This is a genomic window from Streptomyces sp. NPDC057271, assembly GCF_042668715.1.
Lineage (GTDB): Bacteria > Actinomycetota > Actinomycetes > Streptomycetales > Streptomycetaceae > Streptomyces.
The window spans coordinates 1-113,360 of the sequence record NZ_JBHUYJ010000008.1 but is presented as its reverse complement, the minus strand read 5'-3'; the positions used below and the strand labels follow the sequence as shown (position 1 = coordinate 113,360).

The window sequence follows — 113,360 nt, the reverse complement described above, 5'->3', positions numbered from 1 at the left end:
CGCCACCGCGAGCGCCCTCGACATGGCCGAGGCCTACGCCACCCTCGCCAACCACGGCCGCCACAACACGTACACACTCGTCGAACGCATCACCAAGGACGGCCAGGACCTCAACCTGCCGTCCCCCGACCCCCGCCAGGTGGTCAGCAGGGAAGCCGCCGACACGACGACACACGTCCTGCGCGGCGTCGTCGAGAGCGGCACGGGAACGGCCGCGCTGGCCGCCGGCCGCCCGGCCGCCGGCAAGACGGGAACCGCCGAGGACGACAAGGCCGCCTGGTTCGCGGGCTACACCCCCGACCTCGCCACCGTCGTCACCATCCTGGGCCAGGACCCCGACACCGCCGAGCAGAAACCGCTGTACGGCGCACTCGGCCAGAACCGGATCAACGGGGGCGGCACCCCCGCCGAGATCTGGGGCCACTTCACCCGGGAGGCACTCGCCGGGACACAGGCGCGGGACTTCGAACTCGAACTGGGCGAAGGAGCGGACGAGTGGCTGGAACCGCTGGATCCCCCTCAGCCGGAAGGACCGGCCCAGAAGGACCAGGAAGAACCCGAGGACGAGCGGCTGGGCCAGGCCGGCCCGAACGGACCGCGCCAACCCCGACTGCCCGACCTGCCCCAGACGCCCCAACTGCCACGCCCCGAGAAGGAACCGCTGCCACGCCGGGAGACCGAGCCGCAGCCACGGGCCGAGACGGTCCAGCCGGACCAGCAGCCACCCCCACCGGAACCAAGGACGGGGACGGGGACGGGGACGGGGACGCCGGAACAGCCGGCACCACAGCCGCCACGACCGGAGACGATCCAGCCGGACCCGCGACCACCGGGTCAGTGACCCGACGTCACCTTCAACCCCACCACGGCCACAAGCAGCAGAGACACGAAGAAGATCCGCGCGGCGGTCGCCGGCTCACCGAGCACCACCATGCCGAACACCGCCGCGCCGGCCGCGCCGATACCGACCCACACGCCGTACGCCGTACCGATCGGCAGCGTCTTCGCGGCCTGCGACAACAGCAGCATCGAGGCGACGATCCCGGCGCCCGTGAAGACGCTCGGCCAGAGACGGGTGAACCCGTCCGTGTACTTCATGCCGATGGACCAGCCGACCTCAAGCAGACCGGCGACGATGAGAAGAACCCAGGCCATGACGACGAACACCTCCGCGAGACGGAACAACAGCGGTGCGTCGTCTTTGCGTACTGCGGTGCAGCGGGCCCGGTACGGCGCGTCTCGTCGGGTGTGTCCACAGTAGCAAGAAGAAGACGAAAGGCCTGGTGACACCGGTCACCAGGCCCTTCGCGGAAAGTCCTACAGGTCCTACAGGTCCTACAGATACAGCCCGGTGGTGTCCTTCGAACCCTCGAACCGGTCCGCGGCCACCGCGTGCAGGTCGCGCTCCCGCATCAGGACGTACGCGACGCCCCGCACCTCGACCTCGGCACGGTCCTCCGGGTCGTACAGCACCCGGTCACCGGTCTCGACCGTACGGACGTTCTGGCCGACCGCGACGACCTCCGCCCAGGCCAGCCGACGGCCGACGGCTGCGGTCGCCGGAATGAGGATGCCGCCGCCCGAGCGGCGCTCCCCCTCCGGGGAGTCGGTCCGGACCAGGACACGGTCGTGAAGCATCCGGATGGGCAGCTTGTCGTGGGTGTTCTCGCTCACGGCTCGAACCTACCCGCCCGGGCCTGCCCGCCGTACTCGGGAGGGGTCATCCCTTGCGCTTGCGCGTCGACACCGCGAGCAGCCCGACGAGCGCGACGGCGACGAGAGCCACCGGAACCACGCGCTCCAGACGGGGTGCGCCGTCGTCGCCGGTGAACCGGGCCTTCACGTCCGACACCGTCCGGTTCACGGCGACGAACGCCCGCCCGGCGGTCTGGTCGACCGTGGAGGCGACCTTCGCCTTCGCGTCACCGATGATCGTCTTCGGATGCATCCGAATGCCGATCTCGTCGAGAGTCTCGGCAAGCTGCTCGCGCCGGCGGACGATGTCCGCCTCGATCTGCGCAGGGGTCCTGGCCTCCGACACCGCGCTGCCTCCGTAGTCGTAATCGGTCGTTGACGGACAGTCTCTCAGTTTCTCCGTCCGCGGTCTGTCTCAGGCCCCCATTAGGCTCGGTCGTGTACGCGCAGACACCCCGAGGAGAGCCATGAGCGAGCGACTTCAGCCCGGCGACACCGCCCCCGCCTTCACCCTGCCCGACGCGGACGGCAACGAGGTCTCGCTCGCGGACCACAAGGGCCGCAAGGTCATCGTCTACTTCTACCCTGCGGCGCTCACCCCGGGATGCACCAAGCAGGCGTGCGACTTCACGGACAACCTGGAGCTGCTGGCGGGCGCGGGCTACGACGTCATCGGCGTGTCGCCGGACAAGCCGGAGAAGCTGGCGAAGTTCCGCGAGAAGGAACACCTGAAGGTCACGCTGGTCGGCGACCCGTCGAAGGAGACCCTGGAGGCGTACGGCGCCTTCGGCGAGAAGAAGCTGTACGGCAAGACGGTGACGGGCGTGATCCGCTCGACGGTGATCGTCGACGAGGACGGCAAGGTAGAGCGAGCGCTGTACAACGTGAAGGCGACCGGCCACGTAGCCAAGATCATCAAGGACCTGGGCATCTGAGCCTGCCCGACTCGACAACGGGTCGCACCGCCTTTCGAAGCGGCGCGACCCGTTCCGCATTTCGGACGGACGGGGACGTGACTGTCCGATAATCGGCTCGTTACTCCGTGCGAGACCACGAACAGGTGGCCGGAGCGGAGGGGTGGCAAGGATGCCGGAGAGTCCGTACACGAGGGAACGGCTCGCGGAGGCGGCAGGCACGTCGCGGACGCTGTCGGAGGCGCTGGGGAAGCTGGGGGTGGACCCGAAGAGCGCGACACGGCGGTACGTGCGGGACCGCATGCGGAAGCTGGGGGTGGACACGTCGCACTTCGAGAGGGAGGGGGCCAAGTGGACGCGGGAAGCGCTTGAGCCTGTGGTGGCGGTGTCGACGAGCGTGTACGAGGTGCTGCGACGTCTGGGACTGGACCCCGTGGACGGCCATCACTCGAACATCAGCCGCCGGATCAAGGCGTACGGCATCGACACCTCGCACTTCCGGATGCCGGCCAAGGCGGGCAAGAGCATCCGACGAACGACCCCTGAGGCCCTGTTGGTCGAACAGATTCCGAGTCAAGCTCGGCGGGTCCCCAGCAGCCGCCTGAAGGGTGCGCTCAGGTCCATGGGTGTCATGGAGCGCTGCGCCCTCTGCGGGATCGAACCGACGTGGCTCGGATACCCCTCCCGCTCGAGGTCGATCACATCGACGGCAACTGGCGCAACAACCGGATCGGGAACCTGCGGCTCCTCTGCCCCAACTGCCACTCGACGACAGACACGTACCGGGGTCGAGCAAAGGGGCGCCGCGCATGAGCGAGGGGGTCCGCTACACGGGAGCGGCTCATCGAGGCCGCCGCGAAATGCGGTGACATCGAGGAGGTCATCGCCTTCTTCGGCACGCGCCCGTACGGGCGCCTGCGCCAATATCTGTGGCGCCGATTCGCGCACTACGGAATCGACGTCTCGCATCTCCATCGACGCGGCTACCGCAGAGGCGGCCCCCGTCCGTCGGCTACCGAACTCGCCGGAGCCGTGGCTGGTTCAGTTTCCCTGGCGGAGACCCTGCGCCGTCTGGGGAGACCGGAGAGCTCAAGCCAGAAGGACTCTCTGAAGCAGTGGATCGCCGAGGACAACCTCTCGACGGCGCACTTCCTGGGGCAGGGTCATCAGGCTGCCAAGCCCGGCACAAATCCACCGCGCAAGGCCGTGGACCTACTGGTGAAGCACGACGGCACGTATCGAACCAAGACAGCTCACCTGCGTCGCGCCCTCTCCGAGATCGGTGTTCCGGAGCGGTGCACGAGGTGCGGCACCGGACCTGCCTGGCTCGCCAAACCCATGACGCTGGAGGTCGACCACATCAACGGCGACTGGAGCGACGACCGCTCCGAGAACCTGCGACTCCTCTGTCCCAACTGTCACGCGATCACCAGCACCTGGTGCCGAGGAGGACGTCGACGCACCTCTCAAGCGAGCGGACGGTGACCGCTACCATGGCCGTGTACGCGGCCGTGTTGTAACTGGCAGCCAAGCGGCGCTTAGAACGCCGTGGGAGAAATCCCGTGTGGGTTCGAGTCCCACCGGCCGCACGCGCGGAGAGGGCCGCCCAACACAGGGCGGCCCTCTCGTTGTCAGCCCAGCAGCTCCCGTACCACCGGCACCAGCGCCCGGAAGGCCTTCCCCCGGTGGCTGATCGCGTTCTTCTGTTCCGGGGTCAGCTGCGCGCACGTCACGTCGTAGCCGTCCGGTTGGAGGATCGGGTCGTAGCCGAAGCCGTTCGTGCCGGTCGGGGTGTGGCGGAGGGTGCCGCGCATGCGGCCCTCGACCACGCGTTCCGTGCCGTCCGGGAGGGCCAGGGCCGCCGCGCAGGCGAAGTGGGCGGCTCGGTGGGCGTCGTCGATGTCGGAGAGCTGGGCCAGGAGCAGGTCCAGGTTGGCGCGGTCGTTGCCGTGGGCGCCGGACCAGCGGGCGGAGAAGATGCCGGGGGCGCCGTTCAGGACGTCGACGCAGAGGCCGGAGTCGTCGGCGACGGCGGGCAGGCCGGTGGCCTGGGCCAGGGCGTGGGCCTTGAGGAGGGCGTTCTCGGCGAAGGTGACGCCGGTCTCCTTGACGTCGGGGATCTCCGGGTACGCGTCCGCGCCGACGAGCTCGTGGGTGAGGCCTGCGTCGGCGAGGATCGCGTGGAGTTCGGTGATCTTCCCGGCGTTGCGGGTGGCGAGGATCAGACGGGTCATGGTCCCGATTATCCCGGGGTGCAGACCTTGCCGATCTCGGCGGCGGCGTCGGTGATCGGCTTGATGTCCGGGGTGGTGTCGCCGTTGTTGACGGCGGTCTTCACGGATTCGACGCCCTTGGTCAGGTCGTCGACGGCCTTGGAGAGGTCCGCGTTGTCGGTGGTGTCCTGGAGGTTGCCGAGCTCCGTGGATATCTCGTTCAGGGCCTCGTTGAGCTGCGTCGGGTCGTTCGAGGCGTTGGAGACCGCCTGCGAGAGCTTGTCGACGCTGGTGGCTATCGCGTCGGCGGTGGCGACGCAGTCCATGGCCTTGTCGAGTGCTGCGCAGCCGACGAGGGTGGTGGTGAGTACGGCTGCCGAGGCCATGGCGAGTGCGAGTCGGCGCTTCAAGGCGGTTCCTCCCCGGGAATATGGATGACGGGCGTACGGTCCTGCCGTACGCCCGTGTCCTTGAAGACGCCGCTGGGGGCTAGAGAGTTCCTTCGAGTGCCTGGCGCTGGATCTCGGCGAGTTCGGCGCAGCCGCCGGAGGCGAGGTCGAGGAGGGCGTTGAGTTCCTTGCGGTCGAAGGGTTCGGCCTCGGCGGTGCCCTGGACCTCGACGAAGCGGCCGTCGCCGGTGCAGACGACGTTCATGTCGGTCTCGGCGCGGACGTCTTCCTCGTAGCAGAGGTCGAGGAGGGGGGTGCCGTCGACGATGCCGACGGAGACGGCGGCGACGGTGCCGGTGAGGGGCTTGCGGCCGGCCTTGACCAGTTTCTTGCCCTGGGCCCAGGAGACGGCGTCGGCGAGGGCGACGTAGGCGCCGGTGATGGCGGCGGTGCGGGTGCCGCCGTCGGCCTGGAGGACGTCGCAGTCCAGGACGATGGTGTTCTCGCCGAGGGCCTTGTAGTCGATGACGGCGCGCAGGGAGCGGCCGATGAGGCGGGAGATCTCGTGGGTGCGGCCGCCGATCTTGCCGCGGACGGATTCGCGGTCGCCGCGGGTGTTGGTGGCGCGCGGGAGCATGGAGTACTCGCCGGTGACCCAGCCTTCGCCGCTGCCCTTGCGCCAGCGCGGGACGCCTTCAGTGACGGAGGCGGTGCAGAAGACCTTGGTGTCGCCGAAGGAGATGAGGACGGAGCCCTCGGCGTGCTTGCTCCATCCGCGTTGGATGGTGACGGGGCGGAGCTGTTCGGGGGTACGGCCGTCGATACGAGACATGTTCCGAGCGTAGCCGTACGCGGAGGGGGCCTGGTCCCCTGTGGGGCCGGGCCCCCTTCGGGCGTTGGGGCTGGTTACATCATGTCTTCGATGTCGGCGGCGATCGGGTCGGCGTCGGTGCCGATGACGACCTGGATCGCGGTGCCCATCTTGACGACGCCGTGGGCGCCGGCGGCCTTGAGGGCGGCCTCGTCGACCTTGGAGGGGTCGATGACCTCGGTGCGCAGGCGGGTGATGCAGCCCTCGACCTCTTCGATGTTGTCGAGGCCGCCGAGCCCGGCGACGATCTTCTCAGCCTTGCTGGCCATGTTCTCTCCCTGTCCGTTCCGTTTTCGGAAACGTGAGTCTCGGCGCACCGATGGTCCGCTTTGTCACGGTAACCCACGGTTGGCTCAACTTCGCTAGCGGGTGCACGGGTTCTGCCCAATTATGACGATCACCGGCAACCTGCCCTCAGTGGGCTCGGGGAGCCTATCGCAACTGGTCTACACCAGTGTGCAACGCGATTCGGGCCGGCCTCGTTCCGGGCCAGGGAGGACGCCGATGAGTACGGAAAGCGCCGCCGCGCCGCCGAGGAGATCGAGGTGGGGCGTTCTCTTCCAGGGCCTGCAGAAGATGGGGCGCAGCCTCCAGCTGCCCATCGCGGTCCTGCCGGCGGCCGGCATCATCAACCGTCTCGGGCAGCCGGACGTCTTCGGGGCGGACGGGCTCGGCTGGGACAACGTCGCGAAGGTGATGGCGGGCGCCGGCGGCGCGCTGCTCGACGGCAACCTCGGCCTGCCCCTGCTGTTCTGCATCGGTGTCGCCATCGGCATGGCGAAGAAGGCGGACGGCTCGACCGCGCTCGCGGCCACGGTCGGCTTCCTCGTCTACTACAACGTGCTGCGCCAGTTCCCCGAGGACTGTCCGACGGGTACCGCGGACATCAACGGCGGCTGCCTTGCGCCGGAGCAGGCGTTCAGCGGGTACACGTACCAGAACCCGGGTGTCTTCGGCGGCATCATCATCGGTCTTCTGTCGGCCTGGCTCTGGCAGCGCTACCACCGGAAGAAGCTCGTCGACTGGCTGGGCTTCTTCAACGGCCGCCGACTGGTACCGATCATCATGACCTTCGTGGCGATCGCCTTCGCCTCCCTGTGCCTGTGGGTCTGGCCACCGATCGGTGACGCGCTGGAGAACTTCAGCGACTGGCTGGTGGGACTGGGCGCCTGGGGTTCGGGCATCTTCGGCGTCGCGAACCGGGCGCTGCTCGTCATCGGCCTGCACCAGTTCCTGAACGTGCCCATCTGGTTCCAGTTCGGCACGTACGAGAAGCCGGACGGTACGACGGTCCACGGCGACATCCCCATGTTCCTCGCGGGCGACCCGGACGCGGGCCAGTTCCTGACGGGCTTCTTCCCGATCATGATGTTCGCGCTGCCGGCGGCGGCGCTGGCGATCACGCACTGCGCCAAGCCGCACCGGCGCAAGGAGGTGGGCGGCATGATGCTGTCGGTCGCTCTGACCTCGTTCGTCACCGGCATCACGGAGCCGATCGAGTACTCGTTCCTCTTCATCGCCCCGCTGCTCTACGCGATCCATGCCGTGCTCACGGGTGTGTCGATGGCGGTGACCTGGGCGCTCGGGGTGAAGGACGGCTTCAGCTTCTCGGCGGGGCTGATCGACTACGTCATCAACTGGAACCTGGCGACGAAGCCGTGGCTGATCATTCCGATCGGTCTGGGTTTCGCGCTCGTCTATTACGTGATCTTCCGGTTCGCGATCACGAAGTTCGATCTTCCGACGCCGGGGCGGGAGCCGGACGAGGTGGGCGAGGAGATGGAGCGGGACGCCACCAAGGCGTAGCGATCGGGGCCTTTCGGCCCGTGTGCGGAGCGCCTCAGGGCCCTCGGACCTCATGGTCCGGGGGCCTTTCGCCGTTCACACCCAGCTATGGGTCGGGCACGGAGAATTCGCAGGTTCCTTATCTAAGTCTCACGTGCTAAAACTGGTCTACACCACTCATTGGTGTAGACCACGCGGTCCAGTCCACCGCGTTCCACGAGACGCCGCCGTCACCCCCTTTCATGACCTCTGCGGCGCCTTGCCTTACTGGAGGAAGTTGATGAGTACGGCCACCGCCCAGGCCGCCGCTCCCGCGAAGAAGCGCGGATCCGGCCTGTTCCAGGGCCTGCAGAAGGTCGGTCGCAGCCTGCAGCTGCCGATCGCCGTTCTGCCGGCCGCGGGTATCTTGCTCCGTCTCGGCCAGCCTGACGTCTTCGGCAAGGACGGGCTCGGATGGGACAAGGTCGCCTCCGTGTTCGCCACGGCCGGTGACGCAGTCTTCGCCAACCTGCCGCTGCTGTTCTGCATAGGCGTGGCCATCGGCTTCGCCAAGAAGGCCGACGGCTCCACCGCCCTGGCCGCCCTCGTGGGCTTCCTGGTCTACAGCAACGTCCTCAAGGCGTTCCCGGTCACCGACGCCGTGATCAACACCACCGCCAACAAGGGTGTCGACGTCGCCGCGACGTACAACAACCCGGGCGTCCTCGGCGGCATCCTGATGGGTCTGCTCTCGGCGGTCCTGTGGCAGAAGTTCCACCGCACCAAGCTGGTCGACTGGCTCGGCTTCTTCAACGGCCGCCGCCTCGTCCCGATCATCATGGCCTTCGTCGGCACCCTCGTCGGTGTGGTCTTCGGCCTGGTCTGGGAGCCCATCGGCAACGGCATCTCCAGCTTCGGCGAGTGGATGACCGGCCTCGGTGCCGGTGGCGCCGGCCTCTTCGGCCTGATCAACCGCGCGCTGATCCCGGTCGGCATGCACCAGTTCGTGAACACCGTCTCCTGGTTCCAGATCGGTGACTTCACCAACGCGGCCGGCGAGGTCGTCCACGGTGACCTGAACCGCTTCTTCGCCGGTGACCCGAGCGCCGGAATCTTCATGTCGGGCTTCTTCCCGATCATGATGTTCGGTCTGCCGGCCGCCGCGCTCGCCATCGCGCACGCCGCCCGCCCGGAGCGCCGCAAGGCCGTCATGGGCATGATGCTCTCCCTCGCGCTGACCTCCTTCGTCACCGGTATCACCGAGCCGATCGAGTTCACCTTCATGTTCATCGCGCCGCTGCTGTACGCGATCCACGCGGTCCTCACCGCCATCTCGATGGCCGTGACCTGGGCGCTCGGCGTCCACGCGGGCTTCACGTTCTCCGCGGGCTTCATCGACTACGCGCTGAACTGGAACCTGGCGACCAAGCCCTGGATGATCATTCCGATCGGTCTGGTCTTCGCCGCGATCTACTACGCGGTCTTCCGCTTCGCGATCACCAAGTTCAACCTCCCGACCCCGGGCCGCGAGCCCGAGGAGGAGATCGAGGACCTCACCAAGGCGTGAGCCTCACCCGAACGACGAAGGACCCCGGAACCGAACGGTTCCGGGGTCCTTCCCGTACGTCTCAGATCTCGTACACCGCGCCCGCGTACGCCAGCTCCGACGGCCCGTCGTACAACGCCCGCGCGTCCGCCAGGTTCTGCCGGCCGTCCGTCCACGGCGGGATGTGCGTGAGCACCAGCCGGCCCACCGAGGAGCGGGCCGCCTCCGCGCCCGCCTCGCGGCCGTTGAGGTGGAGGGCCGGGATGTCCTCCTTGCCGTGCGTGAAGGACGCCTCGCACAGGAAGAGGTCCGCTCCCTCCGCGAGTTGGTGCAGGGACTCGCAGACCCCGGTGTCGCCGGAGTACGTGAGCGTCCGGCCGCCGTGCTCGATGCGGATGCCGTACGCCTCCACCGGGTGGCACACCTTCTCCGTACGGACGGAGAACGGGCCCAGCTCGAAGGTCCCGGACTTCAGGGTCCGGAAGTCGAAGACCTCGCTCATCGACTTGTCCGAGGGGGTGTCGGCGTAGGCCGTGGTCAGGCGCTGTTCGGCGCCCTCCGGGGCGAAGACCGGGAGCGCCTCGCAGCGCCCGCCCTCGTGGCGGTAGTAGCGGGCCACGAAGTATCCGCACATGTCGATGCAGTGGTCGGCGTGGAGGTGGCTGAGGAAGATGGCGTCGAGGTCGTACAGACCGATGTGGCGCTGCAGCTCGCCGAGGGCGCCGTTGCCCATGTCGAGGAGCAGCCGGAAGCCGTCGGCCTCTACGAGGTAGCTCGAACAGGCCGAGTCCGCGGACGGGAACGACCCGGAGCAGCCGACGACGGTGAGCTTCATGGAGCGTGAACCTCCGAGGGCGGAGAGCGGCGGGGGAGGTCTTGCGATGCGTCGAGCGTAAGGCGCGTCGCCCTCCGTCGCTCCTCCGTGGCGGCCCGTTGTGGGCGAACTCACGGGCTCTGTCACCGGTTCGGATGGACCTGGGGCGGGAGAGCGCGAGATGGGTGCGGAGGGTAACGTCGTGGGCTATGGACACGTCCTGGTGGCCGGCGCTCGTCGCGGTCGTGGTGATCGCGCTGGTCGCGGCGGTGGCGGACGGCCGGAAGCGCTCGGCCCGGCGGCACGGCGGCCGTACGGGCGCGCCTGGAGGCCGCGGCCGTACGCCGGGGGGCCGGAGCCGCGCACCGGGAGGCCGTACGCGTCCGCCCGCGAGGCCGCCCGTCCGGCCGGGCGCGCCGGCCAAGGCGCCCGCGCGGCTCCCCCGGGCGGGCGAGATCTGGTGGGCGGAGGTGCCCTACGAGGACGGGCCGGGCTCCAAGGACCGGCCCTGTCTGGTGCTGGCGTTGCGCGGGGACTCCGCGCTGGTCGCCAAGATCACGAGCAGGTACCACGACGAGCGGCAGGGGGTCATTCCGCTGCCGCCGGGGGCCGTGGGGGACGCGCAGGGGCGGCCGAGCTTCCTGGAGACGGACGAGCTGCGGGAGGTCCCGGTGGGGGAGTTCCGCCGCAGGGCGGGGAGGGCGGACCCGGTCGTATGGGACCAGGTCCGCCATCTGGCGACCTGAACGGGCGCGGGAGCCCCGTCCGGCAGGACCCCGAGGGCCCCTTCCGAAACCGCCCCGGAGCCCCGTCCGGCAGGGACCCCGAGAGCCCCTTCCGAAACCGCCCCGGAACCCCGTCCGGCAGAGACCCCGAGAGCCCCTTCCGAAACCGCCCCGGAGCCCCGTCCTGAACGGGCCCGGCGGGCCTGGGAGGGCCTATGCCCAGAGCTGGCCCTGGACCGTCTCGATCGCCTCTTCGGTCGTCGCCGCCGTGTAGAGGCCGGTGGAGAGGTACTTCCAGCCGCCGTCCGCGACGACGAAGGCGATGTCCGCGCTCTCCCCCGCCTTCAGCGCCTTCGTGCCGACGCCGATGGCCGCGTGGAGCGCCGCGCCCGTGGAGACGCCGGCGAAGATGCCCTCCTGCTGGAGGAGTTCCCGGGTGCGGGTGACCGCGTCGGCGGAGCCGACCGAGAAGCGGGTGGTGAGGACCGAGGCGTCGTACAGCTCGGGGACGAAGCCCTCGTCGAGGTTCCGCAGCCCGTACACGAGGTCGTCGTACCGCGGCTCCGCGGCGACGATCTTGACGTCGGGCTTGTGCTCGCGCAGGTAGCGCCCGACGCCCATGAGCGTGCCGGTGGTGCCGAGGCCCGCCACGAAGTGGGTGATGGAGGGCAGGTCGGCGAGGATCTCGGGACCCGTGGTGGCGTAGTGGGCGCCCGCGTTGTCGGGGTTGCCGTACTGGTAGAGCATCACCCAGGAGGGGTTCTCCGCCGCGATCTCCTTGGCGACCCGTACGGCCGTGTTCGACCCGCCGGCCGCGGGGGACGAGATGATCTCGGCGCCCCACATGGCGAGCAGCTGGCGACGCTCCTCACTGGTGTTCTCCGGCATGACGCAGACGATGCGGTAGCCCTTGAGCTTGGCCGCCATCGCGAGCGAGATCCCGGTGTTGCCGCTGGTCGGCTCCAGGATGGTGCAGCCGGGGGTGAGCCGGCCGTCCTTCTCGGCCTGCTCGATCATGTGGAGCGCGGGGCGGTCCTTGACCGAGCCGGTGGGGTTGCGGTCCTCCAGCTTGGCCCAGATGCGGACGTCGTCCGACGGAGAGAGCCGGGGCAGGCGGACCAGGGGCGTGTTGCCGACCGCCGCGAGCGGGGAGTCGTAACGCATGTGGATCAGACCATGCCGCCGGCCACGGCCGGCAGGATCGTGACGTTGTCGCCGTCGGTCAGCTTGGTGTCGATGCCGTCGAGGAAGCGGACGTCCTCGTCGTTGAGGTAGACGTTGACGAAGCGGCGCAGCTGGCCGTTGTCCACGATGCGGGCCTCGATCCCGGCGTGGCGCGTCTCCAGGTCGGCGAAGAGCTGGGCGAGCGTCTCGCCGTTGCCCTCGACGGCCTTCTCGCCGTCGGTGTAGGTGCGGAGGATGGTCGGGATGCGGACCTCGATGGCCATGGCGTGGGCTCCTGTTTCGGGAGTCGGGAGTGGCGTGGAAGGCGCGCGGCTGTCGGCCCCCGCGCGGGGTGGTGCTGCTGGGTGCGCCGTCGGCGCGCCTGCTCACATCGCGCTGGCGAAAAGGCACAGGTCGACGTGCAGTCGCGCCACGAGCAGCGCGCTGCCCGGCGTCGTCACTTCGCTCACGTCGTGGGAAACCATGCGGTCATCGTATCGATTCCCGGTCCGGGTTTCGGAATGTGATCTCACATGGCGGACGGTTCGCGCTCGACTGGCGGACCGGGCAGGTAGAAGACGGTCGGCGTGCCGGTCCGTGGATGCGGGATGACCTCGGCTTCCACCCCGTACACCGCCCTGAACAGGGCGGGGGTGAGAACGTCGGCGGGTGTGCCTTCGGCGACGACGCGGCCGCGCTCCAGGACGTAGAGGCGGTCGCAGTAGGCGGCCGCGAGGTTGAGGTCGTGCAGGGCGAGGAGGTTGGTGGTGCCCAAGTGGCTTACGAGACGCAGGACTTCGAGCTGGTAGCGGATGTCGAGGTGGTTGGTGGGCTCGTCCAGGACGAGCAGCGCCGGCTCCTGGACGAGAGCGCGGGCGACGAGCGCGCGCTGGCGTTCGCCGCCGGAGAGGGTGGGGTACGGCCGGTCGGCCAGCTCGGCGATGCCGACCCGGGCCAGGGCGGCCTCGGCCCGGGCCAGGTCGGAGGCGTCGTCTCCCTCCCAGAAGCGCTTGTGCGGGGAGCGGCCGAGGGCGACGAGTTCGCGGACGGTCAGCTCGAACTCGGTGGCGCCCTCCTGCGGGACGGTGGCGATCCGGCGGGCGCGCGCCCTGGGTCCGAGGGCGGTCAGGTCGTCGCCGTCGAGGAGGGCGCGGCCCGAGGTGGGGGTGAGGGTGCCGTAGACGCAGCGCAGGAGGGTGGTCTTGCCGCTGCCGTTGGGGCCGACGAGCCCGACGGTCTCGCCGGGGCGGGCGGTGAGGTCGGCGTCGCGCAGTCGAGTCCCGTACGAGAGTCGCTGGAGGCGCAGTTCGGTCATACCGGGCTCCCTTCCGCGCGGCGGCGCATGAGCCAGAGGAAGAACGGGCCGCCGGTCAGGGCGGTGAGGACGCCGACGGGGATGTCCTGGGGCGCGGCGACGGTTCGGGCGGCGAGGTCGGCGAGGATCAGGGCGAGTGCGCCGCCGAGCGCGGCGACCGGCAGGAGTCGGCGGTGCGGAGCGCCGACGGCCATGCGGGCGGCGTGCGGGACCATCAGGCCGACGAAGCCGACGGCTCCGCTGGCGGAGACCATGACGGCGGTGACGAGGGAGGCCAGGACGAAGACGGCGGCGCGGAAGCGGGCGGTGTCCAGGCCGAGGACGGTCGCGCCCTCCTCGCCGACGAGGAGCAGGTCGAGCGGGCGGGCGAGGGTGAGCAGGGCGGCGACGCCCAGGACGAGGACGGCGGCGGGCAGGGCGAGGGTGTCCCAGCGGGCGCTGCCGAGGCCGCCGAGGGACCAGAACATCGCCTCCTGGAAGTGTTCGGGGCGGCCCGCGAGGACGAGGAGCAGGGTGGTCAGCGCGGAGAGGATGTACGAGACGGCGACACCGGCGAGGACGAGCCGGGAGCCGGTCATCGTGGAGCCGCGGCGGGCGAGCGCGTAGACGAGGACCAGGGCGAGCAGGGCACCAGCGAAGGCCCCGGCGGGCATGGCGACGGTGGTGGTGATCCCGCCGCCGACGCCGAGCACGAGGACCAGGACGGCCCCGGTGGACGCGCCGGAGGAGATCCCGAGGAGGAAGGGGTCGGCGAGGCGGTTGCGGACCAGGGCCTGGAGGACGGCGCCGACGACGGCGAGCCCGGCGCCGACGATCGCGCCGAGCAGCACGCGCGGCAGCCGGACGTCGAGGACGATCGTGCGGTACGGGGAGGGGGCGGCGCGGCCGGTGAGGATCTCGACGACCGCGCCCACGGGTATCCGGACCGACCCGAGGGCGACCCCGGCGACGACCGCTGCCCCGAGGGCGGCGACGAGCCCACCGAGGACGAGCAGGTACCGCCCACGCCCGGCCGGCGCGTGCCGGCGGCCGCGGTCCGCCGCCGGCTCGGAGGAGCCGGCGGACGGGTCGGGACGGGCCGGAGCCGCGTCGGCTCGGGCCGGGCCGGGCGGACCGGAAGCGGCCGGCGCCGGAACGGCCGGGGCGGGAACGGCCGGCGCCGGACTGGATGTGGCCGGTGCCGGAACAGCCGGCGCCGGAACGGCCGGGGGTGGTGCCGGAACGGCCGGGGGTGGGGCCTTCGGGGGCGTGTGCTGTTCCGGTCCGGCGGCCGGGGGCGGGGTGGCCGTCATCGGGTCGGGTGGAGCTGGGTGGCGAGCTTCTCGATCGCCGCGGGGACGCGGACGCCGAGGACGGCGTCGGAGAGCGGCAGTACGGCGAAGCGGCGGTTCTTGACCGCCGGGACGTCCTTGAGGGCCGGGTCGTCCAGGAGGCGCTTCTTCTTCTGTTCGACGGTCGTGGAGCCGTAGTCGTAGATGACGATCACGTCCGGCTTACGGGCGACGACCTGCTCCCAGGTCGCGTCCCCGAACGGCTTGTCGAGGTCGGCGAAGACGTTCCGTCCGCCCGCGAGGCTGATCAGCTCGTTGCCGATGCCCTTGCCTCCGGCGGTGAACGCGGTCTTGTCGCCGCTGTCGTAGACGAAGACCGAGAGCGGGGCGACCCCGTCCAGCCTCTGCCCGGTCGCCGTGACCGTCTTCTTCGCCGCGGCCGTCCACCGCGTGCCGCGCTCGGGGACGCCGAAGGTCCGGGCCACCTCGTCGACCTCCCGGTACAGGTCGGCGAGGGAGGAGGTGCCGGAGGGGCAGTACTCCATGTTCAGGCGGGTGTTGACGCCCGCGGCCTTCAGGTCGTCCCGGGCGCGCCCGGCCTTCGCGTCGAAGGCGCTGGAGTAACCGCCGTAGACGAAGTCGGGGTTGGCGGCGAGCAGGGCCTCCTTGGAGGGGTACTCCTCGGCGAGCACCGGCACCGAGTCGTACGCCTTCTTGTACGCGGGCAGGATCCGGTCGTCGAGGTAGGCCGTGCCGACGAGGGACTTCTCCAGGCCGAGGGCGAGCATGACCTCGGTGACGTGCTGGTTCATGGTGACGGCACGCTGCGGCGGGGCCTGGTACGTCGTCTTCACACCGCAGTTGGAGACGGTGTAAGGGAACCCCGGTGCGGCCTTCGCTGCGGGGGCGTCCTTCTCCGCGGGGGCCGCGCAGGCGGCGAGCAGCGGGACGAGGGCGGCGGCGGGCAGCAGGGTACGGCGGTGCCAGGTCATGGCGGACGAGCCTCCTCCGGGGATTTCCACGTCCCCAGTCGGTGGTGAGAGGCGGCAGGTCAGTTCCTGGCTTCCGGCCCTCGCGGGGGCCGGTCACAGTGGCGGGACCGTGCCGGATTCACACCGGCTTCCTGGGTCCTGCCGCCCTGATGGTCGCGTCAGTCTCTCAGACGTCGTACTCCTCGACGACCTTCACGTCCTCCTCGGTCACGACGCCCTCGACGATCCGGTAGGAGCGGAACTGGAAGGGGCCCGCGCCGTCGGTGTCGGCGGTGGAGACGAGGACGTAGTGCGCGCCGGGCTCGTTGGCGTACGAGATGTCGGTACGCGACGGGTATGCCTCGGTGGCGGTGTGCGAGTGGTAGACGATCACGGGCTCCTCGTCCCGGTCGTCCATCTCGCGGTAGAGCTTGAGGAGGTCGGCGGAGTCGAACTCGTAGAACGTGGGCGAGCGCGCGGCGTTCAGCATCGGGATGAACCGCTCGGGGCGGCCGCTGCCGACGGGGCCCGCGACCACGCCGCAGGCCTCGTCGGGGTGGTCCGCGCGGGAGTGTTCCACGATCTGGTCGTACAGGGCCCGGGTGATGGTCAGCATGTCCGACAGGATAAGCAGAGGGGCTGCCCTGTACCGAGGAGTGGTACGGGGCAGCCCGAATGCTGGACAGGCCGGGTCACGAGCGCTTGGCGGCCAAGGCCGCGCCCTCCGGGTTCGGGATTCGAGTGTCCGCTGAGCGAACGTCGACCGGACGGCACCGGACGTCGACCGGACGGCACCGGGACGGTGGGTATCAGGTCCCGGACATCAGCGTCTCGACGAGTGACTCCTGAAGCGCGCCCAGCCAGAGGTACGCCATCACCATCGGCTTGCGCGGATCGGAGTCGGGCAGCCGGTACAGCTCGCCGCTCTCGTCCTCGTCGGTGACCTCCAGACGGGTCCCGATGGTCAGCCGGAGGTCGTTGAGCGCGCCGAGCCACGAGCGGGACTCGTCGGGGGTGAGCTTGAGGACCGCCCCGCCTTCGTCGGTCGAGGTGAGCCCGTCGAGGCTGCGGATCACCGCGAGGGCGTCCTGCCGCTTGCGGGCGCGCAGGTCGTTCTCGGTGTAGCGGCGGAAGTCGGCCGCGGCCGCGCGCAGCTCCTCGTCCTCGTCCCCGTACGCGTCGGGGAAGAGGCGCTTGAGCGCCGGGTCGCTGGGGGCCTCGCTCGGGCCCTCGGCGAAGAGCGCGGCGAGCGGGTCCTCGCCCTCGACGGGCTCGTCGCCCGGTCCGATCAGCTCCATGAGCTGGACGGCGAGGGAGCGCAGGATGGCGATCTCGACCTCGTCGAGCGCGACGGCGGCACCGCCGCCGGGCAGGACCTCGAAGTGTCCGGCCATCAGCCGCGGTCCTGGGTGAGGGTCGCCCACAGCCCGTATCCGTGCATCGCCTGCACGTCCCGCTCCATCTCCTCGCGTGTCCCGCTGGAGACCACCGCGCGGCCCTTGTTGTGCACGTCGAGCATCAGCTTGTGCGCCTTGTCCTTGGAGTAACCGAAGTACGCCTGGAAGACGTAGGTCACATAGCTCATCAGATTGACCGGATCGTTGTGGACGAGAGTGACCCACGGCACGTCGGGCTCGACGACGGCGAAGGTCTCCTCGGCCGATTCGGTGCGTTCGATCTCAATAGGCGCGACGCTCACTTACCCCATGCTGCCACCTCGGGAGGGGCGTCGCACAAACGGGTCTGCCCGCGCGCCGAGAAATCGTCAGAGTGACGATTTCTGCGCTAGCATCGCTGACATGAACGCTGCGGACCTTGAGCTCCCGGTGGACGTGCCGTCGACCGCGCTCTTCACCGATCAGTACGAGCTGACCATGCTGCAGGCGGCCCTCAGGGCCGGCACCGCCGACCGGCGCTCCGTCTTCGAGGTCTTCACCCGCCGGCTGCCCGAGGGGCGGCGCTACGGAGTGGTGGCCGGCATCGGGCGGGTCCTCGACGCCGTGGAGAACTTCCACTTCGACGCGGACGTGCTCGGCTTCCTGCGGGAGCAGGGCATCGTCGACGAGCAGACGCTGACCTGGCTGGCCGGCTACCGCTTCTCGGGCGACATCTGGGGCTACCCCGAGGGCGAGGTGTACTTCCCCGGCTCGCCGATCCTGCGGGTCGAGGGCTCCTTCGCCGAGTGCGTGCTCCTGGAGACCGTGATCCTGTCGATCCTCAACCACGACTCGGCCATCGCGGCGGCGGCCTCCCGGATGTCGGGCGCGGCCCGCGGCCGGCGGCTGATCGAGATGGGCGCCCGGCGCACCCACGAGCTGGCGGCCGTCGCCTCGGCGCGGGCGGCCTACGTCGGCGGTTTCGACTCCACCTCGGACCTCGCGGCCGGCTTCCGCTACGGCATCCCGACCGTCGGCACCTCCGCGCACGCCTTCACCCTTCTGCACGACAGCGAGCGGGACGCCTTCCAGGCACAGGTCACGTCGCTGGGCCGCGGTACGACGCTGCTCGTCGACACCTACGACGTGGCCGAGGCCGTCCGTACCGCCGTCGAGGTGGCCGGCACGGAGCTCGGAGCCGTACGGATCGACTCCGGGGACCTGCTGCTCGTGGCCCACCGGGTCCGGGCCCAGCTCGACGAGCTGGGCGCCACGGACACCAAGATCGTGGTCACCTCGGACCTGGACGAGTACGCCATCGCCTCCCTGGCGGCGGCGCCGGTGGACGCGTACGGGGTGGGCACTCAGCTGGTCACCGGCAGCGGCCACCCGACCTGCTCGATGGTCTACAAGCTGGTCGCCCGCGCCCAGTCGGCGGATCCGAAGGCCCCACTGACGGCGGTGGCGAAGAAGTCGGTCGGCGGCAAGGCGTCGGTCGGCGGCCGCAAGTGGGCGGCGCGGCGGATGGACGCGGAGGGCGTGGCCGAGGCGGAGGTCCTCGGCACCGGCCCGGTGCCCGCCGAGCTCGCCGGCCGTCAGCTGCTCGTGGAGCTGGTCAAGGGCGGCGACGTCGTGGCCCGGGAGCCGCTGGAGGCGGCCCGGGCGCGGCACATCACGGCGCGGGCCGCGCTGCCGATGTCGGCGGTCCAGCTCTCCCGGGGCGAGCCGGTGCTGCCGACCGAGTACGTGTAACACCCTGCGAGGCCCCCTCCCGAAGGGAGGGGGAAGTCTCTAGGCTCGATGCCATTCCCCGTGTCGACATCCCACCGTTCCCTCCGCCGGCCCACCGAAGGACACCCGCCATGCACCGCGCATTGATCGTCGTGGACGTTCAGAACGACTTCTGCGAGGGCGGCAGCCTCGCGGTGACGGGGGGAGCCGACGTCGCCGCCGCCATCACCGACCTGGTCGGTGAGGCGGCGGGCGCCGCGTACCAGCACGTGGTGGCCACCCGCGACCACCACGTCGCCCCGGGGGACCACTTCTCCGACACGCCCGACTACGTGACGTCCTGGCCGGTGCACTGCGTCGCCGGCACGGAGGGCGTGGGCTTCCACCCGAACTTCGCGCCCGCGGTCGCCTCGGGCGCGATCGACGCTGTCTTCGACAAGGGGGCCTACGACGCGGCGTACAGCGGCTTCGAGGGGCGCGACGAGAACGGCGTCCCGCTCGCCGAGTGGCTGCGTACGCACGACGTGACCGAGGTCGACGTGGTGGGCATCGCGACGGACCACTGCGTACGGGCCACGGCGCTGGACTCGGCGCGCGAGGGTTTCCGTACGCAGGTCCTCCTCGACCTCACGGCGGGCGTCGCGAAGGAGACGACGGAACGGGCCCTGGAGGAGCTGCGCGGCGCGGGTGTCGAGCTCACGGGCAAGCCCGTCGTCTAGGAGGCCGTGGGCAGGGTCCGTATCGAGTGCCACAGCTCCTGGGTCGCACTCGCCGTGGAGCGCCACAGGAGGCCGTCCGGGTGGTGGAGGACGGCGGTGATCTCGTCGGGCGTCGGGGGTTCCGCGTTGCCGCGGAGGTAGACCGCCCTCAGGCCCAGGTTCCGCAGCCGGGTCAGGGCGCGGGCGCGGTTGGCCGCGTGGACCAGGAAGCGGACCGTGACCCCGTCGCCCGCCGGGCTCGGCAGCCCTATCGCGACGACGACGCTCCCGCCTGGCAACTTGCAGAAACCTCCACCGGGCATGCCGGAACCACTCCCCCTGTGAGCTTGCTGTCAATAAGAACTGGTCAAGACGCACCTAAACACGATCGGCCGCCGCCCGCTAGAGGGCGACGGCCGATCATGCTCTGACCTGCGGATTTACCGTCTACTTGGTCGACGGACCAACCTGGACGGTGATCGTCTGGCCGTTCTTCGGCTCCTTGACGACCCGGATCTGCGTGTTCGTGTCAGTTACCTGGACACCGGCGCGCTCGGTCTCCTTGTACCAGTACGTGCCCTTGCGGTCGTCGAAGACCGGGTTGCCCCGCTGCGACTTCACCCACGCCGGGACGTCCGCCTTGTGCAGCCGGAAGCCGTCGGTGCGGTACAGGCCGAACGGCGCGTCGTACGACTGGATGCGGTTGCGCATCAGGGTGCCGTCGGTCCACTTCAGCGGCGTCGGGTGGGCGTCGATCGGGAGGATCAGGCCCTGGCCCGGGTGCTGGGAGGTGTTGTTGTCCTTCTGGGACAGGTCCCACTTCCAGATGAGCAGACCGTTCTGGTACGGGAAGTGCTCGACCCAGCCCGCCTTGTCACCCGTGAAACCGAAGTTGTACGGGCCGACCTTGAGCGTCGCGTCGTACGAGACGTACTGGCGGTTCTCCGCGATGTAGTACTGCTCGTACTCCTTGGTGAAGCCCTTGCCCATCCGCGAGAAGCCCTTGGCGGTCCAGCCGTTGTCGCCGTTCTCCGCGTTGTCGGAGAAGACGGTGGCGCCGTCGGCGGTCAGCGTGATGGCGTCGGCCGCGAAGCCCTTGAGGGCGAGGCCACCGTCCGTCTGGTAGCGGAAGCGGAGGTCGAACTTCTTGCCCGCGTACGCGCCCAGGTCGTAGACGAGCGTCTTGTACGCGCCCGAGACGTCGGACAGCGCCGGGGTGCCGGAGGCATCGCGCTGGATCGGCTCGCCGTCGGCGGTGCCGTCCACGGCGGTCCAGTTGGCACCGCCGTCCGTCGACACCTCGGTGTAGAGGTAGTCGTACTCCGCCTCGATGTCGTACCAGCCCTTGAGCTCCAGGGAGGCCGAGGACGTGCCGGTCAGGTCGACCGAGCGGGTGAGGGTGTTCTTGAGGTCGTCACCCATACCGCTCCACCACTGGGTGGCGCCCTCGGCGGGGGCCACGATGTCGGTGGTGACGGCCTTCTTCGGCAGCTCGACCACGAGCGCCTGCGGGTTCTTGGTGTTGTACTCCGCGACACCCAGCTTGTGCTTGGACTTCGTGGCGCGCTGCTCGTTGCTCACCTTGGTGTAGTTGAGCCAGCCGAGCTGGAGCTTGTCCCAGGCGTTCATGTCGCCGGGCATGTCTCCGATGGAGTCCTTGCCGAGACCGAGCCAGGAGCCCGAGGACATCAGCGACCAGTAGCCGGTCGAGTTCTCGCCGCCCGCGGTGTCGTACAGGTCGGGCAGACCGAGGTCGTGACCGTACTCGTGGGCGAAGACGCCGAGGCCGCCGTTCTCGGGCTGCATCGTGTAGTCGCCGACCCAGATGCCGGTGTCGCCGATCTGGGTGCCGCCGGACTTGTTGTTCGCCGGGCCGGTCTTGCCGGCGTCGGTGCCGTAGGCGTACCAGCGGTGGGCCCACAGGGCGTCGCTGCCCTGGGCTCCGCCGCCGGCCGACTCGTCCTCGCCGGCGTGGACGATCTGGAAGTGGTCGATGTAGCCGTCGGCCTCGTTGAAGTTGCCGTCGGCGTCGAAGTCGTAGCGGTCCCACTGGTCGTACTCGGCCAGCACGGACTTGATCTCGGCGTCGGTCCTGCCCTTGGCCTTCTGGTCGGCGACCCAGGCCGTCACGCCGTCGCGGACGGTGTCCCAGACGTTGCCGCAGTTGCTCTGGCCGCAGTAGTTCGAGCCGTAGCGGGCCTCGTTGTACGGGACCTTGACCCAGTCGGAGACCGCGCCCTCGACCGAGTAGCGGCCGGACGAGGTGCGCTCGTAGTAGGTCTTCAGGGAGTGCTTCGGCTTGCCCTTCTTGTCCTTGCCGGTGCCGAAGTACAGGTCCTGGAAGTGTTGCTGGTTGTAGTCCGCCTGCCAGGCCGTCGAGTTGTCCTTCTCGCGGTCCGGCTCGGCTATCTGGTTGTGCAGCGGGCCGGGCGTGCCGCCGAACTTCGGCTTCAGCTCGTCCGTGTCGTCGTCCTTGCGGTCGACCAGGGTGGTGTTGTCCACCTGGTCGCCGAACTCGACGAGGATGGTGAAGATCTTGTCGGTCTTCTCGCGGCCGAGCTCGACGTACTTCTTGGCGTCGAGCTTGACGACCTTCGAGCCGCCTCGGTTCTCGACCTTGGCCTCGCCCTTCAGCACCTGCTCCAGGGCGGCCTTGCGCTGCTGCGCCTGCTGCTCGCTGAACGGGCCCTCGAGGTCGTGGTCGACCGCCGTCTTGTCGACACCGACACCCGGAGCCGGGTCCTGGCGCTCGATCGAGGCCGGTGCGCCCGGCCCCCTGTCGTCGGCGAATGCGAAGGTCGAGGCGCTGGCGGCGGTGGCCGCGAGCGCCACGACGACTGCGGACGCTCTGATCGCCCGTCGTCTGTTGGTCACTTGATGATTCCTCCCCGGCGCCCGCGACCGCGCGGACCGAGGGTGGGGTGTCCGCGGGCGGGGTCGCGCGTCACAAGTGACGACATTCGACCGGAGTTACGAGAGAAAAGACAGATCTTGACTTGCACAGGCCAACTGCACTATGTAGAAGTCGCTTTCCGCTATCCGGACGGCAACCAGGCGCACCGGAAGAGGTCGTTGGGGGAATCGGTGACTCCATGCGCCCCCCGTGCATCCACACCGTGGGTTAGGTCACGCTTACTACCCGTTTCGCTCGGGCATCCACCGTCGTAGAGTCGCTCGGGTGGGGGTCCTCCGGCCCCAGACAGGGAGAGCGACCCGCCGATGCCTCGAGGGACGGTACCCGTCATGCCGCGTCCGAACGCCGCACAGCTCGCCTATGGTTCGGCCACCGTCGTCTTCTCGACCGTCGCCCTGCTGCTGCTGTCCCGCACCACGAACGCGCTGGGGATCGTCGTCATCAGCACCGCCGGGCTGCTGCTCGGGCTGCTGGTCGCGGTGACGATGCCCGCGCACCGCAAGCCCGTCGCCCCGGCACCCGTGCCACCGCTCCCCCGGACGGACGAGATCCGGGTACCGGCCGTCCGCGTCGGTGCGGGGGCCGATTCCCGGATCGGTACGTGACGCCGGCGCCGTAGCTACTGCGGGACCGACACCACCACGGTCTTGGCCGCCTTGTCGTGCAGGCCCTGCTTGTAGGGCTTGTCGACCAGGATCAGGATGAGCAGGAGCAGCGGCCACAGGCAGGCGCAGCAGATCAGCGCGGGCAGCCAGAGCACGATCGCGCGGATCAGCGAGGCGTTCGTCGGCGGTGTGGAGCCGTCGTTGAGCATCGCGACGCGCAGCTTCAACCACTTCTTGCCGAGCGTCTGGCCGCTGTTCGCCACCATCAGGGTGTCGTAGGCGACGTACGCCACGATGGTGATGAGCTGGAAGACGAGACCGCTGCCCGTGCCGGTCGCCGTGATGGTGTCGCCGAAGTCGTCGCCGTCGGTGGCCCGGTCGTAGACGTTGAACGGGATGCCGATGACGGCGAGCGGGATGGCGACGATCAGCCAGTCGATGATCCGGGCGAGGATGCGCTTGCCGGAGTCGGCGAGCGGCGGCATCCCGGCCAGCGGATCCACACCCCCGTAACCGCCTCCGCCGCCGTAGGGCTGGGAGCCGTACGGCGGGGGCGGGGGCGGCATGTTGTCGTACGGAGAACCGGGCGGCGGACCCCCCGGAGGCGGACCCTCGGGAGGAGGGCCGCCCGGCGGCGTTCCTTCGGAGGGTGGCGGCTGACTCCCGCTCCCGTGCGGAGAGCCCGCCGACGGCGGCGTGGGCTCCTGCGGCTTCTTGACGAACGGGTCGTCATCGGGCGGCTGGCCGGGCGTCGGCTGGTCGTTGCTCATGGGGGCAGTGCATCCCGCGTGACGGGGCCCCGCAATCGATCGCCGACCGTTCGGGCGACCGCCGTACGGGTCCCCCGGGGGACGCTCCCAGGCCCTGTCGTCGAAGTGGCGTCGGCCAGGCGAGACTTCGACGACAGGGACTAGCCGGCCACGAAGGTGTGGGCCGCCTTGTCGTGCCAGCACTGACGCCAGGGGCGGTCGAAGAGGCACCACAGGACGTTCAGGACCCCGAGGACGAGGAGTCCGAGGACGCTGTACACGAGCCAGCGGCGCAGCGCCGCGCCGAACGTCGGCGGCTCGTGGGCCTCGATGTCCCTCACCTGGAGACCGCAGAGCTTCTTGCCGAGCGTGCGGCCCCACTTGGCCGTGGGCAGCGCCTCGTACAGCACGCCGAGGACGAGGAGTGCGCCGAGCGCGATCCCGAAGTTGAGGGAGGTGGTGCCGTCCAGGAGCCAGACCTGGACGGTGACACCGGACTGCTTGGCCGTCTCGATCTTGGCGTCGATGTGGTCGAGCGCCGCCATGACGAAGGGGAAGGACGCGCCGCCGACGAGCGCGCCGAGGACGAGGGTGTCGATGAACCGCGCCACCAGGCGCTTGCCGAGGCCGGCCGGGCGGGCGGCTGCCTGGGCGCGGGCGGCCTGGAGGAACGGGTCCTCGACGGGCGGCTTCCACGGCAGGACCGGCTGCTCCTGGTCGGCGGCCTGGGGTGAGTGCTGCGCCTGCGGCGCCTGCCGGTGCGCCGCCGGGGCCGCGGCCGGCGAGGGCTGGGCGAGCTGGTGGACCTGCTGGGGCCACGAGGGCGCGCCGCCGCCGGGACCGGCGGTGACGGGTGCGGGGGCCGCCGAGGAGGGGGTGGGGGCCGCCGGGGAAGGGGCGGAAGCCGCCGGAGAGGGGGCCGGGTTCTGCGCCTGGGGCTGGGGCTGGCCGGGCACGTGCGGGAGGGGCGCCGGGGAAGGCTGCGCGGGCTGCGCCCCGCCTCCCTGCGGTGCCCTGAGGGCCTGGGGGCCCTGCGGCCCGAGCGCGTCACGCGTGCCCTGCGGGTTCCGGGCGTTCTGCGAGGAGGCCGGTGCGCCCTGCGGAGGAAGGGCGCGGATCGTCATCGTGCCCTCCGGAACAGGGGCCTGACCCCCCGCCTTCGCCTGCCGAACGCCGGGCAGCGCGCCGCCCGTCGGGTCGGCGGCGGACGCCGGAGTCACCGGCATCCCGCCCAGTCGGGCCTGCGGACCGGCCGGCTTCGGCTCGGGGTCCGTGGTGCGGGCGGCGGCGACCCGGGGGTCCTGCGCGGCGGCCGGGGTGCCGGTCGCCGCGGGTTCGGCCTCGGGCGCGCCCCAGGAGACCTTCCGGTCCCGGTCGCCGCCGAAGCCGGTCTGCCGCGAGACGTCCGCCTGCCATGCCGAGGCCGGTTCGGGCTCGGGTGCGGCGGCCGGCTCCTCGTCGAGGAAGACGGGTCCCGTCTCCTCCACGACGGGCACGGGGGCCGGCGCGGAGACCACGGGCGCGGGCGAGGAGACCGCGGGCGCGGGCGAGGGGTTCGGAGCCAGGGCCGGACCCGGCGGCATCGCCGAGGCCGGGGCCGCCGGCGGGAGTTCACCCTCACGGGGGGCCGGCCTGCTAGTCCCGGGCACCCAGGCGCCCCCGTTCCAGTACCGGATGTATCCGGGAATGGAGGGGTCCGGGTAGTACCCGGCCTGCGGTACCTCCCCGCCGGCTCCAGGAGGAGTAGCCACTGCCCCGACTCCGATCCGTGACGACGCTTCTACGACCTCGGACCCACGGGTCCAAGGAGGACAGTAACGAAGAACGGCGCCACAGGGAGAAAGAGGCCGCGAGAAACCCGCCTTCGAGCGACATACCCACAGAACCCGCCACTCACCGTCACGCTCAGGCCGACGGTCCCCTCCGGAGGACTCCCGAAAAAACTTCTCCGAAGTCGCGTAATGGCGAGCCGCCGTCGCGCTCTCTCCCTGTGCGGGCCCGCCCGGGGCCCCGTACCGGAGAGGACGTCAGCCATGCAGAACACCGAGAACACCGTGGTCGAGCGCGAGCTGGAGCTGAAGCTGGTGCTGTCGCCCGAGCGCTCCATCCCCGTCCCCGCGCGGCTCGCCTACCGCACCGACGACCCGTACGCCGTGCACATCACGTTCCACGTGGGTTCGGAGTATCCCGTCAACTGGACGTTCGCCCGTGAGCTGCTCGTCGAGGGCGTCTTCCGGCCCTGCGGTCACGGCGACGTCCGGATCTGGCCCACGAAGGTCGACGGCCGCAACGTCGTCCTGATGGCGCTCTCCTCCCCCGACGGGGACGCGCTCCTCGAGGCGCCCTCCGTGCAGGTCTCGGCGTGGCTGGAGCGGACCCTGCGCGCCGTCCCGCCGGGCACCGAGTCCGAGCAGCTCGGCATCGACGACGGGCTCGCCGAACTGCTGGCCACCACCTCGGTCGCCGACGACCTCTGGCTGCGCGACCCCTGGCCGTCGGACGAGTCGCAGGACGACGAGGCGTGAAGGGAGCGGTGACGAGGTCAGAAGAGCTTTCCGGGGTTCAGGATTCCGAGGGGGTCGAAGGTCCGCTTGATGCCCTGCTGCAACTCCACGCCCACCGGCCCCAACTCCTGCGCCAGCCAGTCCTTCTTCAGTGTGCCCACGCCGTGCTCGCCGGTGATCGTGCCGCCCAGTTCGAGCCCGAGCGCCATGATCTCGTCGAAGGACTCCCGCGCCCGCCGCGACTCGTCCTCGTCCGCGTGGTCGAAGCAGACGACGGGATGGGTGTTGCCGTCGCCCGCGTGCGCGCAGACTCCGATGGTCAGGTCGTACTTCTCGGCGATGGCGGCCGTCCCGTCGAGCATGGCGGCCAGCTTCGTACGCGGTACGCAGACGTCGTCGATCATCGTCGCGGACTTGATCGTCTCCAGGGCGGTCAGGGAGAGCCGGCGCGCCTGGAGGAGGAGTGCGGACTCGGCCGCGGACTCGGCCGGTACGACCTCGGTGGCCCCGGCCGCCGCGCACAGCTCGCCGACGGCGGCCAGATCGGCCGCCGGGTCCGGGGTGTCGAAGGCACACAGGAGCAGCGCCTCGGTGGTGTTCGGCAGCCCCATGTTCGCCAACTTGTTGACGGCGCGGATGGTGGTGCCGTCCATCAGCTCCAGCAGAGACGGCGTATGGCCACGCTCCATGATCGCGCAGACGGCCTCGCAGGCGGCCGCCGACGAGGGGAACTCGGCGGCGAGCGTGAGCTGTTGGGGCGGCTGCGGGCGGAGCGCGAGGGTCGCGCCGACGATGATGCCGAGGCTGCCCTCCGAGCCGACGAAGAGCCGGGTCAGGTCATATCCGGCGACGCCCTTGGCGGTGCGCCGGCCGGTGGAGAGCAGCCGCCCGTCGGCGAGGACGACGTCGAGACCGAGGACGTACTCCGCCGTGACCCCGTACTTCACACAGCACAGGCCGCCGGACGCGGTGCCGATGTTCCCGCCGATGGTGCACGTCTCCCAGCTGGAGGGGTCCGGCGGGTAGGAGAGACCGTACTCGTTGACCGCGCGGGACAGGACGGCGTTGACCACGCCGGGTTCCACGACCGCGATCCGGTCGACCGGGTTGATCTCCAGGATCCGGTCCATCCTGACCAGGGACAGCACGATGCAGCCTTCGGAGGCGTTGGCGGCACCGGACAGGCCGGTGCGCGCGCCCTGGGGGACGACCGGGACGCGCAGCGCGGTCGCGGTGCGCATGACGTGCTGGACCTGCTCGACGGTGCGTGGGAGCACGACGGCCGCGGGGGTGCCGGCCGTGCAGAAGCTCGCCATGTCGTGGGTGTAGGAGGCGGTGACGTCCGGGTCGGTGATCAGCGCCTCCGCGGGCAGACCCGCGCGCAGGTCCGCGTGGAGCCGCGTCAGAAGATCGTCCATGCGTCCAGCCTGGCACCCGGGGCCATCGGTGTGAACCCGCCGTCGTGGTCCTTCGTGTGCTCTTCGTACAGGCGCACAGTGAGCGGCATGAGGACGGAGAACGTGTCGAGAGCGGTCCTGACCGCGGGGGTGGGTGCGGTGCTCGCGGCGACGGCGCTGCTGTACGCCCCCGATCTCGCACCCGGTCTGTTCGGCGACGGGAAGCCGCCCGCACCCGGTCCCGCCGAGCGCGCGGTGCTCGCGGCGAACGCGGGGGCGCAGGCCTCGCTGCCCGACCTGGGAGCGCTGATCGGCGACCGAGAGAAGTGGCTGAAGGACCATCCGACGGACGAGACGTCCTGGGCCGTGCTCGGGGCGGCGTACACCGAGCGGGGCACGCGGCTCGGCGACGCGTCGTACTACCCGCGTGCCGAGCGCGCCCTGAAGCGCTCCCTGGAGGTACGGCCCGCCTCGCGCGGGAACCTCGACGCGCAGCTGGGGCTCGGCGCCCTGGCCAACGCGCGGGGCGACTGGGAGACGGCCAGGACCTGGGGGGAGGCGGTCCGCGCGAAGTCGCCGAAGCGCTGGCCGGTGTACCCGGTGCTGATCGACGCGTACAACGGGCTCGGTGACTACAAGGCCGCCCGGCAGGCCCTTTCGGCCCTGGAGGAGCTGCACTCGGGTGCGGCGGTGAGCACGCGGGTCGCGCAGGGGTACCGCAACCGGGGCTGGCGCGAGGACGCGGCGGTGGCGGCGCTCGACGCGGTGGCGCGGGCGGAGACCGGCGCGGAGAAGGCGGCGGCGTACGCCCGGCTCGGGGATCTGGCGTGGGAGCGGGGCGAGCCGGAGGAGGCGGTGACCGAGTACGGGTCGGCCCTGCGCCTCGTACGGGACCACGGTCCGTCGCTCGCGGGGCGGGCCCGGGCGCTCGCGGCGCTGGACCGCACGGACGAGGCGATTCTCGACTACCGGGCGGCGCTCGCGCGGCTCCCCCGGCCGGAGTACGTCCTGGAGGCCGGCGAGCTGTACGAGTCGCTCGGCCTGGACGGCGAGGCGCGGGCGCAGTACGAGGTGCTGCGGTCGGGGTCCTGGGCCGGCGGGGAGGTCGTCCTCGGTCTGTTCGAGGCGGACCACGGGGACGCGGCGGCGGCGGTGCGGATGCTGAAGGCGGAGTGGGCGCGCGGGCACCGGTCGGTGCAGATGGCGGACGCGCTGGGCTGGGCGCTCTTCCGGGCCGGGGAGCCGAAGGAGGCGCTGGGCTACGCGAGGAGGGCGACGGAGGAGGGGCTGCGCAGCGCGCTCTTCTCGTACCACCGGGGCGAGATCGAGCGGGCGGTGGAGGAGTACGGTCCGGCTCGCCGGCATCTGGCGGAGGCGCTGCGGATCAACCCGGACTTCTCGCCGCTGCTGGCGCCGAGGGCGCGGCAGTCGGTCCGTGAACTGGGCGACCCCCCGGACACGCTCCCGGAGGAACTCCGCGAGGCCCCTCCGACGCCCCCGAAGTCCTCGGAGGCCCCGAAGTCCCCGAAGTCCTCGGAGGCCCCGGAGGCCCCGGAGGCCCCGGAGGCCCCGGGGACGCCGGAGTCCTCGGAGACCCCGGTGGCCGCGGGGACGCCGGTGGCCCCGCGGAACCCCGTCGGGGGCAACGGTTCCGCGGGGCGGCGGAGTTCCGGCGCCACCCCCGCGGGCGCCGGAGCATGAAGACGGGCCCGGGGCAGACACCCGCCCGGGCCCGCCGGTCTTCGCGGACTACAGGTTCCCGCGCTTCTCCTGCTCGCGCTCGATCGCCTCGAACAGGGCCTTGAAGTTGCCCTTGCCGAAGCCCATGGAGCCGTGACGCTCGATCATCTCGAAGAAGACGGTCGGACGGTCCTGGACCGGCTTCGTGAAGATCTGCAGCAGGTAGCCGTCCTCGTCGCGGTCGACGAGGATCTTCAGCTCGCGCAGGGTCTCGACGGGCACCCGCGTCTCGCCGGCCCACTCGCCGAGCGTGTCGTAGTACGAGTCGGGGGTGTCGAGGAACTGGACACCGGCGGCGCGCATGGAACGGACCGTCGCGACGATGTCGTTGGTGGCCAGCGCGATGTGCTGGACGCCCGCGCCGCCGTAGAACTCCAGGTACTCGTCGATCTGCGACTTCTTCTTCGCGATCGCCGGCTCGTTGATCGGGAACTTCACCTTGAGGGTGCCGTCCGCGACGACCTTCGACATCAGGGCCGAGTACTCGGTCGCGATGTCGTCGCCCACGAACTCCTTCATGTTCGTGAAGCCCATGACGTTGTTGTAGAAGCCGACCCAGTCGTTCATCTTGCCGAGCTCGACGTTGCCGACGCAGTGGTCGATGGCCTGGAAGGTGCGCTTGGCCGGCGGCTCGACGATCGGGGCGGCGGCGACGAAGCCCGGCAGGTAGGGGCCGTCGTAGCCGGAGCGCTCGACGAGGGTGTGACGGGTCTGGCCATACGTCGCGATGGCGGCGAGGACGACGGTGCCGTTCTCGTCCTTCACCTCGTACGGCTCGGTGATGCCGGTGGCGCCGTGCTCGACGGCGTAGGCGTACGCGGCGCGCGCGTCGGGCACCTCGATCGCCAGGTCGACGACACCGTCACCGTGCTCGGCGACGTGCTCGGCGAGGAAGCGGCCCCAGTCGGTGGAGGCCTTGATGACGGAGGTGAACACGAAGCGGGCGGCGCCGTTCGTCAGGACGTAGCTGGCGGTCTCGCGGCTGCCGTTCTCCGGTCCGGAGTACGCGACGAGCTTCATACCGAAGGCCGTGGAGTAGTAGTGCGCGGCCTGCTTGGCATTGCCGACGGCGAAGACGACCGCGTCCATTCCCTTCACGGGGAAGGGATCGGCCTGCCGCGCCGTGGAAGGGGAGGGATCGATGATCATCGAGTTGTCTGCCATGACGGCAGAGTCCCGCCGATCGGCAAGCTGCGCAATAGTTCGCCGAGTGGCTGGGCAATCTGTACAGCAGCGGGTCAGTATGGCCGGGAGACTTGTACAGGATGACCATGAGGAGACCTCTGTGGCGATCGATCATCTGGACGGCCGGCTGATCGTGCTGCTCGCGCGCGAGCCGCGGATCGGGGTGCTCGAGGCGTCGCGCCGGCTGGGCGTGGCGCGCGGCACGGTGCAGGCGCGCCTGGACCGCCTTCAGGCGCACGGGGTGATCCGCGGCTTCGGCCCCCAGGTCGACCCGGCGGCGCTCGGCTATCCGGTGACCGCGTTCGCGACGCTGGAGATCAAGCAGGGGCAGGGGCCGGACGTCCGGGAGCACCTGGCGACCGTGCCCGAGGTGCTGGAGCTGCACACGACGACGGGTCACGGCGACATGCTCTGCCGACTGGTGGCCCGCTCCAACGCGGACCTCCAGCGGGTGATCGACCGGGTCGTCGGCTTCGAGGGGATCGTGCGGGCCTCCACGGCGATCGTGATGGAGAACCCCGTACCGCTGCGGATCATCCCGCTGGTGGAACAGGCGGCGGAGGACGAGCCGCTGTAGCCCCGCCCTCTCCTCCCCCTACTTCCGGAGATACTTCCGGAGAAGTGGTCGGAGGTCGTGGCCGGACGGACGGGTCAGCAGCTCGGGACCTTCCCTTCCTGGCCCTGGTCCAGCGCCCGGAGCGACGCCACGGCGTCGGTGAGCGTCGAGACGGGGATCAGCCGCATCCCCTTCGGCAGCTCGGCCTGGGCGTCGGAGCACTCCGCCTCGGGCACGAGGAAGACGCTCGCCCCGTCCCGCGCGGCGGCCTGGGTCTTCAGCGACACCCCGCCGACGGCGCCGACCGTGCCGTCGGGCTCGATCGTGCCCGTACCGGCGACGGTCCTGCCGCCGGTGAGGTCGCCGTCGGCGCCGTCGCCGTCGAGCTTGTCGACGATCCCGAGGGAGAAGAGGAAACCGGCGCTCGGCCCACCGATGTCGGCGAGATGGAGCGTGACCTTCACGTCCTTCGGGTCGAGCTTCAGATAGCCGAGTGCGGCGAGGGTGGCGGCGTCCTGCGACTCCTTCATCTCGCCCAGGTTGTGCTCCTCCACCTCGGCGTCCGACTTGCCCGGCGGGTAGACGGAGTCGCGCGGCAGCACGGCCTGGTCGGTACGGAACCAGGCGTCGGCGATGTCGGCGAAGTCGTTGTCGACGCTCGGCCCGGTGGCCACGATCGTGGTCATCAGCAGCTTGCCCTCGGTGTCCCGGACGGGCGCCCCGCTGATCGTGATCACCTGGCGCCCGTCGACCGCCCCGAGTACGTCGGCGGTCGTTCCGGGCGAGGCGATGGCGTACGGCAGCGGCGCGAGCCCGACGGCGGCGAAGAGCGCGGCGACGGGCAGGGCGCAGAGGGCGAGCGCACGGGTACGCGTGAGACTGGTGAGCACGCCCCCAATCTACTGGGCGCCCGCCGGCACCCGACGGTCGAAGAACCCCCGCAGCTGGTGACGCACGGCACGCACGGCGTCCCACGCCCCGATCGCCCCGATCGCGCCGACGAGCCGGACCCGGTCGGCGGCGCTGATCAGACCGGCGGCCTGGAGCTGGGGCACGAGGGCCGCGTAGTCGGTGAACACCGCGTGCGCCGCGTCGTCGAGCTGCCGCCGGCGCACCCGCGCTCCGGACCGGGCGAGCACCGCGTTCCAGGAGCGGTCGATCCGGGTGTCGCGGTAACCGTCGGCGCCGAGCAGGAGCAGCGGGCGGTCGACGCCGTACCGGGCGACGGGGAAGAACGTGCCGTCCATCTGGTCCAGTTCTAGCGCAACGCGTCGGCGACCTCTCGCGCCGCGTCGACCACCCTCGGGCCCACCCGTTCCGGGACCGCGTCCGCGAGCATCACGACGCCCACGCTGCCCTCGATGCCCGTGATGCCGACCAGCGGGGCCGCGGCGCCGCTCGCGCCCGCCTCCAGCTCGCCGTGGGTCAGCGTGAACCCCGGCTCGATCAGACTTCCCTGCCGGGCCGCGAGGATGGCGCGGCCCGCCGCGCCCCGGTCCAGCGGGTGCCGGAACCCGGCCCGGTAGGCCACGTGGTAGTCGGTCCAGGTCGGTTCGACGACGGCGACCGCCAGCGCCTCCGCCCCGTCCACGAGGGTGAGATGAGCGGTCGCGCCTATGTCCTCGGCGAGGGAGCGCAGCGCGGGCAGCGCCGCCTCCCGTACGAGCGGATGGACCTGGCGGCCGAGGCGGAGCACGCCGAGGCCCACCCGGGCGCGACCGCCCAGGTCTCGGCGTACGAGCGCGTGCTGTTCGAGTGTGGCGAGCAGACGGTAGACGACGGTCCTGTTGACCCCGAGTCGGTTGGACAACTCGGTGACGGTCAGGCCGTGGTCGGTGTCGGCGAGCAGCTTGAGGACCCTGAGGCCCCGGTCGAGCGTCTGGGAGGTTTCCGCGGTCACGACGCCCTCTCCTTCGGAGTGAGTGACGGCGGACCTTCAAACGAGAGCAGCGGCGCCGGTCCCGCGGCGACGCACGTCAGAGGCCGCCGGCAGGCCATGCGCACCGGCTGCGCTCCGCGGCGGCGCTGCCACGGGGCGTTTCATTGCGGGGACAGTAGCGAGCCACTCCGCTCAGCGGAAGACCTCGTCCAGAATCCGGGCGCGAGCGGCTGGATACCGACGGTCCGTGCACGACGGCGCGGGGCCCCCGTCCGCTCAGCGGTGCGCGACCCGTCCTGAGCGACACAGAACCGTCCCCTCAGCGACACACGGCCCGCCCCGAGCGACGCGGAACCGTCCGCCCGCTCGGGGCGCGACACCCGGTCCGAGCGACGCGGAACCGTCCGCTCAGCGGTGTACGGCCCCGCCGCTCAGCCGCGTACGGGACCGGTCGTCTCCGGGCTCAGCGCATCCGGGTGGCCCACTCCTGGACCTTCTTGATCCGCTCGCGGATCTGCCCGGCGGTCGCCTCGGCGCTCGGCGGCCCGCCGCACACCCGGCGCAGCTCGGTGTGGATCACGCCGTGGGGCTTGCCGCTCTGGTGAACGTACGCACCGACCATCGTGTTGAGCTGTTTCCTCAGCTCAAGAAGCTCCTTGTGCGAAACGACGGGCCGCCGCTCGGCCGGAAGCTCCAGCAGGTCCGCCTCGGTGTCCGGCTTCTTGCGGCTGTGCGCGATCTGCCGGGCCTGCCGCTTCTGGAGGAGCAGCTGCACCTGGTCGGGTTCGAGGAGCCCGGGGATGCCGAGGTAGTCCTGCTCCTCCTCGCTGCCCGGGTGGGCCTGCATGCCGAACTCGGCGCCGTCGTAGAGCACGCGGTCGAAGACGGCGTCGGACTCCAGCGCCTCGAAGGGCAGCATGTCCTGCTCGCCGGTGTCCTCGTCCTGCTGCTTCTCGGCCTCCGCCATCTCCTTCTCGGATTCGGCGTACGGGTCGTCCTCGCCGTCCTTCTTCGGCTTGTCGAGGACGTGGTCGCGCTCGACCTCCATCTCGTTGGCGAAGCCGAGGAGGTTGGGGATGGTGGGAAGGAACACGGAGGCCGTCTCGCCGCGCCTGCGCGAACGCACGAACCGTCCGACGGCCTGGGCGAAGAAGAGTGGGGTCGAGATGGTCGTCGCGTACACGCCCACGGCGAGGCGGGGGACGTCGACGCCCTCGGACACCATGCGGACGGCGACCATCCAGCGTTCGTTGTTCTCGCTGAACTCGTCGATCCGCTTGGAGGCGGCGGCCTCGTCGGAGAGGACGACCGTGGCCTTCGTACCGGTGATCTCGCGGATGAGCTTGGCGTAGGCGCGGGCGGAGTCCTGGTCGGAGGCGATGACGAGCCCGCCGGCGTCGGGGATGCCCTTGCGGACCTCGGTGAGGCGCTGGTCGGCGGCGCGCAGGACGTTCGGCATCCAGTCGCCGCGCGGGTCGAGCGCGGTGCGCCAGGCCTGGGAGATGGCGTCCTTGGTCATGGGCTCGCCGAGGCGGGCGGCGATCTCGTCGCCGGCCTTGGTGCGCCAGCGCATGTTGCCGCTGTAGGAGAGGAAGATCACGGGCCGGACGACGCCGTCGCCCAGGGCGTTGCCGTAGCCGTAGGTGTAGTCGGCGGACGACCGCCGGATGCCGTCGTTCCCCTCCTCGTACGTGACGAAGGGGATGGGGTTGGTGTCGGACCTGAAGGGCGTACCGGTCAGGGCGAGGCGCCGGGTCGCCGGGTCGAACGCCTCCAGGCAGGCCTCGCCCCAGGACTTGGAGTCACCGGCGTGGTGGATCTCGTCGAGGATGACGAGGGTCTTGCGCTGCTCGCAGCGGTTGCGGTGGAGCATGGGGCGCACGCCGACACCGGCGTAGGTGATCGCGACGCCGTGGTACTCCTTGCTGAGCGGCCCGGCGCTGTAGTCGGGGTCGAGCTTGATCCCTATCCGCGCGGCGGCGGCCGCCCACTGCTTCTTCAGGTGCTCCGTGGGGGCGACGACCGTGACCTGCTGCACGACATGGTGGTGCAGCAGCCAGGACGCGAGGGTCAGCGCGAAGGTGGTCTTTCCGGCGCCGGGCGTCGCGACCGCGAGGAAGTCGCGGGGCTGCTCCTGGATGTACTTCTCCATGGCGCCCTGCTGCCAGGCTCGCAGCTTGTTGGCGGTGCCCCAGGGGGCCCGTCCGGGGAAGGCGGGAGAGAGGTGATGGGAGGAGGTGGCGGTGGTAGTCACGGTCTCCGGTTCGACGCTCGTCCAGATATGACAACCGGGCCACCTTACCGGCGGCCCGGTGGAAACCTCGTACGAACGCCACGGGGTCCGCCAGGGTGGGACTCAGCTCACGTCGGGAGCCTCAGCTCGTGGAGCCCCTGCGCAATCGCCTTGACTTCATCGAGTGCCCCGGTCGCTACGGCGATGACCAGGCGTTCCGCGGCATCGATGTCCGGCCGCAGCTGGATGCCGTTCATGGCGAGGAACGTGACGCAGGACAACCAGGCGGTGCGCTTGTTCCCGTCGACGAAGGGGTGGTTGACCGCCAGCGACTGGAGAAGCGCGGCTGCCTTGTCGATCAGCTCGGGGTACGCCTCCTCCCCGAACATGGCCGCGGACGGCCGGTGCACCGCCGATTCGAGCAGGCCCGCGTCGCGTACGACGACCTTCTGGTCATCGACCGCGTGCTCGGCGATGACCAGAACGTCCTCGGCGGAGAGGTAGATGCACGTCACTTCAGGCGCTCCATCAGCTCGTGCCACTTGGCCGCCTGCTCCATGGCGGTCTTCCGCACGATCGCCTCCTGGGCGGTACGCGCAAGGTAATGGTCCACCGCCTTGAGCAGTATGGCGTGCATGCTGGTGCCCTCCTGCTCGGCCCGCTGCTTGAGTGCTTCCGTCTGGTCGTCGCGAAGACGCAGGTTCATAGCCATACCAGAACGGTACCACCCGGTGGGGTCATTCTGGTATCACTCGCGGGGGTGAGCGGCCCGCAGCCGCGTCGCGACCCACGCCCCCATCAGCGCCACCCCCGCCATCGGGAGGAACACGGCCGCGAATGCCACGGGGTGGCCGGCTCCGCCGGTGGCGGCCGCGTGCCCGACCGCTCCCCCGCCCAGCGCCGCGAACGCCGCGCCGCCCACCGCGAGCAGCAGCACGTTCGACAGGCCGTCCGAGATCTGCAGCGCCGCCGAGTTCGCGCCCGCCTCATCCGGCGCGGAGAGCTTCAGGAGCAGCACGCTCGTCGAGGCGATCACCATGCCCATGCCCAGGCACCCGTAGCCCCAGGCGACCGCCACCACCCACACCGGGACCGCCTCGACCAGGACGGTCGGCGCCGTGCCGATCGCCGCCGCGACGAGCAGCATCCCGAGCACGACGAGCCGTTCGCGGTACGGCTCCGTCCACGGCCGTGACTGGATCCACGACCCGAGCGCCCAGGTCGCCCCGCCGACCGCGAGCGACAGGCCCGCGAGCGTGGGGCTCATGCCCCGCTGGGTGACGAGCATGAGCGGTACGAAGGACTCCGCGGCGATGAAGGAGCCCGCCGCGATCCCCCGCAGCAGCACCACCGACGGCAGCCCCCGCGCGGCCCGGGAGGTCCCGCGCGGCAGCAGTCCGAGTACGGCCGGCACGAGCAGCGCGGCACCCGCCGCCGCCGGGAGGAGCGAGAGCCAGCGCAGTTCCTGACCGGCGTACTGGAGCAGCCCCGCGCCGGCCGAGATGCCGAGCGCGAGCCGGATCCGCCGCCGGTCGTACGGCGGGAGGGGCGCGGCCGGGTCGGCGGGCCCGGAGGCGGTGCGGCGGATGGCGGGCAGGGCGAGGGCGAGGGAGGGGACGACGAGAACGGGAATCCCGACGAAGACCCAGCGCCAGCCCAGGTGCTCGGTGATCGTCCCGGAGGCGAGCGGCCCGACGACGGACGGGACGACCCAGCTCGCCGCGAAGGCGGCCATGATCGCGGGCCGTAGCTGTTCGGAGTACGCGCGGCTGACGATGACGTACAGCGCGACGATCACCAGCCCGCCGCCGAGGCCCTGGACGGCCCGTCCGGCGATGAAGAGCCACATCGTGCCGGCGGTCCCGGAGAGCAGCAGTCCGGCGGCGAAGGCGCTGATGCCGACGGTGAGCGGGGCGAGGGGCCCGCCGCGGTCGGACCACTGCCCGGAGAGGACCATGGCGAAGAGGCTGGTGGTGAAGTACGCGGAGAAGGCGAAGGCGTAGAGCGGAATCCCGTCCAGCTCGCGCGCCGCGACCGGCATGGCCGTCCCGACGGCGGTCGCCTCGAAGGCGATGAGCAGCACGACGGAGACGATGCCGATGCTGAGCGCCCGGTGCTCGCGGTCGAGCACGGAACCGCCGCCCGGGGTGAGGACGGCGGCGGGGAGGTCCGGCGCGACGCCGGAGTCGGCGTCGCGGGGTTCGAGGGCGCTCATGCCCTTCAGAGTAAGAGGTGAAGACCAAGTTGACCCCTGTCGTGGGGCGGGGGGCGGCTCAGCCGTTGGACCTACGACCATCAACACCGGGCGTCGGTCGCGTGACGACCCTCGGCAGCCCTTGATCGCCGGCAGGGCCTCCGGCCCCCAGAGCCGGCTGGATTCGTGAAGCGAGGCCGCGGCTAGTATCGGGCGGTCTTGAGTTGACGGGGGATCGAGCGTGGAAGCACAGGGTGCGCCCCAGTGCGCGGATGACGGTATACGCGGTGGCGTACGAGGCTCATGGCTGCGGCGGCGTCGCAGGACGGTCGCTGCGGTGACCGCGGTGGCGCTCGCGATCGCCGGGGTCGGTGTCTGGGCGGCCGGTATCGGACCCTTCGCCAAGGATGAGTACTGCTGGGGTGCTTGGAAGCAGGACAGTGGGCCCCGGCTGCTCGGCGACGACGAGTTGGGCACGACCGGGGACGAGCGCGTCGCCGAGGAGTCCGCCGCGCCTTCGGCGGACCGTCCGGAGGGCACCTGCACGCTCCGGGTGACGTCCAGCGTGCCGGACGACCACGGGTCCTCGGCCACTGACGCGGGCGGCGCCGAGACGAACACCATCGAGTTCAAGAAGACGGTCAAGGTCAGCTATGGGCCCGTGCCAGCCTCGGAGAAGGAACGCCTGAGCTGGCTGGCGGAGTTCCTCGACGACTCAGTGGGGCCGCTGCCCGACGGTGTCCCCGGACTGGTCGGCAACGCCAAGGGCATGGTCGTACTGCCCAAGGAGTGCGACGTCGACGGGCGGCCGACCGTGGTGACCATCGCCGGGGACGAGACCGGGGACGGCCATCTGGGACTGGTGAACATGCCGGTATCGATCGGCAGCCAGGGGGACGTGGCCCAGCTGCTGCTCGCCGTGGCCAACGAGGGGATGCGGCGGACGGACTGCGCCGAGGGCGCCGCTCCCCTGCGCGTCACCTCTCCGGTGAAGCCCGCCCGCGAGGGGGAGACCGGCGGCGTCGGCTCGCACGCCACCTGCGGTATCCGAGGTTTCGGTTTCGCGACTGTCAAGGGCGATCACTACGAAGCTCAGGCCGGTGTCGTGGAGGACGGTGTCCAGCTGTGCACACTCACCAACACGGACCATGTCAGGAACCCCGTCTTCGCAGGTCAGTTCATGATGGCAGCGCAGCCGCGCCTGGCGGCGCTGCTCCAGGATCTCGCCGGTGACCGGTCACCGGGTCCCGGTTGGCGTGGCAAAGGGCGGCTGACCGACTCCTACAACATCGTCCAGGCCGACTGCGAGACCGGCCCCACGGTCTTCGCGCTCTGGTTTGACACCGCCTATCTGGAGAAGGTCGCCATCCCGGACGCGGGCGGCGCGTTCGCCCGGGCCGTGAACGCTGTGGGAGACCGTATCGGCTGCTCAGACGTGGCGCCGCGGCGATGAGCGGGGGCCCGGAGTCGGGGAGCGACGTGACGGAGACGGAGAACGGGAGCGGCGCGATGCCCGAGGACACCCACGAGCAGCACCTCACGTCGGCAACGACGGCCACCGCCCCTTGCTCCCCACCACCGCCCCCGCCGCCGCCCTCTGGCCTCCGGCGGCTGCTGCGCGGCAAGCGGGGAGCGGCGCTCGCGGGCATGCTCGCCGGTGCGCTGCTCGGCGCGGGCACGGTGGCCTGGCAGACGGACACCCTGCCGTTCGTACCGAGGGACCTGTGCTGGGGGTCGCTGTCGGAGGACGTCGCGTTCGGCATGTTCGCGAGGGAGGGGCGCCTGGAGGCTCGGGAGCTTCCCCTCGAACATGCCCGGGGAAACGACGCGCGGGTCCGCGGCGAGTGCCGGATCACGCGTATCGAGGACGGCGAGCGGCGCTGGGAGGTGACCGCCAGGGTGCGCGACCTCGACGAACTGTACGGGCTCGACATGCGGGAGTGGCCCGACGAGTTCCTCTCCCCTCGGATGACCCCGCTGGGCGGCGAGATCACCGGCATGGCCTCGCCCAACCGCGCCTGGGTCGCGCTGCCCAAGGGCTGCACGAGTTCGTCGGGCCGAGCTCACGCGCCGATGGTGGTGGACCTGTCCGCGGGCGTCGCCTGGATCGAGCGCGAGGACGACCAGAGCCGCCGGGCCGCTTTGGCGCGCACCGTCGTTCACATGACCAACGGGCTGATGGAGAGGTGGGGTTGCTCGGGGAGGTACGCCGATCCCGGGGAACTGGCGCCGCTCGCCGAGCTGCGCGCCACGGCACCGGATGAGCTGTGCGGGGTGAAGGATCTGCGTCTGCCCGAGGCGGCCCGTCGATCGAAGGAGGACAAGGTCTCCTACCACGAACGGGTCACTCCGGGGCCGGGTGAAGGCGTGCGCGGCTGCGACATCGGCGCGCACGGTGACCGCCCTGACATCCGGCTCATGACCGTCGAGGACCCCGATCTGGCACAGATCTTCATGCCTCGCGCGCTCCAGGGCGGAGGCGAGCGCCTTGAGGGCGACGGCTACGGTGTGCTGGGCGGCGACCTCTCGGTGTTCAAGGCCCGCTGCCAGACCGGTGATGTCGCCTTCGTGGTCCGCGAGTTCGATGCCCATCGGAGCGACTGGACACGCCAGCTCCTCCCCGCCTACGTGAAGTCCGAGGCCAGGCGGATCGGCTGCGGGGAGGTGTCGGTGAAGACGCGTCGCTGAGCCGGATCCGGCCCGGCCCGCAGGTCGCCGAACAGGAGACCGAGCCGGTCCGGGTCGATACGGCCCCGTGGTCCGGTCAGCCGGCACGGCCTCGTGCGACATGCTCTCGCCAGAGCGTCCGGCCGCCGCCGTGTGTGGCCCTGTCCGTCCCTTCGTGTCACCGTGTCCCGTCCCGCTCCACTGGATCACGCCGCGCCCGACGACTCGCCCGGCTGGGCCGACGGCGGTCGCTGCCGAGCGGCCGCTACCGCGGCCGTCGGGTCCCGCTCGGCGTCGCAGTGCCGCTGCGTGTCGTGCTGGATGGCCGGCATCCGGCGGCGTGCGCCCGCGTCGATCTCCGCGTAGCCGTTCTTGGCCTCAGCCACGCAGCGGCAACGTGGGGGATTCGCCTACCCCGTCACCGCGCCCACCGCCGCCTGCGGGCGGATCGGGAGGCGGTTGACCGGGCGGCCCGTCGCCGCGCGGACCGCCGAGGCCACCGCCGCCGGGGAGGTGACCACCGGGACCGCGCTCGCCGCCTTCGCCCCGAAGGGGGCCACCACGTCGCGCTCCTCGACGAGCTTCACGATGCGGATGTCCGGTGCGTCCAGGGCCGTCGGGAGCGCGTAGCCCGTCAGGTCCGGGTGCCGGAGCAGGCCGCGGGCGGTGCGGAGGTTCTCCGTGAGGGCCGCGCCGACGCCCTGGGTGACCCCGGCCTCGATACGGGTGGCCAGCTGCGCCGGGTTGAGGACGCGGCCGACGTCCTGGGCGACGGCCATCTCCACCACGCGGACCGAGCCCAGCTCGATGTCGACGTCCACCACCGCGCGGATCGCGCAGAAGGCGAGGCCCACGAAGGCGTCGCCCTGCCCCGACTCGTCCAGGGGCTCGGTCGGGTGCGGGCGGCACTGGGCGGTCGCCCAGAGCTCCTTGCCGTCCATCGCCTCCATGACCGTGGTCGACAGGACACCGTCGTAGGACGTGATCTTGCCGTCCGTGATCTGGAGCAGCTCCGTCGACATGCCGAACTTGTGCGCCAGGGGCTGCAGCAGTTGCGTACGGACCATCTTCGCCGCGCGCTCCACCGCCCCGCCCGACACCCACGTGTGACGGCCGTGCGTCGCCGGACCGGCCGGCGGCTGGTCGGTGTCGACCGAGGCGACGTGGACCTCCTCCAGGCCCAGCGTCTCCTGGACGATCTGGCGGGCCAGCGTCGAGAAGCCCGAACCCGTGTCCACGGCCGCGCAGATGACCGTGGCCACGCCGTCCTGGACCTTCACCGTCGCCGTCGAGACCTCGTCGGTGCCCTCCGCGCCGAGCATGTGCACCATGCCGAGCGCGTAGCCGACGCCCCGGCGCACCGCGCCCGGTTCGCCCGCGCCCTCGGGCCCGCCCGGCAGCAGCCAGTCCTCCTCGGGGGTGTCCATCGGCAGGGACGGCAGGGGGAAGTCACGGACGGCGGCCAGCAGTTCCGCCACCGGCGCCGGGCACGTCACCGTCTGGCCCGTCGGGAGGAGGTCCCCGGTGGCCAGGACGTTCCGCAGCCGTACGTCGACCGGGTCCACGCCCAGCTTCGCCGCCAGCTTGTCCATCTGCGCCTCGTACGCCGCGCAGACCTGCATCGCACCCTCGCCCCGCACATGGCCGGACGGCGGGTTGTTCGTGCGGACCGCCCAGCCCTCGATGAAGGCGTGCGGGACGACGTACGGACCGCAGGCGAAGGAGACGGCGGCGGCGAGGGACTCCGAGGACGCGTCAGCGTAGGCGCCGGCGTCCAGCAGGATCTGCGCCTCCACCTTCACCAGCCTGCCCTCCGCGTCCGCGTGGTGGCGGTAGCGCAGCAGCGTCGGGTGTCGGTGGGCGTGACCGAGGAAGGACTCCTCGCGCGTAGCGGTCAGTTTGACCGGGCAGCCGGTACGGAGCGCGAGCAGGCCCAGCGGGATCTGGAAGCCCGGATCGTCACGGTCGCCCGTCGCCCCCGGAACACCCGTCACGACGACCTTGACCTGGTCCGGCGTGAGGCCGAAGCAGGCCGCCGCCAGGTCGCGGTCGGTGTGGGGGTCGGTGGAGGCCGTGTAGATCTCGACCCCGCCGTCGGGGCGCGGGACGGCGAGTCCGGCCTCCGCTCCGATGGGGGCCGGGTCCTGGCGTCCGATCCGGTACAGGCCCTCGACCACGACCTCGCCCGTCGCCTCGGCGTCGCCGAACCGCAGCGGGATGTGGCGGATCAGGTTCCCGTCCGGGTGCAGCGCCTCCGCGGCGAAGGCCTTCTCCGGGTCCGTGACCGGCTCGAGGACCTCGTACTCGACGGCGATCGCCGCCGCCGCGAGCCGGGCGGTGTCCGGGTGGTCCGCGGCCACGGCCGCGATCGCCTCGCCGTGGTGGCGGACCAGCTCGGCCGCGAAGACCGGCCGGTCGGCCACGGTCCGGCCGTACGTCGCGTCCCCGGGCAGATCGGCGTGGGTGACCACGGCCCGGACGCCGGGCATGTCGGCCGCCGCCGTGGTGTCGATCGAGACGATCCGGGCGTGGGGGTGCGGCGAGCGCAGGATCGCCGCCCACAGCAGGCCTTCGGCCCACAGGTCGGAGGCGTACGGGAAGGTGCCCTCGGTCTTGGCGCGGGAGTCGGCCGACGCGAGGGAGGTGCCCAGGCCGTGCGCCACGGGCTCCTGCTCGACGTCGAGCGCCGTCGCCGCCGCGGGCGTGGTGGCGGTGGTCGCGTCGCTGGTCACGGCGTGCCTCCGTCGTGCGGGTGGGAAATCTGGTGCGGGATGCGCGCTTCGTCGGCCGACGCGGCCGCCTGTGCGGCGCGCTCGGCGACGACCTCCCGTACGGCGTCGAGCACGCCCCGGTAGCCCGAGCATCGGCAGAGGTTGCCGCAGAGCGCCTGTCGGGTCTCCAGCTCGGTCGGAGCGTGGTTCCCCGCCAGCAGGTCGTGCACGGTCATGGCCATGCCCGGTACGCAGAAGCCGCACTGGACGGCCCCGCAGCGGGCGAGGGCGCGCTGGACGTCGGACGGTTCGCCGTCGGTCGCCAGGCCCTCGACCGTACGCACCTCACTGCCGGCGGCCGTCGCGGCGGGCACCAGACAGGAGGCGACGAGCCGGCCGTCGACCTGGACGTTGCACGCGCCGCACTCGCCCTGCGAGCAGCCGTCCTTGGCACCGGCCAGGCCGAGCCGCTCGCGCAGGACGTAGAGCAGCGACTCGCCGATCCAGGACTCCGTCACGGGACGGTCGGCGCCGTTCACCCGCAGGATGTACGAGATGTGCGGGTGTTCGTCGCTCTCCGCGCTGGTACCGGTCGAGACGACGGGGACGACGGGGATGTCGGGGTTGTCGGCGACGTCGGCGACGTGAGGGGCGTCCGGGGCCTGAGGCGCTTCGTGGGTCCCCAGTGCCTCCGGAGTCCCCAGGGCCTCAGGAGCCTCCGGAGTCCCCAGGGCCTCAGGAGCCTCCAGGGCGCCCGTGAGCGCCTCCGGCTCCCCGGCCGCGGCCGAAGCGGCATCCTCCGCCTCCGCCGGCTCCGCGGCCGGTTCCTGGACCGCCCACGGCGCCGGAGCGCCGCCCGGCAGGGTCGCCGGGGCGCTGCTCGCGTACTGCGCCAGCATCGACGTCGTGTACTCGCCGGATTCGTCCGAGGTGTCCGAACCGTCCGTCACCACCGGGATCTTCCACTGCCCGGTCGGCGACGGGTCGGGCGTCTGTGCCGCGTCGAAGTTCCACTGGCCGGTCGCGTGCGGATCGGGCTCCCCGCTCTCCGCGAAGCTCCACTGCCCCGTCGCGTGCGGGTCCGGGTCCACGGGCTGCTCCGGCGCGTCCGGAACCGTCGTCTCCGCGGTCGTCGGCGCCTGCGCCACCCACTGGCCCGTCGCCGCCGGATCCGTCCCCGCGGCCGGGGTGAGCGGCGTCAGCGGCATGATCATCGGCGGTACGTAGCCGTGGCCCGGCGCCTCCAGCGGGACGCCGTCGAGCATGAAGTCGGGCGGCAACTGGACGAACGCCGTGGCGTCGCCGTCGTACCCCTCGCTCTGCGGGATCGGCTCCCAGCCGCCCCCGCTCGCGTTCCCGTTCGGTTCGTCGCTCACGACAGCGCCCTCCCCAGTGCCCGTCGAGCCAGCGCGGCGACCGTGCGCCGCAGGTGCAGTACGGCCGGTGGCAGCTGCTCGTCGCCCGGCGGGTCCGGGATGCACGCGGCCGCCACGTACTCGCCGAACGCCGTCAGCGCCTCGGGGGCGAGCCCCCGGTCGCCGTCCCAGTCGACCAGCGAGGCGATCCAGTGTTCCGCCTCCAGCGGCCGCAGCGGCATCGGCGCGATCGCGCCGACCGCGCAGCGCACCCCGCGCCGCGCCGGGTCGAGGACGACCGCGACGGAGGCGGTGGCGCGCGCCGGGCCGGTGCGGCCGGTCGCCTTGAGGAAGACCTGCGGGGCGTGCAGGAGGGGTACGCGGACGAACGCGACCAGCTCGCCGGGGGCCAGCAGGTCGCGGCCCGCCAGCAGGTGGGAGACGGGGATCTCGCGCGTGCCGTGCGGGCCCATGACGACGAGGTCGGCCTCCAGGGCCGCCAGGACGGGCAGGGAGTCACCCGTGGGGGCCGCGGTGACCACGTTGCCGCCGAGGGTGCCCGCGTTACGGATCTGGGGCGGCCCGGCGGCGCGCGCGGCGGCGGCGAGGGCGGGGATGAGGGCCGCGAAGTCGGGGCGGCCCATCCGGGCGTGGGTGAGGCCGGCGCCGAGGAGCGCGTGGCCGTCCTGGTACTGCCAGCCGCGGATCTCGTTGATCCGGCCGAGGCCGACCAGACCGGCGGGCCTGAGCTGCCCCTTGTTGACGGCGGCCATCAGGTCCGTGCCGCCCGCGACCGGTACGGCGGCGGGCATGGCGGTGAGTGCCGCCACGGCCTCGTCGAGCGAGGCGGGCAGCGTCACGGACTGCGCCGTCTGTGGTGCGTGCGTGGTCAACCCGCTGCCCCTTCCCGGTGTCCCCGGCGGTCCCCGACTCGTCCCCGGCTGTCACGCCTGTGTGGCCGTACCGTACGTGCTCACAGCCCGGACGTGGCAACTGTGGCACATCTTCCGAGCCGTCCGACGCGAGGGTCCGCGAAGGACGGTTCCGTCCGGGAAGCCGTACCGGCGACGGTAACTTCCGTTTTGCCGCTCTTGGGTGACGTGGGCACGCGACCTGCCTCACACGTTCGGGGGCGCTCCCTCCAGGGGCCGTCCGAGCACCCCCGGGCGCCGCTGCCAGGGGTGCGGCCCGGCGGGCGGCCGGTAGCCGACGCCGAGGGCGTCCAGGCGCCGGTAGTGGGCGGTCATCCGGCGTTCGAAGCCGGCGAAGTCCCGCTCCTCCGGCACGGGCAGCGCGGACCAGGCGACCTCGGCGAAGGCGACGAGGCGCGGGAAGACCTGGTAGTCGACGCGGGAGCGGTTCTCCATGACCTCGGTCCAGACGTTGGCCTGGGCGCCCAGCACATGGGCGGCGGCCTCGGGGCCCAGACCGGGCGGCAGGGGCTCGAAGCGGTAGACGTCCTCCAGGGTCCGTACGTACCCGATGGGCATCGGCTCGTCCTCGCCGGGCGCCTGACGGTGGTCCAGGTACACCTGCTGCTCGGGGCACATGACGACGTCGTGACCGGCCTCGGCGGCGGTGACCCCTCCCCCGTACCCCCGCCACGACGAGACGGCCGCACCCGGCGCCAGGCCCAATGTCGTCACCTCTCCTCCAGGCGCTCGTACCCGGTGCCGACGGTCCTCGTCGCACGGCCGGTCGCGCCTCCCTCCCTCCTCCTCGTCACTTTCGACACCGGCGCGCCCTTCGGCTCGGCTCCCGCCTTCGAGGATCTCGTCCCAGCCGATGAGGCGGCGGCCCCGGCCGGCGAGCCAGCGGTCGAAGTGGCGGACGAACCAGGACTGCAGCTCGTTCTCGTCGGCGAGCCCCAGCTCCTCGATGCGCGCCCGGGCCGTCGGAGAAGCCTTCCACTGGTCCTTCGGGCACTCGTCGCCGCCGATGTGCACGAAGGTCGACGGGAAGAGCTCCAGGACCTCCTCGAAGACTCCCTCGTAGAAGCGGAGGGTCGACTCGGTGGGCGCGAGGACGTTCGGGTTGACGCCCCAGGTGTCCCAGACGGCGAGCGCGGCCGTGTCGACGACGTCGGTGTTGCCCAGCTCCGGGTAGGCGGCGATGGCGGCCTGCGAGTGACCCGGGACATCGATCTCCGGGACCACGGTGATGTGCCGCTCGGCGGCGTACGCGACGATCTCGCGGATGTCGTCCTGGGTGTAGAACCCGCCGTGCGGCGTCTCGTTCCACAGCGGCGAGGCCCGGTGCCCCCACTTCGTACGGGCACGCCAGGCGCCGACCTCGGTGAGTCGCGGATGGCGCCTGATCTCGACGCGCCAGCCCTGGTCGTCGGTGAGGTGGAGGTGGAGGACGTTGAGCTTGTGCGCGGCCATCAGGTCCAGCTGGCGCAGGACGTCGTCCTTCGGCATGAAGTGCCGGGCGACGTCGAGCATGAGCCCGCGCCACGGGAAGCGCGGGGCGTCCTCGACGGTGAGACGGGGAAGCTCCCAGCCGCGGGCGCCCCGGCCGGCAGGGGCCTTTCGGTACGCGTCGGGTCCCAGGAGCTGACGGAGCGTCTGGAGGCCCCAGAACACCCCGGCCGCGCCGCCGCCCTCCACGAGGACGGTCACGCCGGGTTCGAGGGAGTCGTCGGTCGAGAGCCGGTAGCCCTCCGGGCCGTACGCCTCCGCCACCTCGGCGCTGACGCGCAGCCGGATCGCCCGCGGGCCGCCGCCCGGCGCGAAGGGCAGCCCGGTGGCGGCGCCGAGCGCCTGGCGCAGCCAGCGCGCCACGCCCTCGGTGCCGGGCCCCGCGTCCAGGGTGGTGTCCTCGTCCAGCGAGACGTGGCCGGCGCCCGGCGCGCGGACGTCGAGCGCGCGCGGCGCGGGGATCAGCGGCTCGTGACGGTCGCCATGCATGGCATCGGCCTTTCGGAGACGGCTCTCATGGGGATCAGTCCTTCACCGCCCCGCCGAGTCCCGAGACCAGGCGGCGCTGCACGAGGACGAAGAAGACGAGCACCGGGATCGTCATCACGGTCGACCCCGCCATGATGCCGCCCCAGTCGTTCTCGTCCGGCCTGAAGGCGGCCTTGACGCGCTGGGTGCGGGTCTCGACGGGGATGTACTCGACCTCGACCTCCGCCCCCGCGTGCCGCTTCTCGAAGGCGGCTACGGCGGCGTCGACGACCTGCTTCTTCGGCGTGTTGTCGACCTCCTGGAAGAGCCAGACGCGCAGGGTGCCGGTCTTCTCGTCCGTCGTGGCGCCACCGTCGGAGGTCTGCGGGGCGCAGGCGGTGGCGGTGAGGGCGGCGAGCACAAGTGCGGTGGCCGTGGCGGCGATGGGGGTCCCCCCTGCTCGGGCGAAGCCGAGAGCTCGGGGGAGGGCAGGAAGCTTCATGACGGGTCCCCTCCGAAGGTGTTGCAACATACGCAACGGGCGTTTCGCACTGCACAACACGCGAGAGGTTAGGGGCGGACCAACTCCCGGACAAGTGGTCTCAACCACTCTGTGACCGGCCGAAGCACCCCGTGCAACGCCCCGCCGGGCCCCCGAACGCGGACGGCCCCCGGCACACGCACCGAGGTGCGCGCGCCGGGGGCCGTCCCGACCGCCAGGACCGTCCTACTTCTTGTCCTTGCCGCCCTTGTCCTTGTCTCCGCCGCCGGAGCCCATGGACTCGTAGATCTCCTTGCACATGGGGCAGACGGGGTACTTCTTGGGGTCGCGCCCCGGCACCCAGACCTTCCCGCACAGCGCCACCACGGGAGTGCCGTCGAGGGCGCTCGCCATGATCTTGTCCTTCTGGACGTAATGGGCGTAGCGCTCGTGGTCACCGTCGCCGTGGGACACCTGCGGCGTCGGCTCGACGAGGGTTCCCGTACCTGCCCCGCGCTCGGGCTCGAGAGTGCTCATGGGTCCCAAGGGTACTGAAGACCGGACGGCTCAGTTGAGCGAAGGGTCGTCCGGGTACGTCGCCACCATCGCGAGGTCGCTCCGCTGGCGGCGGAGCACCTCGCGCCAGAGGGTCTCGGGGCGGGGGGAGGAGACGTCGCCCGGTTCGGACTCGACCACGTACCAGGCGCCGTCGCCCAGCTCCGTCTCCAGCTGGCCCGGGCCCCAGCCCGCGTAGCCGGCGAAGATCCGGAGGGACCCCAGCGCGGGGCCGAGCAGTTCGGGCGGGGTCTCCAGGTCGACCAGGCCGATCGCACCGAAGACCCGGCGCCAGCCCAGGGGGCCCTCGTCACCGGGGATCACCGCGAGGCCGAGCGCCGCGTCCAGGGAGACCGGGCCGCCCTGGAAGACCACGCCCGGCTCGCCGGCCAGGTCGGCCCAGGGAGCGAGGATGTCGCCGACCGTGACCGGTGTCGGCCGGTTGAGGACCACGCCGAGGGAGCCCTCGTCGTCGTGGTCGAGGAGGAGCACCACCGCGCGGTCGAAGTTCGGGTCGGCCAGTGCGGGGGTGGCGACGAGCAGCCGTCCTGTGAGCGAGGACACCTCGGTCATGCGACACATGATCCCGCATCTTCGCCCTCGGCGGGGGCCGACCGGCAGAGTACGGACAGACCGACGACCCGCGCAGTTCAGGGGGGCCGCGCCGAGCGTCCGGAGCCACAAACGGACGGTGACACTCCGCAAGATCGCGTGAACAGAGGGTGTTGTGCCGAATTCATTACATCTGTCGAGCGCCCTGAGGCTTCCTAGCGGGGGGCCTACGCCCCTTACCCTTTTCCCTGGCCCCCTGCCCGACCCGACCGGAACGCGAGATTCATGACCGGCACAGACGATGTACTGCTTGTCCACGGCGGCACCCCGCTGGAGGGCGAGATCCGCGTTCGCGGCGCGAAGAACCTCGTGCCCAAGGCGATGGTCGCCGCCCTGCTCGGCAGCGGGCCGAGCAGACTGCGCAATGTGCCCGACATCCGTGACGTCCGCGTGGTCCGCGGACTCCTCCAGCTGCACGGGGTGACGGTCCGCCCCGGCGAGGAGCCGGGCGAGCTGGTCCTCGACCCGACGCACGTCGAGTCCGCCAACGTGGCGGACATCGACGCCCACGCCGGTTCGTCGCGTATCCCGATCCTCTTCTGCGGCCCGCTGCTGCACCGCCTCGGCCACGCCTTCATCCCGGGCCTCGGCGGCTGCGACATCGGCGGCCGGCCGATCGACTTCCACTTCGACGTGCTGCGTCAGTTCGGCGCCACGATCGAGAAGCGGGCCGACGGCCAGTACCTGGAGGCCCCGCAGCGGCTGCGCGGCACCAAGATCCGGCTGCCGTACCCCTCGGTCGGCTCGACCGAGCAGGTACTGCTGACCGCCGTCCTGGCGGAGGGCGTCACCGAGCTCTCCAACGCGGCCGTGGAGCCCGAGATCGAGGACCTGATCTGCGTCCTGCAGAAGATGGGCGCGATCATCTCCATGGACACGGACCGGACGATCCGGATCACCGGTGTCGACAAGCTCGACGGCTACACGCACCGCGCGCTCCCGGACCGTCTGGAGGCCGCCTCCTGGGCGTCGGCGGCGCTGGCGACCGAGGGCAACATCTACGTCCGCGGCGCGCAGCAGCGGTCGATGATGACCTTCCTCAACACGTACCGGAAGGTGGGTGGCGCCTTCGAGATCGACGACGAGGGCATCCGCTTCTGGCACCCGGGCGGCTCGCTCAACGCGATCGCCCTGGAGACGGACGTGCACCCCGGTTTCCAGACCGACTGGCAGCAGCCGCTGGTGGTGGCGCTGACCCAGGCCGCGGGGCTCTCCATCGTCCACGAGACGGTGTACGAGTCGCGGCTCGGCTTCACCTCGGCGCTGAACCAGATGGGTGCCCACATCCAGCTGTACCGGGAGTGCCTGGGCGGCTCGGACTGCCGCTTCGGACAGCGGAACTTCCTCCACTCGGCGGTCGTGTCGGGCCCGACGAAGCTGCAGGGCGCCGACCTGGTCATCCCGGACCTCCGGGGCGGCTTCTCGTACCTGATCGCGGCGCTGGCGGCCCAGGGCACGTCCCGGGTCCACGGCATCGACCTGATCAACCGCGGCTACGAGAACTTCATGGAGAAGCTCGTCGAGCTGGGCGCCAAGGTCGAGCTGCCGGGCAGCGCGCTCGTCTGACGCGCGACACGCGGTAGGCCCAGACGAGGCCCCCGTACCCCTGACCAGGGGTACGGGGGCCTCGTCGCGCGCGGGGCAGCGTGCGGGCAGCGGGCGGGCAGCCTGCGGGCGCGCCCGTGTGAGGCGCTCAGGCGGGCGCACAAGAGGGCGGCCACCCCTGGAAGGGTGGCCGCCCTCTCTGTTGCCTAGAAGCCCGCGTGGGCGCCTTCGGCGGTGTGCCTACAGGCTTACTTGCCCTTGGCGGCTTCCTTGAGCTTCGAGCCCGCGGAGACCTTCACGCTGTAGCCGGCCGGGATGTTGATCGGGTCGCCGGTCTGCGGGTTACGAGCGGTGCGAGCGGCACGGTGGGTGCGCTCGAAGGTCAGGAAGCCGGGGATGGTGACCTTCTCGTCGCCCTTGGCGACGACCTCGCCGACGGTCTCGGCGAGAGCGGCCAGCACGGCGTCGGCGTCCTTGCGGGTCACCTCGGCGCGGTCGGCCAGGGCGGCCACCAGCTCACTGCGGTTCATGTTGTTACTCCCGTGTTCTTCTTGCCTGTGAGGCGTGCCACGCGGCGGAGCCGCATGTATGGGCACAGCGAAGCCGATGCTGCCAGGGCCCTCGGACAGTCCCCGGACCCGGGTCTGGTGACAGACCCTCGCGCCCGAATAGGCATCCTGCCCCCACCAGCGGCGGGAACGCCAATCCGGCACCCTCTGGGGTCACACGAAAAGCGCCACGGGCTCTGGCGTGGTGACGTTCCGTCGACTCCGCCGAAACTCTTTGGAGCCGAGGCGTCACCCTACGGCGGATCTACGGCGCGCCGCCTTCCGACGCGCCGTTTCGGCGGCGGGCCCGGGGACCTTTCCAGGCCCCGTTCCGGCCCGCCGCACGTGGTGTCGGGGCTCTCTCAGAGCCCGTTCATCCCGTTGCCGGCACTCGTGCCGGCCGCCTTCGCGGCGGTGCGGACGGCGCCCGCGACGGCGCCGGCGACCTTGTCGTTGAAGACCGAGGGGATGATGTAGTTCGGGTTGAGCTCGTCCTCGGTGACGACGTCGGCGAGCGCCGAGGCGGCCGCGAGCATCATCTCCGTGTTGACGGTGCGGGACTGGGCGTCCAGCAGGCCGCGGAAGACACCGGGGAAGACGAGCACGTTGTTGATCTGGTTCGGGAAGTCGGAGCGGCCGGTGGCCACAACGGCCGCCGTCTGACGGGCGATTGCCGGGTCGACCTCGGGGTCCGGGTTCGCGAGCGCGAACACGATCGCGTCGTCCGCCATGGCGGCGACGTCGTCCGCGCCGAGCAGGTTCGGGGCCGACACGCCGATGAACACGTCCGCGCCGACGACGGCCTGCTTGAGGGTGCCGGTGACGCCCTCGGGGTTGGTGTTGTCGGCGATCCAGCGCAGCGGGGTGCCGGGGGCGGCCTCGACGAGGTCCTCTCGGCCGGCGTGGACGACACCGTGGATGTCGGCGACGACGGCGTGCTTGACGCCCGCGGCGATGAGGAGCTTCAGGATGGCCGTACCGGCGGCGCCCGCGCCGGACATGACGACCCGTACGTCTCCGATTCCCTTGCCGACCACGCGCAGCGCGTTGGTGAGGGCGGCGAGGACGACGATGGCGGTGCCGTGCTGGTCGTCGTGGAAGACGGGGATGTCGAGGGCCTCGCGCAGGCGGGCCTCGATCTCGAAGCAGCGGGGGGCGGAGATGTCCTCCAGGTTGATGCCCGCGAAGCCGGGGGCGATGGCCTTGACGATCTCGACGATGGCGTCGGTGTCCTGGGTGTCCAGGCAGATCGGCCAGGCGTCGATGTCGGCGAAGCGCTTGAAGAGGGCCGCCTTGCCCTCCATGACCGGCATCGCGGCCATCGGGCCGATGTTGCCGAGGCCGAGGACGGCGGAGCCGTCGGTGACGACCGCGACGGTGTTGCGCTTGATGGTGAGGCGGCGGGCGTCCTCGGGGTTCTCGGCGATCGCCATGCAGACCCGGGCCACGCCCGGGGTGTAGATCATGGAGAGGTCGTCACGGTTGCGGATGGGGTGCTTGGACGCCATCTCGATCTTGCCGCCGAGGTGCATCAGGAACGTACGGTCGGAGACCTTGCCGAGGACGACGCCCTCGATGGTGCGCAGCTGCGCGACGATCTCCTCGGCGTGGGCGGTCGAGGTCGCGGCGATGGTGACGTCGATCCGGAGCTTCTCGTGGCCGGAGGCGGTCACGTCGAGGCCGGTGACGGAACCGCCGTGGGACTCCACCGCCGTGGTGAGCTGGGAGACCGCGGTTCCGCTGGCGGGAACCTCCAGCCGGACCGTCATCGAGTACGAGACGCTGGGCGCCGTTGCCATGGCCGAGTTCCTCTGCTTTCCCTAGCTTCATTGCTACGCCGCCCCGGCTGGTTGCCCGGCGGCGCCCTCCGATCGTCGCACCTACCAGCGGGTAGCAGGTAATGCGGTCATTTTGTTTTCGGAAAGTAGTTTCCACCATACGAGAAGCTGTGGGGAAACAGAAGAGGTCCGCGATCACCCGGGGGTGACGCGGACCTCTTCTGTATGTACGTACAAGACGGCACCGACCCGCCATGCTCGCCTCGCGGCAAGTGGTCCCTCTAAGGGACGAAGGTTGGGCCCGGGGGCTTGGATCGAGCCGGTGCCATAGACAGGCTAACAAACCACCCTGGTAAGTGATTCCTGCGACGCATGCCGACCTGAGATCAGTCCCTGAGCAGGTCCGGAACACCGTCCGCGTCCGGTACGTCACGGGCGCCCGAGACCACGGTGAGCTGCTGGGTGGCGCGGGTCAGCGCCACGTACAGGACCCGCAGACCGGCCGGGGACTCGTCCGCGATCTCCGCGGGCGACGCGACCACGGTGGCGTCGTACTCCAGACCCTTGGCCTCCAGGGAGCCCAGCGCCACGACCCGGTCGCCGAGGTCGGCGAGCCAGCCGGCGGCCTGCTCGCGGCGGTTCATGGCGACCACGACACCGACCGTGCCGTCCACCCGTTCGAGCAGCCGCTGGGCCTCCGCCCGTACGGTTGCGGCCAGATCGTCCTTGCCGCGCACCGCCACGAAGCGGGGCTCGACACCGGTCGACCGGACCGCGCGGGGCGACTCCTTGCCGGGCATGGCGAGGGCGAGCACCTTGGCGGCCAGTTCGGCGATCTCCGCGGGGTTGCGGTAGTTCACGGTCAGCTCGAAACGGCGGCGCGGGCGGGAGCCGAGCGCCTCGTCGCGGGCCTGGGCCGCCTCGTCCGGGGTCGACCAGGAGGACTGCGCCGGGTCGCCGACGACCGTCCAGGTGGCGGTGCGGCCGCGCCGGCCGACCATCCGCCACTGCATGGGCGTGAGGTCCTGGGCCTCGTCGACGATGACGTGCGCGTACTCGGTGCGCTCCGCCGCCAGCCGTTCGGCCCGCTCCCGCTGCGTCTCCTCCCGTACGGGCATGAGCTCCTCCAGACCCGTGAGCTGGTCCAGCGGGTCGTACTCGCGCTTTCTTCGCGGTCTGACGGGAGCGCCCAGGAGGGTGTTCAGCTCGTCGAGGAGTGCCACGTCGTGCACGGAGAGACCGTCGCGGCGCAGCGAGCGGGCGAGCCGCCGGACCTCGCCCTGGTTGAGCACGCGCCGCGCCCAGCGGCCGAGGCGCTTCTCGTCGGCCATCGCGGCCAGGACCTGGCGGGGGGTGAGCTCGGGCCACCAGGCGTCGAGGAAGCCGAGGAAGGAGTCCTCGGTGGAGACGTCCTCGTCGAAGGAGGAACGCAGCTCGGCGGCGAGCTCGGGATCGCTGTGCCGGCCCGCGGCACCGGACTTGGCGTACAGGGCGTCGAGCAGCAGCTTGCGGGCGCGCGGGCGCAGCAGGTTGACGGGCGCGGAGCCGCCGAGCACGTTGTGGCGGATGCGCTGGAGCTCGTCCGCCTCCAGCTCCAGACGGCGGCCGAAGGCGACGACCCGCAGGCGGGTCGGGGTGCCCGCGGGGGCCGGGGCGGCCTCGTCCTCGTCCAGGGTCGGCTGGGTCCGGTTCTGCGGAGCCGGGGTCTCCAGGGCGCCGCGGGCCGCCTTGCGCAGGACGGCGAGCATGCGGGAGGAGCCCTTGACCCGGGCGACGGCCGGTTCGTCGTACGTGGTGGCCTCGACGCCGTCCACCAGCGAACCGAGCGCACGGATCGCGACCTGGCCCTCCTCGCCCAGCGAGGGCAGCACGCCTTCGGTGTACGAGACGAGCAGCGGTGTCGGGGAGACGATCAGGATTCCGCCCGCGTAGCGGCGCCGGTCCTGGTAGAGCAGGTAGGCCGCCCGGTGCAGGGCGACCGCCGTCTTGCCGGTGCCCGGGCCGCCCTCGACGTACGTGATGGAGGCGGCGGGCGCGCGGATGACCAGGTCCTGCTCGGCCTGGATCGAGGAGACGATGTCGCGCATGGTGTGGCTGCGGGCCTGGCCGAGCGCGGCCATCAGGGCGCCGTCGCCGATCACCGGCAGCTCGCGCCCGTCGAGGGTCGCCTTCAGCTCGGGGCGCATCAGGTCGTCCTCGACGCCGAGGACCTTGCGGCCCTTGGAGCGGATGACGCGGCGGCGCACCACGCGGCCGGGGTCGACCGGCGTGGAGCGGTAGAAGGGCGCGGCGGCGGGGGCCCGCCAGTCGATGACGAGCGGCGCGTAGTCGGAGTCGAGGACGCCGATCCGGCCGATGTGGAGGGTCTCGCCGATCTCGGCCGTGTTGTCGGGCCGTACGGCCTCCTCGGCGGGTTCGACGGAGGTGTACGCGCCGTCGGGGCCCTTCTTGCCGTCCTTGCCGTACAGCAGGTCGATGCGGCCGAAGAGGAAGTCCTCGAACTCGTTGTTGAGCCGGTTGAGGTGCACGCCGGCCCGGAAGACCTGGGCGTCCCGTTCGGCGAGCGCGCCTGGGGTACCGACCTGGCCGCGTTTGGCGGCGTCGTTCATCAGGAACTCCGCCTCGTGGATCTTCTCCTCGAGGCGGCGGTAGACCTTGTCCAGATGTTCCTGCTCGACACCGATCTCACGGTCCCGGACCGTGTCGGTGGCGTCCATGGCGGCCATGGCCTCCACGGCTTCCTGCGCGGCCACTGAGGCCCCCTTCTGACGTGCACTGGGCAGCCGTCGAGCGTACGCCACAGGGGGGCAGAATGTCAGGCCTCGACCTCCACGAGGCGCTCGCCGTCGAAGGTCCTGACCTCGAAGTGGTCGATGTCGTTGCGGTCCATGGCCGCGCCGCCGTGGACGTACAGCGGGTTCTTGGCGCTCTCCATGGTGGCTCCGGGGATGCCGTACCCCCACTTCGGCACGGCCCAGGAGGTCACGGTCTCCTCCTCGCCGCTCTTGGAGACGGCGATGAGCCGGCACTTGAGGGGCCCCTTGACGTTCTTGAGCTCCAGGACGGTGTGGGTGCCCCAGCCCTTCTTCTCCATGCCGACGGTGGCGCTGACCTTGGTCGTCGGGTCGGTGGCCTGGATCTTCTCGTCCATGTGGTGGAAGAAGGCGTCCTCGGCCGGACTGGTGGGGTGCGGCTCGACGGCTCTGTTCTCCCGCTCGCCGCCGGAGGTGGCGACGACGGCGACGGCGGGGCCGCCGATGACGAGCACGGCGGCGGCCGCGACGAGGTAGAGGGAGCGACGTCGCCGGGTCGCGCGCTTGGCACCGACCTCGTCGATGAGCCGGTCGAGCAACTCGGGTCCGGGCGGGGCGCCGACGGCGTGGAGGGCGACGGGGGTGCCCGCGGCGTGGCGGGGACCGGGCGGGGCGGGCGGCCGGGGCGCGAAGTCGTCGAAGGCCTTGTCGGCGTACGGATCGACCGCCGACGGGCCGAAGGCGGCCGGGGTGGGGCCCGCGTCCGCCAGCATGGCGAGCATCGGCTCCATGCCGGCGAACTCCTCCACGCGCGCGGCGCAGAGCTCGCAACCCGCCAGGTGCGCCTCGAAGGCGGCGGCGTCGACATCGTCCAGGATGCCGAGTACGTACGCACCCGCGGCGTCGTGCGGCGGTGTCATGCCGCTGCTCATGCCGAAACCCCCCTCTCCTCCAGCGCGATTTTCATGGAACGAAGTGCGTAGAACACTCGGGACCGCACGGTCCCGGCAGGTATGCCGAGAGTCTCGGCCGCCTCATTGACCGTACGCCCCTTGAAGTAGGTCTCGACCAACACTTCCCGGTGGGCGGGCGTCAAATCGTCGAGAGCGTCAGAGAGCGTCATCAGCCACAGCGCCTTGTCGATCTCGTCCTCCGCGGGCAGGACCTCGAGCGGTGACGGATCGACCTCCTGCGGCCGGGCCTGCCGGCTTCGGTGGCCGTCGATGACGATGCGCCGGGCAACCGTCACCAGCCAAGGTCTGACGGAGCCGGTAGCCCGGTTGAGCTGGCCGGCGTTCTTCCAGGCACGGATGAGCGTCTCCTGCACGACGTCCTCGGCACGCTGGCGGTCTCCGGCGACGAGGCGAAGTACGTAGGCGAGCAGCGGCCCGGCATGTTCGCGGTAGAGAGCACGCATCAACTCCTCGTCAGGGACGTCGGGTCGGTGGCGTGACACCTCGCTGCGATGCCGGGCCCGATGCGGACGTTCATCGGCCACGGCCGCATCCTTGCGCACCACGAACCTCCCGGTCGAGACCCTGTCTGTCGTGGAGAGGTACGGAGCGCGGGCGGGTTCGACTCAACGCCCTGCGAACTTTTTCACGGGATTCTTCAGACGGCCGCCCTCGCCCGCCGGGCTGCCCGATGCCGGGCAACGCGCTCCCGGTTTCCGCACGCCTCGCTGGAGCACCAGCGGCGTCGGCGTCCGCGCGAGGTGTCGAGGTAGCAGCGGCGGCAGTCGTCGCTCTCGCAACGGCGCAGCAGGGCGAGGGCGTTCGGGTCGGTGAGCAGGTCGACGGCGTCGCGGGCGACGGCGGCGAGCAGCGCGCGGCAGTCGGGTTCGACACTCAAGGCCCGTACGAGCCCGCCCGTTTCGGTGCGCACGGCGCGGGGCGCGGGGGGCGCGGAAGCGGCGGCGAGGGCGTTGAGCCGCTCCAGGGCGGGGCCGGCGGGCCGCCCGTCGAGCTGGGCGTGGACCAGCTCGACGACGCAGTCGCGCAGTTCGCGGAAGCGTACGACCCAGGCGGCGTCGAGGGCGCGGAGCGGCACGTCGGCGGGGACGAGTCCGGTGGTGCGCAGAAAGCGGTCGAGCGCCTGGGTGTGGGCGAGCGGCTGATCGGCCAGGTCAAGGCAGATGCGGCCGGAGTCGAACCGTACGGTCATGCCCCTGTCACCACCTCGCGATCGGAAGCGGGCACCCGACCAGAGTGCTCCCGAACAACCGGTCCGGCTAGAGGGCGTCACGGCACGTCCGGAGCGCGTCGCGGTCCCCACCCGGCCCTGCCGGTTCGAAGGCGTGCGCATGAGCCGTTCCATGATGCGGCTGCGGACGGTCGAGGAGTGCGGAAGGAAGAGCGGCACGAGCAGCCGTCGGGCACAACGCGGGGGCGCTCGCGGCCTGCTCGCCGCTCGCCGTGTGCCGCTCGATCGGCGCCCTGGTGGACGTCCCGCTCAACGACGCCCTCGCCGCGGCGACGGACCCGGTACGGACCCGGTACGGACCCGGTACGGACCCGGTACGGACCCGCGCGGACTTCGAGGCCGCGTGGGCGGCCTGGAACCTCGTCCGCGCGGTCCTGACCACGGTCGGCTTCGTCTGCCCGCTGCGCGCGCTCGCCGTGCGCCGGGCGCGGGGCGCGGGGCGCGGGGCGCCGGGTACACGGTGGCCGTGCCCGGCCCCGCCCCTATTCGTCGTACTTCGTGTCGGCCACCGGGTCGAGGGCCAGCCGGTACCCCCGCTTGACCACGGTCTGGATCAGCTTCGGCGCGCCGAGCGCCGTCCGCAGCCGGGCCATCGCCGTCTCCACGGCGTGCTCGTCGCGGCCCGCGCCCGGCAGGGCGCGCAGCAGGTCGGCGCGGGAGACGACCCAGCCGGGGCGCCGTGCCAGGGTGGCGAGGAGCGCCATCCCGGCCGGCGGGACAGGCCGCAGGGAGCCGTCGACGAGGACCGCGTGCCCCCGGATCTCGATCCGGTGGCCCGCCACCGGGAGCGTACGGGCCCGGGACGGCAGTTCCTGGCAGAGCAGTTGCACCAGCGGCCCGAGCCGGAAGCGCTCGGGCTGCAGCGTGTCGATGCCGTGCGCCTGGAGCGGCAGAGCCGTCACCGGCCCCACGCAGACCGCGAGCACGTCGTGGCGCAGCGCCTCGAGGAGCTCGTTCAGCGCTCCCCGGCCCTCCGCCCGCGTCAGCAGCGAGGCGGCGGCCGGTGCGCTGGTGAAGGTCACCGCGTCCAGGGTGCCGGCCAGGATCCCGTCCAGGAGCCGGTCGAGGGGACCGATGTCCTCGGGCGGCATCCACCGGTAGACCGGTACGCCGACGACCTCCGCGCCGCCCGCCGTCAGCGCCTCCACGAACCCCGGCAGCGGCTCCCCGTGCAGCTGGAGCGCGATCCGACGCCCTGCCACCCCCTCGGCGAGGAGCCGGTCGAGCACCTCGGCCATGGACTCGGAGGACGGCGACCACGACTCGGTGAGTCCCGCCGCCCGAACCGCCCCCTTGACCTTGGGGCCCCGCGCGAGCAGCTCCACGCCCCGCAGGCAGTCGAGGAGCGCCTCGCCGTGGCCCCAGCCGTCCGCCGCCTCGACCCAGCCCCGGAAGCCGATCGCCGTGGTGGCGACGACGACGTCCGGGGCGTGGTCGAGGAGGTCCTTCGTCGCGGCGAGCAGTTCGGTGTCGTCCGCGAGCGGCACGATCCGCAGCGCCGGGCCGTGGACCACGGCCGCGCCCCGACGGCGGAGAAGCGTGCTCAGCTCGTCGGCGCGCCGTGCCGCGGTGACCCCGACGGTGAACCCCGCGAGGGGCCCCTGCTCTTGCTCGTTCATGACGACCGAGCCTGACGTGGATCCGTGACAGGCTCGGTTCGCCGGTATTTCCTGGCCGTTACGGACCATTTCCGCTCACACCTCGGCGTATCCGCGCTGCGACGCCGGTTCGCCCAGGGCCTCGGCGCCCTCGGCCGTGTCCGGGACGACCGCCGGCCGGCGAAGGTATACCGCCCACGTCACGACCATGCAGGCACCGTAGAAGAGCAGGAAGGCGACGAAGGCCGCGGTGCCGGTGCCGGCGGTCTGGAAGGACTGCCGGAAGGCGAGGTTGATGCCGAGCCCCCCGAGCGCGCCCACGGCCCCGATCAGTCCCATGGCCGCCCCGGAGAGCCTGCGCCCGTACGCCTCCGCCGCCTCGCCCGACAGCCCCTTGCGGTGCCCCTGCGCGAGGAAGATCGCCGGGATCATCTTGTACGTGGAGCCGTTGCCGAGGCCGGTGAGGACGAAGAGGGCGATGAAGCCGACGAGGAAGACGGTCAGCGACTCGATCACGGAGGCGTAGACGACCACACCCGTCGCCACGGCCATCCCGGCGAAGTTCCAGAGGGTGATGCGGGCGCCGCCGTGCCGGTCGGCGAGGGAGCCGCCGAGCGGCCGGATCAGCGAGCCGAGGAGCGGGCCGATGAAGGTGAGCGACGCGGCCTGGAGCGGGGTGCGCCCGAACTGGGTCTGCAGGACGAGCCCGAAGGCGAAGCTGTAGCCGATGAAGGAGCCGAAGGTGCCGATGTAGAGGAAGGACATGATCCACGTGTGGCCGGATCTCACCGCGTCCTTGGCGGCGCCCGTGTCGTTCTTCACCGGGGCGAGGTTGTCCATGAAGAGCGCGGCGCAGAGGGCCGCGACGGCGATGAGCGGGATGTAGATCCCGAGGACGATCCGCGGGTGCGCGGCGCCGGCGGTGCCGATGACCAGCAGACCGACGAGCTGGACCACAGGCACTCCGATGTTGCCGCCGCCCGCGTTGAGGCCGAGCGCCCAGCCCTTCTTCCGCAGCGGGAAGAAGGCGTTGATGTTGGTCATGGAGGAGGCGAAGTTGCCGCCGCCGACACCGGTGAGCGCGGCCACCAGCAGGAAGGTGCCGTACGAGGTGCCCGGCTCCATGACCGTGTAGGCGAAAGCGGTCGGCACCATGAGGAACAGGGCACTGAAGATCGTCCAGTTCCGGCCGCCGAACCGGGCGACGGCGAAGGTGTACGGGACACGGATCAGCGCTCCGACGAGCGTGCCGGTCGCGATCAGGAAGAACTTGCCCGCGGGGTCGACGCCGTACTCCGGTCCCATGAACAGGACCATGACCGACCACAGGCTCCAGATGGAGAACCCGATGTGCTCGGAGAGGACGGAGAAGACAAGATTGCGCCGGGCGATCCCTTCTCCCTGTTCACGCCAGAAGGTCTCGTCCTCCGGCTCCCACCGTTCGATCCATCGGCCGCCCATCACGTACCTCCACGGTGTCGGGTCCCGAGCGTCCAGATGCTCTGGACCTCTTGGACCACGACCCTAGGGAGGCCGCGTTTCGGGCCGGTGGCGGAAAGTGACGGGTACGGAACCTTGCTCTCACCCGTCGCGCGGCTCCGGTGTGAGTACGGGGTCCCGCGCCCCCGGTGCCTTCCGGTGGACAGCCCGGGGCCCAGGCCCCGCGCTTCCGGCCGACGGCCCGAGGCCTGCGCTTCCGGCAAAGGCGGCCCGGGGCTCCTGGCGCTTCCGGCCTGCGACTCCGGGACCCTGGCGCTTCCGGCCTGCGACTCCGGGACCCTGGCGCTTCCGGCCGACGGCCCAGGGCTCCTGGCGCTTCCGGTGTCGGCGGCCCGGGGCTCAGGGCCCCGGCACGCCGGGTTCGCCCTCCGGGAGCCAGGAGTCCGCGGGCCGGTCCAGCCACCCTTCCCGCGCGCCGATCTCGGCCGCGGCGGCGCGCAGCGCATCCAGGCCGGGATGGCGCAGCCCCTTGCGCCACACCAGGCTCACCGGGGAGAGCGGCACGGGGTCGACGAGGGGCCGCAGCACGGAGCCCTCCATCGGCGGGAAGCCGACCACCGCGAGGACGGGGGTACGAAGTTTGGCCATGATCCGCCGGAACTCCTCCCTTCCCACCACCATCGGAGCGGGCGGCGCGACGGAGATGCCGCGCCCCGCGAAGAGCCTGGCGGCCAGGTCGGTCCACTCCGGGGTGCGGTCGTTGCCCGCGCCCGCGTAGACGCTCTCACCCTCCAGCGCGGCCAGCGGCACCTCCGTCAGGTCCGCGAGCCGGTGGTCGTCCGGGAGCAGGACCGCCATCGACTCGTACCGGACGAACTGCGAGGCGAGCCGACCGCGGGTGGCCGCGTCGAGCCCGCCGTACCGCCCGAAGGAGGCGTCGAGGCGTCCGGCGAGGATCTCGGCGGCGGCCCCGGCCAGCCCGTTCTCGTAGCGGGCCAGCAGCTCCTGCTCGGGGGCGAGTTCGCGGGCCCGCTCCATGACGTCGCCCTGGGCGGGGAGACCGGTGCTGTTGAGGTCGACGAGCAGGGGCCTCGCGGCCGCCCGGAAGGCGTCGGCGAGTTCCTCGCAGGCGGCCAGCACCCTGCGGGCGTACGGGAGGAGTCGCGTGCCCTCCGGGGTGAGCGTGACCTGACGGGTCGTCCGTACGAACAGGTCCGTGCCCAGGTCCCGTTCCAGCCGCCGGATGTCGCGGGAGAGTGCCTGCTGGGCGACGTACAGACGGGCGGCGGCCCGCGTGAAGTGCAACTCGTCGACGACGGCGACGAAGGCGCGCAGCAGCCGGGGCTCGATCTCGTACGAAGTGACCACCCGGCATTTAACAACACGGGCGCGTGAATGGCCACGGATCAGGTGTTGGACCGCGGCCCGGGGCTCCCCGGAGGCTGGGCGCATGCCGCATCACGACCTCATGCTCACCCCGGCGGGCCCGGCGCTCGCCCCGCGCTACGTCGAGCCGAAGACACCCGCCACCCCCGCCCCCCAGGCCCACGCCCCCACCCCCGGCACCGGCCCCGGCCCCGGCCCCGGCATCGCCACCGCCGGCACCGCCCCCGGCACTGGCACCGTGCCCGGCGCCACCCCAGGCATCGCCACCGGCACCGGCCCCGGCACCGCCCACGCCTCCGCCGCCGCCTCCGGCGCGTACCGGCGGCTCTTCGCCGTCCCCGGTGCCCGCGCGTTCACCCTCGGGAACCTCGTCGCCCGGCTCCCTATGGGGATGCTCGCCGTCAGCGCGGTGATCATGATCGCGGGGGCGTACGGCTCGTACGCGCTCGCCGGGGCCGTCACCGCGACCGGCATGGCCGCCACCGCCGTCGTCGCCCCCTGGACCGCGCGGCTCGTCGACCGGCACGGGCAGGCCCGGGTCGCCGTCCCGGCGGCGGCGCTGGCCGCGCTCGGCTCGCTCGCCCTGCTGCTGTGCGTACACCATCGGGCACCGGCCTGGACGCTGTTCGTCGCGTACGCCGCGACCGCGACCAGCCCCAACACCGGCGGGATGTCCCGGGCCCGCTGGGCCCATCTCCTCCGCGACGACCCCTCCACCCTGCACACGGCCAACTCCTTCGAGCAGGCCGTCGACGAGCTGTGCTTCATGCTGGGCCCGGTTCTGGCCGCGTTCCTGTGCACGGCGCTCTTCCCGGAGGCGGGCACGCTGGTCGGCGCCGTCCTGCTCCTCACCGGCGTGCTGGTCTTCACCGCCCAGCGCTCCACCGAACCCCCGGCCACGCCCCGCTCCGCCACCGCGCCCGGCTCACTCCTGCGCGGGTCCGGCACGCGGTCTCTGCTCGGTGTCTTCCTCACCACGGGCGTGGTCTTCGGCGCGATGGAGGTCGTGACGCTCGCGCACGTGGACGGACCCGCAGCCGGACCGATCCTGGCCCTGCAGGCCGCGGGCTCCTGCGCGGCGGGGCTTGTCTACGGCCGCACGGGCCGCTCGGGCCGGCTGCGCACCTGCCTCGTGGCGATGAGCTGTCTGATGGCGATGCCGTTCCTGGGCGCCGCGACCGGCTCCCTGCTCGCCCTGGCGGCCGGACTGCTGGTGGCGGGCATGGCGACGGCTCCGACGATGGTCACGGGCATGGCCCTGGTCCAGCGCCTGACCCCCGCGGGCCGGCTCAACGAGGGCATGACGCTCGCGGTGACCGCCCTCCTCGCCGGTGTCGCGGTCGGCTCGGCGACCGGCGGCTGGGCTGCGGAGCACGCCCCGTCGACGGTGTACGCGTTCCTGATCCCGACGGCCGCGGCGACTCTGGCCCTCGCGGGGGAGACGGCCCGGGGAATGACAGAGGCCCGGCGGTCGTCGTGACGACTGCCGGGCCTCTGCCCACATGGGATGAGTGGAGATGGCGGGAATCGAACCCGCGTCCAACGGTGCTAAATCAGGGCTTCTCCGTGTGCAGTCCGCTAGGAGTTTCTCAGCCCCGGAGATCACGCGGACAAGTCTCCGACGGGCTCAGTCACTGTTTGATTTCCCTCAGGCCCCCGTGACCGGGGCTAGAGGTTTAGATCCCTTGATGACGCCAGGATCCGGGTCGGGACCATCCCCGGGCTGACGCTCCTCACAGAGGCTTCTGCTCGTTACCTGAAATCAGGCAGCGAGGGCGAAGCGGGAGTTATCGCTCTTGGAGTTGGCGATTATTGGTTGCGACATATGGTTTACGAGATCATTGCCGCTTCCTCGACACGCTTCCCCTGCTTCGACATCCGCTGTCGAAACCGATCATCCCCATGTTGATTTTTCAAACGTGCACCCGCTGTGAGGTGCGTGTCCCATGGTACGTGACGACCGCGTACGGTTGCCAGCGTATTAGGGGGCCTGGCCGGACGGGGTCCGCGCGGCAGCCGGGGCGGTCTAGACGGCCGCCGCCCGCTGTCGGCGCTTCGCCGCCGCGATCGCCCGGTTCGTCTCGCGGGTGTCCTGCTTCTCCCGCAGCGTCTGCCGCTTGTCGTACTCCTTCTTTCCCTTGGCGAGCGCGATCTCGACCTTGACGCGGCCCTTCAGGAAGTACAGGGCGAGGGGCACGATCGTGTGACCCGTCTCCTGGGACTTCGCCTCCAGCTTGTCGATCTCGGCGCGGTGCAGGAGCAGCTTGCGCTTCCGCTTCGCCGAGTGGTTGGTCCAGCTGCCCTGCGTGTACTCGGGCACATGGATGTTGTGCAGCCACGCCTCGTGCCCGTCGATCTGCACGAAGCCGTCGGCCAGCGACGCCCGGCCCATCCGGAGCGACTTCACCTCGGTGCCCATGAGCACCACACCGCACTCGTAGGTGTCGATGATGTGGTAGTCGTGGCGCGCCTTCTTGTTCTGCGCGATGATCTTGCGCTCAGGACCCTTGTCCGAGTCCTTCTTCTTCGCAGGCTTGCCCTGCACGTTCACGAGTCCCTTTGCCATAGTGCGGCCATTTTCGCACTACGAGCCCCCTCCGAGGCCACTCAATACCGTCCTCGCCCGTTCCTCGGCCCGCTCCCCCGTGGTGTCGCTGACCGTCAGGTCGGGTGTGATGCCCAGGCCGTCGACGCCGTGGCCCGAGGGGGTGCGGTAGTGGCCGACGGTCAGCTCCGCGACGGAGCCGTCGGGCAGCGTGCTCGGCATCTGCACCGAACCCTTGCCGAAGGTGCGGGAGCCGACGGTGATGGCCCGGCCACGGTCCTTCAGGGCACCGGTGAGCAGCTCGGCGGCGCTCATCGTGCCCCCGTCGACCAGCGCCACCACCGGCCGACGGGTGTCGCCGCCGCTCTGCGCGTACAGCGCGCGCTGCTCGCCGTCGACGTCGTACGTGGCGACCAGTCCGCCGTCGAGGAAGGCGGAGGCGGCGACGGTGGCCTCGGCGACCAGTCCCCCGGCGTTGCCCCGCAGGTCGAGGAGGACTCCGGCGCCGGCCGGGGCCCGCCGTACCGCGTCCCGCACCCGCTCGCCCGCGCCCTTGGTGAAGGCCGTCACCTTGATCAGTACCGTCCCGTCGTCGAGACGGCGCACGGTGACGTCGTCGGTGGCGAGCCGGGCCCGCGTGAGGGTCTGTGTCCAGGCGGAGCGGCCGCGCTCGACGCCGAGGGTGACGGTGGAGCCTGGCGGTGCGCCGTCGCCGCGCAGCAGGGAGACGACCTCGGAGACGGAGAGGCCGGCGGTGTCGCGTCCGTCCACGGCGAGGAGCCGGTCGCCGGCGCGCAGCCCGGCCAGGGCGGCCGGTCCGCCGGTCTGGACGCGGCTGACCTCGATGCGGCCGCTGTCCGCCTTCCGCGCGGAGAGTCCGACGCCGGTGTACGAGCCGTCGAGGGCCTGCTCGAACTCCTCGAACTCCGCGGGGCCGTAGACCGCGCCCCAGCGGTCGCCGCTGCGGCTGACGAACTCCTCGGCGGCCTGCTGGCCGGACTTGCCGTCGGCCATCGCCTCGGCGGCGGCGCGGGAGAGGTCGGCGGGGTCGACGGTGCCGTGCGTGGCGGCCTGTGGGGCGCGCTTCACGGAGGCGGCCTCCTGCCGGGGCAGGGAGCCGGTGGCCGCGGCCGTGGCGAGCACTCCGGCGAAGACCAACGTCAGGGCAGCCCCGCGGAGAACTCCGCGGGGCCGGAGACAGAGGTCGGGGCGGGACCCCGGGTCGACGGCCGACATGGCGCCCACTCTAGGACAAGCGAAAGGCGCCGTACGGTGGTTGACCGTACGGCGCCCGGAGCACTCAGGGGTCTCTTCTCACACCTTGAGGTACTTGCGCAGCGCGACGAAGGCGGCAAGGGACGGCATCAGCAGACCGATGACGAGGACGAGCGGCAGCACCGAGAAGACGGCGTCCCAGCCGATGAAGTTGACGAGCTGCATCTTCTCGGCGAGCGCGATGCCGTGGTCGATGAGGAAGTACCGGCCGACCAGGAGCATGACGCAGGCGACGGCGCCGCCGAGGAGGCCGGCGAAGGCCGCCTCCATGATGAACGGCATCTGGATGTAGAAGCTGGAGGCGCCGACCAGTCGCATGATGCCGGTCTCACGCCGTCGGCTGAAGGCCGAGACGCGCACCGTGTTGACGATCAGCATCAGCGCGATGACCAGCATCAGCGCCATGACGCCGAGAGCGGCGACGTTCATGCCGTTCATCAGGTCGAAGAGGTTCTGCAGGATGCCGCGCTGGTCCTGGACGGACTCCACGCCGTCCCGCCCGGCGAAGGCGGTGGCGACGACCTTGTACTTCTCCGGGTCGTCCAGCTTGACCCGGAACGACTCCTGCATCTGGTCGGGTGTGATGACCGACGCGATGGCGGTGTCGCTGTACTGCTCCTTGTAGTGCTTGTAGGCCTCGTCGGTGGACTCGTGGTGCACGGTTTCGACGATGTCCATCTTCTTCAGATCGGCCTCGATCTGCTCCTTCTGCTGCGCGGTCACCGCGCCCTTGGCGCACTTGGTGGTGGTGGCCGCGTCGTTCTTGTTGCAGAGGAAGATGGAGACGTTGACCTTGTCGTACCAGTAGTCCTTCATCGTGCTGACCTGCTCGCGCATGAGCAGCGCACCGCCGAACAGGGCGAGCGAGAGGGCCACGGAGACGATGACGGCGAAGGTCATCGTGAGATTGCGGCGGAGACCGACGCCGATCTCGGAGAGCACGAACTGAGCGCGCATGGTGTTCTATCCCCTACCTGCTCAGTGCTGGTATCCGTAGACGCCGCGCGCCTGGTCGCGGACGAGGCGGCCCTTTTCGAGCTCGATGACGCGCTTGCGCATCTGGTCGACGATGTTCTGGTCGTGGGTCGCCATGACGACGGTGGTCCCTGTCCTGTTGATGCGGTCGAGCAGCTTCATGATGCCGACGGAGGTCTGCGGGTCGAGGTTGCCGGTGGGCTCGTCCGCGATCAGCAGCATCGGGCGGTTGACGAAGGCGCGGGCGATGGCGACACGCTGCTGCTCACCACCGGAGAGCTCGCCGGGCATCCGGTCCTCCTTGCCGCCGAGGCCGACGAGGTCGAGGACCTGGGGCACGGCCTTGCGGATCTCGCCGCGCGGCTTGCCGATGACCTCCTGGGCGAAGGCGACGTTCTCGGCCACGGTCTTGTTGGGCAGCAGCCGGAAGTCCTGGAACACGGTTCCGAGCTGGCGCCGCATGTGGGGCACCTTCCAGTTGGACAGCCGGGCGAGGTCCTTGCCGAGGACGTGCACCTGGCCATGGCTGCAGCGCTCCTCGCGCAGGATCAGCCGGAGAAAAGTCGACTTACCGGAGCCGGAGGAACCGACGAGGAAGACGAACTCCCCCTTCTCGATCTCCAGGGATACGTCCCGGAGCGCGGGGCGGTTCTGCTTCGGATAGGACTTGGAGACGTTGTCGAATCGGATCACGGATGCACCACGGTCGGCCGGGAGTAGGTGTGCGCGACCTTACGCGACCGGAGATGGGGCGCGCAGTCGCGGTCCCGGCATGCGTGCTTTATCCTTTTCGCCCTTCGGGGCGGAAGGGATGCGATCCGGGTGCAATCCGACGGGGCGCGCCGAAACGCCTCGGAACTGGCAGAGTGGTAGGGGGAACGCTCGGGTACCACCGGGCGTTGTCCTTGGTGTGGACCCCAGTGCGGGAGGAGGAGAGCGCATGACCTATGACCGACTGGTGTGCGCCAACTGCGCGGCCCCCGTCGCGGAGGGTCGCTGCCCCGTCTGCCGCGCGAACCGGGAACGCCTCGACCATTCGGCGGGCCTGACCCCTGCGATGCTGCTGGCGCTCGTGGTCGCCCTGGTGGCGATGGTGGCGCTGCTCGCGGCACTGCAGAGCGCGTAGGGCTCCGCGTACGAGCCGGAGACGAGTGAGGGCCGGGGGTGCGCCCCCGGCCCTCTTCTTCGTGCCTTGTTCCTTACGGCCTGACCGCTGCCGGTCCTGCTACCGATCCGCTCAGACGGCGGCGCGGCCACCGCCGACCAGACGCGGGAGCATCCGGAAGCCGATGCCACCGGCGATCATGGTCGCGGCACCGATGACCAGGAACGAGGTCTCGGCGGCGCCGGTCTCGGCCAGCTCCTCCTTGGCCTTGCCCTGCTCGACGGGCTGCGAGCCGGCGTTGTCGGTGTCGGGGTTGTTGTTGACGCACTCGGCGCCGTCGACATCGACGGTGCAGGTACCGGCGTCGTCCGAACCGTCGTCGCCCGGCGTGGTCGGCGCGGGCGTCTCACCCGGGGTGGTCGGCGTCGGCTCGGTCGGCTTCGGCGGCTTGGTGGGCTGCGTCGTCGGGTCCGTGGTCGGGTCCGTGGTCGGGTCCGTCGTCGGGTCCGTGGTGGGATCCGTCGTCGGGTCCGTCGTCGGGTCCGTCGTCGGGTCCGTGGTCGGGTCCGTGGTGGGATCCGTCGTCGGGTCCGTGGTCGGGTCCGTGGTGGGATCCGTCGTCGGGTCCGTGGTCGGGTCCGTGGTGGGATCCGTCGTCGGGTCCGTCGTCGGGTCCGTCTCACACCCGGGCTCGCCCGGGATGCAGGTGGGGTCGACCTCCGGCAGCTCGGCCTGGACGCCGATGTTCAGCTCGACACCCACAGCCTGAGCGGCGCCCGCGGCGGTCAGGGACGCACCGGCGGCGATCACCGCACCAGCGGTTATCCGCGCGAAACGGACCCGCGTCTTCTTCGTCATGTGCCTGCTACCCCCAGTAGCTCAATCTCGTCATGGAGCCGCGCTCGGGGCCTCGGGCACGGGGGCGGCGTGATCACTCAACCAGCCCCCGTTCACACACGCCCCATAGATACGCATGCCGCATGCCACCCTTCCGAGTTTCCGAGTACGCGTCAAGGTCGTTGCGCGTGCGATGCCCGAAAGATAATGAGTTGCCCGCCATGCGGGGATGCAACTGTGACGTAAACGTCGAACTACCGCCCTGAAAAGGCCAGTTCCCTTGTCGACAAAGCGCCCCGCAAACCCGGTTTCCGCTTGCGCCCGCGAATGCGGGCCGTGCGAGGGGTGCCGGCGTCGAACTCCCGTCGCCGGCACCCGTCGCGCCCGCCGCCCCCGGCCGACGCGGCCGCCACGCAGCCGGGATGGCGCGCCGTCAGACGCGCCCGGCACGGCGATGGGCCCCGCACGCGTGCATGCGTGCGGGGCCCATCGCGGTGGAGCGGTGTACGGGTTACTTCTCCTGCTGCTTGCGCCAGCGGATGCCCGCCTCCAGGAAGCCGTCGATCTCGCCGTCCAGGACCGACTGCGGGTTGCCGACCTCGAACTCCGTACGGAGGTCCTTGACCATCTGGTACGGGTGCAGGACGTACGAGCGCATCTGGTTGCCCCAGGAGCTGCCGCCGTCGCCCTTCAGGGCGTCCATCCTGGCGCGCTCCTCCTGGCGCTGGCGCTCCAGGAGCTTGGCCTGGAGGACGTTCATGGCGCTCGCCTTGTTCTGGATCTGCGAGCGCTCGTTCTGGCAGGAGACGACGATGCCCGTCGGGAGGTGCGTGATGCGCACCGCCGAGTCCGTCGTGTTGACGCCCTGGCCGCCGGGGCCCGAGGCGCGGTAGACGTCCACGCGCAGCTCGGACTCGTCGATCTCGACGTGGTCGGACTGCTCGACGACCGGCAGGATCTCGACGCCGGCGAACGACGTCTGACGACGGCCCTGGTTGTCGAACGGGGAGATGCGGACCAGACGGTGCGTGCCCTGCTCGACCGAGAGCGTGCCGTACGCGTACGGCGCCTTGACCACGAACGTGGTCGACTTGATGCCGGCCTCTTCCGCGTACGAGGTCTCGTAGACCTCCGTGCCGTAGCCGTGCCGCTCGGCCCAGCGCAGGTACATGCGCTGGAGCTGCTCCGCGAAGTCGGCCGCGTCGACGCCGCCCGCCTCGGCGCGGATGTTGACCAGCGCCTCGCGCTCGTCGTACTCGCCGGAGAGGAGCGTACGGACCTCCATCTCGTCCAGCGCCTTGCGGACGGCGACCAGCTCCGTCTCCGCCTCGGCGCGCGTGTCCGGGTCGTCCATCTCCTCGGCGAGCTCGAAGAGCACCCCGAGGTCGTCGATCCGGCCGCGCAGGGCCTCGGCCTTGCGGACCTCGGCCTGGAGGTGCGAAAGCTTGCTGGTGATCTTCTGCGCCGCCTCCGGGTCGTCCCAGAGGGACGGGGCCGCGGCCTGCTCTTCGAGCACGGCGATGTCGGCCCTCAGCTTTTCGAGGTCCAGGACGGCCTCGATCGACCCCATGGTCGAGGAGAGGGACTTCAGCTCTTCGGATACATCGACGACTGCCACGCGTCCAGCGTAACGGCTCGCCGCAAATGCCAGGGCCCGCCGGTCGCCCGTGACGAGCGGCGGGGAGCGGGCGCTACGGCTCCGTCGACGTCTTCGAGTCCTGCGGCGGTACGTCGCCGTCCTCGGCGGTCGCCAGGTATCCCCCCACGCCCAGCGCGCCCGCGACGACGGCCGCCGCGATCGAGAGGGTGATCCGGCGCTTGCGGACCGTCTCGGCCTTGTGGCGGGCCGAGCCGGGACGCCGGGCGCTCGCCGAGCGCGGGGCCCGGGCGGTGCCCAGGGGGCCGCCCGCGAGCTCGTCGGGGGCGGGGACGCGCATGGAGGTGTGGGTGTCCCGGTTGGAGTCGGGAGTGGCGCCGGGGACCAGAGGGACGGCGGCCCGGCGCGGGGCGGCACCTCCGGGGCCCGTCGGGTACGGGTCCTCCTCACGCGGCTCCGGCGTCTGCTGCTCCGCGTCGTCGGGCTCGTCCACGTCCAGCGGGGGCAGTCCGGCCAGCAGCGGCAGGCACTCGCGCAGCCGGCTGGCCAGCTCGGAGGCGCGCAGCCGGGAGGCCGGGGCCTTCGCCAGGCACTGGACGATCAGCTGCCACAGCTCCTCGGGGATCCCCGGCAGAGGGACGACCGTCTCGGTGACGTGGCGGCGCAGCACGGCGCCCGGGTGGCCGCCGCCGAAGGGCGTGAAGCCGGCCAGGAGCTCGTACAGGACGGTCGCGAGTGCGTAGATGTCGACCGCGGCGCGCGGCGGCAGGCCCTCGACGATCTCCGGGGCCAGATAGTCCGGCGTACCGATGATCCGGGTCGCCTTGGTGCGGCCCGGGGTGTCGATGAGCTTGGCGACCCCGAAGTCGGTGAGGAGCGCGGGGTGGGCGCCGGCGGGGCCGAGCGGCCCCTCCATGTCGAGCAGGATGTTCTCCGGCTTGACGTCCCGGTGGACGACTCCGGCCGCGTGCGCGGCGGCCAGTCCGTCGGCGACGTCGGCGATGATCGCGACCGCCGCCTCGGGGGCGAGCCTGCGCTCGCGGTCGAGGCGGGTGCGCAGGTCCGTGCCGCGGACCAGGTCCATGACGAGGGCCAGGTCGTTGCCGTCGACGACGAGGTCGCGGACGGAGACCACCCGGGGGTGGTCGAGACCGAGGAGGGCGGTGCGCTCCTGGACGAAGCGGCCGACGAGCTCCTGGTCCGAGGCCAGGTCCTCGCGCAGCAGCTTGATGGCGACGGGGCCCTCGGGGCCCTCGCCGAGCCACACCGTGCCGGCGCTGCCCCGGCCGAGGATCTGGTGGGCCGTGTAGCGGCTGCCGATATTCCGTGCCAAGACTGCTCCCTCAGCGGCTGGCGGACGCGTCAAAGTTACGCGTCCGCAGCCGCCGGTCGTCACTTCCGAAGCGAAATCACCCCTCGGAAGTCGATAAATCGGCAGTACTACTGCCCCGTACCGCCGGTAGTAGTACCACTCCCCGCGCCGGAGCCGGAGTCGGCCAGCTCGGAGACCCAGTCGGTGAAGGACGAGATCCCGTCACCGAGGGCCTCCCAGTAGCCCTTGCCCTCGGCGATCCAGCTCTGGAGCGGGGTCAGCTCCCAGATGAGCCAGCCCGCGACCACGAAGAGCACGATCGTGAAGAGACAGCCCTTCAGACAGCCGAGCCCGGGGATCCGCATGGGGTTGGCGCCGCGCTGACGCGGCGGCCGCGGCTCACGAGGGGCCGGCGGCTGCGGAGCCTGCGGACGCTGCTGCGGCGGGTTGTACGCCTGCTGGGGCGGCGCGTACTGCTGCTGCGGCGGCGGGGGCTGCTGGGGCGCGTACTGCTGCTGCGGCTGCTGCTGCTGGTACCGGGGCGGCTGCTGGGGCTGCGGCTGCTGGTACTGCTGCGGGGCCCCCTGCGGGCGCTGCGGCTGGCGCTGCGGGTGTTGCGGCTGGCGCTGCGGACGGCGGCGCAGCGGGTCCTCGCTCGGGTCCAGGTACTGGACCTGCGTCTGCTCGTTGCGGTCTCGGGCCGCGCGCAGCTGGCTCTGCCAGGGGTGCGGCTGCTCCTCGCCCGGCGCGCCCTGCGGCGGCTGCGGCGGTACGGGAGGCATCAGGGCGGTCGGGTCGGCGCCGCCGTTCATCCCACCGGCCGGGCCGCTCGTCGGCATGACGCTGGTCGGCGCGGCGGGGTCGAAGTGGGAGCCCGCCCCGCTGGACAGCACCTGGGTCGGATCGCTCCCCTCGCCCTCCGGGCCGGGGACACCCCAGGCGCCCGGGGTCTCCGGGACCGGCGCGGGCGCCGGGTCGGGGGCGAGCAGCGCGCCGACCCCGTCGGCGGCCTCGATCTGCGCGGGCGTGGCGTGCACGCCGATGCCGGCGGCGACGGCACGCAGTCCGCGGGCCAGGTTCTGGGCGCTGGGCCGCCGGTCGGGGTCCTTGCTCAGGCAGCGCTCTATGACCGTCCAGAGCGGACCCGGGACGGTCGAGGGGCGTCGCGGCTCCTCGCTGAGGTGGCGGTGCAGCACTTCGAGGGCCGTGCCGCCGGCGAACGGGGGGCGGCCGGTGACCAGCTCGTAGAGCAGGATGCCCGCGCCGTAGATGTCCACGGCGGAGGTCTGCGGACGGCCCTCGGCGGACTCCGGAGCGACGTACGCGGGCGTGCCGACGAACTCGTGCGTACGGGTCAGGCCCGGGGAGTCGGCGAGGCGCGCGATGCCGAAGTCGGTCAGCATCGGGTGCATCTGGCCGCCCTGCTCGGCGAGCAGCACGTTGGCGGGCTTGAGGTCGCGGTGGACGACGCCGTCGGCATGGCTTGCGGCGAGCGCGTCGGCGATCTGGGCCGTGAGGAGCGCGGCGGCGACCGGGGTGAGCGGGCCGTTCTCGCGGATGTAGCGGTGCAGGTCCGGGCCCTCGACGAGGTCCATGACCAGCGCCAGGACATCGCCCTCGACGACCAGGTCGCGGGTGCGCACGATGTTGGGGTGGGTGAGCCGGAGCAGCACGGACCGCTCGCGCAGGAAGCGCATCACGATGTCCGCGTCGTTGGCCAGCTCCTCCTTGAGGACCTTGATCGCCACGGTCTCGCCGGGCTGGCCCTGCACGGCCGCCTCGGCGCCCGCGGCCTCCCTCTGGCGGGCTCGCCAGACGGTGCCCGTGGCGCCGCGTCCGAGCGGCTCCTCGAGCAGGTACTTGCTGCCGATTGGCCGCACGTCACGCGCTCCCTGCTGATCGTGGTCCTGGGTCCCGGGGTCCCTGTCGTCCGTGGTGACCCGTCCGGGTGTCCGACCCACTTTAGTGCCGCCGAACGGGTCGGGGGTCGACCGCAAGACGGCTGATTCCCACGCCGGACTTGTCCGAAAACAAGACGCTCATGACGCACGGGTGGTTGCCGCGGAGGTCGGAAGGCGTACTCAACCAGGCACTTTTACGTGCACAGCCGACCATTCAAGATCACTTGGAGGCGACCCGCGGGCGGGTTGTCAGCGGCAGGTGCGAGGATGCACACAGCACGCGCGTCGAGGGTCGGGAGCCCCCGCGCCGTGCCGACCTGTACCGGACGACGTGTCCGTGCCGGGTGGGGGGAGGCACCGGGCGGTTCCCCTGCCGGGCACCACGCGCAGAAGGGACCGCTGACGGCGATGCAGATCCGGCTGACCGTCCTCGCGCCGCACGCCGGCCACGGCGCGGGGCGCGCCTGCGACGTGCTTGTCACCGCTCCGGCGGGGACGGCGCTGGCCTCCGTGGCCTCCCATCTGGCCGCGGCCGTCTCCGGGCCCGACACGTCCCTCTCCGGTTCGACCGTGCTGTACGCGGGCCGGGAGCGGCTCGACGCGCGGCGCTGCTCGCTCGGCGAGCCCCCGCTGGTCGACGGGGCGGTGCTGACGCTCCACGTCCCCGGCGAGGACGACCGGCCGGACGAGGCCGCCTCGGCCCGGCTCCACGTGGTCGCGGGACCCGACGCGGGCGGTGTGCACCTGCTGCACCGCGGCCCGGTCGGAATCGGCCGCTCGCTGGACGCGGACGTCCCCCTCGACGACCCGGACGTCTCCCGGGTGCACTGCACGGTCACGGTCGGGGACGACGGCCGGGTCACGGTCGCGGACCTCGGCTCCACGAACGGGACGACGCTGGACGGCGTGGCGGTCGGCGACCGCCCCGTCCGGCTGGCCCCCGGCGCGCTGCTGCGCCTCGGCGAGTCCGCCCTCCGCCTGACGGGCCCGGGCGACCCCGGTACGGACTCCCTGCCGACGACCCCGGACGGCGAGGGCCACCTCCGGGTGAACCTGGGGACGGGGAGCGTGGACGGGCGGGAGGCCGCATCCGACGCCGCTGCCGGATCCGTACCCACGCGTCACGGGACGAGTACGGGCACGGGTCGTTCTGGTACGGGTCGTTCCGGTACGGGTCGTTCCGGTACGGGTCGTTCCGGTACAGGCACGGGCGCAGGTGCCGGCGCAGGCACGGGCGCAGGTGCCGGCCCGGGCGCAGGTACGGGCGCAGGTGCCGGCCCCGGCGCAGGCACGGGCGCAGGTGCCGGCCCCGGCGCAGGCACGGGCGCAGGTGCCGGCCCCGGCGCAGGCACGGGCGCAGGTGCCGGCCCGGGCGCAGGTACGGGCGCAGGTGCCGGCCCCGGCGCAGGCACGGGCGGAAGTGCCGCTCTCGGGGGCGGCAGCGCCTTCTCCCTCTCCGCCGACGCGACGCACGGCGGCTCGGCCGCGCACGCGCGTGCCGAGGAGCCCGTGGACGGGGAGGGCTCGGGGGTCGAGGCGCACAGCAGGACCCGGCAGACCCCGCGCCAGGCCGCCCCCTCACGGGGCAAGCGGGGCATAGGAGCGTGGGCACGCCGGTTCGCCGGAGCCAGGGAGGACCTGCCGGTCCCCGGCACCGGCCTCGACACGGATGTCGAAGCCGGCGCCGGGCCCGGTGCCGAGCGGACCGCAGGTCCCGCACCGAGCCCCGAGACCTGGCCCGACCCGGCCGCCGTGCTGCTCACCGCCCTCGGCCCCGGCCCGCGCCTCTGGGAGCGCGGTCCGGACCATCCCGAGGCCCTCGTCGTCCGGCTCGGCACGACCGACCGCGCCGAGCTGTCCGGGGTGCCGGTCACCGTCGGGCTGCGTGAGGCCGGTTCCCTCGGGCTCGCGGGCCCCGGCAACCGGCTGGCCGGGCTCGCCCGCTCCGTGGTCGCCCAGCTCGCCGCCCTGCACTCCCCCGCCGACCTGGAGATCGTGCTGATCAGCGCGGACCGGAGCCGGTCCCTGGAGGAGCGGCGCCGGTCCTGGGGCTGGCTCGGCTGGCTCCCGCATCTGCGCCCGGCGCACGGCCAGGACTGCCGTCTGCTCCTCGCGTACGACCGGGATCAGGCCCATGCCCGTACGGCGGAGCTCACCCGACGGCTCGACGACGGCCCGCTCGGACCGGGCTGGCCGAGCGCCGACCGCGCGGCGGTCACGGAGGCCGCGGCACGGTACGAAGGACCGGTGACGGTCGTGGTCGTGGACGGCGACCCCGGGTCGGCGGCGCTGCGCGAGACCACCGCGCGGCTCGCCGGGGCGGGGGCGGCAGCCGGCATCCATCTGATCTGTCTGGCCGAGGCGCCGGCCGCGTCGCCGGTCTCTCCGGTGGCGGCGACGTACGAGATCGCGTGCGCGGCCTCCCTCGCGTTCCGCGAGTGCGGCGCGGTCGCGCTGCTCAGCGGTGACGTGGCGACGGCGCTGCGGCTGCTGCGTACGGCGGGGGGCCGGGCCGCGGGTCACGGAACCGTCGGCGTGGTGGACGCGGTGTCGGTGGCCTGGGCGGAGCGGTTCGGGCGGGCGGTCGCGCCGCTGCGCACGGACGCCCCCGCCACCCACGGACGCACGGCGGCGACGGCACTGCCCCGCTCCGCCCGGCTCCTCGACGAGCTGGGCCTGGCCCGCGCCACGCCCGCCTCGCTGCTGGCGCGGTGGGCGGCGGCGGGCGACGGGACGGCCGTCCTGGGCGCCGGGCCGCGCGGACCGGTCTCGGTCGACCTCACGGAGGAGGGGCCCCATCTGCTGATCGAGGGGCCCGCGGGCAGCGGGCGCACGGAGCTGCTGCGCTCGATCGCGGCCTCCCTGGCCGCCGGCGGCCGCCCGGACCGGCTGGGGCTTCTCCTTGTCGACGGCGCGGGCGGTGAGCGCGGCGAGGGTCTCGCGGCGTGCAGGGAGCTGCCGCACGTCACGGAGCACCTGGTCGCCTCCGACCCGGTACGGATGCGGGAGTTCGCCCAGGCGCTGGGCGCGGAGCTGAAGCGCCGGGCGGAGATCCTGGGCGACGGGCACTTCGCCGACCGTCAGGCGGCGCGCATGATCGGCCAGCGCGGCCCCAGCGCGGCGGAGACGATGCCCCAGGGCGCCCGCGCGGCGGCCCGCGCCCCCGACGCCCGGATCCCCGACGCCCGCGCCGCCGACCACCCCAGCGGCCGCACCCTGCGCACCGGCGAGGGCCCGATCGGCGACCGACCGGGCTCGGACACCCCCGACCGGAACACCGGCACGGGCGCCGAGGACCTCACCCACCGCCCCAGCGGCCGGACCGCGCGCACCGGCGACGGCACCCTCGGCGACCGGCCCAGCGGACGAACGCCCCGCACCGCCACGGGCGCCGACGACCTCACGTACCTCCCGAGCGGACGTACGACCCGCACCGGCGACGGCACCCTCGGCGACCGGCCCAGCGGACGAACACCCCGCACCGCCACAGGCGCCGACGACCTCACGTACCTCCCGAGCGGACGTACGACCCACCTGGGCGCCGACCACCGCGTCCCGCACCCCGGCGCGGACGACCTCGCAGACCGGGCCAGTGGGCGTGTCGTCCGGTCCGCCCCGGCCGAGGAACCCGGCCAGACGGTCGCCGGACTCGTCCCGCGCCCCGGTCGGGAGCACGATCCGCGTGCGGGTGACGAGGCCGCCGCGCTGCCCCGGCTCGTCGTGCTCGTCGACGACTTCGACGCGCTCGTCGCGCCCGCGCTCGGTTCGCCCGGCCGGCCCGCCGCCGGGTCCGTCGTACGGGCCCTGGAAGCCGTGGCGCGCGGCGGTGCGCGCCTCGGGGTGCACCTGGTCGCGACCTCCGCGCGCCCCGACCGGACGGCGGACACGGAGCTGGCCCACGGCCCCGGCGCCCGCCTGCGGATCGTGCTCGACGCGCCGCCCGTCGCGCCGGGCCCGGACGACCCCGCGCCCGGCCGGGGACGGCTCGGGCACCCGGACGGCCGCGTCACCCCGTTCCAGGCCGGCCGGGTCACCGGTCGCATCCCGCGTACGGCGACCCTCCGCCCGACCGTCGTCCCGCTGGAGTGGGAGCGGATGGGTGATCCGCCCACCCGCAGACCTGTCCGCGAACTCGGCAACGGTCCGACCGATCTGGCCCTCCTCGCCAGCGCCCTCGACCGCGCCGCACGCTCCCTGGACGCCGGCCCGATCTCCCCCCTCACGCCCGCGACCCGCTCCTGACGTCACGTCACGAGCCGATCACGATCGCCCACTTGGCACGGAAGGCGGTATTGCGGGGCCGGTGCCCCCGGCGTAGACCTGAGCGCACGGGACACGCACCGCGCACAGGAGAGACGGGGCAGAAATGCGTACAACTCTTCGTACACGCAGGGCCGCACCGGCCGTCGTCATGGTCACCGCGCTCACCCTCGTCACCGTGCTCGCCGGCTGTGGCGGCGGCGAGGACACGGGGGAGGGAACGAAGGAACCCGGCCCACCGGCCACGTCGAGCGGCTCCTTGAAGCTGCCCTCCCTCAAGGGCGAGAAGATCGAGGTCGCCGCCGTCTGGACGGGTCCGGAGCAGGAGAACTTCACCAAGGTCCTGAAGGAGTTCGAGAAGCGCACCGGCGCCACAGTCACCTTCGTGCCCGCCCAGGACCCGATCGTGAACTTCCTCGGCACGAAGATCGCCGGCGGCTCCCCGCCCGACATCGCGATGCTCCCCCAGGTGGGCGCGATCCAGCAGGCCGCCGCCCAGAAGTGGCTGAAGCCGGTCGGCCCAGACGCGCAGGCGCAGCTCGCCGCGAACTACTCCAAGGGCTGGCGGGACCTCGGCGCCGTCGACGGCACGCAGTACGGCGTGTACTTCAAGGCCGCCAACAAGTCCCTGGTCTGGTACAACAACGCCGCCTTCGAGAACGCGGGCGCCACCGAGCCCAAGACCTGGAAGGAGTTCCTGACCACCGCGGAGACGATCTCGGCCTCCGGCGTCACGCCGGTCTCCGTCGGCGGCGCGGACGGCTGGACGCTCACCGACTGGTTCGAGAACGTCTATCTCTCCCAGGCGGGCCCGGCCAAGTACGACCAGCTCGCCAAGCACGAGATCCCGTGGACCGACGCGTCCGTCACCCAGGCGCTCACCACCCTCGCCGAGCTGTTCGGCAAGCCGGAGCTGATCGCGGGCGGCGCGGCGGGCGCGCTGCAGACGGAGTTCCCCACCTCGGTCACCCAGACCTTCACGGGCGGCGACCAGCCCAAGGGGGCGATGGTCTTCGAGGGCGACTTCTCGGCCGTCAACATCGCGCAGACCAGCGCGAAGATCGGTACGGACGCGAAGGTCTTTCCCTTCCCCGCGGTCGGCTCGGAGTCCCCGGTCGTCACCGCGGGCGACGCGGCGGTGGCCCTGAAGGACACCAAGGGCGCCCAGGCCCTGCTGACCTTCCTCGCCTCCCCCGACGCGGCCACGATCTGGGCGGGCGCGGGCGGCTTCCTCTCGCCGAACAGGAACATGGACCCGGGCGCGTACCCGAACGACGTCCAGCGCGAGATCGCCAAGGCGCTCCTGGAGGCCGGGGACGACTTCCGCTTCGACATGTCGGACCAGATGCCGCAGTCCTTCGGCGGCACCCCCGGCAAGGGCGAGTGGAAGGCGCTGCAGGACTTCCTGAAGAACCCGAAGGACATCGCGGGGACCCAGGCACGCCTGGAGGCCGACGCGGCCGACGCGTACAAGAACTGACGCCGTGGCGTCCGAGTCCAGGGCCCCCAAGGCCTCCATGGCCCCCACGGTCACGGGCACGCGCAGGACCGTCGCGGCGGGGTTCCTCCTCCCCGCGCTGGTCCTGCTCGGCGCGCTCGTCGTCTACCCCATCGGGTACTCCGTCCAGCGTTCGTTCTTCGACACGTCCGGGGACTCCTTCGCCGGACTCGACAACTACATCGCCCTCTTCACGGACGACACCATCCTCACCGCCGTCCGGAACAACGCGATCTGGGCGGTCGTCGCCCCGACCGTCGCGACCGCCCTCGGCCTGATCTTCGCGGTGCTCACCGAACGGGTCCGCTGGGGCACCGCGTTCAAGCTGATCGTCTTCATGCCCATGGCGATCTCGATGCTGGCCGCCGGGATCATCTTCCGGCTGGTGTACGAGCAGGATCCGGACCGCGGTGTCGCCAACGCCGTATGGGTCGGCGTCCACGACACCTTCGCCGAGTCCTCCGGCTTCCCACGGGCGCGCCCGCTGCCGGTCCACCCGCTGGAGGCGGCGGGCGACGGCGCGTACGTCACCGAGGGCCCGGTCCGCGCGGGAGAGCCCGCGCGGCTCCCGCTGGTCGGGGTCGCGCCGGCGCAGATGCCGAAGGACGCCCGCCCGGCGCACGAACCGGGGCCGCGGGAGGGCGGGATCACCGGGACCGCGTGGCTGGACTTCACCAAGGGCGGGGGTGGGAAGCCGAACGTCGTGGACCCGGAGGAGGTCGGCCTCAAGGGGCTGCGGATCGAGGCGGTGAAGGACGGGACGGTGGTGGCCACGACACGGGCGGCGGCCGACGGCTCGTTCACGCTCCCCGCCTCCGCCGACGGCGCGCTCCTGCGGCTGCCCGCGAGCAACTTCCGTGAGCAGTACAACGGCGTGGAGTGGCTGGGGCCTTCGCTCGTCACACCGGCGGTCATCGGCAGTTACGTGTGGATGTGGGCCGGGTTCGCGATGGTCCTGATCGCGGCCGGTCTGGCGAGCGTGCCACGGGAGCTGATGGAGGCGGCGCGCGTCGACGGGGCGAACGAGTGGCAGGTCTTCCGCCGCATCACCGTCCCCCTGCTCGCGCCGGTCCTCGCCGTCGTCCTCGTCACCCTGATGATCAACGTCCTGAAGATCTTCGACCTGGTCTTCATCATCGCGCCGGGCTCGGCGCAGGACGACGCGAACGTGCTGGCGCTCCAGCTGTACCGCTCGTCCTTCGGCACGGACGCGGATCTCGGGGTCGGCTCCGCGATCGCCGTCCTGCTGCTCCTGCTGGTGATCCCGGTGATGGCGTTCAACATCCGCCGGATGCGAAGGGAGGCCCGCAGGTGACGGCGACGAACGAGAACGGCAAGGACGGCTCCGGACCCCACTCTCCCGCAACGCCGGGCGACGGCTCAGCACCGGGTCCCGGAACCCGGGCCGCCGCATCCGACCCCGCAGCCCCCGGCTCCGTACACCCCGACGCCGGACCGGACGCCGACGCCGCACCGGGTCCCGGATCCCCACCGGACTCTCCGCCGGGGCCCCGGGTCGACGCCCCGACCGCGCCCCGGGTCGGCCCACCACGGGGCTCCCGGGCCGGTGCACCCCCGGCCACCGCCCGGGCCGGGGCTCGGCAGGTCCCCGCGTCCGGGTCGCGCCCGGTGCCCCCGCTCGGCGCCCGGCTGGCCGCGCGGGCGGCGGGCGGCGCGATGCGGGTCTTCCTCGTCCTCGTCGGTCTCTTCTGGCTGATGCCGGCGGTCGGGCTGCTGCTCTCCTCGCTCCGCGGCCCCACCGACATCAGCGAGAGCGGCTGGTGGCAGGTCTTCACCTCACCGGCCCAGCTGACCGTCGAGAACTACTCGGCCCTTCTCTCCAACGAGACCATCACCCGGTCCCTCCTCTCCACGATCCAGATCACCGTCCCGGCCACGCTCCTGGTCCTCGTCATCGGCTCGCTCGCCGGATACGCCTTCGCCTGGCTGGAGTTCCCCGGCCGCGACTGGTGGTTCCTGGTGGTCGTCGGGCTGCTCGTGGTGCCGGTGCAGGTCGCGCTCGTGCCCGTGTCGAAGCTCTTCGGCGCCATCGGCGTCTTCGAGACGACGCTCGGGGTCGTCCTCTTCCACACCGCGTTCGGACTGCCCTTCGCCATCTTCCTGCTGCGGAACTTCTTCGCGGAGATCCCGAAGGAGCTGCTCGAAGCGGCCCGGCTGGACGGGGCGGGCGAGATCCGGCTCTTCACCCGGGTGGTCCTGCCGCTCGGCGGGCCGGCGATCGCCTCGCTCGGCATCTTCCAGTTCCTGTGGGTCTGGAACGACATGCTGATCGCGCTGATCTTCGCGGACTCCGAGTCGCCGCCGATCACGGTGGCGCTGCAGCAGCAGGTGCGGCAGTTCGGAAACAACATCGACGTGCTCGCACCGGGCGCGTTCCTGTCGATGGTGATCCCGCTGGCCGTCTTCTTCGCCTTCCAGCGGCAGTTCGTCACGGGGGTGATGGCGGGGGCGGTCAAGTAGCGGTCACTACGCCGTGAGCGCCGCCACCGCCGCGCGCGCGAGGTCGTCGACGTACCCCGCCGGCAGTTCGCCGCGCACCACCACGAGCCGCCAGTAGAGCGGCCCGACGATCAGGTCGAGGGCGCGCTCCGGATCCGCGCCGTCCGGCAGTTCGCCGCGGGACACGGCCTCGCGGACGATCTGCGCGACGACGCCCTGCTGGCCGTCGAGCAGTGCGGCCTTGATCGCGTCGGCGATCTCGGGCTGCCGGGCGGCCTCCACCAGCAGGTCCGGGATGACCTGGGAGGCCACGGGGTGGCGCAGGGCGTGCGAGGCGACTTCGAGGAGCGCGCGCACGTCCCCGTGCAGCGAACCGGTCGACGGCGCCGGCAGCCCCTGCGCGGCGAACGCGCCGAGGAGGTCGAGAACGAGCGAGAGCTTCGACTTCCAGCGGCGGTAGACGGCGGTCTTGCCGACGCCCGCCCGGCGCGCGATGCCCTCGATGGACATGCGGGCGAAACCGACGGCCGCCAGCTCCTCGAAGACGGCGGCGCGGATGGCCTCGGTCACGTCCTCCCGGAGTACGGCGGCTCCCGCGGGGGCGCGGCGGGGGGATCCGGGGCGTGTCGTCATGGGCGGATCCTAACCAACCGTGCACCTGCACGTCACGACGAAACGGTTGCGTTGCGACGTATGCGCGTCCTACTCTCACCGTAGCGACGATACGGACCCGTTCCGTCGTAAGCGACGTCCCATCCCCTCGCCGAAAGCGACCTCGTGACCACCGAGACGCTCACGAAACCCGACTCCCGGGCCCCGGAGGACCTGCGCGCACTCGCCCTGCGCCACGGCCTGTCGGTCAGCGGCGCCCGCCCGGCACTCCCCGCGTACGTCAGTCAGCTCTGGTCGCGCCGCGCCTTCATCTCCGCGTTCGCGACCGCCCGGCTCACGGCCCAGTACAGCCACGCGAAGCTCGGCCAGCTCTGGCAGGTGATGACCCCGCTGCTCAACGCGGCGGTCTACTACCTGATCTTCGGCATCCTGATGAACGTCCAGGAGGGCATCCCGGACTACGTGCCGTTCCTGATCACCGGCGTCTTCGTCTGGACCTTCACCTCCCAGTCGATCATGACCGGCACCCGGGCGATCAGTGGGAACCTCGGACTCGTCCGGGCCCTGCACTTCCCCCGCGCGAGCCTCCCGCTGGCCCTGGCGCTGCAACAGCTCCAGCAGCTCGTGCTCTCGCTCGCCGCGCTCGTCGGGATCCTGCTCTGCTTCGGCGAGTTCCCGCGCGCGAGCTGGCTGCTCGCCGTGCCCGCGCTCTTCCTCCAGGCGCTCTTCAACGCCGGGGTCGCGCTCGTCATGGCCCGGCTCGCCGCCCGCACGCCGGACATCGCGCAGCTCATGCCGTTCCTGCTCCGCACCTGGATGTACGCCTCCGGGGTCATGTGGTCCCTGGACCACCTGGCACGGAGCGGCCGGATCCCCGACCTGGCCATCATGGTCCTGCAGTGGAACCCGGCGAGCGTCTACATCGACCTGATGCGCTTCGCGCTGATCGAGAGCTTCACCGCGGACCGCCTGCCGCCGCACATCTGGGCGCTCGGCGTCGGCTGGGCGGTGGTGGCCTTCACGGGCGGATTCATCTACTTCTGGAAGGCGGAGGAGACGTACGGCCGTGGCTGAACAGACCCTGACGACGACCCCGAACACCACCGCGACGCCGGCTCCGCCCGAGCGCACCCCCACCGTCGTCGCCGACGACGTGCACATCATGTACACCGTCAACGGCGCCCGCACCGGCAAGGGCAGCGCCACCTCCGCGCTCAACCGGATCTTCACCCGCCGTACCGCCCCCGCCGGCCGCACGGTCCACGCGGTCAAGGGCGTCAGCTTCGCCGCGTACCGAGGCGAGGCGATCGGCCTGATCGGTTCGAACGGATCGGGGAAGTCCACCCTCCTCAAGGCCGTCGCCGGCCTGCTGCCCGTCAACCGGGGCAGGATCTACACCCGCGGCCGGCCCTCCCTCCTCGGAGTGAACGCGGCCCTGATGAACGACCTGACCGGTGAGCGGAACGTGATCCTGGGCGGGCTCGCGATGGGTATGACGCGCGCGGAGATCGACGCCCGGTACGACGACATCGTCGACTTCTCCGGGATCAACGACAAGGGCGACTTCATCTCGCTGCCCATGCGGACGTACTCCTCCGGCATGGGCGCCCGGCTCCGCTTCTCCATCGCGGCGGCCAGGAGCCACGACGTCCTGCTGATCGACGAGGCGCTGTCCACGGGCGACGCCCGGTTCCGCCGCCGCAGCCGGCAGCGGATCGACGAGCTGCGGGCCGAGGCGGGCACCGTCTTCCTGGTCTCCCACTCCCACTCCACCATCGCCCAGACCTGCGACCGGGCGCTGTGGCTGGAGGCGGGCACGCTGCGGATGGACGGGCCGGCGAAGGAGGTGGTGGCGGCGTACGAGGCGTTCACCAAGAAGGGCTGACAAAAGGTCCGAAACAGACCCAAACAGCAATAGAGTGCGGTTCGATGACGACGCATCGCGACCGCACCCCACCACCCCCGCCCGACCCGGAGTCCGGCCTGGACGCCGGACCGGAGTCCGGCCTGGACGCCGGACCGGGCTCCGGACCGGGCTCCGGCACGGACGTCAGGGCCACCTGCGCCCCGACACCCCCCTCCCTCACCGGCTCCCCCTTCGACTCGGACACCTTCACCTCGGCCAGCTTCGTCAACGTCGGCCGCGGCCCCGCCCTCGCCCTCACCGTCGTCTGGACCCTCACCCGCGCCGGGATGCTGCTGCTCCTGGCGCGCGACAGCCTGGGCGTCGGCGGGGTCGGCCGCGAGGTGTACGTCCTCTACCAGCACTGGTACCGGCAGTTCGGCCACGGCACCTTCCCGGTGAACGACGTCACCTGGCAGTACCCGCCCGGCGCCGGGCTGGTGATCATGTCCCCCGGCCTGCTGCCCTGGCTCACCTACTTCCAGGCCTTCGTCGCCCTCACCCTCCTCGCCGATGCAGCCGTCACGCTCGCCCTCGCCCGCGCCGACAGCAGCCGCGTCACGCACGGCGCCTGGATCTGGGTCTGCGGACTCCCGCTGCTCCTGCACATCCCGCTGGCCCGGTACGACGTCCAGGTCACCGCTCTCGCCGTCCTCGCCCTGCTCGCGCTGACCTCCCGCACGCGTGCCGTCCCCCGCCTCGGTGGGGTGCTCGGCGGCGTCCTCGCCGGGATCGGCGCGCTCGTCAAGGTGTGGCCGGCGCTCACCCTGATCGGCACACCCCGGGGGCGTACCACCCGCGAAGCCTGGACCTCCGCCGCCGCCACGGCCGCCGTGCTCCTCGCGACCCTCGCGCTCTTCTTCTCGCACTCGCTCGGCTTCCTGCGCCAGCAGGGCAGCCGGGGCGTGCAGATCGAGTCGGTGGGCGGCACCGCACTCGCGCTCGCGCAGACGGCCGGCGTCTGGCCCGGCACGGCCCAGTACCGGTACGGCGCCTTCGAGTACGTCGGCCCGTACGTCTCCACCGTGGGCCGGCTCGCGCTGCTCCTGACCGTCCTCGCCTTCGTCTGGCTGCTGGTCTGGCGGCTGCGGGCGCGCACCTGGACGGAGGCGACCCCGCTGGACGCGGCGCTCGCCGCCGTCCTGCTCTTCACCGTCACGAGCCGGGTGATCAGTCCGCAGTACCTGATCTGGCTGCTCGGCCTCGCCGCCGTCTGCCTGACCTCGCGCCGGACCGTGATGCGGCCCGTCGCGCTGCTGCTCCTGCCGACGGCCGGGCTGAGCTCGCTCGCGTACCCGGTCCTCTACGACGACGTGGTCGCCGGCTCCTTCCAGGGCGTCGCCGTCATGGTGGTCCGCAACGGGCTGCTGCTCGCCTGTGCCCTGCTGGCCGCGCGCCGGCTGTGGGCCTCGACGACGCGGGCGGCACCGCCACCACGGACCTCGCACACGCCCGCGTACCCGCAGGATCATGAGTGAGGGGCCCCGCCGGACGACCGGCGGGGCCCCTCACACGTACCTGCTGACGACCCCTAACTGTGCGCGCGCAGCAGCTGGCGCATCGTCCGCATCGCCACCGACAGGTTCGCCAGGTCGAAGGTCTCCGAGCCCTGGATCTCCTCAAGGGTGGTGCGCGCCCGGCCCAGGAGCGCCGCGTTCTTCTGCTCCCATGCCTTGAACCGCTCCTCCGGGGTCGAGGTCCCGTTGCCCGCCGCGAGCACGTCGGCCGTGAGGGCGGCGTGGGCGGCGAACAGGTCCTCGCGGATGGAGGCGCGGGCCATCGACTGCCACCGGTCGGCGCGCGGCAGTTCGATGATGCGGTCCATGAGCTGGGTGATCCGCAGCCGGTCGGCCAGGTCGTAGTAGACCTCGGCGACCGCCATCGGCTCCTTGGCCGTGCGGTCCGCGATCGCGACGATGTCGAGCGTCGGGAAGGCGGAGGAGAAGCCGGCGACCCGCAGGGCGAGCTCCTCCGGCACGCCCTGGGAGGTCAGCTCCTCCAGGATCGACTGGTACCACTCCAGGTCCGCGCCGCGCAGCAGCTGCGGCAGCTCGCCCCAGACCTCGTCCACGCGCTCGGCGAAGAACTCGATCGTCTCGGCGAGACGGAGCGGCTGCGGCCGGTTGCCGAGCAGCCAGCGCGTACCGCGCTCGACCAGTCGGCGGGAGTGCAGCCGCATCCGGGTCTGGATCTCGGCCGGGACCCGGTTGTCGAGGGCCTCGACGGCGTCCCAGACCTCGCCGAGCCGGAAGATGGCGCGGGCGGCGGTCTGCGCGCGGACGATCTCCTCGATCGACGCGCCGGTCTCCTCGCGGAGACGGTGCAGGAAGGTCGAGCCACCGGTGTTGACGGTGTCGTTGACCAGGATCGTGGTGATGATCTCGCGGCGCAGCGGGTGGCTGTCCACCGCGTCCGTGAACTTCTCGCGCAGCTGCGTCGGGAAGTACGTGTGGAGCAGTCCGCACAGGTACGGGTCGTCCGGCAGCTCGGTGCCGATCAGCTCGTCGGCCACCGTGATCTTGGTGTACGCGAGGAGGACCGCGATCTCCGGCTGGCTCAGGCCCTTGCCGTTGTTGAGCAGCTCGCGGATCTGCCGGTCGTTGGGCAGGAACTCGAGCGAGCGGTCGAGGGCACCGTCGCGGCCCAGGCGGCGCATGAAGCGCTGGTGGGCGTGGAGCAGGGACGGCGACTGGGCGACCGCGTTGGCCAGGGCGACGTTCTGCGCGTAGTTGTTGCGCAGGACGAGCGCGCCGACCTCGTCGGTCATCTCGGCGAGGATCTTGTTGCGCTGCTTCACGGTCATGTCGCCGTCGGTGACGAGCCCGTTGAGCAGGATCTTGATGTTGACCTCGTGGTCGGAGGTGTCCACGCCGGCGCTGTTGTCGATCGCGTCGGTGTTGACCTTGCCGCCCTCGCCGTCCGGGCCGCCCTTGCGGGCGAACTCGATGCGGCCGAGCTGGGTCAGACCCAGGTTGCCGCCCTCGCCGACGACCTTGACCCGCAGGGCCTCGCCGTTGACGCGGATGGCGTCGTTCGCCTTGTCGCCGACGTCCGCGTTCGACTCGGTGGACGCCTTGACGTACGTACCGATGCCGCCGTTCCACAGCAGGTCGACGGGCGAGTGGAGGATCGCCTGCATCAGCTCGGCCGGGGTCAGCTTGGTGACGCCGGCCTCGATGCCGAGGGCCGCGCGCATCTGCGCGTTGACCGGGATCGACTTGGCGGTACGGGGGTGGATGCCGCCGCCCGCGGAGAGGAGCTCGGTGTTGTAGTCGGCCCAGGAGCTGCGGGGCAGCTCGAAGAGACGGCGCCGCTCGGCGTACGAGACGGCCGCGTCCGGGGTCGGGTCGATGAAGATGTGGCGGTGGTCGAAGGCCGCGACGAGGCGGATGTGCTCGGAGAGCAGCATGCCGTTGCCGAAGACGTCGCCGGACATGTCGCCGACGCCGACGACGGTGAAGTCCTCGGTCTGGGTGTCGTGGCCGAGCTCGCGGAAGTGCCGCTTGACGGACTCCCAGGCACCACGGGCGGTGATGCCCATGCCCTTGTGGTCGTAGCCGGCCGAGCCGCCCGAGGCGAAGGCGTCGCCGAGCCAGAAGCCGTACGAGACGGCGACCTCGTTGGCGATGTCGGAGAAGGTCGCGGTGCCCTTGTCGGCGGCGACGACGAGGTAGGTGTCGTCCTCGTCGTGGCGGACGACGTCCACCGGCGGGACGACCTCGCCCGCGACCAGGTTGTCGGTGATGTCGAGCAGCGCCGAGATGAAGGTCTTGTAGCTGGCGATGCCCTCGGCCAGCCAGGCGTCGCGGTCCACGGACGGGTCCGGGAGCTGCTTGGCGACGAAGCCGCCCTTGGCGCCGACGGGCACGATGACGGTGTTCTTCACCATCTGCGCCTTGACCAGGCCGAGGATCTCGGTACGGAAGTCCTCACGGCGGTCGGACCAGCGCAGGCCTCCTCGGGCGACCTTGCCGAACCGCAGGTGGACGCCCTCGACACGCGGGGAGTACACCCAGATCTCGTACGCCGGGCGGGGCGCGGGGAGGTCGGGGATGGCCTGCGGGTCGAACTTCATCGAGACGTACGAGTGCGGAGTGCCGTCCGCGTTGCTCCGGCCCCTGCCTTCGCTTCCCTCGCCGGCGCTCTGGAAGAAGTTGGTCCGCAGGGTCGCCTTGATGACGGTGAGGAAGGAGCGCAGGATGCGGTCCTCGTCCAGGCTCGCGACCTGGTCGAGGGCGGCGTCCAGCTCCTCCAGGAGCGCGTCGGTCAGCTCGACCCCGGCGCGCTGGCGCTCCGGCGACATCCGGGCCTCGAAGAGCGAGACGAGCAGCCGGGTGGTGTGGACGTTGTTGCGGAGGGTGTCCTCCATGTAGTCCTGGCTGAACGTCGCGCCCGCCTGGCGCAGGTACTTCGCGTAGGCGCGCAGCACCATGGCCTGGCGCCAGGTCAGCCCGGCGCTCAGGACCAGCGAGTTGAAGCCGTCGTTCTCGGCCTCGCCGGTCCAGGTCGCGGCGAACGCCTCCTGGAACCGCTCACGGGCGTCGTCGCTGAACGAGGCGCCGTTGGCCGTCGGGGCGGGCATGCGCATACCGAAGTCGTAGACCCACGCGTGCGTACGGTCGGAGCAGCGCAGCTCGTACGGACGCTCGTCGATGACCTCGACGCCGAGCCGGTTGAGCACCGGCAGCACGGCGGAGAGGGAGATCTGGTCGCCGGACTTGTAGATCTTGAAGCGTCGCTCGCCGGGACGGGCGCCGACGGGCTCGTACAGCGAGAGCGCGAACTCCTTGCCGGAGTGGCGCAGCTGCTCCAGGTGGACCAGGTCGGCCACGGCGGCACGCGGCGAGTGGTCGGCCTTGTAGCCCTCGGGGAAGGCGTTCCCGTACTTGCGCAGCAGCTCGGCGGCGCGCTCCTCGCCGGTCTCGGCGTTGAGCGCCTCGGCGAAGCCGTCGGCCCAGGAGCGGGCGGCCTCGACGAGCCGGGCCTCGATGCGCTCCCGGTCGGCGTCGGTGAGCTGGGTCAGCTCGGTGCCGGGGGCGACGCGGACGACGAAGTGCAGCCGGGTGAGCACCGACTCGGTGCTCATCAGCGTGAAGTCGACGCTGGTGCCCTGGAGCTCTTCCTTGAGGATGTCGGTCAGCCGCTCACGGACCGTCGTGTTGAAGCGGTCGCGCGGCAGGTAGACGAGGGCCGAGTAGAACCGGCCGTACTCCTCCTGGCGCAGGTAGAGCCGCAGTCGGCGCCGCTCCTGCAGGTACAGGACGCTGGTGACGATCTCGCGCAGCTCGTCCGGCGGGGTCTGGAAGAGCTCGTCGCGGGGGTACGTCTCCAGGATCTGGAGCAGGTCGCGGCCGTCGTGGCTGTTCGGCGAGAAGCCCGCACCGTCCAGAACCTCCTGGACCTTGCGGCTGATGACCGGCACCCGACGGACGGACTCGGTGTACGCGGCCGAGGAGAACAGACCGAGGAAGCGCCGCTCGCCCACCACGTTGCCGTCGGCGTCGAACTTCTTCACGCCCACGTAGTCGAGGTACGAGGGGCGGTGCACGGTGGAGCGGCTGTTGGCCTTGGTGAGGATCAGCAGCTTGTGCTCGCGCGCCTTGGCACGGGCGTCGGCGGGCAGCCGGCTGAAGGACGACGAGACGGGGGCGTGGTGCTCGTCGTCGCCGTGCTGCGGGTCGGAGCGCAGGACGCCGAGGCCGGTGCCCGGGACGGCGGCCAGCGCGTCCCCGTCGACCAGCTCGTACTCGCGGTAGCCGAGGAAGGTGAAGTGGTCGGCGGCGAGCCAGCGCAGCAGCTCGCGGGCCTCTTCGACCTCGGTGGGGCGCAGATCGTCGGCGGTGGGCTCGCCGGGGAGGTTCTCGGCGATGCGCAGCGCGGCGTCGCGCATCTTCTCCCAGTCCTCGACGGTCTCGCGGACGTCGGACAGGACGCGCAGCAGGTCGGTGGTGATCTGCTTGAGGTCGGCGCGGTCGGTCTCGCGGTCGATCTCGACGTGGATCCAGGACTCGACGAGCGCGTCGTGGGGCAGTCCGCCCTTGGGCTCGGTGGTCAGTACCTCGATGAGCTTGCCGGTCAGATCGCGGCGGACGAGGACCTGCGGGTGGATCACGACGTGGATGCCGCGGCCCTGGCGTGACAGCTCGTTCGTCACGGAGTCGACGAGGAAGGGCATGTCGTCGGTGACGACCTCGACGACGGAGTGGCTGCAGGTCCAGCCGTTCTCCTCGACCGTCGGGGTGTGGACGCGCACGTTCGCGGTGCCCTGGGGGCGGGTCTCCGCGAGCCGGTAGTGCGAGAGAGCTGCGCCGAAGACGTCCACCGGGTCTCGGTCGGTGAGGTCCTCGGGCGCGGTGTGCAGGTAGTAGCGCTGGAGGTAGTCGAGCACGGTGTCCCCGTCCGGGCGCTTCCCGTCCTCGGGTCCCGTCGGAAGTTGCCCCCCGACCGGACCGGTCTCAGCTACCCGGGCGGCCCGTGTGAGCAGCTCGGCCTTGGCTTCGTCCAGCTTGGTCTGCATGTCCTCTGGCTCCTGTCGCGCGCCGTTGCGTGACGTCGGTGGAAGAAAGGACACAACGCCACGACGCGGTGCTACCGGTCGGAGTCGACGTTATGCCGCGATGAGAGATGTCCGAGCCGTTATCGGCCATTTCTGGCGCCGTGCCCAGGACGGGAGAATCGGCGAACGCCATGTCCGCCCGGACGCCGTGGCGCTCCGGGCGATGGCCGGGGGCTTCGCTGCCCCCTCGGCGTATCGCGCTGATCACGGGAAAAGCCTATCGCTCCCGCCCCCCCGATCGTCATGGTCCGTATGTGTACAAAAGAGGGGGTGGAAGTTTGACGTTATGGACAGCGACACAGTGTCCTGTGGCAGGAAGCCGAGATCCGAGATCCGGGAGTCGCCATGGCAAAGATCTTGATCGTGACCGGGGACGCGGCGGAGTCGCTGGAGGTCATGTACCCCTACCAGCGGCTTCTCGAGGAGGGGTACGAGGTCCACATCGCGGCCCCGGCGCGCAAGCAGCTGCGCTTCGTGGTGCATGACTTCGAGCCGGGTTACGACACGTACACCGAGAAGCCGGGCTACAGCTGGCCCGCGGACCTGGCGTTCTCGGAGGTGGACCCCGGCGACTACGTGGCCGTGGTGATCCCGGGCGGCCGGGCGCCGGAGTACCTCCGCAACGACCCGGAGCTCCGCAAGATCCTGAAGTCCTTCTTCGACGCGGACAAGCCGGTGGCCCAGATCTGCCACGGCCCGCTCCTGACGGCGGCGATCGGCGGCCTGGAGGGCCGCAGGGTCACCTCGTACCCCGCGCTCGAACTGGACATGCAGGCAGCGGGCGCCACGTTCCAGGACACGGAGGCGGTGGTGGACGGCACCCTGATCTCCTCCCGAGCCTGGCCGGACCACCCGGCCTGGATGCGGGAGTTCCTGAAGGTCCTCCGCGAGACGACATGACCGGAAGCCCGTGACGAGCCGCCCGGACGCCTGACACCGAGCCCGACGGGCACCGCGAGCGCCCACCCGAAGGCCCGGGCGGCCCCCGCCGCCGCAACACCCGGCCGGAGGCCGGGCGCACCCCCACCGGCCGCCACCCCGCGCGCCCTACACCAACTCCTCCGCCACCGCGACCGCCTCCGCCAGCGAGTCCACCACCGGCACCCCCGCCGCCTCCAGCGACGCCCGGCTGTGCGACCCCCCGGTGTACAGAACCGCCCGCGCCCCCACATGCGCCGCCGCACGCGCGTCGTCGGCGGCATCGCCGATGACGACGACCCGCTCCGCGGGCACGTCCGTGAGCGCCGCCAGGTGCCGCACCATGTGCGCCGACTTCCCCTCCGTCGACGACCCGATCCGCCCGTCCACCCGCACGAACCGCGGCTCGATCCCGTGCCTGCGCACCAGCGGTACCAGCTCCGCGTGCGGCGCCAGCGAGAGCAGCGACTGCGTGAACCCGGATTCCTGCCGCGCGGCCAACAGCTCGGCCGCTCCTGCCGTCAGCCCGCACGCCTCGGCCCGCTGCCAGTAGTGCCGGTGGAAGGCGCCGTCCATCAGCACCCACTCCGCCTCCGTGGGCAGCCGCCCCATCAGCCGTTCGTAGAACTTCGGTACCGGCACGGTGTACAGATCCCGGTACCGCGCCAGCGTGATCGCTTCGAGCCCCAGCTCGGCGAAGGCCGCGTTCGTCGCGCCGATGACCGCCTCGATGTCGTCGAGCAGCGTGCCGTTCCAGTCCCAGACCAGGTGCTTGCCGTGCTTCCCGCGCTTCCCCATGCGAAGACGGTACCGGGCCCCGCCGACAGGACCCTCAGCCCAGCAGCCCCGGGATCTCCTGGACCCCGAACCAGAGCAGCTCGTGGTCCTCGGCCCCGTCCACCGTGAACTGCGCGTCGTCGTCGCCCTGGTCCGCCGCTCCCAGCGCGTCCGCCGCCGCGGAGACGTCCGCCTCCGCGTCGTCCGCGTCGGCGTGCACGGCGGCCGCCTTGGCCAGCGGTACGGCTCCGGCGATGCGGACCTCGCCCAGCGAGCCCGCGTCCAGCCCCCGGTCCGGGTCCACGACCGCGTCCTTGTCCGGTACGTCGACGGCGACGACGATCCGGCGCCGCGCGGCCGACGGGTCCCCGGCGAGCTGCCGCAGCGACGCGGCCGCGGCCCGGCTCAGCGCGGCGTACTCGAGCTCCTCGATGTCGTCGGAGACGTACCACTCGCGCAGCGCGGGGGTCACGGCGTAGGCGGTCAGCGGGCCGGGGCCCAGTTCGCCCGCCTTGTGCGCCTGTGCGAGACCGGGGAGGGTCAGGGGGACGTACACGCGCATGGCTGGCCGCTTTCGTAGTCGGAAACGCCCTCAGGATACGTGCGGAGTCCCCCTTCGGGGTCCCCAGGAGGCCGTCTCGTCGGTCCACCAGAGGCATCCCCGCACCCCGCGCCGGAAGACCCGGCCAGCCGCTCCCTCACTCTGATAGGTGAATTCGCCGAACGGCCGCGTGGGCATCCCCGCCGCCTTGCGAGGCCGCGAACCGCCCCCGTACAAGATCCTCAACAGAAGTTACCGCCGGGTAGAAACCCGGGTGCGAGGAATCGGGGACCACTCATGGACATCGCCACCACGACGACGCGTACGCCCGGAGCCATGCCCGGCATCGCCCCGACGCCCGGCATCGCCCCGACCGTCACCGCCCCGACGCCCGGCCCCGCCCCCACGGCCACGACCCGTCCCCGGACCCCTCGCCCCCGCTCCGCCCCCCGCGGCCCCGCCGGGACCCGCCCCCGCGGCGTCGCCGGAACCCACCCCGGAACGGCGTCCCCGCCCGTCCGTACGGCTCCGCGCGTCCTTTCGACCCACGCCCACTTCGCCGAGCGCCTGCTGCTCGTCCTGAGCGGTCAGCGGCCCGTGCACTGGATGCTGGGCCAGACCGTGGGAGAGGCGTACGAGCAGCTGGTCCAGCTCGCCCCCACGGCCCCCTTCGGAGGTCCGGGCATCCGCCCCGTACTCCGCAGCTGCCGGGCCCAGTCCGCCCAGGACGCCCTGGAGGCGTTCGCCAGCATCGCCACGGACCGGGGCGTGCGCGCCATGGCCTTCCGCCTCGAACTCGGCGCCGACCGCCGCTGGCGCTGCGCCGCCGTCGAGCTCGACGGCCTCCACGCGCGCGTGCCCACCCAGCCCCGGCCGCCCCGGTGACGAGCGCCCAGGTCGTGATCACCCCGCTCCCTGATCACCACCCCGCCGCCGCCCCGCCGCCGCCCCGCCGCCGCCCCGGCCATGACGGAGGGGCCGGCCACCTCACCAGGTGTCCGGCCCCTCCTCCCCGACGGGGGTTACTTCTTGCGGCGACGCCCGCCGCTGCTCTTCTGCGCCTTACGACGCTCCGCGCGCGTCATCCCGTCACCGCCGGCGGCGTCCCCGCTCACGAAGTCGCCCTCGACGACACTGCCGTCACCGTCCACCTTGGGCGCGGTGAAGTGCAGCCGGTCCGGCCGCTGCGGGGCCTCGAGGCCCTTGGCGCGGATCTCCGGACGCCCGGCGGGAGCCGGCACCGCGTCCTTGGTGAGGGAGGGAGCCGCGTCCTGCACCGGGACCTCCTCGACCTGCTGCTCGACCTGGACCTCCAGGTTGAACAGGTAGCCGACGGACTCCTCCTTGATGCCCTCCATCATCGCGGTGAACATGTCGAAGCCCTCGCGCTGGTACTCGACCAGCGGGTCCTTCTGCGCCATCGCGCGCAGACCGATGCCCTCCTGGAGGTAGTCCATCTCGTAGAGGTGCTCGCGCCACTTGCGGTCGAGCACGGAGAGGACCACGCGGCGCTCCAGCTCACGCATGATGTCCGAGCCGAGCGACTTCTCCCGGGCTTCGTATTGCTCGTGGATGTCGTCCTTGACGGACTCGGCGATGAACTCGGCCGTGATGCCCGCGCGGTCGCCGGCCGCGTCCTCCAGCTCCTCCACGGTCGCCTTCACCGGGTAGAGCTGCTTGAACGCGTTCCAGAGCCGGTCGAGGTCCCACTCCTCCGCGAAGCCCTCGGCCGTCTCCTGGCGGATGTAGTCGTCGATCGTGTCGTCCATGAAGTGCCGGATCTGCTCGTGCAGGTCCTCGCCCTCCAGAACGCGGCGGCGCTCGCCGTAGATGACCTCACGCTGGCGGTTGAGGACCTCGTCGTACTTCAGGACGTTCTTACGCGTCTCGAAGTTCTGGGTCTCGACCTGGGACTGCGCGGAGGCGATGGCGCGCGTGACCATCTTGTTCTCGATCGGCACGTCGTCCGGCACGTTGGCCATGGCCATGACGCGCTCGACCATCTGGGCCTTGAACAGGCGCATCAGGTCGTCGCCGAGGGAGAGGTAGAAGCGGGACTCGCCCGGGTCGCCCTGACGACCGGAACGACCGCGCAGCTGGTTGTCGATCCGGCGCGACTCGTGGCGCTCGGTGCCCAGCACGTACAGCCCGCCGAGCTCCTTGACCTCCTCGAACTCCGCCCTCACGGCCTTCTCGGCACGCTCCAGTGCGCCGGGGAGGGCCGCGGCCCACTCCTCGACGTGCTCGACCGGGTCCAGACCCGCCTGGCGCAGCTCCGCCTCGGCGAGGTCGTCCGGGTTGCCGCCGAGCTTGATGTCGGTGCCTCGACCGGCCATGTTCGTGGCGACGGTGACGGCGCCCTTGCGGCCGGCCTGGGCGACGATCGTCGCCTCACGGTCGTGCTGCTTGGCGTTGAGCACCTCGTGCTGGATGCCGCGCTTGGAGAGCTGCTGCGAGAGGTACTCGGACTTCTCGACCGACGTCGTACCGACGAGGATCGGCTGGCCCTTCTCGTGCTTCTCCGCGATGTCGTCGACGACGGCGGCGAACTTGGCGACCTCGGTCCGGTAGATCAGGTCCGACTGGTCCTTGCGGACCATCGGCTTGTTCGTCGGGATCGGGACGACGCCCAGCTTGTAGATCTGGTGGAACTCGGCGGCCTCGGTCATGGCCGTACCGGTCATGCCGGAGAGCTTGTCGTAGAGGCGGAAGAAGTTCTGCAGGGTGATCGTGGCGAGCGTCTGGTTCTCGTCCTTGATGTCCACCCCTTCCTTCGCCTCGATCGCCTGGTGCATGCCCTCGTTGTAGCGGCGGCCGGCGAGGATACGGCCGGTGTGCTCGTCGACGATCATGACTTCGCCGTCGATGACGACGTAGTCCTTGTCCTTCTTGAACAGTTCCTTGGCCTTGATGGCGTTGTTCAGGTACCCGACGAGCGGGGTGTTCACCGACTCGTAGAGGTTGTCGATGCCCAGCCAGTCCTCGACCTTGGCGACGCCGGACTCGTGGATGCCGACGGTCCGCTTCTTCTCGTCGACCTCGTAGTCGCCGGTCTCCTCGATGCCCTTGAGCGTGTTGCCGGCCTCGCCGCGGGTGAGGCGGGTGACCAGCTTGGCGAAGTCGCCGTACCACTTGGTCGCCTGGTCGGCAGGGCCGGAGATGATCAGCGGCGTACGGGCCTCGTCGACCAGGATGGAGTCGACCTCGTCGACGCAGGCGAAGTTGTGGCCGCGCTGGACGAGCTCGTCCTTGGACCACGCCATGTTGTCGCGCAGGTAGTCGAAGCCGAACTCGTTGTTCGTGCCGTACGTGATGTCGCAGGCGTACTGCTCGCGACGCTGGGCCGGCGTCATGTTGGCCAGGATGCAGCCGACCTTCAGGCCCAGGAACTTGTGGACGCGGCCCATCATCTCGGAGTCGCGTTCGGCCAGGTAGTCGTTCACCGTGATCAGGTGCACGCCCTTGCCGGACAGCGCGTTCAGGTACGCCGGGAGCGTGCCGACGAGGGTCTTGCCCTCACCGGTCTTCATCTCGGCCACGTAGCCGAGGTGGAGGGCGGCGCCGCCCATCAGCTGCACGTCGTAGTGACGCTGGCCGAGGACGCGCTTGGCGGCCTCGCGGACGGTCGCGAAGGCCTCGGGGAGCAGGTCGTCGAGGCTCTCACCGTCGGCGTACCGCTGCTTGTACTCATCGGTGAGCGCCCGCAACTCGGCGTCGGAGAGGTTGACGAAGTCCTCTTCGATGGAGTTGACCTGGTCCGCGATGCGGTGCAGTTTGCGCAGGATCTTGCCTTCGCCTGCACGCATGAGCTTGTTGAAGACGGACACTGAGGCTGGTCTCCTTGCCGGTCGGGCCTGGCACTGGGTCGTGTGATGGACTCGGGCGCGGGCACGGCAGGTGGTCCCCACCGCAACGGCCATCGTAAGCGAGACCGCCGCCGCGCCGGGAGGCCCGAAGGGCCGGAGCGTCACCGCTGCCCGGAATGAGAACGCACGAGACGCTCCGAAGGTGCCGCCGGGCCCGAAAAGTGTTCGTTTTCGGGTCCGGGTTTCCGGGATCCGGAAGTGCTCGCTCCGGGTCGGGACTTCCGGGATGCGAAAAGTGTTCGACCCATGGCGGTCAGGAGGTCAGAATTCCGTCCATGGAGCCCACGACACTGACCACGGAACGCCTCACCCTCGGCGCGTTCGGGCCGGAGGACGCCGCCGAGGTCCACGCCATCTGCCAGGACCCGGACATCCAGCGCTGGACGACGGTGCCGTCGCCGTACGGGATCCAGGACGCCGAGTTCTTTCTGAACCGCGTCGTCCCGGACGGCTGGCGCAACGACACCGAGTACGCGTTCGCCGTGCGGCTGCGGGAGGGCGGCCCGATCCTGGCCGCCGTCTCCCTGCACAACCCGCGCGCGGGATGCTGGGAGGTCGGCTTCTGGGCGGCCAAGGAGCACCGGGGCCGCGGCTACGTCACGGAGAGCGTGCTCACCCTGGCCCGCTGGGCCTTCACCGACCTGGCCTGTGCGCGCCTGGAGTGGCGGGCCGAGGTCGGCAACACCGGCTCGCGCGCGGTGGCCGAGAAGGCCGGGTTCCTCGTCGAGGGCGTCCTGAGGTCCGCGCTGCCGAACAAGGGCACCGTCCGCGACAGCTGGGTCGGCGCCCTGCTCCCCGCGGACCTGGGCCTCCCCGGCTCCCTGCCCTACCTGCCCGCCGACCGTCCCGAGGCCTGAGCGCCTTCCCCGGACCTGTCCGGTCCGGGCCCCGGGTGTCGGTGCCGCCCTCTAGGGTGCGGATCATGACCACTGTGCCGCCGCCCGTCGCCGAACTGTCCGCAGACGAAGCCCGCCGGATCGCCCTGCGCGCCCAGGGATTCCTGGGCGCCCCCGACCGCCGCGCGGGGGTGCGGGGCGTCCTGCGTCACCTGGGCCAGGTGCAACTCGACACGATCTCCGTCCTGGCGCGCTCGCACGAGCTGATTCCGTACGCCCGCCTGGGCGCCGTGGGCCGTACGACGGTCGAGGAGGCGTACTGGACCGACGTCCACGCCTTCGAGTACTGGTCGCACGCGGCCTGCATCCTGCCCGTCGAGGAGTGGCCGCTCTTCGCCTTCCGGCGCCGCGCCTACCGCTCCCGCCCGCAGTGGTACCACCCCCTCCCGGACGGTGCGTACGACGCGGTGATCAAGCAGCTGCGGACCGAGGGGCCGCAGACGGCGACGGAGCTCGGCGGCGCGAAGAACAAGGGCGAGTGGTGGGACTGGTCCGAGTCGAAGGTCGCCGTCGAGCGGGCGCTGATGTACGGCGAGGTGGTGTGCACCGAGCGGCGCGGCTGGAAGCGGGTCTACGACCTGGCCGAGCGGGCGATCCCGGGCGCCGTGCTCCATGACGACCTGGACGACACCGAGTGCCTCCGACGCCTGGTGCGGCAGGCGGGTGAGGCGCTGGGCGTGGGCACGCGCGCGGACATCGCCGACTACCACCGGCTGAGGACCGAGCAGTTCGACAGGGTCGTGGAGGCGTCGGGTCTGGTCCCGGTGACGGTGGCGGGCTGGTCCAAGCCGGCCTGGGCGGATCCGGCGGCGCTGGCGAGCGAGCCGCGCGGCCGGCACCGTACGACGCTTCTGTCCCCGTTCGACTCGCTGATCTGGGAGCGGGCGCGGACGGAGCGGATCTTCGGCTTCACACACCGCCTGGAGGCGTACGTGCCGAAGCAGAAGCGCGTGCACGGCTACTTCGCGATGCCGCTGCTCTCGGGCGGCAAGCTGCTGGGCCGGGTCGACCCCGCGCGCGAGGGCAGCACGCTGGTGGCCCGCCAGGTGTCGCTCGACACCCCCAAGGCGGTCGGCCCGATGGCACAGGCGCTGCGAGAGGCGGCCGAGTGGGTGGGCTGCGACGCCGTACGCATCGAGCGCACGAACCGCCCGGACCTGACGCCCGCCCTGACCGCGGCCCTCACCTGATCTCGAGGATCTTCTCCCGCATCGCATAGACGACGGCCTCCATCCTGGAGTGCAACTGCAGCTTCTCCAGGATGTTCCGCACGTGGTTCTTCACCGTGTTCTCGGAGATGAACAGCTCCTTCGCGATGTCCCGGTTGTTCATCCCGGTCGCGACGAGCTTGAGGACCTCCAGCTCGCGGTCGGTCAGCCGCGGCGCCGGGACGAGCCGGCGCTCGTCCGTGCGCTGGATCATCGACTTGAATTCGGTGAGGAGCTTGGACGCCATCGAGGGACTGATCTGCGACTGGCCGTCGGCCACCGCGCGAATCGCGGTGGCGACCTCGTCGGTGGAAATCTCCTTCAGGAGATACCCGGTCGCCCCCGCCTTGATCGCGTCGTAGAGATCGGCCTCTTCATCGCTGATCGTCAGCATGATGATCTTCGCGCTGGGAGCCACCTCCTTGATGGAGGTGCAGGCCTCGATGCCACCGCGCTTGGGCATCCGGACATCCATCAGGACGATGTCGGGCAGCAAATCCGCTGCCTTGTCGACGGCTTCCGCCCCGTCACCCGCCTCTCCGACGACCTGGATGTCCTCCTCCTGGGCGAGGACGATCTCCAGGCCCCTGCGGAAGAGGGCATGGTCGTCCACCACAAGGACCCGGATCGGCTCTTTGCGGGACTCCCCGCTGTCCGATTCCGATCCCTCGGGGATGGCCGCGCCATCGGACTCCCGCCCGCTGTGCACCGGCCCGAAGCTGTCCGCCATCGTTCCTCCCCCTGAAGGCCGTGGCCTGAATTCGTGTTCGGTCCTTCAACCTCTGCTCTTGGAGCAGAGGTTGGCGTGCACGCCATGATTTCATGCCCGGGCGACGACGAGGTGATCCCGCGGTAGCACGGGGGTGCCCCTGGGGGCGCAAGGGGCGCTCCAGGGGCACCGTGACGGACAGATATGGGTGTGGTCCTGCGGCTGTGGGTCAGCCGCCGAGGGCACCACCGGCGCCGCCACCCTCGGCGAGCGGGTCGCTCTCCAGATGGATGACGCCGTAGTCGTACGCGTGCCGCCGGTAGACGACACTCGGCTGCTTCGTGTCGGAGTCGACGAACAGATAGAAGTCGTGACCGACGAGCTCCATCTCGTAGAGCGCCTGGTCGAGGGTCATCGGGGCGGCCCTGTGCGTCTTCTCCCGGACCACCAGGGGGCCTTCGCCCTGCACTTCGATCGAGCCCATCATCGTGGTGGGCACTGCACCGGTCTCGTCGGTGACCAGCTGGCCGTTCCCGTTGAGCTGGGCCACGCCCGGCACCACGTCGCCCACCTCGGCCGCGGACAGCCTGCCGTTGCCTCGGCGCGTGTACCTCTTGTCGTGCTGCTTGCGCAGTCGCGCCTCGAGCTTGCCGTGGGCGAGGTCGAGCGCTGCGTACGGGTCGCCTGCCGCCGCTTCTGCCCGGATGACCGGGCCTCGGGAATGGACGGTGATCTCCACACGGTCGGACCGGTCGGCCTGCCGCGGGTTGTGCTCCTTGGACACCTCGACGTCGAGGCTGATCACCTTGCCGTCGAGCTTCTGGATCTTCTCCAGCTTCAGCTTCTCGGCCACGTGCTTGCGGAACCGCTCGGGCACCTCGGTCTTGCGGCCCTTGACGACGATGTCCACGCAGAACTCCGTTCCCGGATCACTCAGATCGGCTCCTAGGCCGCTGAGCTTCTCCCTTTGCACCAGACTCCGGTGAATGCCGGAGCCTCGGACTTGGCGACGTTCACCTCCTCCTCCCCAGCCGGGGAGATCCCCACCCCACCAATCTGAGGTTAATTCGCCCTGAACTCCTGTCCTGTAGGCGCACCCGTGCATTCGGTGAGGCGTAGCATTCGCCACTCCTCACAACCGAACATAGCTCGTTCGGTCGGGTGTCGGCACCCGCTGCAGCCACATACCTCCGTACGGGTGTTTTCACCTCTCATCACCTGCAACGATGCAACTCGCCAGTCGGTTCCGGTTTATATCGAACGACGATGGCGAACAAGCGACCACCGCGGCCGCGGGCCGTACGAATCGGCTCTCCGATCCGCCTCCGCCCGCGCCCGAGCCCGCGCCCCATCCCGAGCCCGAGATGAACGGCGGGTGGACGGCACCGAGTGCCCTTGCCGCCTCCGCCAACGAGGCGCCTGTCGTCATCAGATCGTCCACCAGCACCACCCGGCCTCGCTCGACGAGCCGCGCGCCGCCCCCCACGACCTCCAGCGCCCCGGCCAGGTTGGCGAACCGCGCGTGGGCGGTGAGCCCCGACTGGTCCGCGACACCGCGGCGCTGTCGCAGCACGGGAATCACCCGAGCGGCCCGCCCCCGACGGCGCAACCGGCCTGCGGCGGCCAGCGCGATGCGCCGGGTGGGATCGTGTCCACGCGCCCGCACCGAGCGAGGGGAGGAGGGCACGGGTACGAGGAGAAGGGGGAGGGCCCCCGGGCCGTCACAGTGCCCGACAGCGGCTTCCACGGCGCCCGCGAGCGCGGACCCGAGGGGCCCGGCCAGGGAGAGCACGCCCCGTTCCTTGTGGGCGAGCAGCACGGAACGCACGGCGTCGGCGTACGGCGCGGCGGCATGCACCCTCGGCAGCCCGGCCGGCTCGGGGAGCGGACGGACCCGGCGCGGCCCCCGGTCGGTCAGCTCCGCCCGGCAGGACGGGCACAACTCCGTACGGGGCCTGCCGCAGCCTCCGCAGGCGACCGGCAGCACCAGTCCGGCGATCTCGCGCCACCACCCCCGCATGGCTCCACTGTCCTCCTGCCGGACCCGCCCGGCCACCCCTGTGGACAGCGGTCCCGGCTCCCTGTGGACAAAGGGAGGCCGGGACGGCACGGAGCGGCTTCCCCCGGGATCACCCGGGCGGGTGGCTACCCCGGGTAGACCGGTGAGGAGCCCGCGATCTTGACCAGCCGCTGCCAGTTCGCGCCCGGCACGAGCCGCACGATGCCGTCGTTGCCGGAGTCGGCCACCACCGGGGCCTTGTCGTCGTTCGGCGCGGCCACCGCCGTCACCCCGTTGAGCCCCGGCAGCACCGAGGTCGCCGAGGTCGCCCCGTCCGTCTGGACGTAGCGGACCTGCTGGACCCCGCCGGCCTCCTTGCCGACCACGACGAGCCTGCTCGGACCGGCCCAGGACACGGCCGTCACGGCCTCCATGCGCGGCGCGACCGGCTGCAGGTCCGCGACCGACACGGTCGCCCCCGTCCCGTCGGCATCGCGCTCCACGCGCCCGATCTTCAGCGCGGTGCTGCCGTCCTTCTCCTTCAGGACGAGGGCCATCCGCACACCGTCCGCCGAGACGCGCAGCGACTCGACGCGCGCACCGTCCGTCAGCCAGGGAGCCCGTACCTCCACGGGCGTGCCCTCGCCGTCCGGCACCATCCACAGCCGCGGCCTCACGGGGTTGCGGTCCGCGACCCACAGATCCCCTCGGCCGTCCCAGCTCGGCGCGGACAGCCGGTCCTCGGGCCGTGCCGCGGTACTGGTCACCAGCGCCGGGCGCAGCTCCTGGTCGGAGAGGATCGACGCCACGCGCAGCTCGCGCCCGTCCTTGCCGACCCCTGCCGCGCGGCTCTCGTCCCGGTCGACCGCGACCGACCGCAGGGGCGTCGCGCCCTTGCCGAACGGCCCCGGCGTCACGTCCGCCTCCGCGTCCTCCTTGCCGCCCACCGGCAGCGTCTTCAGCGAGCCCTGCTCGTCGACGAAGAACGGGTTCTCCGCCAGGCCCGAGTCGCGCACCGGCGCGAACTCCTCGGCCTGCGCCTTGGAGAGGACGCACAGCCGCCCGCCGTCGGACCCCCGCTGCAGCTCCACCTGCTCGACCCGTACGGACGTCAGATCACCGAGCGTGAAGAGAAGCTGAGCCGCCATCCGCCGGCACACCTCCCCGCCCACCCGGTCGGCCTTGGCGTTGAGCGGCACCTTCAGCGTGGACTGGTCGTCCGTCGCGAGGGTGGTGACACCCTCCTTCAGCTCCGTACCGGAGGGGAAACGTGAATCGACGGCCGGCTTGAGCCAGTTCGTCGGCCCCTCCAGGAGCGCCTTCACGGTCTGGGTCACCGGATCCATCCGGGTCACCGGGTCCTGCCGCTGCCGGATGTACACCGGGTCGGCGACGACCCAGTCCTCCCCCGAAGCGAAGTAGTACGTGTTGACGGAGCGGTAGTTGCGCTGGAAGTCGGCCTCGCTGAGCACGAGCCCGGACGGCAGGTGGTCGATGCGCCACTCCCTGCCCTTGCCGTCCGCGGCGGGCTGCTGCACGACGTGGATGAAGTCCTTGTACTCGGCCGGCTTCCTCGGCTGGTAGGCGTGCCGGGCGTCCACGGTCGCGATCTGCCGGCCCCGGATCGGATAGGACCGGCCCTCGTTCTCCGCGTCGGCGAGCCGGTCCGCCTGCTCACGGTCCGGCGCGGTCGTCAGCACGGTGATGCTCTGCTCCGGCTTCCAGGCCCGTGCCGCCTGCTTCGTCAGATACTTCTTGGCCGTGGCGAAACCCGGATCGTCACTGGTCATCGCCTCCAGGAAGCCGTCGACGATCTCGTCGGGCTGCGCGTTCTCCCGCGGCTGCACGGCGTAGACCCGGACCTGCGAGTCGCCCGGGTTGGACGCCCTCACCTGCTGTACCTCCCCGCTGTCGGGCATCGTCGCGCAGCCGGCCACCAGCAGCCCGCCGCACGCCAGCATCAGGCTCGTCCGCACCGGGCGGGCGGACGAGCGCGCGGCAGCGGCCGCCCCGCTGTCGACGGCCGCCTTCCGCTCTCCTCGGAAGTCAGCGCCCACGTGTCCCGTCCTCCCCCTCGGCGTGCGTCGACGCCCTCGCCTCGCTGCTGTCCGCCTCGGTCGTCGCCCGGGCGACGACCCGGGCACCACTGCCCGGCAACGCCGTCGGATCCGCCGTGGCCCGCGGCACCTGCGGCATCCGCGGCGGTACGGGCAGGGCGGGGCGGTCCCCCGCGGGCTGCGCCGGCAGTGCCACCTGGCGCCGGTCGCCCTGCCCCGGCCGTCCCTCGGTCCGCCCCTGGGCAGGGGTCCGGACCTGAGCCTGTTCACGGTTGCGCCGCGAGTCCTCCGGCTCCAGGGGTATCGGGGATCCGCGCAGCGGCTCGTCCGCCGTGCGCGGCAGGGTGAGCCGGAACTGCGAGCCGCCACCGGGCTCGCCCCAGGCCTGGAGCCAGCCGCCGTGCAGCCGCGCGTCCTCCACCGCGATCGACAGGCCGAGGCCCGTCCCGCCGGTGGTGCGCGCGCGTGCGGGGTCCGCCCGCCAGAACCGGTTGAACACCCGGGTCGCCTCGCCGGGCTTGAGTCCCACCCCGTAGTCCCGCACGGCCACCGCGACGGCCCCGCCGGCCGCGGCCAGCTTGACGATCACGTCCCGGCCCTCGCCGTGCTCGACCGCGTTGACCACCAGGTTGCGCAGCACCCGCTCGACCCGCCGGGCGTCGGCCTCGGCCACGACCGGCTGCTCGTCGCCGACGACGACGATCCGGCCGCCCTTGCGCTCGGCGAGCGGCTCGGCACCGCCGATCACCCGCCGCACCACCTGGCGCAGGTCTATCGGCTCGGCCTCCAGGGCCGCCGCCCCCGCGTCGAAGCGGCTGATCTCCAGCAGGTCGGCGAGCAGCGACTCGAAACGGTCCAGCTGGTCGCCGAGGAGCTCGGCGGAGCGCGCGGTGACGGGATCGAAGTCCACGCGGGCCTCGTGGATGACGTCGGCCGCCATCCGGACCGTCGTCAGCGGCGTACGCAGCTCGTGCGACACGTCCGAGACGAACCGCCGCTGCATCCGCGACAGCTCTTCCAGCTGCTGGATCTTGAGCTGAAGGTTCTGCGCCATCTTGTTGAAGGCCTCACCGAGCCGGGCGATGTCGTCCTCGCCGGTGACCTTCATCCGCTCCTGCAGACGGCCTGCGGAGAGCCGCTCGGCCACCCCGGCGGCCATCCGCACGGGGGTGACGACCTGGCGGACCACGAGCCAGGCGATGGCTCCGAGCAGAACCACCACGAAGAGCCCGGCGGTCGCCAGGGTGCCCTTGACCAGGGTCAGGGAGTCCTCCTCCTGCGCCAGCGGGAAGAGGTAGTACAGCTCGTACTGGGTGCCCTCGGCATCGTTGAGCCGCTTGCCGATCACCAGCGCGGACTCGGCTTCCTTGCCGTTGGTGTAATGGATCCGCGTGTACTTCTGGAACGTGCCCGTGCTCTGCGCGACGGAGTACCGCAGGTCGCCGGGGATGCTGGTGTCCGGGTCGACCTCACCGGAGGCACGCGCGCCACGGCTCGCGGGCCCGTCGGAGTCCTCCATGGAGAGCGCGACCACGTTGAACGCGCTCTGACCACCACTGGCGAGCTGCTCGACCAGCGTGGAACGCCAGGTGAGCGAGGAACCCGCGCGCCCGCCCTCCTGCCCGCCCGGCCCGGACGGCGTGGTCGCCGCCTTGTCCTGGGCGGCGGAGAACCCACCGGCGGCCTGGCTCTGCGCGGCCCTCTCCTTGGCGTCGAGGAGGCCGTTACGCACCTGGCCGATGACGACCAGGCCGAGCAGCAGCACGACACCCAGCGACATCAGCAGGGTGCCCGCGACGACGCGGAGCTGGATGTTCCGCCGCCACAGCCGTACGGCGGGGAGCAGCGGACGCCGCACCCAGCGGGCGAGGAGCCGGAGTGCCGATCCACCCGGCGTACGGCTGTGAAGCAGACGGCCGAATCGCGAGCCCCCCCGTCCCGGTCCGGCAGCCCGCCCCGACCGGACTCCCGGGTCCCCGGGCTTCGGAGCAGTACTGCCTACGCTCATGTCAGCTCGGCCCCGCCTTGTACCCGACACCGCGGACGGTCACCACGATCTCCGGCCGCTCCGGATCCTTCTCGACCTTCGAGCGCAGCCGCTGGACGTGCACGTTCACCAGCCGGGTGTCGGCCGCGTGCCGGTAGCCCCAGACCTGCTCGAGCAGGACCTCACGGGTGAACACCTGCCACGGCTTACGGGCCAGGGCGACAAGCAGGTCGAACTCGAGCGGCGTGAGGGCGATGGACTGCCCGTCCCGCTTCACCGAGTGCCCGGCCACGTCGATGACCAGGTCGCCGATGGCGAGCTGCTCGGGCGCGGGCTCCTCCGACCTCCGCAGCCGCGCCCGGATACGGGCGACGAGCTCCTTCGGCTTGAACGGCTTGACGATGTAGTCGTCGGCCCCGGACTCGAGACCCACCACCACGTCGACGGTGTCGCTCTTGGCGGTCAGCATGACGATGGGCACGCCGGACTCGGCCCTGATGAGCCGGCACACCTCGATGCCGTCCCTGCCGGGCAGCATCAGGTCCAGCAGCACCAGGTCCGGCTTGGCCTCGCGGAATGCGGCGAGTGCCTTGTCGCCGTCCGCGACGAACGACGGCTCGAACCCTTCACCCCGCAGCACGATGCCAAGCATCTCGGCCAGTGCGGTGTCGTCGTCGACGACGAGAACGCGTCCCTTCATATCGACATCATCCCATTTCCGTATCAGTCTCAAGGCGGCTGGTGAGATACCTCACTGACCAGCGGCAACGTCCGTGATCGTCCACCGCCGGCCGCCCCTGTGCGTGGGCGCTGATGTCGGACATGGACCCGTAGCCCCCGTCGGCCGCCCTGAACCGTACCCCGAGCACGCACCCCTGGCCCATGACCGAACCCGGCCCCATCCCCTCACCGCCGGCGAAGCCCGGGTTCCACGTACGGTTTGTGGCACTGATCGGGCATCCGCCCCTTCTGCGCCCCGGCCCTCCGAGAACCAAGGTCAGAAGGTGGTACCGGCCCCGGCCCACCGGCGGGCCCCTCGTGGCACGATGGCTCACGGCCCGCCACCCCGCACGGGGGTCGGCCACTGAGACCGCGCCTGCTCTCCGAGCCGGCCCCGCGACCATTCCTCGAGGTGGACGACCGTGAACGACACTCCGGGCTGGACCTCGCCCGGATCTGCTCCCTCCGACGGCCAGGACGGTTCCGGGGTCCCCCGGCCCACGACGCCCGGTGACGCGAACGGCTCCGCCCCCCAGTGGTCCAAGGACCAGCCGCCCGCCGGTCAGTGGTCCCCGCCGACCGCCCCCATCCCGGGACAGGGCCAGGCGCCCGCCCCCGGACCGGGCCAGAACTGGGGCGGACGCCCGCCCTACGGGAACTGGGGCAAGCCGCCGGCCGCCAAGCCCGGAGTGATCCCCCTGCGCCCCCTGGGCATGGGCGAGATCCTCGACGGCGCGGTGTCGACGATGCGCACCTACTGGCGCACGGTCCTGGCCATCACGGTCACCGTCGCGGTGATCTCTCAGGTCGCCGACATCCTCGCCCAGCGCTTCCTCGTCCCGACACCGCCCGAGATCAACCCGGACGCGAGCCCGAGCGAGGCCATGGACCAGCTCGGCGACACCCTGCAGACGAGCGTCATCGACTCCATCCCGGCGATCCTCATCCTCCTGATGGCCACCCTCGTGAGCGCGGCCCTGCTCACGGTGGTCATCAGCCGCGCCGTCCTCGGCCGGCCGGTCTCCATCGGTGCCGCCTGGCGGGAAGCCCGCCCCCGCCTGCTCCAGCTGCTCGGCCTGACCCTGCTGCTGCCCCTGATCGGCGCGGCCGTCATGCTCGTCGCGATGCTCCCCGGCATCTTGCTCGGTGATGCGGCCGGCGGCGCGCTCGTCGCCCTCGGAGCGCTCGGCGGCCTGGTGGCGGTCGTCTGGCTGATGGTCCGCTTCAGCCTGGCCTCCCCGGCCCTGATGCTGGAGCGGCAGGGCATCGTCTCCTCCCTGAAGCGCTCGGCGAAGCTCGTCCAGGGCTCCTGGTGGCGCATCTTCGGCATCACACTGCTCACGCAGCTGCTGCTCTTCATCATGGCGTTGATCATCGCGATCCCGTTCGCGATCATCGGGATCGCCGCCGACGGCCAGGGCTTCAGCGGCCTGGTCTCCGGCTCCACCCCCGAGTTCGGCTGGACGTTCCTGATCGTCACCGGCATCGGCGGCGTCATCACCAACGCGATCGCGTACCCGATCTCGGCCGGGGTGACCGTCCTCCTCTACATCGACCAGCGCATCCGTCGCGAGGCCCTGGACCTCGAACTCGCCCGCGCCGCCGGTGTCCCCGGCTACGGACCCGCCCCCGGCGACCCCGCCACCGGAGGCTGACGGGGTGATCCACACGGGGGGCATGACCACGGCGCGCCTGCCGCAACGCGGCGCCGACGACGTACCGGTGGACGTACCCCGCGTCCCCGCCCGGGAGGCGGCTGAGCGGGAACTGTCCAAGCCGATGTACCACGAGAACGATCCGAGCCTGCTCGAACGCGGCCTCGACCGCTTCCTGAAGTGGGTCGGCGGGCTTTTCGACGCCGCCTCGGGGGCAACCCCGGGCGGCCTGCCCGGACTTCTCGCGATCGTCGTGGTCGTGCTCGCCCTGGTCGGTGCGCTCTGGTGGCGGCTCGGCACCCCGCAGCCCGGCTCCTCCACAGGCGACTCCCTCTTCGACGACGGCCCCCGCACCGCCGACGAGCACCGGGCGACCGCCGCCCGGCACGCCGCCGCCGGCCGCTGGAACCAGGCGCTCCAGGAACGGATGCGGGCGATCGTCCGCTCCCTCGAGGAGCGCACCCTCCTCGACCCCCGCCCCGGCCGCACGGCCGACGAGGCGGCCGCAGAGGCGGCACGCAGTCTGCCCTCGCACACGGACGAACTCCGCGCAGCGGCCCGCTCCTTCGACGACGTCACATACGGTGGCCGCACCGCCGACGAACCCGCGTACCGTCGCGTCGAGGAACTCGACACCGCCCTGGAGCGGACCAGACCGACACTCGACACCGCCGCCGCGGGAGCCTCCGAATGAGTCGGCCGCGCACGAGCGCCACCTCGACCTCGCTCGCCCCCCGCCAGATCTGGCGCCGAGCCCGCGTCGTCCTCCTCATCCTCGGACTGGTCGTCATCGGCGGCGTGATCCTCGCGGCCGTGCGCTCCACCGACCACCACGGCCACCTCGATCCCCGCTCCGCCGACCCCAACGGCAGCCGCGCAGTCGCCGAGATCCTCAAGGCTCAGGGCGTCACCGTCCACGTGGCCACGACCCTCGACGAGGTCACCGCCGCCACCGGGGGCGACGGCGACAGCACCCTCCTGGTCACCACACCGGACCTGCTGACCGCCCCTCAACAGTCCGCCCTGCGCCAGGCGATGGACGCCTCCGACGGCCGCACCGTCCTCGTCGGCGCCGGCCACCCCTCGCTCGACACCCTGGCCCCCGGCGTCACCGCCGCCACCAGCACCTCGGTGACGAACCGCGAACCCGCCTGCGCCCTCCCCGCCGCCGTCAGCGCCGGCCCCGTGGACATCGGCGGCGAGCGATACACCACGGAGGGCACCCGAGCGACCGGCTGCTACCCGGGAGACGGTCTGCCCACCCTGGTCGTCCTCCCGACCTCTGGAGGCGGCGACACCGTCCTCCTCGGCTCCCCCGACATCTTCTTCAACGAGCGTCTCGACAAGCAGGGCAACGCCTCGCTCGCTCTGCAACTCCTCGGCTCCCGCCCTCATCTCGTCTGGTACCTCCCTTCGCTCTCCGATGCTTCCGCCACCGAGGGCGAGACCCCCGAGAGCACCACCGACGGCTTCCTCGCACTCGTCCCCTCGGGATGGCTGTGGGGCACGTTCCAACTGGCCCTCGCCGCCGTCCTCGCCGCCGTCTGGCGAGGCCGACGTCTGGGCCCGCTGGTCACCGAGCCCCTCCCGGTGGCCGTCCGCGCCTCCGAAGCCACGGAGGGCCGTGCCCGCCTCTACCGCAAGGGCAACGCACGCGACCGCGCCGCCACCGTCCTGCGCACCGCGACCCGCACCCGGATCGCCCCTCTTCTCGGCGTCGCCTCCCAGGACGCCCACGCGCCCGAGACCATGCTCCCCGCGCTCTCGGCCCGGCTCTCCGGAACCACCGCAGACCCCGGGGACCTTCTCTTCGGCCCGGCTCCCGCCGACGACGCCGCTCTCATCCGCCTGGCTGACCAACTCGACGCCCTCGAACGAGAGGTACGCACCTCATGAGCGCCCCGACCCCCGAGACCGCCACGAACTCGGACAGCGCCCGCGCCTCCCTGGAGGCCCTGCGCACCGAGATCGCGAAGGCGGTGGTCGGCCAGGACCCCGCCGTCACCGGACTCGTCGTCGCCCTGCTCTGCCGGGGTCACGTCCTCCTCGAAGGCGTCCCCGGCGTCGCCAAGACGCTACTGGTCCGCGCGCTCGCGGCCACGCTCGAACTCGACACCAAGCGCGTCCAGTTCACCCCCGATCTGATGCCGAGCGACGTCACGGGCTCCCTCGTCTACGACGCCCGCACCGCGGAGTTCTCCTTCCAGCCAGGACCGGTCTTCACCAACCTGCTCCTCGCCGACGAGATCAACCGCACGCCTCCCAAGACCCAGTCCTCCCTTCTTGAGGCGATGGAGGAACGCCAGGTCACCGTCGACGGAACTCCCCGTCCCCTGCCCGACCCGTTCCTCGTCGCTGCCACCCAGAATCCCGTCGAGTACGAGGGCACCTATCCACTCCCCGAGGCCCAACTCGACCGCTTTCTACTCAAGCTGACGGTCCCGCTGCCGTCCCGTACGGACGAGATCGACGTCCTGACCCGGCACGCGAACGGCTTCGATCCCCGCGACCTCAAGGCCGCCGGAGTCCGCCCGGTCGCCGGCCCCGCAGAACTCGAAGCCGCCCGCGATGCCGTCGCCAAGACCTCGGTCTCACCCGAGATCGCCGGCTACGTCGTCGATATCTGTCGTGCCACGCGTGATTCCCCCTCGCTCACCCTCGGTGTCTCCCCCCGAGGCGCCACCGCCCTGCTCTCGACCGCTCGCGCCTGGGCCTGGCTCACCGGCCGGGACTATGTCACCCCGGACGACGTCAAGGCCCTGGCGCTCCCCACACTCCGCCACCGCGTCCAACTGCGCCCCGAGGCCGCGATGGAGGGCGTCACCGCCGATTCCGTCATCAACTCGATCCTCGCCCACGTCCCCGTCCCCCGCTGAGAACGGCGCCCCATGGCCCTCACCGGACGAACCGCGCTGCTCGCCGCCCTCGGATCGCTCCCCGTGGGCATCTTCGCCCCCAGTTGGACGGGGATGCTCGCGGTGAACGCGCCCCTCTCACTCGCAATTCTGTGCGACTACGTGATGGCCGCGCCAGTGCGTAAGCTCCAGTTCACCCGAAGCGGTGACACAACCGTTCGACTGGGTGACAGAGCCGACGTACAGCTCACCGTGACCAACCCGTCCCCCCGGCGCCTCCGCGCCCATCTCCGTGACGCCTGGCCGCCCAGCAGCTGGCTCCCCGGGACCGAACGGGCCGCTTCCCGGACACGGTTGACCGTCCCAGCGGGCGAACGCCGGGCCATCACCACAGCGCTCCGTCCCACGCGCCGAGGCGACCGCCACGCCGCACGCGTCACCGTCCGCTCGTACGGCCCCCTCGGCCTGGCCGCCCGCCAGGGCAACCACACCGTGCCGTGGACTGTCCGTGTTCTGCCGCCGTTCACCAGCCGCAAGCACCTGCCCTCCCGGCTGGCCCGCCTCCGCGAACTCGACGGTCGGACCAGTGTCCTCACCCGCGGCGAGGGCACGGAGTTCGACAGCCTCCGCGAGTACGTTCCGGGCGACGACACCCGCTCCATCGACTGGCGGGCCACCGCACGCCAGACCGCCGTCGCCGTCCGCACCTGGCGTCCCGAGCGCGACCGTCACATCCTGATCGTCCTCGACACCGGTCGCACGTCGGCCGGCCGCGTCGGAGACGTACCCCGTCTCGACGCCGCGATGGACGCAGCCCTTCTCCTCACGGCCCTCGCCTCACGCGCAGGAGACCGGGTCGACCTCCTGGCCTACGACCGCCACCTCCGCGCCCAGGTACAGGGCCGCTCCGCAGCCGACGTCCTGCCAGCCGTGGTCAACGCCCTGGCTCCGGTCGAGCCCGAACTCGTGGAGACGGACGCCCGCGGTCTCGCGGCCACCGCCCTGGCCCGAGCCCCGCGCCGCTCACTCCTCGTCCTGCTCACCAGTCTCGACGCCGCCCCGATCGAGGAGGGCCTTCTCCCGGTCCTCCCGCAGCTCACCCAGCGCCACACCGTGCTCGTAGCCTCCGTCGCCGACCCGCACACCGACCGCATGGCCGCCAACCGCGGCACGATCGACGCCGTGTACGAGGCGGCCGCCGCCACTCAGGCTCAGACCCAGCGCCACCGCGCCGCGGACCAGATCCGCCGCCACGGCGTCACGGTCGTCGACGCCACCCCGGAGAACCTCGCCCCGGCTCTGGCGGACGCGTATCTCGCCCTCAAGGCAGCCGGCCGCCTGTAGTGCAATCGAACGGTGGCCGGCGTGGAGAACACTCCACAGAACCGGCCACCGATCCGATCACTGGATCAACGGAACACGACAGAGGCCTCCCCGGCCGCGGCGCTGAAGGAGCCCGGGCAGAGGAAGGAACCCGAGACCTTGCGGGCCGTGAACGGCGTGTTCAGATACTTCCTGGTCGCCCCGTCACGATTCCAGACGATGTTCGTCGCCTTGTAGCGACAGGAGACGAACGACTGTTTCCCGGTGATGTCGATGGCGTCGGTCGTCGCGGTACCGGCGACATCGTCAAAAGTGAAGGCCGGGTTGTTGTTGAGCGAGGCGGTGATGCCCCCGCCGCAGGACAGATTGCCGCCCGGCTTGTTGATCGTGGCCCGGTCGACCGTGAGCGCGCTCGGCGGGTTCGCGCTGCTGCTGGCGTTCGTCCAGCTACAGGTGTTCCCCGAGACGACGATCACGCCGTCGACCTTGAGTTCCGCGGTGGTGTCGGCATACGCCGTCGTGGATGCACCGATGCCGGCCGCGATCACCAGTGCGGCCAATCCACTCAGTGTGGGGGTGTACTTCATGTCGCTCCTCCTTGCCACTGCGTTGTGGGTGGGGGGAACCCGGGCCGCCTGACGGATCAGCCCGGGTTCGGAGTGCGCCACGAAGGGTGACACAACGATCGTGAGATGTCATGACCCGGTCAATTCTTGGCCAAAAGTAGCCGATCGAAAAAATGCCTCAACCCCCGGACCAGGTCCAGGGGTTGAGGCTAAAAATTGTTCGGCGGCGTCCTACTCTCCCACAGGGTCCCCCCTGCAGTACCATCGGCGCTGAAAGGCTTAGCTTCCGGGTTCGGAATGTAACCGGGCGTTTCCCTAACGCTATGACCACCGAAACACTATGAAGTTGAACCGCCGCGCCCCGACCAAATAGGGGGGCGTGTTCGTTACTTCAGAACTAACACAGTGGACGCGAGCAACTGAGGACAAGCCCTCGGCCTATTAGTACCGGTCAGCTCCACCCATTACTGGGCTTCCACATCCGGCCTATCAACCCAGTCGTCTACTGGGAGCCT

At 71.5% G+C, this 113,360-nt stretch carries 98 protein-coding genes, 1 tRNA gene, 2 rRNA genes, 1 other RNA gene, 3 pseudogenes and 1 riboswitch (1 of these 106 running past the window's edge); of the genes and pseudogenes, 36 read left to right on the top strand and 69 right to left on the bottom strand.

What is annotated here, in order from left to right:
- A protein-coding gene (locus ACFUJR_RS06405) for a transglycosylase domain-containing protein (protein ID WP_383164472.1) crosses the window boundary here: on the top strand, positions 1–841 show its final stretch. 1,547 nt of this gene lie to the left of the window's left edge; the window shows 841 of its 2,388 coding nt (coding positions 1,548–2,388); its start codon lies beyond the left edge, outside the window; it ends in the stop codon at positions 839–841.
- Here ACFUJR_RS06405 and ACFUJR_RS06400 read toward each other — a convergent pair.
- The 3 genes from ACFUJR_RS06400 to ACFUJR_RS06390 form a co-directional block, all read right to left on the bottom strand.
- Positions 835–1,155 (bottom strand): DMT family transporter, encoded by a 321-nt coding sequence (locus ACFUJR_RS06400; protein WP_383164475.1) that lies wholly within the window; start codon positions 1,153–1,155, stop codon positions 835–837. The genes ACFUJR_RS06405 and ACFUJR_RS06400 overlap by 7 nt on opposite strands.
- A gap of 180 nt (positions 1,156–1,335) precedes the next feature.
- A complete protein-coding gene (locus ACFUJR_RS06395) occupies positions 1,336–1,674 on the bottom strand; it encodes a co-chaperone GroES (protein ID WP_189600978.1) in 339 nt (112 codons plus the stop codon).
- A gap of 46 nt (positions 1,675–1,720) precedes the next feature.
- Positions 1,721–2,041, bottom strand: a complete 321-nt coding sequence (locus ACFUJR_RS06390; RefSeq protein WP_383164479.1) for a DUF3618 domain-containing protein — start codon at positions 2,039–2,041, stop codon at positions 1,721–1,723.
- Between the two features lie 121 nt (positions 2,042–2,162).
- Between ACFUJR_RS06390 and bcp the strand changes: the two genes are divergently transcribed.
- The 4 genes and pseudogenes from bcp to ACFUJR_RS06370 all read left to right on the top strand — a co-directional run bounded on the left by bcp (position 2,163) and on the right by ACFUJR_RS06370 (position 4,198).
- Complete coding sequence (gene bcp, locus ACFUJR_RS06385; protein ID WP_383164482.1) at positions 2,163–2,630, top strand: thioredoxin-dependent thiol peroxidase; 468 nt, start codon at positions 2,163–2,165, stop codon at positions 2,628–2,630.
- A gap of 151 nt (positions 2,631–2,781) precedes the next feature.
- Positions 2,782–3,422, top strand: a pseudogene (locus ACFUJR_RS06380) (HNH endonuclease).
- Between the two features lie 219 nt (positions 3,423–3,641).
- The gene (locus tag ACFUJR_RS06375; protein WP_383164485.1) at positions 3,642–4,094 is read left to right on the top strand and encodes an HNH endonuclease; all 453 of its coding nucleotides are present in this window, start codon (positions 3,642–3,644) and stop codon (positions 4,092–4,094) included.
- 20 nt (positions 4,095–4,114) lie between these two features.
- Positions 4,115–4,198: transfer RNA gene (locus tag ACFUJR_RS06370), tRNA-Leu, on the top strand.
- Between the two features lie 42 nt (positions 4,199–4,240).
- Here the strand turns inward: ACFUJR_RS06370 and rdgB are convergent.
- From rdgB to ACFUJR_RS06350, 4 genes are all read right to left on the bottom strand, one after another.
- Entirely contained in the window at positions 4,241–4,843 is a 603-nt protein-coding gene (rdgB, locus tag ACFUJR_RS06365) for an RdgB/HAM1 family non-canonical purine NTP pyrophosphatase (RefSeq protein WP_383164488.1), read from the bottom strand.
- Positions 4,844–4,851: 8 nt separating this feature from the next.
- On the bottom strand, positions 4,852–5,208 hold the full coding sequence (locus ACFUJR_RS06360; RefSeq protein ID WP_383164613.1) for a hypothetical protein: 357 nt from the start codon (positions 5,206–5,208) through the stop codon (positions 4,852–4,854).
- Between the two features lie 103 nt (positions 5,209–5,311).
- On the bottom strand, positions 5,312–6,043 hold the full coding sequence (rph, locus tag ACFUJR_RS06355; RefSeq protein WP_383164491.1) for a ribonuclease PH: 732 nt from the start codon (positions 6,041–6,043) through the stop codon (positions 5,312–5,314).
- A gap of 74 nt (positions 6,044–6,117) precedes the next feature.
- Positions 6,118–6,399, bottom strand: coding sequence for a glucose PTS transporter subunit EIIB (locus ACFUJR_RS06350; protein ID WP_383164494.1), 282 nt, complete (start codon positions 6,397–6,399; stop codon positions 6,118–6,120).
- A gap of 187 nt (positions 6,400–6,586) precedes the next feature.
- On the opposite strand from ACFUJR_RS06350, the gene ACFUJR_RS06345 reads away from it, so the two are divergent.
- Both ACFUJR_RS06345 and ACFUJR_RS06340 read left to right on the top strand, forming a co-directional pair.
- Positions 6,587–7,888 carry a PTS transporter subunit EIIC gene (locus ACFUJR_RS06345; protein ID WP_383164497.1) on the top strand — a complete coding sequence of 434 codons (1,302 nt, stop codon included), beginning with the start codon at positions 6,587–6,589 and terminating at the stop codon, positions 7,886–7,888.
- 259 nt (positions 7,889–8,147) lie between these two features.
- On the top strand, positions 8,148–9,413 hold the full coding sequence (locus tag ACFUJR_RS06340) for a PTS transporter subunit EIIC (protein ID WP_383164500.1): 1,266 nt from the start codon (positions 8,148–8,150) through the stop codon (positions 9,411–9,413).
- 61 nt (positions 9,414–9,474) lie between these two features.
- Here the strand turns inward: ACFUJR_RS06340 and ACFUJR_RS06335 are convergent, their stop codons facing one another.
- Positions 9,475–10,227, bottom strand: a complete 753-nt coding sequence (locus tag ACFUJR_RS06335) for an MBL fold metallo-hydrolase (RefSeq protein ID WP_383164503.1) — start codon at positions 10,225–10,227, stop codon at positions 9,475–9,477.
- Positions 10,228–10,415: 188 nt separating this feature from the next.
- Here ACFUJR_RS06335 and ACFUJR_RS06330 point away from each other — a divergent pair, with 188 nt between their 5' ends.
- Positions 10,416–10,952, top strand: coding sequence for a type II toxin-antitoxin system PemK/MazF family toxin (locus ACFUJR_RS06330; RefSeq protein WP_383164506.1), 537 nt, complete (start codon positions 10,416–10,418; stop codon positions 10,950–10,952).
- 192 nt (positions 10,953–11,144) lie between these two features.
- Here the strand turns inward: ACFUJR_RS06330 and ACFUJR_RS06325 are convergent, their stop codons facing one another.
- The 8 genes from ACFUJR_RS06325 to clpS form a co-directional block, all read right to left on the bottom strand.
- On the bottom strand, positions 11,145–12,095 hold the full coding sequence (locus ACFUJR_RS06325) for a PLP-dependent cysteine synthase family protein (protein ID WP_383164509.1): 951 nt from the start codon (positions 12,093–12,095) through the stop codon (positions 11,145–11,147).
- Positions 12,096–12,100: 5 nt separating this feature from the next.
- Positions 12,101–12,379, bottom strand: coding sequence for a MoaD/ThiS family protein (locus tag ACFUJR_RS06320; protein ID WP_352187454.1), 279 nt, complete (start codon positions 12,377–12,379; stop codon positions 12,101–12,103).
- 245 nt (positions 12,380–12,624) lie between these two features.
- Complete coding sequence (locus ACFUJR_RS06315) at positions 12,625–13,410, bottom strand: ABC transporter ATP-binding protein (RefSeq protein WP_383164513.1); 786 nt, start codon at positions 13,408–13,410, stop codon at positions 12,625–12,627.
- Positions 13,407–14,702, bottom strand: a complete 1,296-nt coding sequence (locus tag ACFUJR_RS06310; RefSeq protein ID WP_383450245.1) for a FecCD family ABC transporter permease — start codon at positions 14,700–14,702, stop codon at positions 13,407–13,409. The genes ACFUJR_RS06315 and ACFUJR_RS06310 overlap by 4 nt, the downstream gene beginning before the upstream one ends.
- Positions 14,699–15,673: an ABC transporter substrate-binding protein gene (locus ACFUJR_RS06305; protein WP_383164519.1), complete on the bottom strand. Its 975-nt coding sequence runs from the start codon at positions 15,671–15,673 to the stop codon at positions 14,699–14,701. The genes ACFUJR_RS06310 and ACFUJR_RS06305 overlap by 4 nt, the downstream gene beginning before the upstream one ends.
- Before the next feature lie 60 nt (positions 15,674–15,733).
- Positions 15,734–15,807, bottom strand: a riboswitch (cobalamin riboswitch).
- Positions 15,808–15,839: 32 nt separating this feature from the next.
- Positions 15,840–16,268, bottom strand: coding sequence for a Mov34/MPN/PAD-1 family protein (locus ACFUJR_RS06300; RefSeq protein WP_383164522.1), 429 nt, complete (start codon positions 16,266–16,268; stop codon positions 15,840–15,842).
- Between the two features lie 193 nt (positions 16,269–16,461).
- Positions 16,462–17,046, bottom strand: coding sequence for a DUF2017 domain-containing protein (locus ACFUJR_RS06295; RefSeq protein ID WP_383164525.1), 585 nt, complete (start codon positions 17,044–17,046; stop codon positions 16,462–16,464).
- On the bottom strand, positions 17,046–17,351 hold the full coding sequence (gene clpS / locus ACFUJR_RS06290; RefSeq protein ID WP_352187447.1) for an ATP-dependent Clp protease adapter ClpS: 306 nt from the start codon (positions 17,349–17,351) through the stop codon (positions 17,046–17,048). The genes ACFUJR_RS06295 and clpS overlap by 1 nt, the downstream gene beginning before the upstream one ends.
- A 100-nt stretch (positions 17,352–17,451) precedes the next feature.
- Between clpS and ACFUJR_RS06285 the strand changes: the two genes are divergently transcribed.
- Together ACFUJR_RS06285 and ACFUJR_RS06280 are read left to right on the top strand one after the other, a co-directional pair.
- Positions 17,452–18,780 carry a nicotinate phosphoribosyltransferase gene (locus ACFUJR_RS06285; protein ID WP_383164528.1) on the top strand — a complete coding sequence of 443 codons (1,329 nt, stop codon included), beginning with the start codon at positions 17,452–17,454 and terminating at the stop codon, positions 18,778–18,780.
- Between the two features lie 110 nt (positions 18,781–18,890).
- Positions 18,891–19,478 carry an isochorismatase family protein gene (locus tag ACFUJR_RS06280; RefSeq protein WP_383164531.1) on the top strand — a complete coding sequence of 196 codons (588 nt, stop codon included), beginning with the start codon at positions 18,891–18,893 and terminating at the stop codon, positions 19,476–19,478.
- Here the strand turns inward: ACFUJR_RS06280 and ACFUJR_RS06275 are convergent.
- On the bottom strand, positions 19,475–19,780 hold the full coding sequence (locus tag ACFUJR_RS06275) for a hypothetical protein (protein ID WP_383164534.1): 306 nt from the start codon (positions 19,778–19,780) through the stop codon (positions 19,475–19,477). The two genes, ACFUJR_RS06280 and ACFUJR_RS06275, sit on opposite strands and share 4 nt — an antisense overlap.
- A gap of 124 nt (positions 19,781–19,904) precedes the next feature.
- Positions 19,905–22,331: an immune inhibitor A domain-containing protein gene (locus tag ACFUJR_RS06270; RefSeq protein WP_383164537.1), complete on the bottom strand. Its 2,427-nt coding sequence runs from the start codon at positions 22,329–22,331 to the stop codon at positions 19,905–19,907.
- Positions 22,332–22,700: 369 nt separating this feature from the next.
- Here ACFUJR_RS06270 and ACFUJR_RS06265 point away from each other — a divergent pair, with 369 nt between their 5' ends.
- Complete coding sequence (locus ACFUJR_RS06265) at positions 22,701–22,976, top strand: hypothetical protein (RefSeq protein WP_383164540.1); 276 nt, start codon at positions 22,701–22,703, stop codon at positions 22,974–22,976.
- A gap of 14 nt (positions 22,977–22,990) precedes the next feature.
- Here the strand turns inward: ACFUJR_RS06265 and ACFUJR_RS06260 are convergent, their stop codons facing one another.
- Positions 22,991–23,746 (bottom strand): RDD family protein, encoded by a 756-nt coding sequence (locus ACFUJR_RS06260; RefSeq protein ID WP_383164543.1) that lies wholly within the window; start codon positions 23,744–23,746, stop codon positions 22,991–22,993.
- Positions 23,747–23,886: 140 nt separating this feature from the next.
- Positions 23,887–25,476 (bottom strand): RDD family protein, encoded by a 1,590-nt coding sequence (locus ACFUJR_RS06255; protein WP_383164546.1) that lies wholly within the window; start codon positions 25,474–25,476, stop codon positions 23,887–23,889.
- A 282-nt stretch (positions 25,477–25,758) separates the two neighbouring features.
- Here ACFUJR_RS06255 and ACFUJR_RS06250 point away from each other — a divergent pair, with 282 nt between their 5' ends.
- Positions 25,759–26,250, top strand: coding sequence for an SsgA family sporulation/cell division regulator (locus tag ACFUJR_RS06250; RefSeq protein WP_383164549.1), 492 nt, complete (start codon positions 25,759–25,761; stop codon positions 26,248–26,250).
- 17 nt (positions 26,251–26,267) lie between these two features.
- Here ACFUJR_RS06250 and ACFUJR_RS06245 read toward each other — a convergent pair whose 3' ends face one another.
- Positions 26,268–27,647: an FAD-binding oxidoreductase gene (locus tag ACFUJR_RS06245; RefSeq protein ID WP_383164552.1), complete on the bottom strand. Its 1,380-nt coding sequence runs from the start codon at positions 27,645–27,647 to the stop codon at positions 26,268–26,270.
- Between the two features lie 87 nt (positions 27,648–27,734).
- Between ACFUJR_RS06245 and ACFUJR_RS06240 the strand changes: the two genes are divergently transcribed.
- Complete coding sequence (locus ACFUJR_RS06240) at positions 27,735–29,327, top strand: tetratricopeptide repeat protein (RefSeq protein ID WP_383164555.1); 1,593 nt, start codon at positions 27,735–27,737, stop codon at positions 29,325–29,327.
- Between the two features lie 48 nt (positions 29,328–29,375).
- On the opposite strand, the gene hppD is transcribed toward ACFUJR_RS06240, so the two are convergent.
- On the bottom strand, positions 29,376–30,515 hold the full coding sequence (gene hppD / locus ACFUJR_RS06235; RefSeq protein WP_383164616.1) for a 4-hydroxyphenylpyruvate dioxygenase: 1,140 nt from the start codon (positions 30,513–30,515) through the stop codon (positions 29,376–29,378).
- Positions 30,516–30,651: 136 nt separating this feature from the next.
- On the opposite strand from hppD, the gene ACFUJR_RS06230 reads away from it, so the two are divergent.
- Positions 30,652–31,128 carry an Lrp/AsnC family transcriptional regulator gene (locus ACFUJR_RS06230; RefSeq protein WP_383164558.1) on the top strand — a complete coding sequence of 159 codons (477 nt, stop codon included), beginning with the start codon at positions 30,652–30,654 and terminating at the stop codon, positions 31,126–31,128.
- A gap of 74 nt (positions 31,129–31,202) precedes the next feature.
- Here ACFUJR_RS06230 and ACFUJR_RS06225 read toward each other — a convergent pair whose 3' ends face one another.
- The 7 genes from ACFUJR_RS06225 to ACFUJR_RS06195 form a co-directional block, all read right to left on the bottom strand.
- A complete protein-coding gene (locus ACFUJR_RS06225) occupies positions 31,203–31,997 on the bottom strand; it encodes a S16 family serine protease (protein ID WP_383164561.1) in 795 nt (264 codons plus the stop codon).
- 9 nt (positions 31,998–32,006) lie between these two features.
- Positions 32,007–32,354, bottom strand: a complete 348-nt coding sequence (locus tag ACFUJR_RS06220) for a hypothetical protein (RefSeq protein ID WP_383164564.1) — start codon at positions 32,352–32,354, stop codon at positions 32,007–32,009.
- 11 nt (positions 32,355–32,365) lie between these two features.
- Entirely contained in the window at positions 32,366–33,007 is a 642-nt protein-coding gene (locus ACFUJR_RS06215) for an IclR family transcriptional regulator (protein WP_260229619.1), read from the bottom strand.
- Between the two features lie 442 nt (positions 33,008–33,449).
- Positions 33,450–35,240, bottom strand: coding sequence for a DEAD/DEAH box helicase (locus tag ACFUJR_RS06210; protein WP_383164569.1), 1,791 nt, complete (start codon positions 35,238–35,240; stop codon positions 33,450–33,452).
- 107 nt (positions 35,241–35,347) lie between these two features.
- Positions 35,348–35,734: a type II toxin-antitoxin system death-on-curing family toxin gene (locus ACFUJR_RS06205; RefSeq protein WP_383164572.1), complete on the bottom strand. Its 387-nt coding sequence runs from the start codon at positions 35,732–35,734 to the stop codon at positions 35,348–35,350.
- Positions 35,731–35,931 (bottom strand): CopG family transcriptional regulator, encoded by a 201-nt coding sequence (locus ACFUJR_RS06200; RefSeq protein ID WP_383164575.1) that lies wholly within the window; start codon positions 35,929–35,931, stop codon positions 35,731–35,733. Before ACFUJR_RS06200 ends, ACFUJR_RS06205 begins: the two co-directional genes overlap by 4 nt.
- A 36-nt stretch (positions 35,932–35,967) precedes the next feature.
- Positions 35,968–37,434, bottom strand: coding sequence for an MFS transporter (locus ACFUJR_RS06195; protein ID WP_383164578.1), 1,467 nt, complete (start codon positions 37,432–37,434; stop codon positions 35,968–35,970).
- A gap of 316 nt (positions 37,435–37,750) precedes the next feature.
- Here ACFUJR_RS06195 and ACFUJR_RS06190 point away from each other — a divergent pair, with 316 nt between their 5' ends.
- A complete protein-coding gene (locus ACFUJR_RS06190; protein WP_383164581.1) occupies positions 37,751–38,866 on the top strand; it encodes a hypothetical protein in 1,116 nt (371 codons plus the stop codon).
- A 26-nt stretch (positions 38,867–38,892) separates the two neighbouring features.
- On the top strand, positions 38,893–40,101 hold the full coding sequence (locus tag ACFUJR_RS06185) for a hypothetical protein (protein ID WP_383164584.1): 1,209 nt from the start codon (positions 38,893–38,895) through the stop codon (positions 40,099–40,101).
- A gap of 185 nt (positions 40,102–40,286) precedes the next feature.
- Here ACFUJR_RS06185 and ACFUJR_RS06180 read toward each other — a convergent pair whose 3' ends face one another.
- From ACFUJR_RS06180 to ACFUJR_RS06145, 8 genes and pseudogenes are all read right to left on the bottom strand, one after another.
- The gene (locus tag ACFUJR_RS06180) at positions 40,287–40,466 is read right to left on the bottom strand and encodes a hypothetical protein (protein WP_383164586.1); all 180 of its coding nucleotides are present in this window, start codon (positions 40,464–40,466) and stop codon (positions 40,287–40,289) included.
- 24 nt (positions 40,467–40,490) lie between these two features.
- Complete coding sequence (locus ACFUJR_RS06175; protein ID WP_383164589.1) at positions 40,491–42,812, bottom strand: xanthine dehydrogenase family protein molybdopterin-binding subunit; 2,322 nt, start codon at positions 42,810–42,812, stop codon at positions 40,491–40,493.
- The gene (locus tag ACFUJR_RS06170; RefSeq protein ID WP_383164592.1) at positions 42,809–44,167 is read right to left on the bottom strand and encodes a 2Fe-2S iron-sulfur cluster-binding protein; all 1,359 of its coding nucleotides are present in this window, start codon (positions 44,165–44,167) and stop codon (positions 42,809–42,811) included. The genes ACFUJR_RS06175 and ACFUJR_RS06170 overlap by 4 nt, the downstream gene beginning before the upstream one ends.
- Positions 44,164–45,039 carry an FAD binding domain-containing protein gene (locus ACFUJR_RS06165; protein WP_383164595.1) on the bottom strand — a complete coding sequence of 292 codons (876 nt, stop codon included), beginning with the start codon at positions 45,037–45,039 and terminating at the stop codon, positions 44,164–44,166. The genes ACFUJR_RS06170 and ACFUJR_RS06165 overlap by 4 nt, the downstream gene beginning before the upstream one ends.
- 225 nt (positions 45,040–45,264) lie before the next feature.
- Positions 45,265–47,055, bottom strand: coding sequence for a beta-N-acetylhexosaminidase (locus ACFUJR_RS06160; protein WP_383164598.1), 1,791 nt, complete (start codon positions 47,053–47,055; stop codon positions 45,265–45,267).
- 139 nt (positions 47,056–47,194) lie between these two features.
- A pseudogene (locus ACFUJR_RS06155) lies at positions 47,195–47,536 on the bottom strand (hypothetical protein); the annotation flags it as partial.
- 225 nt (positions 47,537–47,761) lie between these two features.
- Positions 47,762–48,052, bottom strand: a complete 291-nt coding sequence (locus ACFUJR_RS06150) for a DUF3039 domain-containing protein (RefSeq protein WP_260229605.1) — start codon at positions 48,050–48,052, stop codon at positions 47,762–47,764.
- A 30-nt stretch (positions 48,053–48,082) separates the two neighbouring features.
- Positions 48,083–48,643, bottom strand: coding sequence for a YqgE/AlgH family protein (locus ACFUJR_RS06145; protein WP_260229604.1), 561 nt, complete (start codon positions 48,641–48,643; stop codon positions 48,083–48,085).
- A 264-nt stretch (positions 48,644–48,907) separates the two neighbouring features.
- Here ACFUJR_RS06145 and murA point away from each other — a divergent pair, with 264 nt between their 5' ends.
- Positions 48,908–50,248 carry a UDP-N-acetylglucosamine 1-carboxyvinyltransferase gene (gene murA, locus ACFUJR_RS06140; RefSeq protein WP_352187417.1) on the top strand — a complete coding sequence of 447 codons (1,341 nt, stop codon included), beginning with the start codon at positions 48,908–48,910 and terminating at the stop codon, positions 50,246–50,248.
- 227 nt (positions 50,249–50,475) lie between these two features.
- Here murA and ACFUJR_RS06135 read toward each other — a convergent pair whose 3' ends face one another.
- The 6 genes from ACFUJR_RS06135 to ACFUJR_RS06110 form a co-directional block, all read right to left on the bottom strand.
- Positions 50,476–50,757, bottom strand: a complete 282-nt coding sequence (locus ACFUJR_RS06135; RefSeq protein ID WP_017237029.1) for an HU family DNA-binding protein — start codon at positions 50,755–50,757, stop codon at positions 50,476–50,478.
- A gap of 380 nt (positions 50,758–51,137) precedes the next feature.
- Entirely contained in the window at positions 51,138–52,574 is a 1,437-nt protein-coding gene (locus ACFUJR_RS06130; RefSeq protein ID WP_383181604.1) for an NAD-dependent malic enzyme, read from the bottom strand.
- A 365-nt stretch (positions 52,575–52,939) separates the two neighbouring features.
- Positions 52,940–55,279 carry a HelD family protein gene (locus ACFUJR_RS06125; protein WP_383176916.1) on the bottom strand — a complete coding sequence of 780 codons (2,340 nt, stop codon included), beginning with the start codon at positions 55,277–55,279 and terminating at the stop codon, positions 52,940–52,942.
- A gap of 89 nt (positions 55,280–55,368) precedes the next feature.
- A complete protein-coding gene (locus ACFUJR_RS06120; protein WP_383176881.1) occupies positions 55,369–56,238 on the bottom strand; it encodes an anti-sigma factor family protein in 870 nt (289 codons plus the stop codon).
- Positions 56,235–56,822 (bottom strand): sigma-70 family RNA polymerase sigma factor, encoded by a 588-nt coding sequence (locus ACFUJR_RS06115; RefSeq protein WP_352187529.1) that lies wholly within the window; start codon positions 56,820–56,822, stop codon positions 56,235–56,237. Before ACFUJR_RS06115 ends, ACFUJR_RS06120 begins: the two co-directional genes overlap by 4 nt.
- Positions 56,823–56,917: 95 nt before the next feature.
- Positions 56,918–57,469: a CGNR zinc finger domain-containing protein gene (locus tag ACFUJR_RS06110; protein WP_383176884.1), complete on the bottom strand. Its 552-nt coding sequence runs from the start codon at positions 57,467–57,469 to the stop codon at positions 56,918–56,920.
- Between the two features lie 236 nt (positions 57,470–57,705).
- Here ACFUJR_RS06110 and ACFUJR_RS06105 point away from each other — a divergent pair.
- Positions 57,706–57,894 (top strand): annotated as a pseudogene (locus ACFUJR_RS06105) (hypothetical protein); the annotation flags it as partial.
- A gap of 96 nt (positions 57,895–57,990) precedes the next feature.
- On the opposite strand, the gene ACFUJR_RS06100 reads toward ACFUJR_RS06105, so the two are convergent.
- The 3 genes from ACFUJR_RS06100 to ACFUJR_RS06090 all read right to left on the bottom strand — a co-directional run bounded on the left by ACFUJR_RS06100 (position 57,991) and on the right by ACFUJR_RS06090 (position 61,914).
- Positions 57,991–59,127 (bottom strand): uroporphyrinogen-III synthase, encoded by a 1,137-nt coding sequence (locus tag ACFUJR_RS06100; protein WP_383176887.1) that lies wholly within the window; start codon positions 59,125–59,127, stop codon positions 57,991–57,993.
- 75 nt (positions 59,128–59,202) lie between these two features.
- Entirely contained in the window at positions 59,203–60,567 is a 1,365-nt protein-coding gene (locus ACFUJR_RS06095) for a nitrate/nitrite transporter (protein ID WP_383176890.1), read from the bottom strand.
- A 378-nt stretch (positions 60,568–60,945) separates the two neighbouring features.
- Positions 60,946–61,914: a LysR family transcriptional regulator gene (locus ACFUJR_RS06090; RefSeq protein WP_383176893.1), complete on the bottom strand. Its 969-nt coding sequence runs from the start codon at positions 61,912–61,914 to the stop codon at positions 60,946–60,948.
- 82 nt (positions 61,915–61,996) lie between these two features.
- Between ACFUJR_RS06090 and ACFUJR_RS06085 the strand changes: the two genes are divergently transcribed.
- On the top strand, positions 61,997–63,412 hold the full coding sequence (locus ACFUJR_RS06085) for an MFS transporter (protein WP_383176896.1): 1,416 nt from the start codon (positions 61,997–61,999) through the stop codon (positions 63,410–63,412).
- A 29-nt stretch (positions 63,413–63,441) separates the two neighbouring features.
- Here ACFUJR_RS06085 and ssrA read toward each other — a convergent pair.
- From ssrA to ftsE, 5 genes are all read right to left on the bottom strand, one after another.
- Positions 63,442–63,834, bottom strand: a transfer-messenger RNA (tmRNA) gene (gene ssrA, locus ACFUJR_RS06080).
- Positions 63,835–63,958: 124 nt separating this feature from the next.
- Positions 63,959–64,498, bottom strand: coding sequence for an SsrA-binding protein SmpB (gene smpB, locus ACFUJR_RS06075; RefSeq protein ID WP_383176899.1), 540 nt, complete (start codon positions 64,496–64,498; stop codon positions 63,959–63,961).
- Positions 64,499–64,516: 18 nt separating this feature from the next.
- Entirely contained in the window at positions 64,517–65,713 is a 1,197-nt protein-coding gene (locus ACFUJR_RS06070) for a S41 family peptidase (RefSeq protein WP_383176902.1), read from the bottom strand.
- 78 nt (positions 65,714–65,791) lie between these two features.
- Positions 65,792–66,709, bottom strand: a complete 918-nt coding sequence (ftsX, locus tag ACFUJR_RS06065; protein ID WP_383176905.1) for a permease-like cell division protein FtsX — start codon at positions 66,707–66,709, stop codon at positions 65,792–65,794.
- A gap of 21 nt (positions 66,710–66,730) precedes the next feature.
- On the bottom strand, positions 66,731–67,420 hold the full coding sequence (ftsE, locus tag ACFUJR_RS06060) for a cell division ATP-binding protein FtsE (protein WP_215071052.1): 690 nt from the start codon (positions 67,418–67,420) through the stop codon (positions 66,731–66,733).
- 247 nt (positions 67,421–67,667) lie between these two features.
- On the opposite strand from ftsE, the gene ACFUJR_RS06055 reads away from it, so the two are divergent.
- On the top strand, positions 67,668–67,853 hold the full coding sequence (locus ACFUJR_RS06055) for a hypothetical protein (protein ID WP_383176909.1): 186 nt from the start codon (positions 67,668–67,670) through the stop codon (positions 67,851–67,853).
- Positions 67,854–67,964: 111 nt separating this feature from the next.
- On the opposite strand, the gene ACFUJR_RS06050 is transcribed toward ACFUJR_RS06055, so the two are convergent.
- The 4 genes from ACFUJR_RS06050 to ACFUJR_RS06035 form a co-directional block, all read right to left on the bottom strand.
- Positions 67,965–68,690, bottom strand: coding sequence for an LPXTG cell wall anchor domain-containing protein (locus ACFUJR_RS06050; protein ID WP_383176912.1), 726 nt, complete (start codon positions 68,688–68,690; stop codon positions 67,965–67,967).
- Between the two features lie 490 nt (positions 68,691–69,180).
- Positions 69,181–70,287, bottom strand: a complete 1,107-nt coding sequence (prfB, locus tag ACFUJR_RS06045) for a peptide chain release factor 2 (RefSeq protein ID WP_383176842.1) — start codon at positions 70,285–70,287, stop codon at positions 69,181–69,183.
- Between the two features lie 73 nt (positions 70,288–70,360).
- Positions 70,361–71,599, bottom strand: a complete 1,239-nt coding sequence (locus ACFUJR_RS06040; protein ID WP_383176839.1) for a serine/threonine-protein kinase — start codon at positions 71,597–71,599, stop codon at positions 70,361–70,363.
- Positions 71,600–71,706: 107 nt separating this feature from the next.
- Positions 71,707–73,458, bottom strand: a complete 1,752-nt coding sequence (locus tag ACFUJR_RS06035; protein WP_383176836.1) for a serine/threonine-protein kinase — start codon at positions 73,456–73,458, stop codon at positions 71,707–71,709.
- A 429-nt stretch (positions 73,459–73,887) separates the two neighbouring features.
- On the opposite strand from ACFUJR_RS06035, the gene ACFUJR_RS06030 reads away from it, so the two are divergent.
- The 4 genes from ACFUJR_RS06030 (at position 73,888) to ACFUJR_RS06015 (ending at position 81,718) form a co-directional block, all read left to right on the top strand.
- On the top strand, positions 73,888–77,721 hold the full coding sequence (locus tag ACFUJR_RS06030) for an FHA domain-containing protein (RefSeq protein ID WP_383450242.1): 3,834 nt from the start codon (positions 73,888–73,890) through the stop codon (positions 77,719–77,721).
- Positions 77,722–77,845: 124 nt separating this feature from the next.
- A complete protein-coding gene (locus ACFUJR_RS06025; protein ID WP_383176830.1) occupies positions 77,846–79,219 on the top strand; it encodes an ABC transporter substrate-binding protein in 1,374 nt (457 codons plus the stop codon).
- Positions 79,220–79,256: 37 nt separating this feature from the next.
- Complete coding sequence (locus ACFUJR_RS06020; protein ID WP_383176850.1) at positions 79,257–80,552, top strand: carbohydrate ABC transporter permease; 1,296 nt, start codon at positions 79,257–79,259, stop codon at positions 80,550–80,552.
- A gap of 362 nt (positions 80,553–80,914) precedes the next feature.
- Positions 80,915–81,718 (top strand): carbohydrate ABC transporter permease, encoded by an 804-nt coding sequence (locus ACFUJR_RS06015; RefSeq protein ID WP_383176847.1) that lies wholly within the window; start codon positions 80,915–80,917, stop codon positions 81,716–81,718.
- 6 nt (positions 81,719–81,724) lie between these two features.
- Here ACFUJR_RS06015 and ACFUJR_RS06010 read toward each other — a convergent pair whose 3' ends face one another.
- Positions 81,725–82,330 carry a TetR/AcrR family transcriptional regulator gene (locus ACFUJR_RS06010; RefSeq protein WP_383176827.1) on the bottom strand — a complete coding sequence of 202 codons (606 nt, stop codon included), beginning with the start codon at positions 82,328–82,330 and terminating at the stop codon, positions 81,725–81,727.
- A 144-nt stretch (positions 82,331–82,474) separates the two neighbouring features.
- Between ACFUJR_RS06010 and ACFUJR_RS06005 the strand changes: the two genes are divergently transcribed.
- The 3 genes from ACFUJR_RS06005 (at position 82,475) to ACFUJR_RS05995 (ending at position 85,690) form a co-directional block, all read left to right on the top strand.
- Positions 82,475–83,383 (top strand): ABC transporter permease, encoded by a 909-nt coding sequence (locus tag ACFUJR_RS06005; protein WP_383176824.1) that lies wholly within the window; start codon positions 82,475–82,477, stop codon positions 83,381–83,383.
- Between the two features lie 88 nt (positions 83,384–83,471).
- On the top strand, positions 83,472–84,194 hold the full coding sequence (locus tag ACFUJR_RS06000; RefSeq protein ID WP_383176844.1) for an ABC transporter ATP-binding protein: 723 nt from the start codon (positions 83,472–83,474) through the stop codon (positions 84,192–84,194).
- 44 nt (positions 84,195–84,238) lie between these two features.
- Positions 84,239–85,690, top strand: a complete 1,452-nt coding sequence (locus tag ACFUJR_RS05995; RefSeq protein ID WP_383450240.1) for a glycosyltransferase 87 family protein — start codon at positions 84,239–84,241, stop codon at positions 85,688–85,690.
- A gap of 53 nt (positions 85,691–85,743) precedes the next feature.
- On the opposite strand, the gene ACFUJR_RS05990 is transcribed toward ACFUJR_RS05995, so the two are convergent.
- Entirely contained in the window at positions 85,744–90,729 is a 4,986-nt protein-coding gene (locus tag ACFUJR_RS05990; protein WP_383173228.1) for an NAD-glutamate dehydrogenase, read from the bottom strand.
- A 384-nt stretch (positions 90,730–91,113) separates the two neighbouring features.
- Between ACFUJR_RS05990 and ACFUJR_RS05985 the strand changes: the two genes are divergently transcribed.
- Positions 91,114–91,668: a DJ-1/PfpI family protein gene (locus tag ACFUJR_RS05985; RefSeq protein WP_361768246.1), complete on the top strand. Its 555-nt coding sequence runs from the start codon at positions 91,114–91,116 to the stop codon at positions 91,666–91,668.
- Between the two features lie 147 nt (positions 91,669–91,815).
- Here ACFUJR_RS05985 and ACFUJR_RS05980 read toward each other — a convergent pair whose 3' ends face one another.
- Both ACFUJR_RS05980 and ACFUJR_RS05975 read right to left on the bottom strand, forming a co-directional pair.
- The gene (locus ACFUJR_RS05980) at positions 91,816–92,484 is read right to left on the bottom strand and encodes an HAD family hydrolase (protein ID WP_383173225.1); all 669 of its coding nucleotides are present in this window, start codon (positions 92,482–92,484) and stop codon (positions 91,816–91,818) included.
- Between the two features lie 34 nt (positions 92,485–92,518).
- Entirely contained in the window at positions 92,519–93,025 is a 507-nt protein-coding gene (locus ACFUJR_RS05975; protein ID WP_383173223.1) for a DUF6912 family protein, read from the bottom strand.
- 276 nt (positions 93,026–93,301) lie between these two features.
- Here ACFUJR_RS05975 and ACFUJR_RS05970 point away from each other — a divergent pair, with 276 nt between their 5' ends.
- A complete protein-coding gene (locus tag ACFUJR_RS05970; protein WP_383173221.1) occupies positions 93,302–93,889 on the top strand; it encodes an Rv3235 family protein in 588 nt (195 codons plus the stop codon).
- 137 nt (positions 93,890–94,026) lie between these two features.
- On the opposite strand, the gene secA is transcribed toward ACFUJR_RS05970, so the two are convergent.
- Positions 94,027–96,831: a preprotein translocase subunit SecA gene (secA, locus tag ACFUJR_RS05965; RefSeq protein WP_383173219.1), complete on the bottom strand. Its 2,805-nt coding sequence runs from the start codon at positions 96,829–96,831 to the stop codon at positions 94,027–94,029.
- A gap of 314 nt (positions 96,832–97,145) precedes the next feature.
- Here secA and ACFUJR_RS05960 point away from each other — a divergent pair, with 314 nt between their 5' ends.
- On the top strand, positions 97,146–97,727 hold the full coding sequence (locus ACFUJR_RS05960; protein WP_383173217.1) for a GNAT family N-acetyltransferase: 582 nt from the start codon (positions 97,146–97,148) through the stop codon (positions 97,725–97,727).
- A 65-nt stretch (positions 97,728–97,792) separates the two neighbouring features.
- A complete protein-coding gene (locus ACFUJR_RS05955) occupies positions 97,793–98,956 on the top strand; it encodes a winged helix-turn-helix domain-containing protein (protein ID WP_383173215.1) in 1,164 nt (387 codons plus the stop codon).
- Here ACFUJR_RS05955 and ACFUJR_RS05950 read toward each other — a convergent pair.
- The 6 genes from ACFUJR_RS05950 to mtrA form a co-directional block, all read right to left on the bottom strand.
- Entirely contained in the window at positions 98,949–99,704 is a 756-nt protein-coding gene (locus ACFUJR_RS05950; RefSeq protein WP_352187387.1) for a response regulator transcription factor, read from the bottom strand. The genes ACFUJR_RS05955 and ACFUJR_RS05950 overlap by 8 nt on opposite strands.
- A 208-nt stretch (positions 99,705–99,912) precedes the next feature.
- Positions 99,913–100,593, bottom strand: a complete 681-nt coding sequence (hpf, locus tag ACFUJR_RS05945; RefSeq protein WP_383173212.1) for a ribosome hibernation-promoting factor, HPF/YfiA family — start codon at positions 100,591–100,593, stop codon at positions 99,913–99,915.
- 294 nt (positions 100,594–100,887) lie between these two features.
- Positions 100,888–101,703, bottom strand: coding sequence for a ComF family protein (locus tag ACFUJR_RS05940; protein ID WP_383173210.1), 816 nt, complete (start codon positions 101,701–101,703; stop codon positions 100,888–100,890).
- Between the two features lie 125 nt (positions 101,704–101,828).
- Positions 101,829–103,643, bottom strand: a complete 1,815-nt coding sequence (locus ACFUJR_RS05935; RefSeq protein ID WP_383173230.1) for an LpqB family beta-propeller domain-containing protein — start codon at positions 103,641–103,643, stop codon at positions 101,829–101,831.
- A gap of 85 nt (positions 103,644–103,728) precedes the next feature.
- Positions 103,729–105,747, bottom strand: coding sequence for an MtrAB system histidine kinase MtrB (gene mtrB, locus ACFUJR_RS05930; protein ID WP_383173208.1), 2,019 nt, complete (start codon positions 105,745–105,747; stop codon positions 103,729–103,731).
- A gap of 1 nt (position 105,748) precedes the next feature.
- Positions 105,749–106,426, bottom strand: a complete 678-nt coding sequence (gene mtrA / locus ACFUJR_RS05925) for a two-component system response regulator MtrA (RefSeq protein WP_009333493.1) — start codon at positions 106,424–106,426, stop codon at positions 105,749–105,751.
- Positions 106,427–106,868: 442 nt separating this feature from the next.
- Here mtrA and ACFUJR_RS05920 point away from each other — a divergent pair, with 442 nt between their 5' ends.
- Genes ACFUJR_RS05920 through ACFUJR_RS05900 form a run of 5 tightly spaced genes read left to right on the top strand, consistent with a single transcriptional unit; the run spans position 106,869 to position 112,300 of the window.
- The gene (locus tag ACFUJR_RS05920; protein WP_383173206.1) at positions 106,869–108,101 is read left to right on the top strand and encodes a hypothetical protein; all 1,233 of its coding nucleotides are present in this window, start codon (positions 106,869–106,871) and stop codon (positions 108,099–108,101) included.
- Between the two features lie 22 nt (positions 108,102–108,123).
- Positions 108,124–108,795, top strand: coding sequence for a DUF4129 domain-containing protein (locus tag ACFUJR_RS05915; protein WP_383173204.1), 672 nt, complete (start codon positions 108,124–108,126; stop codon positions 108,793–108,795).
- On the top strand, positions 108,792–109,997 hold the full coding sequence (locus ACFUJR_RS05910) for a DUF4350 domain-containing protein (protein ID WP_383173202.1): 1,206 nt from the start codon (positions 108,792–108,794) through the stop codon (positions 109,995–109,997). The genes ACFUJR_RS05915 and ACFUJR_RS05910 overlap by 4 nt, the downstream gene beginning before the upstream one ends.
- A complete protein-coding gene (locus ACFUJR_RS05905; protein WP_383173200.1) occupies positions 109,994–110,977 on the top strand; it encodes an AAA family ATPase in 984 nt (327 codons plus the stop codon). The genes ACFUJR_RS05910 and ACFUJR_RS05905 overlap by 4 nt, the downstream gene beginning before the upstream one ends.
- Positions 110,978–110,989: 12 nt before the next feature.
- Entirely contained in the window at positions 110,990–112,300 is a 1,311-nt protein-coding gene (locus ACFUJR_RS05900) for a DUF58 domain-containing protein (protein ID WP_383173198.1), read from the top strand.
- Positions 112,301–112,365: 65 nt separating this feature from the next.
- Here ACFUJR_RS05900 and ACFUJR_RS05895 read toward each other — a convergent pair whose 3' ends face one another.
- The 3 genes from ACFUJR_RS05895 to ACFUJR_RS05885 form a co-directional block, all read right to left on the bottom strand.
- The gene (locus ACFUJR_RS05895) at positions 112,366–112,866 is read right to left on the bottom strand and encodes a hypothetical protein (protein ID WP_383173196.1); all 501 of its coding nucleotides are present in this window, start codon (positions 112,864–112,866) and stop codon (positions 112,366–112,368) included.
- Between the two features lie 197 nt (positions 112,867–113,063).
- Positions 113,064–113,180 (bottom strand): 5S ribosomal RNA (gene rrf / locus ACFUJR_RS05890).
- Positions 113,181–113,266: 86 nt separating this feature from the next.
- Positions 113,267–113,360: ribosomal RNA gene (locus ACFUJR_RS05885) — 23S ribosomal RNA — on the bottom strand; the annotation flags it as partial.

Bases quoted from the DNA above. Each gene is read 5' to 3' on its own strand.
- ACFUJR_RS06125 (WP_383176916.1), bottom strand. From the start codon at position 55,279: ATGGCCGCCATGGACGCCACCGACACGGTCCGGGACCGTGAGATCGGT.
- ACFUJR_RS06145 (WP_260229604.1), bottom strand. From the start codon at position 48,643: ATGACCGAGGTGTCCTCGCTCACAGGACGGCTGCTCGTCGCCACCCCC.
- ACFUJR_RS06300 (WP_383164522.1), bottom strand. From the start codon at position 16,268: ATGCTGACCATCACCCGGGCCCTGTACGACCAGATCGTGGAACACTCC.
- ACFUJR_RS06135 (WP_017237029.1), bottom strand. From the start codon at position 50,757: ATGAACCGCAGTGAGCTGGTGGCCGCCCTGGCCGACCGCGCCGAGGTG.
- ACFUJR_RS06280 (WP_383164531.1), top strand. From the start codon at position 18,891: ATGCACCGCGCATTGATCGTCGTGGACGTTCAGAACGACTTCTGCGAG.
- ACFUJR_RS06120 (WP_383176881.1), bottom strand. From the start codon at position 56,238: ATGAGCAGCGGCATGACACCGCCGCACGACGCCGCGGGTGCGTACGTA.
- ACFUJR_RS06200 (WP_383164575.1), bottom strand. From the start codon at position 35,931: ATGGCTATGAACCTGCGTCTTCGCGACGACCAGACGGAAGCACTCAAG.
- ACFUJR_RS06325 (WP_383164509.1), bottom strand. From the start codon at position 12,095: ATGCGTTACGACTCCCCGCTCGCGGCGGTCGGCAACACGCCCCTGGTC.
- ACFUJR_RS06250 (WP_383164549.1), top strand. From the start codon at position 25,759: ATGCAGAACACCGAGAACACCGTGGTCGAGCGCGAGCTGGAGCTGAAG.
- bcp (WP_383164482.1), top strand. From the start codon at position 2,163: ATGAGCGAGCGACTTCAGCCCGGCGACACCGCCCCCGCCTTCACCCTG.
- ACFUJR_RS06400 (WP_383164475.1), bottom strand. From the start codon at position 1,155: ATGGCCTGGGTTCTTCTCATCGTCGCCGGTCTGCTTGAGGTCGGCTGG.
- mtrA (WP_009333493.1), bottom strand. From the start codon at position 106,426: ATGAAGGGACGCGTTCTCGTCGTCGACGACGACACCGCACTGGCCGAG.
- ftsX (WP_383176905.1), bottom strand. From the start codon at position 66,709: ATGCGCGCTCAGTTCGTGCTCTCCGAGATCGGCGTCGGTCTCCGCCGC.
- ACFUJR_RS06345 (WP_383164497.1), top strand. From the start codon at position 6,587: ATGAGTACGGAAAGCGCCGCCGCGCCGCCGAGGAGATCGAGGTGGGGC.
- ACFUJR_RS06000 (WP_383176844.1), top strand. From the start codon at position 83,472: ATGTACACCGTCAACGGCGCCCGCACCGGCAAGGGCAGCGCCACCTCC.
- ACFUJR_RS05990 (WP_383173228.1), bottom strand. From the start codon at position 90,729: ATGCAGACCAAGCTGGACGAAGCCAAGGCCGAGCTGCTCACACGGGCC.
- ACFUJR_RS06015 (WP_383176847.1), top strand. From the start codon at position 80,915: ATGCGGGTCTTCCTCGTCCTCGTCGGTCTCTTCTGGCTGATGCCGGCG.
- ACFUJR_RS05910 (WP_383173202.1), top strand. From the start codon at position 108,792: ATGAGTCGGCCGCGCACGAGCGCCACCTCGACCTCGCTCGCCCCCCGC.
- ACFUJR_RS05995 (WP_383450240.1), top strand. From the start codon at position 84,239: ATGACGACGCATCGCGACCGCACCCCACCACCCCCGCCCGACCCGGAG.
- ACFUJR_RS06085 (WP_383176896.1), top strand. From the start codon at position 61,997: ATGCCGCATCACGACCTCATGCTCACCCCGGCGGGCCCGGCGCTCGCC.
- ACFUJR_RS05985 (WP_361768246.1), top strand. From the start codon at position 91,114: ATGGCAAAGATCTTGATCGTGACCGGGGACGCGGCGGAGTCGCTGGAG.
- ACFUJR_RS06315 (WP_383164513.1), bottom strand. From the start codon at position 13,410: ATGACCGAACTGCGCCTCCAGCGACTCTCGTACGGGACTCGACTGCGC.
- ACFUJR_RS06245 (WP_383164552.1), bottom strand. From the start codon at position 27,647: ATGGACGATCTTCTGACGCGGCTCCACGCGGACCTGCGCGCGGGTCTG.
- ACFUJR_RS05975 (WP_383173223.1), bottom strand. From the start codon at position 93,025: ATGCGCGTGTACGTCCCCCTGACCCTCCCCGGTCTCGCACAGGCGCAC.
- ACFUJR_RS05895 (WP_383173196.1), bottom strand. From the start codon at position 112,866: ATGAAGTACACCCCCACACTGAGTGGATTGGCCGCACTGGTGATCGCG.
- mtrB (WP_383173208.1), bottom strand. From the start codon at position 105,747: ATGAGCGTAGGCAGTACTGCTCCGAAGCCCGGGGACCCGGGAGTCCGG.
- ACFUJR_RS06020 (WP_383176850.1), top strand. From the start codon at position 79,257: ATGGCCCCCACGGTCACGGGCACGCGCAGGACCGTCGCGGCGGGGTTC.
- ACFUJR_RS06295 (WP_383164525.1), bottom strand. From the start codon at position 17,046: ATGGCCGGACACTTCGAGGTCCTGCCCGGCGGCGGTGCCGCCGTCGCG.
- ACFUJR_RS06110 (WP_383176884.1), bottom strand. From the start codon at position 57,469: ATGACCGTACGGTTCGACTCCGGCCGCATCTGCCTTGACCTGGCCGAT.
- ACFUJR_RS06285 (WP_383164528.1), top strand. From the start codon at position 17,452: ATGAACGCTGCGGACCTTGAGCTCCCGGTGGACGTGCCGTCGACCGCG.
- ACFUJR_RS06100 (WP_383176887.1), bottom strand. From the start codon at position 59,127: ATGAACGAGCAAGAGCAGGGGCCCCTCGCGGGGTTCACCGTCGGGGTC.
- ACFUJR_RS05950 (WP_352187387.1), bottom strand. From the start codon at position 99,704: ATGGCGGACAGCTTCGGGCCGGTGCACAGCGGGCGGGAGTCCGATGGC.
- ACFUJR_RS06335 (WP_383164503.1), bottom strand. From the start codon at position 10,227: ATGAAGCTCACCGTCGTCGGCTGCTCCGGGTCGTTCCCGTCCGCGGAC.
- ACFUJR_RS06095 (WP_383176890.1), bottom strand. From the start codon at position 60,567: ATGGGCGGCCGATGGATCGAACGGTGGGAGCCGGAGGACGAGACCTTC.
- ACFUJR_RS06240 (WP_383164555.1), top strand. From the start codon at position 27,735: ATGAGGACGGAGAACGTGTCGAGAGCGGTCCTGACCGCGGGGGTGGGT.
- ACFUJR_RS05940 (WP_383173210.1), bottom strand. From the start codon at position 101,703: ATGCGGGGGTGGTGGCGCGAGATCGCCGGACTGGTGCTGCCGGTCGCC.
- ACFUJR_RS06265 (WP_383164540.1), top strand. From the start codon at position 22,701: ATGCCGCGTCCGAACGCCGCACAGCTCGCCTATGGTTCGGCCACCGTC.
- ACFUJR_RS05900 (WP_383173198.1), top strand. From the start codon at position 110,990: ATGGCCCTCACCGGACGAACCGCGCTGCTCGCCGCCCTCGGATCGCTC.
- ACFUJR_RS05980 (WP_383173225.1), bottom strand. From the start codon at position 92,484: ATGGGGAAGCGCGGGAAGCACGGCAAGCACCTGGTCTGGGACTGGAAC.
- ACFUJR_RS05905 (WP_383173200.1), top strand. From the start codon at position 109,994: ATGAGCGCCCCGACCCCCGAGACCGCCACGAACTCGGACAGCGCCCGC.
- murA (WP_352187417.1), top strand. From the start codon at position 48,908: ATGACCGGCACAGACGATGTACTGCTTGTCCACGGCGGCACCCCGCTG.
- ACFUJR_RS06195 (WP_383164578.1), bottom strand. From the start codon at position 37,434: ATGAGCGCCCTCGAACCCCGCGACGCCGACTCCGGCGTCGCGCCGGAC.
- rph (WP_383164491.1), bottom strand. From the start codon at position 6,043: ATGTCTCGTATCGACGGCCGTACCCCCGAACAGCTCCGCCCCGTCACC.
- ACFUJR_RS06010 (WP_383176827.1), bottom strand. From the start codon at position 82,330: ATGACGACACGCCCCGGATCCCCCCGCCGCGCCCCCGCGGGAGCCGCC.
- ACFUJR_RS06275 (WP_383164534.1), bottom strand. From the start codon at position 19,780: ATGCCCGGTGGAGGTTTCTGCAAGTTGCCAGGCGGGAGCGTCGTCGTC.
- ACFUJR_RS06360 (WP_383164613.1), bottom strand. From the start codon at position 5,208: ATGGCCTCGGCAGCCGTACTCACCACCACCCTCGTCGGCTGCGCAGCA.
- ACFUJR_RS05960 (WP_383173217.1), top strand. From the start codon at position 97,146: ATGGAGCCCACGACACTGACCACGGAACGCCTCACCCTCGGCGCGTTC.
- ACFUJR_RS06305 (WP_383164519.1), bottom strand. From the start codon at position 15,673: ATGACCTGGCACCGCCGTACCCTGCTGCCCGCCGCCGCCCTCGTCCCG.
- rdgB (WP_383164488.1), bottom strand. From the start codon at position 4,843: ATGACCCGTCTGATCCTCGCCACCCGCAACGCCGGGAAGATCACCGAA.
- ACFUJR_RS06340 (WP_383164500.1), top strand. From the start codon at position 8,148: ATGAGTACGGCCACCGCCCAGGCCGCCGCTCCCGCGAAGAAGCGCGGA.
- ACFUJR_RS06025 (WP_383176830.1), top strand. From the start codon at position 77,846: ATGCGTACAACTCTTCGTACACGCAGGGCCGCACCGGCCGTCGTCATG.
- ACFUJR_RS05970 (WP_383173221.1), top strand. From the start codon at position 93,302: ATGGACATCGCCACCACGACGACGCGTACGCCCGGAGCCATGCCCGGC.
- ACFUJR_RS06055 (WP_383176909.1), top strand. From the start codon at position 67,668: ATGACCTATGACCGACTGGTGTGCGCCAACTGCGCGGCCCCCGTCGCG.
- ACFUJR_RS06330 (WP_383164506.1), top strand. From the start codon at position 10,416: ATGGACACGTCCTGGTGGCCGGCGCTCGTCGCGGTCGTGGTGATCGCG.
- ACFUJR_RS05935 (WP_383173230.1), bottom strand. From the start codon at position 103,643: ATGCTGGCGTGCGGCGGGCTGCTGGTGGCCGGCTGCGCGACGATGCCC.
- ACFUJR_RS06160 (WP_383164598.1), bottom strand. From the start codon at position 47,055: ATGCATGGCGACCGTCACGAGCCGCTGATCCCCGCGCCGCGCGCGCTC.
- ACFUJR_RS06320 (WP_352187454.1), bottom strand. From the start codon at position 12,379: ATGGCCATCGAGGTCCGCATCCCGACCATCCTCCGCACCTACACCGAC.
- ACFUJR_RS06030 (WP_383450242.1), top strand. From the start codon at position 73,888: ATGCAGATCCGGCTGACCGTCCTCGCGCCGCACGCCGGCCACGGCGCG.
- smpB (WP_383176899.1), bottom strand. From the start codon at position 64,498: ATGGCAAAGGGACTCGTGAACGTGCAGGGCAAGCCTGCGAAGAAGAAG.
- ACFUJR_RS06070 (WP_383176902.1), bottom strand. From the start codon at position 65,713: ATGTCGGCCGTCGACCCGGGGTCCCGCCCCGACCTCTGTCTCCGGCCC.
- ACFUJR_RS05955 (WP_383173215.1), top strand. From the start codon at position 97,793: ATGACCACTGTGCCGCCGCCCGTCGCCGAACTGTCCGCAGACGAAGCC.
- ACFUJR_RS05915 (WP_383173204.1), top strand. From the start codon at position 108,124: ATGACCACGGCGCGCCTGCCGCAACGCGGCGCCGACGACGTACCGGTG.
- ACFUJR_RS06050 (WP_383176912.1), bottom strand. From the start codon at position 68,690: ATGACGAAGAAGACGCGGGTCCGTTTCGCGCGGATAACCGCTGGTGCG.
- ACFUJR_RS06220 (WP_383164564.1), bottom strand. From the start codon at position 32,354: ATGGACGGCACGTTCTTCCCCGTCGCCCGGTACGGCGTCGACCGCCCG.
- ACFUJR_RS06130 (WP_383181604.1), bottom strand. From the start codon at position 52,574: ATGGCAACGGCGCCCAGCGTCTCGTACTCGATGACGGTCCGGCTGGAG.
- hppD (WP_383164616.1), bottom strand. From the start codon at position 30,515: ATGATCATCGATCCCTCCCCTTCCACGGCGCGGCAGGCCGATCCCTTC.
- ACFUJR_RS06260 (WP_383164543.1), bottom strand. From the start codon at position 23,746: ATGAGCAACGACCAGCCGACGCCCGGCCAGCCGCCCGATGACGACCCG.
- ACFUJR_RS06150 (WP_260229605.1), bottom strand. From the start codon at position 48,052: ATGAGCACTCTCGAGCCCGAGCGCGGGGCAGGTACGGGAACCCTCGTC.
- ACFUJR_RS06310 (WP_383450245.1), bottom strand. From the start codon at position 14,702: ATGACGGCCACCCCGCCCCCGGCCGCCGGACCGGAACAGCACACGCCC.